At 43.4% G+C, this 115343-nt stretch carries 100 protein-coding genes, 1 tRNA gene and 1 pseudogene (2 of these 102 only partly in view); 43 read left to right on the top strand and 59 right to left on the bottom strand.

What is annotated here, in order from left to right:
• Positions 1 to 74 carry the 5' end (the start) of a DUF2797 domain-containing protein gene (locus ACFQ3Q_RS04400; RefSeq protein WP_380743317.1) on the bottom strand. It extends 721 nt beyond the left edge of the window, so the window shows 74 of its 795 coding nt (coding positions 1-74); it begins with the start codon at positions 72 to 74; the stop codon falls past the left edge of the window.
• A gap of 73 nt (positions 75 to 147) precedes the next feature.
• On the opposite strand from ACFQ3Q_RS04400, the gene ACFQ3Q_RS04395 reads away from it, so the two are divergent.
• Positions 148 to 1659 carry a GH3 auxin-responsive promoter family protein gene (locus ACFQ3Q_RS04395; RefSeq protein WP_380743315.1) on the top strand — a complete coding sequence of 504 codons (1512 nt, stop codon included), beginning with the start codon at positions 148 to 150 and terminating at the stop codon, positions 1657 to 1659.
• 49 nt (positions 1660 to 1708) lie between these two features.
• Here ACFQ3Q_RS04395 and hemL read toward each other — a convergent pair whose 3' ends face one another.
• From hemL to ACFQ3Q_RS04375, 4 genes are read right to left on the bottom strand one after another with little or no spacing between them, the layout of a single operon-like run.
• Entirely contained in the window at positions 1709 to 2998 is a 1290-nt protein-coding gene (gene hemL / locus ACFQ3Q_RS04390) for a glutamate-1-semialdehyde 2,1-aminomutase (RefSeq protein WP_380743313.1), read from the bottom strand.
• 5 nt (positions 2999 to 3003) lie between these two features.
• Positions 3004 to 3822 (bottom strand): glucosaminidase domain-containing protein, encoded by an 819-nt coding sequence (locus ACFQ3Q_RS04385; protein WP_380745590.1) that lies wholly within the window; start codon positions 3820 to 3822, stop codon positions 3004 to 3006.
• 2 nt (positions 3823 to 3824) lie between these two features.
• Positions 3825 to 4763, bottom strand: coding sequence for a 1-aminocyclopropane-1-carboxylate deaminase/D-cysteine desulfhydrase (locus tag ACFQ3Q_RS04380; RefSeq protein WP_380743311.1), 939 nt, complete (start codon positions 4761 to 4763; stop codon positions 3825 to 3827).
• A 35-nt stretch (positions 4764 to 4798) separates the two neighbouring features.
• Positions 4799 to 5125: a hypothetical protein gene (locus tag ACFQ3Q_RS04375; RefSeq protein WP_380743309.1), complete on the bottom strand. Its 327-nt coding sequence runs from the start codon at positions 5123 to 5125 to the stop codon at positions 4799 to 4801.
• A gap of 32 nt (positions 5126 to 5157) precedes the next feature.
• Between ACFQ3Q_RS04375 and ACFQ3Q_RS04370 the strand changes: the two genes are divergently transcribed.
• The 4 genes from ACFQ3Q_RS04370 to ACFQ3Q_RS04355 all read left to right on the top strand — a co-directional run bounded on the left by ACFQ3Q_RS04370 (position 5158) and on the right by ACFQ3Q_RS04355 (position 9753).
• Positions 5158 to 5328, top strand: coding sequence for a DUF5522 domain-containing protein (locus tag ACFQ3Q_RS04370; RefSeq protein WP_380743307.1), 171 nt, complete (start codon positions 5158 to 5160; stop codon positions 5326 to 5328).
• 4 nt (positions 5329 to 5332) lie between these two features.
• Complete coding sequence (locus ACFQ3Q_RS04365) at positions 5333 to 7315, top strand: urocanate hydratase (protein ID WP_380743305.1); 1983 nt, start codon at positions 5333 to 5335, stop codon at positions 7313 to 7315.
• Positions 7316 to 7337: 22 nt separating this feature from the next.
• Positions 7338 to 7877, top strand: coding sequence for a DUF4136 domain-containing protein (locus tag ACFQ3Q_RS04360; protein ID WP_380743303.1), 540 nt, complete (start codon positions 7338 to 7340; stop codon positions 7875 to 7877).
• A 118-nt stretch (positions 7878 to 7995) separates the two neighbouring features.
• Complete coding sequence (locus ACFQ3Q_RS04355) at positions 7996 to 9753, top strand: aromatic amino acid hydroxylase (protein WP_380743301.1); 1758 nt, start codon at positions 7996 to 7998, stop codon at positions 9751 to 9753.
• On the opposite strand, the gene ACFQ3Q_RS04350 is transcribed toward ACFQ3Q_RS04355, so the two are convergent.
• The 3 genes from ACFQ3Q_RS04350 to alaS form a co-directional block, all read right to left on the bottom strand.
• Entirely contained in the window at positions 9750 to 10364 is a 615-nt protein-coding gene (locus ACFQ3Q_RS04350; RefSeq protein ID WP_380743299.1) for a DUF4230 domain-containing protein, read from the bottom strand. The genes ACFQ3Q_RS04355 and ACFQ3Q_RS04350 overlap by 4 nt on opposite strands.
• 308 nt (positions 10365 to 10672) lie before the next feature.
• Complete coding sequence (locus tag ACFQ3Q_RS04345; RefSeq protein ID WP_380743297.1) at positions 10673 to 11620, bottom strand: GSCFA domain-containing protein; 948 nt, start codon at positions 11618 to 11620, stop codon at positions 10673 to 10675.
• Between the two features lie 26 nt (positions 11621 to 11646).
• Positions 11647 to 14262: an alanine--tRNA ligase gene (gene alaS / locus ACFQ3Q_RS04340; protein ID WP_380743295.1), complete on the bottom strand. Its 2616-nt coding sequence runs from the start codon at positions 14260 to 14262 to the stop codon at positions 11647 to 11649.
• A 132-nt stretch (positions 14263 to 14394) separates the two neighbouring features.
• Here alaS and ACFQ3Q_RS04335 point away from each other — a divergent pair, with 132 nt between their 5' ends.
• From ACFQ3Q_RS04335 to ACFQ3Q_RS04315, 5 genes are read left to right on the top strand one after another with little or no spacing between them, the layout of a single operon-like run.
• Complete coding sequence (locus tag ACFQ3Q_RS04335) at positions 14395 to 15372, top strand: M23 family metallopeptidase (protein WP_380743293.1); 978 nt, start codon at positions 14395 to 14397, stop codon at positions 15370 to 15372.
• Entirely contained in the window at positions 15372 to 15701 is a 330-nt protein-coding gene (locus ACFQ3Q_RS04330) for a MerR family transcriptional regulator (protein ID WP_380743291.1), read from the top strand. The genes ACFQ3Q_RS04335 and ACFQ3Q_RS04330 overlap by 1 nt, the downstream gene beginning before the upstream one ends.
• Positions 15702 to 15703: 2 nt before the next feature.
• Positions 15704 to 16300, top strand: a complete 597-nt coding sequence (locus tag ACFQ3Q_RS04325) for a LemA family protein (RefSeq protein ID WP_380743289.1) — start codon at positions 15704 to 15706, stop codon at positions 16298 to 16300.
• Between the two features lie 5 nt (positions 16301 to 16305).
• Positions 16306 to 16746 carry a TPM domain-containing protein gene (locus ACFQ3Q_RS04320; RefSeq protein WP_380743287.1) on the top strand — a complete coding sequence of 147 codons (441 nt, stop codon included), beginning with the start codon at positions 16306 to 16308 and terminating at the stop codon, positions 16744 to 16746.
• Positions 16747 to 17541, top strand: coding sequence for a TPM domain-containing protein (locus ACFQ3Q_RS04315; protein ID WP_380743284.1), 795 nt, complete (start codon positions 16747 to 16749; stop codon positions 17539 to 17541).
• A gap of 100 nt (positions 17542 to 17641) precedes the next feature.
• On the opposite strand, the gene der is transcribed toward ACFQ3Q_RS04315, so the two are convergent.
• Both der and era read right to left on the bottom strand, forming a co-directional pair.
• Positions 17642 to 18946 carry a ribosome biogenesis GTPase Der gene (gene der, locus ACFQ3Q_RS04310; protein ID WP_380743282.1) on the bottom strand — a complete coding sequence of 435 codons (1305 nt, stop codon included), beginning with the start codon at positions 18944 to 18946 and terminating at the stop codon, positions 17642 to 17644.
• A 235-nt stretch (positions 18947 to 19181) separates the two neighbouring features.
• Complete coding sequence (gene era, locus ACFQ3Q_RS04305) at positions 19182 to 20069, bottom strand: GTPase Era (protein ID WP_380743280.1); 888 nt, start codon at positions 20067 to 20069, stop codon at positions 19182 to 19184.
• Positions 20070 to 20232: 163 nt separating this feature from the next.
• Here era and cfa point away from each other — a divergent pair, with 163 nt between their 5' ends.
• Positions 20233 to 21375 (top strand): cyclopropane fatty acyl phospholipid synthase, encoded by a 1143-nt coding sequence (gene cfa / locus ACFQ3Q_RS04300; RefSeq protein ID WP_380743278.1) that lies wholly within the window; start codon positions 20233 to 20235, stop codon positions 21373 to 21375.
• Positions 21376 to 21616: 241 nt separating this feature from the next.
• Positions 21617 to 23158 carry a SulP family inorganic anion transporter gene (locus tag ACFQ3Q_RS04295; protein WP_380743277.1) on the top strand — a complete coding sequence of 514 codons (1542 nt, stop codon included), beginning with the start codon at positions 21617 to 21619 and terminating at the stop codon, positions 23156 to 23158.
• A 34-nt stretch (positions 23159 to 23192) separates the two neighbouring features.
• On the opposite strand, the gene ACFQ3Q_RS04290 is transcribed toward ACFQ3Q_RS04295, so the two are convergent.
• From ACFQ3Q_RS04290 to ACFQ3Q_RS04280, 3 genes are all read right to left on the bottom strand, one after another.
• Positions 23193 to 24704, bottom strand: coding sequence for a carboxypeptidase-like regulatory domain-containing protein (locus ACFQ3Q_RS04290; RefSeq protein ID WP_380743276.1), 1512 nt, complete (start codon positions 24702 to 24704; stop codon positions 23193 to 23195).
• A gap of 132 nt (positions 24705 to 24836) precedes the next feature.
• On the bottom strand, positions 24837 to 26783 hold the full coding sequence (locus ACFQ3Q_RS04285) for a M1 family metallopeptidase (RefSeq protein WP_380743275.1): 1947 nt from the start codon (positions 26781 to 26783) through the stop codon (positions 24837 to 24839).
• 81 nt (positions 26784 to 26864) lie between these two features.
• On the bottom strand, positions 26865 to 27320 hold the full coding sequence (locus tag ACFQ3Q_RS04280; RefSeq protein ID WP_380743273.1) for an RNA methyltransferase: 456 nt from the start codon (positions 27318 to 27320) through the stop codon (positions 26865 to 26867).
• A 114-nt stretch (positions 27321 to 27434) separates the two neighbouring features.
• On the opposite strand from ACFQ3Q_RS04280, the gene ACFQ3Q_RS04275 reads away from it, so the two are divergent.
• Both ACFQ3Q_RS04275 and ACFQ3Q_RS04270 read left to right on the top strand, forming a co-directional pair.
• On the top strand, positions 27435 to 28271 hold the full coding sequence (locus ACFQ3Q_RS04275; protein WP_380743271.1) for a universal stress protein: 837 nt from the start codon (positions 27435 to 27437) through the stop codon (positions 28269 to 28271).
• 100 nt (positions 28272 to 28371) lie between these two features.
• Positions 28372 to 29031, top strand: a complete 660-nt coding sequence (locus ACFQ3Q_RS04270) for a c-type cytochrome (RefSeq protein ID WP_380743269.1) — start codon at positions 28372 to 28374, stop codon at positions 29029 to 29031.
• Between the two features lie 34 nt (positions 29032 to 29065).
• Here ACFQ3Q_RS04270 and arsB read toward each other — a convergent pair whose 3' ends face one another.
• From arsB to ACFQ3Q_RS04245, 5 genes are all read right to left on the bottom strand, one after another.
• On the bottom strand, positions 29066 to 30112 hold the full coding sequence (gene arsB, locus ACFQ3Q_RS04265; RefSeq protein ID WP_380743267.1) for an ACR3 family arsenite efflux transporter: 1047 nt from the start codon (positions 30110 to 30112) through the stop codon (positions 29066 to 29068).
• A 25-nt stretch (positions 30113 to 30137) separates the two neighbouring features.
• Positions 30138 to 30779: a protein-tyrosine-phosphatase gene (locus tag ACFQ3Q_RS04260; RefSeq protein WP_380743265.1), complete on the bottom strand. Its 642-nt coding sequence runs from the start codon at positions 30777 to 30779 to the stop codon at positions 30138 to 30140.
• Positions 30780 to 30799: 20 nt separating this feature from the next.
• Positions 30800 to 31270: a DUF6428 family protein gene (locus ACFQ3Q_RS04255; protein WP_380743263.1), complete on the bottom strand. Its 471-nt coding sequence runs from the start codon at positions 31268 to 31270 to the stop codon at positions 30800 to 30802.
• Positions 31271 to 31414: 144 nt separating this feature from the next.
• Positions 31415 to 32128, bottom strand: coding sequence for a hypothetical protein (locus tag ACFQ3Q_RS04250; RefSeq protein ID WP_380743261.1), 714 nt, complete (start codon positions 32126 to 32128; stop codon positions 31415 to 31417).
• Between the two features lie 540 nt (positions 32129 to 32668).
• Positions 32669 to 33295 carry a DUF4403 family protein gene (locus tag ACFQ3Q_RS04245; RefSeq protein WP_380743259.1) on the bottom strand — a complete coding sequence of 209 codons (627 nt, stop codon included), beginning with the start codon at positions 33293 to 33295 and terminating at the stop codon, positions 32669 to 32671.
• A 271-nt stretch (positions 33296 to 33566) separates the two neighbouring features.
• Between ACFQ3Q_RS04245 and ACFQ3Q_RS04240 the strand changes: the two genes are divergently transcribed.
• Positions 33567 to 34046, top strand: coding sequence for a carboxymuconolactone decarboxylase family protein (locus ACFQ3Q_RS04240; RefSeq protein ID WP_380743257.1), 480 nt, complete (start codon positions 33567 to 33569; stop codon positions 34044 to 34046).
• A gap of 125 nt (positions 34047 to 34171) precedes the next feature.
• On the opposite strand, the gene ACFQ3Q_RS04235 is transcribed toward ACFQ3Q_RS04240, so the two are convergent.
• The 6 genes and pseudogenes from ACFQ3Q_RS04235 to abc-f all read right to left on the bottom strand — a co-directional run.
• A tRNA-Met gene (locus ACFQ3Q_RS04235) sits at positions 34172 to 34244 on the bottom strand.
• 116 nt (positions 34245 to 34360) lie between these two features.
• Complete coding sequence (locus ACFQ3Q_RS04230) at positions 34361 to 34543, bottom strand: CPXCG motif-containing cysteine-rich protein (RefSeq protein ID WP_380743255.1); 183 nt, start codon at positions 34541 to 34543, stop codon at positions 34361 to 34363.
• A gap of 2 nt (positions 34544 to 34545) precedes the next feature.
• Positions 34546 to 35877 (bottom strand): TolC family protein, encoded by a 1332-nt coding sequence (locus tag ACFQ3Q_RS04225; protein WP_380743253.1) that lies wholly within the window; start codon positions 35875 to 35877, stop codon positions 34546 to 34548.
• Positions 35861 to 39067 (bottom strand): efflux RND transporter permease subunit, encoded by a 3207-nt coding sequence (locus ACFQ3Q_RS04220; protein ID WP_380743251.1) that lies wholly within the window; start codon positions 39065 to 39067, stop codon positions 35861 to 35863. Before ACFQ3Q_RS04220 ends, ACFQ3Q_RS04225 begins: the two co-directional genes overlap by 17 nt.
• Positions 39064 to 40206, bottom strand: coding sequence for an efflux RND transporter periplasmic adaptor subunit (locus ACFQ3Q_RS04215; RefSeq protein WP_380743249.1), 1143 nt, complete (start codon positions 40204 to 40206; stop codon positions 39064 to 39066). The genes ACFQ3Q_RS04220 and ACFQ3Q_RS04215 overlap by 4 nt, the downstream gene beginning before the upstream one ends.
• Before the next feature lie 467 nt (positions 40207 to 40673).
• Positions 40674 to 42186 (bottom strand): annotated as a pseudogene (gene abc-f, locus ACFQ3Q_RS04210) (ribosomal protection-like ABC-F family protein); the annotation flags it as partial.
• Between the two features lie 145 nt (positions 42187 to 42331).
• Here abc-f and ACFQ3Q_RS04205 point away from each other — a divergent pair.
• The gene (locus tag ACFQ3Q_RS04205; RefSeq protein WP_380743248.1) at positions 42332 to 42724 is read left to right on the top strand and encodes a DUF983 domain-containing protein; all 393 of its coding nucleotides are present in this window, start codon (positions 42332 to 42334) and stop codon (positions 42722 to 42724) included.
• On the opposite strand, the gene ACFQ3Q_RS04200 is transcribed toward ACFQ3Q_RS04205, so the two are convergent.
• The 7 genes from ACFQ3Q_RS04200 to topA all read right to left on the bottom strand — a co-directional run bounded on the left by ACFQ3Q_RS04200 (position 42714) and on the right by topA (position 52304).
• Positions 42714 to 43775: an NAD(P)/FAD-dependent oxidoreductase gene (locus tag ACFQ3Q_RS04200; protein WP_380743246.1), complete on the bottom strand. Its 1062-nt coding sequence runs from the start codon at positions 43773 to 43775 to the stop codon at positions 42714 to 42716. The two genes, ACFQ3Q_RS04205 and ACFQ3Q_RS04200, sit on opposite strands and share 11 nt — an antisense overlap.
• A 98-nt stretch (positions 43776 to 43873) precedes the next feature.
• Positions 43874 to 44767, bottom strand: a complete 894-nt coding sequence (gene porN, locus ACFQ3Q_RS04195; protein ID WP_380743245.1) for a type IX secretion system ring subunit PorN/GldN — start codon at positions 44765 to 44767, stop codon at positions 43874 to 43876.
• 15 nt (positions 44768 to 44782) lie between these two features.
• The gene (gene porM, locus ACFQ3Q_RS04190) at positions 44783 to 46339 is read right to left on the bottom strand and encodes a type IX secretion system motor protein PorM/GldM (RefSeq protein ID WP_380743243.1); all 1557 of its coding nucleotides are present in this window, start codon (positions 46337 to 46339) and stop codon (positions 44783 to 44785) included.
• Positions 46340 to 46396: 57 nt separating this feature from the next.
• The gene (gene porL, locus ACFQ3Q_RS04185; RefSeq protein ID WP_380743241.1) at positions 46397 to 47056 is read right to left on the bottom strand and encodes a type IX secretion system motor protein PorL/GldL; all 660 of its coding nucleotides are present in this window, start codon (positions 47054 to 47056) and stop codon (positions 46397 to 46399) included.
• Between the two features lie 61 nt (positions 47057 to 47117).
• Positions 47118 to 48482 carry a T9SS ring complex lipoprotein PorK/GldK gene (gene porK / locus ACFQ3Q_RS04180; RefSeq protein WP_380743239.1) on the bottom strand — a complete coding sequence of 455 codons (1365 nt, stop codon included), beginning with the start codon at positions 48480 to 48482 and terminating at the stop codon, positions 47118 to 47120.
• Between the two features lie 114 nt (positions 48483 to 48596).
• On the bottom strand, positions 48597 to 49757 hold the full coding sequence (locus ACFQ3Q_RS04175) for a formimidoylglutamase (RefSeq protein WP_380743237.1): 1161 nt from the start codon (positions 49755 to 49757) through the stop codon (positions 48597 to 48599).
• Positions 49758 to 49760: 3 nt separating this feature from the next.
• On the bottom strand, positions 49761 to 52304 hold the full coding sequence (topA, locus tag ACFQ3Q_RS04170) for a type I DNA topoisomerase (protein WP_380743235.1): 2544 nt from the start codon (positions 52302 to 52304) through the stop codon (positions 49761 to 49763).
• 470 nt (positions 52305 to 52774) lie between these two features.
• Here topA and miaB point away from each other — a divergent pair, with 470 nt between their 5' ends.
• From miaB to groL, 7 genes are all read left to right on the top strand, one after another.
• Positions 52775 to 54220: a tRNA (N6-isopentenyl adenosine(37)-C2)-methylthiotransferase MiaB gene (gene miaB / locus ACFQ3Q_RS04165; protein WP_380743233.1), complete on the top strand. Its 1446-nt coding sequence runs from the start codon at positions 52775 to 52777 to the stop codon at positions 54218 to 54220.
• A gap of 45 nt (positions 54221 to 54265) precedes the next feature.
• Positions 54266 to 55528 (top strand): sigma-54 interaction domain-containing protein, encoded by a 1263-nt coding sequence (locus tag ACFQ3Q_RS04160; RefSeq protein WP_380743231.1) that lies wholly within the window; start codon positions 54266 to 54268, stop codon positions 55526 to 55528.
• A 15-nt stretch (positions 55529 to 55543) separates the two neighbouring features.
• Positions 55544 to 56047 carry an LptE family protein gene (locus tag ACFQ3Q_RS04155; protein WP_380743229.1) on the top strand — a complete coding sequence of 168 codons (504 nt, stop codon included), beginning with the start codon at positions 55544 to 55546 and terminating at the stop codon, positions 56045 to 56047.
• On the top strand, positions 56047 to 56937 hold the full coding sequence (locus ACFQ3Q_RS04150; protein ID WP_380743227.1) for a hypothetical protein: 891 nt from the start codon (positions 56047 to 56049) through the stop codon (positions 56935 to 56937). The genes ACFQ3Q_RS04155 and ACFQ3Q_RS04150 overlap by 1 nt, the downstream gene beginning before the upstream one ends.
• Positions 56938 to 56939: 2 nt before the next feature.
• Positions 56940 to 57290, top strand: a complete 351-nt coding sequence (gene secG / locus ACFQ3Q_RS04145; RefSeq protein WP_380743225.1) for a preprotein translocase subunit SecG — start codon at positions 56940 to 56942, stop codon at positions 57288 to 57290.
• A 150-nt stretch (positions 57291 to 57440) separates the two neighbouring features.
• Positions 57441 to 57716, top strand: a complete 276-nt coding sequence (locus tag ACFQ3Q_RS04140) for a co-chaperone GroES (RefSeq protein WP_380743223.1) — start codon at positions 57441 to 57443, stop codon at positions 57714 to 57716.
• A gap of 84 nt (positions 57717 to 57800) precedes the next feature.
• Positions 57801 to 59441 carry a chaperonin GroEL gene (gene groL, locus ACFQ3Q_RS04135; RefSeq protein WP_380743221.1) on the top strand — a complete coding sequence of 547 codons (1641 nt, stop codon included), beginning with the start codon at positions 57801 to 57803 and terminating at the stop codon, positions 59439 to 59441.
• 128 nt (positions 59442 to 59569) lie between these two features.
• On the opposite strand, the gene ACFQ3Q_RS04130 is transcribed toward groL, so the two are convergent.
• The gene (locus ACFQ3Q_RS04130; protein ID WP_380743219.1) at positions 59570 to 60019 is read right to left on the bottom strand and encodes an SRPBCC domain-containing protein; all 450 of its coding nucleotides are present in this window, start codon (positions 60017 to 60019) and stop codon (positions 59570 to 59572) included.
• 111 nt (positions 60020 to 60130) lie between these two features.
• Between ACFQ3Q_RS04130 and ACFQ3Q_RS04125 the strand changes: the two genes are divergently transcribed.
• Entirely contained in the window at positions 60131 to 61603 is a 1473-nt protein-coding gene (locus tag ACFQ3Q_RS04125) for an SLC13 family permease (RefSeq protein ID WP_380743217.1), read from the top strand.
• Between the two features lie 73 nt (positions 61604 to 61676).
• On the opposite strand, the gene ACFQ3Q_RS04120 is transcribed toward ACFQ3Q_RS04125, so the two are convergent.
• The 11 genes from ACFQ3Q_RS04120 to ACFQ3Q_RS04070 all read right to left on the bottom strand — a co-directional run bounded on the left by ACFQ3Q_RS04120 (position 61677) and on the right by ACFQ3Q_RS04070 (position 83149).
• Positions 61677 to 63392, bottom strand: coding sequence for a SusD/RagB family nutrient-binding outer membrane lipoprotein (locus ACFQ3Q_RS04120; RefSeq protein WP_380743215.1), 1716 nt, complete (start codon positions 63390 to 63392; stop codon positions 61677 to 61679).
• Positions 63392 to 66481 carry a SusC/RagA family TonB-linked outer membrane protein gene (locus ACFQ3Q_RS04115; protein ID WP_380743213.1) on the bottom strand — a complete coding sequence of 1030 codons (3090 nt, stop codon included), beginning with the start codon at positions 66479 to 66481 and terminating at the stop codon, positions 63392 to 63394. Before ACFQ3Q_RS04115 ends, ACFQ3Q_RS04120 begins: the two co-directional genes overlap by 1 nt.
• A 213-nt stretch (positions 66482 to 66694) precedes the next feature.
• Positions 66695 to 68935: a GH92 family glycosyl hydrolase gene (locus tag ACFQ3Q_RS04110; RefSeq protein WP_380743211.1), complete on the bottom strand. Its 2241-nt coding sequence runs from the start codon at positions 68933 to 68935 to the stop codon at positions 66695 to 66697.
• A 12-nt stretch (positions 68936 to 68947) separates the two neighbouring features.
• A complete protein-coding gene (locus ACFQ3Q_RS04105; RefSeq protein WP_380743209.1) occupies positions 68948 to 71260 on the bottom strand; it encodes a GH92 family glycosyl hydrolase in 2313 nt (770 codons plus the stop codon).
• A 43-nt stretch (positions 71261 to 71303) separates the two neighbouring features.
• Positions 71304 to 73628 (bottom strand): glycoside hydrolase family 20 protein, encoded by a 2325-nt coding sequence (locus tag ACFQ3Q_RS04100; protein ID WP_380743207.1) that lies wholly within the window; start codon positions 73626 to 73628, stop codon positions 71304 to 71306.
• Between the two features lie 2 nt (positions 73629 to 73630).
• A complete protein-coding gene (locus ACFQ3Q_RS04095; protein WP_380743205.1) occupies positions 73631 to 75847 on the bottom strand; it encodes a GH92 family glycosyl hydrolase in 2217 nt (738 codons plus the stop codon).
• Complete coding sequence (locus ACFQ3Q_RS04090; protein WP_380743203.1) at positions 75848 to 76957, bottom strand: hypothetical protein; 1110 nt, start codon at positions 76955 to 76957, stop codon at positions 75848 to 75850.
• Positions 76947 to 78035 carry a carbohydrate-binding family 9-like protein gene (locus ACFQ3Q_RS04085; RefSeq protein ID WP_380743200.1) on the bottom strand — a complete coding sequence of 363 codons (1089 nt, stop codon included), beginning with the start codon at positions 78033 to 78035 and terminating at the stop codon, positions 76947 to 76949. Before ACFQ3Q_RS04085 ends, ACFQ3Q_RS04090 begins: the two co-directional genes overlap by 11 nt.
• 2 nt (positions 78036 to 78037) lie before the next feature.
• Positions 78038 to 79003: a glycoside hydrolase family 130 protein gene (locus tag ACFQ3Q_RS04080; protein WP_380745588.1), complete on the bottom strand. Its 966-nt coding sequence runs from the start codon at positions 79001 to 79003 to the stop codon at positions 78038 to 78040.
• A gap of 1 nt (position 79004) precedes the next feature.
• On the bottom strand, positions 79005 to 80882 hold the full coding sequence (locus tag ACFQ3Q_RS04075; RefSeq protein WP_380743198.1) for a sodium:solute symporter family protein: 1878 nt from the start codon (positions 80880 to 80882) through the stop codon (positions 79005 to 79007).
• On the bottom strand, positions 80882 to 83149 hold the full coding sequence (locus tag ACFQ3Q_RS04070; RefSeq protein WP_380743194.1) for a GH92 family glycosyl hydrolase: 2268 nt from the start codon (positions 83147 to 83149) through the stop codon (positions 80882 to 80884). The genes ACFQ3Q_RS04075 and ACFQ3Q_RS04070 overlap by 1 nt, the downstream gene beginning before the upstream one ends.
• Before the next feature lie 143 nt (positions 83150 to 83292).
• Here ACFQ3Q_RS04070 and ACFQ3Q_RS04065 point away from each other — a divergent pair, with 143 nt between their 5' ends.
• Both ACFQ3Q_RS04065 and ACFQ3Q_RS04060 read left to right on the top strand, forming a co-directional pair.
• Positions 83293 to 84378, top strand: a complete 1086-nt coding sequence (locus ACFQ3Q_RS04065; RefSeq protein ID WP_380743192.1) for a sensor histidine kinase — start codon at positions 83293 to 83295, stop codon at positions 84376 to 84378.
• A complete protein-coding gene (locus ACFQ3Q_RS04060; protein WP_380743190.1) occupies positions 84375 to 85085 on the top strand; it encodes a LytR/AlgR family response regulator transcription factor in 711 nt (236 codons plus the stop codon). Before ACFQ3Q_RS04065 ends, ACFQ3Q_RS04060 begins: the two co-directional genes overlap by 4 nt.
• Positions 85086 to 85096: 11 nt before the next feature.
• Here the strand turns inward: ACFQ3Q_RS04060 and ACFQ3Q_RS04055 are convergent, their stop codons facing one another.
• On the bottom strand, positions 85097 to 86116 hold the full coding sequence (locus ACFQ3Q_RS04055) for a helix-turn-helix domain-containing protein (RefSeq protein ID WP_380743188.1): 1020 nt from the start codon (positions 86114 to 86116) through the stop codon (positions 85097 to 85099).
• 570 nt (positions 86117 to 86686) lie between these two features.
• On the opposite strand from ACFQ3Q_RS04055, the gene ACFQ3Q_RS04050 reads away from it, so the two are divergent.
• The 11 genes from ACFQ3Q_RS04050 (at position 86687) to ACFQ3Q_RS04000 (ending at position 97332) form a co-directional block, all read left to right on the top strand.
• Positions 86687 to 86851, top strand: a complete 165-nt coding sequence (locus tag ACFQ3Q_RS04050) for a hypothetical protein (RefSeq protein ID WP_380743186.1) — start codon at positions 86687 to 86689, stop codon at positions 86849 to 86851.
• Between the two features lie 69 nt (positions 86852 to 86920).
• On the top strand, positions 86921 to 87256 hold the full coding sequence (locus ACFQ3Q_RS04045) for an arsenosugar biosynthesis-associated peroxidase-like protein (RefSeq protein ID WP_380743183.1): 336 nt from the start codon (positions 86921 to 86923) through the stop codon (positions 87254 to 87256).
• Positions 87257 to 87316: 60 nt separating this feature from the next.
• A complete protein-coding gene (gene arsS, locus ACFQ3Q_RS04040) occupies positions 87317 to 88372 on the top strand; it encodes an arsenosugar biosynthesis radical SAM (seleno)protein ArsS (RefSeq protein WP_380743181.1) in 1056 nt (351 codons plus the stop codon).
• A gap of 17 nt (positions 88373 to 88389) precedes the next feature.
• The gene (locus tag ACFQ3Q_RS04035) at positions 88390 to 88998 is read left to right on the top strand and encodes a TIGR04282 family arsenosugar biosynthesis glycosyltransferase (protein ID WP_380743179.1); all 609 of its coding nucleotides are present in this window, start codon (positions 88390 to 88392) and stop codon (positions 88996 to 88998) included.
• Between the two features lie 4 nt (positions 88999 to 89002).
• Positions 89003 to 89815, top strand: coding sequence for a purine-nucleoside phosphorylase (locus ACFQ3Q_RS04030; protein WP_380743177.1), 813 nt, complete (start codon positions 89003 to 89005; stop codon positions 89813 to 89815).
• Positions 89816 to 89832: 17 nt separating this feature from the next.
• Positions 89833 to 90801 carry an arsenosugar biosynthesis arsenite methyltransferase ArsM gene (arsM, locus tag ACFQ3Q_RS04025; protein WP_380743176.1) on the top strand — a complete coding sequence of 323 codons (969 nt, stop codon included), beginning with the start codon at positions 89833 to 89835 and terminating at the stop codon, positions 90799 to 90801.
• Positions 90802 to 90816: 15 nt separating this feature from the next.
• Positions 90817 to 92103, top strand: coding sequence for an NAD(P)/FAD-dependent oxidoreductase (locus tag ACFQ3Q_RS04020; protein ID WP_380743174.1), 1287 nt, complete (start codon positions 90817 to 90819; stop codon positions 92101 to 92103).
• 3 nt (positions 92104 to 92106) lie between these two features.
• Positions 92107 to 93690, top strand: coding sequence for a 4Fe-4S binding protein (locus ACFQ3Q_RS04015; RefSeq protein ID WP_380743172.1), 1584 nt, complete (start codon positions 92107 to 92109; stop codon positions 93688 to 93690).
• Positions 93691 to 93745: 55 nt separating this feature from the next.
• The gene (locus ACFQ3Q_RS04010; RefSeq protein WP_380743170.1) at positions 93746 to 94435 is read left to right on the top strand and encodes a glycosyltransferase family 2 protein; all 690 of its coding nucleotides are present in this window, start codon (positions 93746 to 93748) and stop codon (positions 94433 to 94435) included.
• Positions 94435 to 95907 (top strand): cellulose synthase family protein, encoded by a 1473-nt coding sequence (locus tag ACFQ3Q_RS04005; RefSeq protein ID WP_380743168.1) that lies wholly within the window; start codon positions 94435 to 94437, stop codon positions 95905 to 95907. Before ACFQ3Q_RS04010 ends, ACFQ3Q_RS04005 begins: the two co-directional genes overlap by 1 nt.
• 42 nt (positions 95908 to 95949) lie before the next feature.
• A complete protein-coding gene (locus ACFQ3Q_RS04000) occupies positions 95950 to 97332 on the top strand; it encodes a glycosyltransferase 87 family protein (RefSeq protein WP_380743165.1) in 1383 nt (460 codons plus the stop codon).
• Here the strand turns inward: ACFQ3Q_RS04000 and ACFQ3Q_RS03995 are convergent.
• The 8 genes from ACFQ3Q_RS03995 to ACFQ3Q_RS03960 form a co-directional block, all read right to left on the bottom strand.
• Positions 97299 to 97928: a lipid-A-disaccharide synthase N-terminal domain-containing protein gene (locus ACFQ3Q_RS03995; RefSeq protein ID WP_380743162.1), complete on the bottom strand. Its 630-nt coding sequence runs from the start codon at positions 97926 to 97928 to the stop codon at positions 97299 to 97301. The two genes, ACFQ3Q_RS04000 and ACFQ3Q_RS03995, sit on opposite strands and share 34 nt — an antisense overlap.
• Positions 97929 to 98048: 120 nt before the next feature.
• Complete coding sequence (locus ACFQ3Q_RS03990; RefSeq protein ID WP_380743160.1) at positions 98049 to 99020, bottom strand: deoxyhypusine synthase family protein; 972 nt, start codon at positions 99018 to 99020, stop codon at positions 98049 to 98051.
• A complete protein-coding gene (speB, locus tag ACFQ3Q_RS03985) occupies positions 99013 to 99888 on the bottom strand; it encodes an agmatinase (RefSeq protein WP_380743157.1) in 876 nt (291 codons plus the stop codon). The genes ACFQ3Q_RS03990 and speB overlap by 8 nt, the downstream gene beginning before the upstream one ends.
• A gap of 55 nt (positions 99889 to 99943) precedes the next feature.
• A complete protein-coding gene (locus ACFQ3Q_RS03980) occupies positions 99944 to 101347 on the bottom strand; it encodes an arginine decarboxylase (protein WP_380743155.1) in 1404 nt (467 codons plus the stop codon).
• 335 nt (positions 101348 to 101682) lie between these two features.
• A complete protein-coding gene (locus ACFQ3Q_RS03975) occupies positions 101683 to 102522 on the bottom strand; it encodes a pseudouridine synthase (protein WP_380743153.1) in 840 nt (279 codons plus the stop codon).
• A gap of 93 nt (positions 102523 to 102615) precedes the next feature.
• Positions 102616 to 103521, bottom strand: a complete 906-nt coding sequence (locus ACFQ3Q_RS03970) for a geranylgeranylglycerol-phosphate geranylgeranyltransferase (RefSeq protein WP_380743151.1) — start codon at positions 103519 to 103521, stop codon at positions 102616 to 102618.
• Between the two features lie 13 nt (positions 103522 to 103534).
• Positions 103535 to 104473 (bottom strand): mevalonate kinase family protein, encoded by a 939-nt coding sequence (locus ACFQ3Q_RS03965; protein WP_380743149.1) that lies wholly within the window; start codon positions 104471 to 104473, stop codon positions 103535 to 103537.
• A gap of 72 nt (positions 104474 to 104545) precedes the next feature.
• Positions 104546 to 105628, bottom strand: a complete 1083-nt coding sequence (locus tag ACFQ3Q_RS03960) for a diphosphomevalonate/mevalonate 3,5-bisphosphate decarboxylase family protein (protein ID WP_380743147.1) — start codon at positions 105626 to 105628, stop codon at positions 104546 to 104548.
• 97 nt (positions 105629 to 105725) lie between these two features.
• Between ACFQ3Q_RS03960 and ACFQ3Q_RS03955 the strand changes: the two genes are divergently transcribed.
• A complete protein-coding gene (locus ACFQ3Q_RS03955; RefSeq protein WP_380743145.1) occupies positions 105726 to 106202 on the top strand; it encodes a TspO/MBR family protein in 477 nt (158 codons plus the stop codon).
• A gap of 23 nt (positions 106203 to 106225) precedes the next feature.
• Here the strand turns inward: ACFQ3Q_RS03955 and ACFQ3Q_RS03950 are convergent, their stop codons facing one another.
• Complete coding sequence (locus ACFQ3Q_RS03950) at positions 106226 to 107437, bottom strand: BaiN/RdsA family NAD(P)/FAD-dependent oxidoreductase (protein ID WP_380743142.1); 1212 nt, start codon at positions 107435 to 107437, stop codon at positions 106226 to 106228.
• 13 nt (positions 107438 to 107450) lie between these two features.
• Positions 107451 to 108143, bottom strand: a complete 693-nt coding sequence (locus tag ACFQ3Q_RS03945) for a glycerophosphodiester phosphodiesterase (RefSeq protein WP_380743140.1) — start codon at positions 108141 to 108143, stop codon at positions 107451 to 107453.
• A gap of 215 nt (positions 108144 to 108358) precedes the next feature.
• On the opposite strand from ACFQ3Q_RS03945, the gene gntA reads away from it, so the two are divergent.
• From gntA to ACFQ3Q_RS03920, 5 genes are read left to right on the top strand one after another with little or no spacing between them, the layout of a single operon-like run.
• The gene (gene gntA, locus ACFQ3Q_RS03940) at positions 108359 to 109072 is read left to right on the top strand and encodes a guanitoxin biosynthesis heme-dependent pre-guanitoxin N-hydroxylase GntA (protein WP_380743137.1); all 714 of its coding nucleotides are present in this window, start codon (positions 108359 to 108361) and stop codon (positions 109070 to 109072) included.
• Positions 109073 to 109081: 9 nt separating this feature from the next.
• The gene (locus tag ACFQ3Q_RS03935) at positions 109082 to 109696 is read left to right on the top strand and encodes an FMN-binding negative transcriptional regulator (protein WP_380743134.1); all 615 of its coding nucleotides are present in this window, start codon (positions 109082 to 109084) and stop codon (positions 109694 to 109696) included.
• A 54-nt stretch (positions 109697 to 109750) separates the two neighbouring features.
• Positions 109751 to 110359, top strand: coding sequence for a DNA polymerase ligase N-terminal domain-containing protein (locus ACFQ3Q_RS03930; RefSeq protein WP_380743132.1), 609 nt, complete (start codon positions 109751 to 109753; stop codon positions 110357 to 110359).
• Between the two features lie 35 nt (positions 110360 to 110394).
• The gene (gene ligD / locus ACFQ3Q_RS03925; protein WP_380743130.1) at positions 110395 to 111297 is read left to right on the top strand and encodes a non-homologous end-joining DNA ligase; all 903 of its coding nucleotides are present in this window, start codon (positions 110395 to 110397) and stop codon (positions 111295 to 111297) included.
• A gap of 11 nt (positions 111298 to 111308) precedes the next feature.
• Positions 111309 to 111890 carry a DUF1989 domain-containing protein gene (locus ACFQ3Q_RS03920; RefSeq protein ID WP_380743127.1) on the top strand — a complete coding sequence of 194 codons (582 nt, stop codon included), beginning with the start codon at positions 111309 to 111311 and terminating at the stop codon, positions 111888 to 111890.
• Here ACFQ3Q_RS03920 and ACFQ3Q_RS03915 read toward each other — a convergent pair.
• The 5 genes from ACFQ3Q_RS03915 to ACFQ3Q_RS03895 form a co-directional block, all read right to left on the bottom strand.
• Positions 111887 to 112615: a TerC family protein gene (locus ACFQ3Q_RS03915; RefSeq protein ID WP_380743124.1), complete on the bottom strand. Its 729-nt coding sequence runs from the start codon at positions 112613 to 112615 to the stop codon at positions 111887 to 111889. The two genes, ACFQ3Q_RS03920 and ACFQ3Q_RS03915, sit on opposite strands and share 4 nt — an antisense overlap.
• 109 nt (positions 112616 to 112724) lie before the next feature.
• Positions 112725 to 112970, bottom strand: a complete 246-nt coding sequence (locus ACFQ3Q_RS03910; protein ID WP_380743122.1) for a hypothetical protein — start codon at positions 112968 to 112970, stop codon at positions 112725 to 112727.
• A gap of 79 nt (positions 112971 to 113049) precedes the next feature.
• Positions 113050 to 113478: a very short patch repair endonuclease gene (locus tag ACFQ3Q_RS03905; protein WP_380743119.1), complete on the bottom strand. Its 429-nt coding sequence runs from the start codon at positions 113476 to 113478 to the stop codon at positions 113050 to 113052.
• Entirely contained in the window at positions 113479 to 115167 is a 1689-nt protein-coding gene (locus ACFQ3Q_RS03900) for a response regulator receiver domain (RefSeq protein ID WP_380743116.1), read from the bottom strand.
• A gap of 8 nt (positions 115168 to 115175) precedes the next feature.
• Positions 115176 to 115343, bottom strand: the 3' portion of a protein-coding gene (locus tag ACFQ3Q_RS03895) for an ATP-binding protein (protein WP_380743114.1). 2763 nt of this gene lie beyond the right edge of the window; the window shows 168 of its 2931 coding nt (coding positions 2764-2931); the start codon falls outside the window, past its right edge; its stop codon occupies positions 115176 to 115178.

Raw genomic sequence — 115343 nt, 5'->3', positions numbered from 1 at the left:
TCAAAAACGAGGTAGTATTGCACCTTATCGGTGATCTCGGTTTTCATTTTTGTAAGTACCCCTTCGTATGTCATATTTTTTTCGTTATTTTTAGCCGACAAACCTTGTGCGCTGTAGTTTTCGCAGAGCATAAATATAAAATAAATAATGCCAATTCCATTAGTAAATTCCATCGCTTCCTGGTTCCTGAAAAAGAGGATCCACCAGATGGAATTGTTCATAAAATATCCCAATGAAGTACAGAATGAACTTCTGAAGGATCTTTTATCTAAAGCTAAAGACACTGAATTCGGCAAGAAATACGGCTTTGAGGAAATACGGAGCTATGCGGAATTCTCCCGAAGGGTTCCTGTGCAGAGGTATGAAGATTACGAGGGGGTGATAGAACGCAGCCGCCGGGGTGACACCAATATTTTTTGGCCTACTCCCATCAGATGGTTTGCAAAATCCAGCGGAACCACCAACGCAAAGAGCAAGTTCATTCCCGTAAGTGAAGATTCCCTTGAGAATTGCCACTATGCCGCCGGAAAAGACCTGCTTTGCGTTTACTTCAATAACAATCCGCAATCTCAGCTTTTTACCGGAAAAAGTTTAAGACTGGGTGGAAGCAAGGAAATCTACCGCAATAACGGTACTTCCTATGGTGACCTTTCAGCCATCCTGATAGACAATATGCCGTTCTGGGCTGAATTCAGCAGCACCCCCAGCAACGAGGTTTCCCTGATGCACGACTGGGAAGTGAAAATGCAGGCCATAGTTAATGAAACCATCCGTGAAAAAGTCACCAGCCTGGCCGGTGTACCTTCCTGGATGCTCGTCCTGCTGAACAATGTGCTGGAAACCACCAACACACAAAGTCTTTTTGAAGTGTGGCCGCAGCTGGAAGTTTACTTTCACGGCGGAGTAAGTTTTGACCCCTATGCGCCGCAATACCAGAAAATATTGCCAAAAGAAGATTTCAGGTTTTATGAAATCTATAATGCTTCTGAAGGCTTCTTCGCCTGCCAGGATCAGAACGATTCGAAAGACCTGTTACTGATGCTGGACTACGGAATTTTCTATGAATTCATCCCGATGGATACTTATGATACCAAAGAGGAGAAAGTAATTCCGCTGAGCGAAGTAGAGATCGGAAAGAATTACGCGGTAATCATCACTACAAATGCCGGTTTATGGCGCTATAAGATTGGGGATACCGTACGCTTTACTTCCACCAGCCCATACCGAATTAAGGTTTCGGGAAGGACCAAACATCACATCAATGTCTTTGGAGAGGAGCTCATTATTGAAAATGCCGAAGAAGCCCTGAAAAAAGTTTCCTTAATCAATAACTGCGAGATCGTAGATTATACCGCGGCTCCGGTTTTTATGGAAGGAAAGGAAAAAGGAGCTCACGAGTGGATCATCGAATTCAAGAATCCGCCTAAGGATTTTGAATCTTTTAAACGTGAACTCGACAAGGCCTTACAGGAAGTAAACAGCGATTACGAAGCCAAGCGTTATAACAATATGACCCTGAATATGCCAAAAGTACACCAGGCAAGAGAAAGCCTTTTTTACGACTGGCTTAAAAAGCACGATAAGCTTGGCGGGCAACATAAGATACCCCGTCTCTCCAACTCCAGGACCTATGTTGAAGAGCTATTGGAGATGATGTAAAAAAGCCCCGCATTTGCAGGGCTTTTTTTGGTAAGTATTTGAACTGACCTTAAAGGTCTTTAGAAACTTTTCCTACTACTTCAATCGTCTTATCAAGATCTTCATAAGAAAGGGCTTCACTAATGAACCAGGTTTCAAAAGCGCTTGGCGCAATGTAGATACCGTTTTCCAGCATTCCGTGGAAGAACTTATTGAATTTACCAGAAGAAGCCGATGTAGCCGAAGATTCAAAATCCACCACCGGTTCATCCCCAAAGTGAACAGAGATCATAGACCCCACGCGGTTAATGGTATGCGGTACATTATTTTCTTTCAGCACCTTTTCCATCCCTTCGTGCAGATATTTTGTCTTTTTATCTATGCTTTCAAAGATCCCGGGATTCTCATAAAGCTCAGTCAGCATCGCCAGTCCTGCAGCCATCGCCAACGGATTCCCGCTTAGGGTCCCGGCCTGGTAAACAGGGCCCACAGGAGCCAGGTAATCCATAATCTCATCCCGGGCAGCAAAGGCTCCAACCGGAAGTCCGCCTCCTATCACTTTTCCGAAGCAAACGATATCGGCCTTCACCCCCATTCTTTCCTGCACTCCGCCCTGGGCAAGTCTGAAACCGGACATCACCTCATCGAACACCAACAGGATATCGTGAGAATTACAAAGCTCGCGAAGTCCGTTCAGGAATCCGTTCTTTGGAGGGATACACCCCATATTTCCCGGCACAGGTTCAATGATCATACAGGCGATCTCTCCCTTATTAGCCTCAATCACTTGCTTCACATTATCCAGGTCGTTGAATTTTGCAAGCAGGGTATCTTTTGCCGTTCCCTGGGTCACCCCGGGGCTGTTTGGTGAGCCAAAGGTCATTGCCCCACTTCCCGCCTGGATCAGGAAAGAGTCGCTGTGGCCGTGATAACAGCCCGAAAATTTGATAATCTTTTCCTTCCCGGTATAGCCTCTTGCCAATCTCACGGCACTCATAGTGGCCTCGGTCCCGGAATTCACCATTCTTATCTTATCGATATTAGGCACCATCTTCACCGCCAGTTCGGCGATCTTTGTCTCCAGTTCGGTAGGCGTGCCGAAAGATGTTCCATCTTTAGCCCTTTCGATTACGGCATCTACAACAGGTTTGTGAGCGTGCCCAAGAATAAGCGGCCCCCAGGAGTTGATATAATCTATCAGTTTATTTCCGTCTTCATCATAAATGTAAGCTCCTTCAGCCTTCTTAATAAAAACGGGATCGCCACTCACGGCCTTGAATGCACGTACAGGTGAATTTACCCCTCCCGGAATCACTTTCCTGGCTGAAGCGAACAATTCACTACTTCTTTTATAAATCATAAATCTTAATATTCTGAAATTATATATAATAACTGACCAATCTCGATGGTATTCGAGCTCAGATCGTTGTGTTCCTTTATTTGTTCCACACTGGTATTGTATCGTTTTGCAATAGAATAAAGTGTATCCCCTTTTTGCACCACGTGGGTATCGGCATCCTTTTTTGAGCTATAGGTATAACCTGATGAAGGTCTGTCTGAAACATTGGTATCGTAGCGGTATAATTCATAGCGCTCTATAAGCCCTATCAGTTTATCAGGATACCTCCTGTCTGTTGCATAACCTGCCTTTCTTAAGCCTTTGGCCCAGCCTTTATAATCGTCTTTGTCGAGATCGAACAGGAAAGCATACCTCCTGCGTTCACTTAAAAACAGTGAGTGATCCCTGAAAGAGTACTTTGGGTCCTTATATTTCCTGAAGCATTCGCCGCGGGCATCATCATCGTGATACACCCGGGGGCCGTTCCAGTCATGACATTTAATTCCGAAGTGGTTATTGGCCCTTCTGGAAAGCTCTCCCTTTCCGGCACCTGACTCCAGGATACCCTGTGCAAGGGTAATACTTGCCGGGATCTTATACAAGGCCATCTCCTCCTGGGCAATTGGCGCAAAATACCTTATGTAATCCTCTACAGAACCTGAAAAATTAGCCGGTCTTTCTTCCCTTGCCCTGCCGGAATCCATCTCCTTCCGCGAAGTATCTTCCATCACAACCTGAGACTCGGGTTTCGACCGGTCCCTTTTGGTGACCACCTTTTTCTTACTTCCGCAGGAAACGGTGAATACAGCAAGTACAATAATTATAAAATACCGCTTTAAGTTCATTTTCATATCTGGATTAAAGGCAATTGTTTTTTCTTCAGTATTCTATTCATTCCCGGGATTCCCTGAAGCCCCCCGGTATGGATCGCTAAAATACGGGAATTTTCAGGAAAATAAGATTCCCTTGCGAGTTCAAAAATTCCGTAAAGCATTTTCCCTGTATAAACGGGATCGAGCTGAATTCCGTATGCAGTCTTAAAATTATTAATGAATTCGATGAGTTCCGGTTTATACCTGGCATAGCCTCCAAAATGAAAGCCGGAAATGAGCTCCCAATTCTGTTTACCCGAGTATTTCTCTATTTCTGCGGAAAGAAAATCACCTTTTAGAGCCGGAAAACCCAAAATTTGCTGGTTCTCTTCTGAAGCATTGATAATCCCCGAAATAGTACCCCCGGTACCAACGGAAGTGCATACAAAATGGAATGCCTTATCTTCTTCAGATAATATCTCGGCACATCCCTTCACAGCCAGCGAATTGGTCCCGCCTTCGGGAACTAGATAAAATTCACCGAATTTCAACTGCAGGTTTTTAATGAAGCCGGGGGCTGTTTTGTTCCTGTAATCGCTTCGGGAAACAAAATGCAGCTTCATCCCCTGGGAAACCGCAAAGTTTAAGGTAGCATTTGTTTTTAAAGTCTCTTCAAGGTTTCCTCCTAATTCTTCTCCCCTTATCACCCCGACACTTTCTAGGCCAGAAAGTTTCGCGGCTGCGGCAGTTGCAGCAATATGGTTAGAAAAGGCTCCGCCAAAGGTCAGGACCTTTTTCTTATTCTGAGCCAAAGCCTGTTGCAGATTATACTTCAGCTTTCTGAATTTATTTCCGGAAACTTCAGGATGCAGCAAATCTTCCCTTTTCAGCCAAAGCTGAACATTATTCCCCAACCCGGTAATGAATTGGTTCTTTGAATAGATTTCAGAGTTAAGATCCAGTACCTTCTGCATTTTGCAAAGTTAACAAGCAGTTATACACCTGCAACCTATAAGTAATGAAGAAATGCCCAAAATTTGCGCTCTTTCAGATAATCGTCTATGGTCTCCCGGTCATAAGCTTCCCGTTCAAATGAAATATTCCGGTAGGCCTGCATCCTGTTTCCGCTTTTAGCCAGCCTAAAGAGGTATTCGAGATAATACCAGATATAAAAAAACAGGATGAGTAATTCCTGTTGCTGCCGCATATGGATCCGCTCGTGGTTAATGAAGATCTCATCGTTCTTTAACTCCGGATTCTTCACGAAAAGGAAAGGCCATAAAACCATCCCCTTAAATCGGTTACCCGGAAGATATTTGTTAACGATAAGTATCATGTGAACAAGATAAGAAATTGTATTTTTGCGATATGAGTATTTTCAGAAAAAGAGTTCCCCTTGAAGAGGGAGACTATTATATAACGCCTGAAGGATACAGATGTTTTACAGAACAGTATCATCTAAAACGAGGATATTGCTGTGAAAGCGGTTGCCGCCACTGTCCTTACGGCTACGATAACAAAACTAACACGCAACAATAAAATAATGACATTTAAAGAACAATTACTGGAAGGGATTCCTTCGAAATTACCTTCAAAAAAGGATTATGACGAATCTGTTAACCACGCCCCAAAGAGAAAGGATATTCTTACCCAGGATGAAAAACAACTGGCTCTTAAAAACGCCTTGAGATACTTTGACAAGCAGCATCACGAAACCCTGATTCCGGAATTCAGGGAAGAACTTGAAAAATACGGGCGTATCTATATGTACAGACTGAAGCCTGACTACGAGATGAAAGCCCGCCCTATTGAAGAGTACCCGGGAAAAAGCACCCAGGCCAAGGGTATTATGCTAATGATCCAGAACAACCTGGACCACGCCGTAGCTCAGCATCCCGATGAGCTGATCACCTATGGTGGTAATGGAGCTGTATTTCAGAACTGGGCACAATACAGGCTTACGATGAAATACCTCGCCGAAATGGAAGAAGATCAGACTTTAGTGATGTATTCGGGACATCCTATGGGCTTGTTCCCATCACATAAAAACGCTCCCAGGGTGGTCGTGACCAACGGGATGATGATCCCCAACTATTCCAAACCGGATGACTGGGAGAAATACAACGCACTTGGAGTCACCCAGTACGGGCAGATGACCGCCGGAAGCTACATGTATATTGGCCCGCAGGGAATCGTACACGGGACAACTATCACCGTTCTGAATGCCGGCAGAAAGATCTCTGAGGAAGGACTTGGCGGAAAGCTGTTCGTTACCTCAGGACTTGGGGGTATGAGCGGAGCTCAGCCAAAGGCAGGTAATATTGCCGGCTGTATTACCGTATGCGCCGAAGTGAACCCAAAAGCCACTGAAACACGTCACTCCCAGGGATGGGTGGATGAGGTGATAGACGACCTTGAAAAACTGGCCAGCAGGGTTAAAGAGGCCAAAGAACAAAAGGAAGTGCTCTCCATAGCTTACCAGGGAAATATCGTTGACGTATGGGAGTACTTTGATGAAAAGGACATCCATATAGACCTGGGAAGCGACCAGACTTCTTTGCATAATCCGTGGGCCGGAGGTTATTACCCGGTTGGACTTAGCTTTGAAGAATCGAATAAAATGATGGCCGAAGAACCGGAACTTTTCAAACAGAAAGTTCAGGAAAGTCTGAGAAGACAAACTTCAGCAATAAACAAACATACGGCTAAAGGCACTTATTTCTTCGATTATGGGAATGCATTTCTTTTAGAAGCATCAAGAGCCGGAGCCGAGATAATGGCGGAAGACGGTATACATTTCCGCTATCCAAGTTATGTACAGGACATTATGGGGCCTATGTGTTTCGATTATGGATTCGGACCTTTTAGATGGGTTTGTGCTTCAGGGAAAGATGAAGACCTGGCCAAAACCGATGAGATCGCAACCCGGGTACTTGAAAAATTAAGAAAAGAAGCTCCTGAAGAGATTCAGCAGCAAATGGCCGATAATATCAAATGGATAAAAGGAGCTCAGGAGAATAAACTGGTAGTAGGTTCCAAAGCAAGGATCCTTTATGCCGACGCCGTTGGCCGTATGGAGATCGCCAAGGCATTTAACGATGCCATTGGAAATGGAGAGATTGGCCCGGTTGTGTTAGGAAGAGATCATCATGATGTTTCAGGTACAGATTCTCCCTACCGGGAAACCTCAAATATTTATGATGGCTCAAGCTTTACAGCTGATATGGCTATACATAACGTGATTGGTGATAGTTTTAGAGGCGCTACCTGGGTAAGCATCCATAATGGTGGTGGTGTAGGCTGGGGAGAAGTTATTAACGGAGGTTTTGGTATGATTCTTGAAGGTACTTCAGCATCAGAAGAGCGCTTAAAATCTATGCTTTTTTGGGATGTTAACAACGGAATTGCCCGCAGAAGCTGGGCTAGAAATAAGGAAGCCGTGTTTACAGCCAAAAGAGCAATGCAAATGGAGCCTAAGCTAAAACTTACCCTCCCTAATATGGTAGATGAAACTCTTCTTAAGTAATAACACTAAAACTTAAGTTCTTATGAAAATTCTGAAAATTACATCTGTTTTGCTTCTGTTTGTAGGAGTCCTTACCTCTTGCAGCAGTGTAAGAGTTGCGTCAGATTATGATCGTGAAGCTAATTTTAATGAGTATCAAACCTTTGCCTTTTTCAAGCCGGGCATAGACAAAGCTGAAATTTCGGATCTCGATAAAAAGCGAATCCTTAGGGCTATTGAAAGTGAAATGCAGGCTAAAGGCTTTGCTAAATCTGAAAACCCAGATCTACTTGTAAGCATTTTCACTAAGACCAATGAGAATATTAATATCTACCAGAACAATTATGGCTGGGGTTATGGCTGGGGATGGCATCCCTGGTACTGGGGCTCAGGTTACAACACCGTTACCCGAACCAGTGAAGGAACCCTTTATATAGACCTGATTGATGCGGGAGAAAAGGAACTTGTTTGGCAGGGAATGGGCACTGCCGCCCTTGCTGAAGAAGTGAATAAAAAGCAGGAACGCATCAATGAGATCGTTCAGAAGATAATGGAGAAATATCCTCCAACTATGGAAAAGTAAAATTCAAGAAAATGCTCCCGAATCGGGAGCATTTTTATTTTATTCCTATTTCTGTTATCATTTTCGGAATTTGCACATAATTATGTATCTTTAAATTGAATTTTATCTAATATAAATTATGCTGGACCAAGTTGAGTCAAACGAAATATTAGAGCGTCTTCCGGCGCATCTTCAACAATATATAAAGCCGCAGAATTATGATGATTACACTCCCATAAATCAGGCGGTTTGGCGCTATGTTATGCGCAAAAATGTAGAATATCTGAGTAAAGTAGCTCATAATTCCTACCTGGAAGGCCTTCGCCAAACAGGAATCTCTATAGACAGTATCCCGAATATGTACGGAATGAATCGCATCCTCAAGGAAATTGGCTGGGCGGCCGTCGCCGTAGACGGATTTATCCCGCCTGCTGCTTTTATGGAGTTCCAGGCCTATAATGTGCTGGTGATCGCCAGTGATATCAGGCAGATAGAACATATGGAGTACACACCCGCTCCCGACATTATTCACGAGGGGGCCGGCCACGCTCCAATTATTGCCAATCCTGAATATGCAGAATACCTGAGACGTTTTGGAGAGATTGGCTGTAAAGCCATCTCCAGCGCCAAAGATTATGAGATGTATGAAGCCATCAGGCACCTGTCCATTATCAAGGAAGCTGAAGACACACCACAAGAAGAAATTGAGGCTGCAGAGAAGCAGGTAGATTACCTGCAAAACAATATGGGGAAACCTAGCGAAATGGCCCAAATAAGGAACCTGCACTGGTGGACCGTGGAATATGGTCTTATAGGCACTTTGGAACACCCAAAAATTTATGGCGCCGGGCTGCTGTCTTCAATTGGAGAAAGCAAATGGTGTATGACAGATAAGGTGAAGAAGATCCCCTATACCATTGAAGCTGCAAAACAGGAATTCGACATCACCAAACCTCAGCCACAGCTGTATGTAACTCCAGATTTCGCCCATTTAAGTTCGGTCCTGGAAGAATTTGCCAACACTATGGCCTTGAGGAGAGGCGGACTTTCAGGGATCAAAAAGCTTATCGACTCGAAGAATATCGGAACCATTGAGTTCAGCACCGGCCTTCAGGTTTCCGGAAGTCTTTCAAGAGTGATAGAATACAACGGAGCACCGGTTTACATTCAGACGAAAGGCAAGACTGCTTTGGCTCACCGGGAAAAGGAGCTGGTAGGGCACGGCACCCATAACCATCCCGAAGGCTTTGGTTCTCCCGTAGGAAAGCTTAAAGGAATCAACCTGGCTATAGAAGATATGAGTCCGCGAGATCTCAGGGCATATGATATCTATGAAGGTGAAAAAGTGAAACTTGAATTTGAAGGCGGGCTAATAGTAGAAGGAGAGATCATTACCGGAACCAGAAACCTCCAGGGAAAGATTATCCTTATCAGCTTTAAGAACTGTACCGTGACTTATGAAGATGAAGTGCTCTTTAAACCGGAATGGGGCAAATACGATATGGCTGTAGGTAAAGAAATAATCTCAGCTTTTGCCGGTCCTGCCGATGCAGAATCTTTTGACCTGATCACTCATAAACCTTCAAGCACCACTATTAAAAGCAAGAAAACTCCGGAAAGAGAAGAACTTGAGTCGCTTTACAAATCAGTAAGAAACATCAGAGAAGGAGAGAATGCGAAGTTCTCTCTGGAAGCTGCTTTAGAGATCGCAGAAAAAAGTCATCCAAGAGATTGGTTGTTAAGTGTTGAGATCTATGAGCTGGCTTGCGAAAAGAATCCCGGGCTTGCCGAGAAGGCCCTGGCACATCTGGAAAACATCAAAAAACAAAGGCCGGAAGTTAAACACCTTATAGAAGATGGGATAGAAATGGCCAAAGCCAACCTGGTAACAGATTAAAGCTTTATAGCTTCAAGTTCCTCCTGGCCTTCAAATTTCTGGCCCTTATACTCAAGGGTCCAGCCCATTGAATTCGAAAGGATATAGATCTTCTGTAACTCACTAATGAGCCGGTTTTGAGCATTCGATTTTAAATTGGATGCTTCTACCTTTTTCCTGATCGACTTTTCAATCTGGGTTTTGATCTTATTATAATCCTCCGCTTCAAACTGGTTAAGATAATCCTGGGTAACATCATAGTAGTTGATATCAGGATTAATACTTATTTCTTCTTCCGGAATATGAGTTATGCTTATCGTCCTGTTCACTTTATCGACATCAATTTCAAGCTCACTCAGGTCGTAAGCAATGCTTACCCTGGCATTTACAACAATAAGAGCCTTCTTTCTGGCTGAGAAGACATCAAGGTAAAATTTCTTTGAATCCTTATAGGAATAGACCTGTGAGAAAGTACCTTCAGTGACAATTAATTTTCCTACATTTTTAATTTGCTCCTGAATAAGTTCTGTATTCGCTTCCAGCTGTTCCTGCTGCGACCATCTGTTCTCAAAATACCGGATCGCAAAAACAACCAGCAATACGATAACAGCTCCAAAAAGTATTTTTCTCATAGACCGAATTTTGATTAAATATACGAAAAGAAATTTCCCGAAGATCTTAGAGAATGCTGTAAACAGGGAGTTTACAAGGGGCTATAAAATACTTATGGACGGCCCCACCCGTCCATAAGCTTAGTAAATTCTAAAATCTACCCCAACAAATTTTAGAAAAAATAAACAGCAAACGACTCTTAACCAAACCTGGGGATACACCCCGGGATTCAGATTCTCATCATCATTTGTCTATGGGTTAAAATTACAAATAAATTCAATGAGTCTTAAATTTTAATAAATAATTAAAAATTTTAACAAGTAAAGAATTAAAATGAAATATGAGGAAACCGGGATTCCAGATCCTTAATTTTGATGTCGAGTTTTTCCAGAAATTTTTTGTGAGCTTCAGATTCAGGATTAAAAGGCTTATGCGCAAGATCGCGCTGAACCCCTTCTATTTCCCGCATTGTAGCCATAGCAGACCCAGACATCCACGCTTTCACGAAATTCTCCCAGATATAACTTATGGCAATGTTGTTGGGATGAATCATATCTTCAGAAAAGAATCTGTAATCCCTCAATTCATCCATAACAATCTCATATGAAGGAAAATAGGCGACTTCTGAATTGTAAGAAACTTCTTTCTGAATAGCCGTGATAAGGTTAGATTTACCCCATTGATTTTCCGTAAACCCGTCTTTTAGGTGTCTTATCGGAGAGATGGTAAATATAACTTTTGCTCCGGGAGCCAATTCTTTAAGCCTGTGAAGGCTGCTTTCCACACTGAGTTTCACCTCTTCAGGATCAGCCAGGGCCTTTCTAAAATTTTTCTGTGGCAGCTTGTGGCAGTTGGCCACATCTGTTTCGCTTTCCAAATGATGATAATACCACGAAGTGCCCAGGGTAATCACCACGTGACTGGCCTCTTTAAGGAAGTTTCGGGTTTCCTCAAGTCTACTATTGAGTTTCTCTACCAGGTCCTTCCCGCTCTTAGAGCTTAAAGACGAATGGGCATCAAAACAATGCCAGCGTTCATTGTGGAAAAATACATCCTCATCGCCGTACTCGTAGTTGGAAGCCAGCTTTTGAAAGAGGTTCTCTATGGCAAAAGGATGAAAAAGTATCCCAAGAGGATTTTGCAAGGACTGAAATTGATAATAATCCAGCTTTTTCCCAATATTTTCAACAAAACAGGAACCTGTAAGGAATATCTTGGACCGATAATCCATTTTAGGTTCCTGTTCCGAAATTGGTACTTTGGTTCTGAATTCCATTTCAGATGTTTTTTATCCCGGAATCCTTATTCCAGGAATGTTTTGGCTTGCTGCAGGGCTTCATTAATCCCTTCAGGCTTTTTACCTCCTGCGGTCGCAAAGAAAGGCTGGCCTCCGCCACCTCCCTGGATATATTTCCCAAGATCTTTCACGATCTTCCCGGCGTGAAGGTCCTTATCTGCTGCAAGGGATTTTGAAATATAACAGGATAACAGGGCTTTGCCGTTCTGCTCGGTTCCGAAGATAAGGAAGAGATCATCCAGCTCATCTCCAAGCTGAAATGCAAGGTCCTTTATTCCCCCGGCATCAAGGTCAACTTTTTTAGCAAGATAATTTACCCCGTTCACCTGGGTGATCTCAGACTTTATCTCTCCTTTCAGGTTTTTAGCCTTGTCTTTCAATAAAGCTTCCACCTGCTTCTTTAATTCGGCATTTTCATCCTGCAGGTTATTGATTGCCTTTACCGGATCCTTTGAATTCTTCAAAGAGCCTTTTATCTCTTTAAGCACCTTTGTTTGTTCGGAAAAATAGTCTTTCACCGCATCTCCGGTTATAGCCTCTATCCTCCTGATACCAGACGCCACTGCAGACTCTGATGTGATCTTGAAATACCAGATATCCCCGGTATTCTGAACGTGGGTTCCCCCGCACAGCTCCATAGACTCTCCGAATTTCACGGCCCTGACGCTGTCTCCGTATTTCTCTCCGAATAAGGCAATTGCTCCCTGGTCTATGGCTTCCTGGTAAGCAATGTTACGCTGTTCTTCAAGATTGATCTGCTCTTTGATTCGGGTATTCACAAAATTCTCAACCTCTTCGATCTCCTCTGCAGTTACTTTTCCGAAGTGGGAAAAGTCAAATCTAAGGTAACCGCTGTGAACCATAGAGCCTTTCTGCTCTACGTGATCCCCAAGAATTCTTCTCAAAGCCTGGTGCAGCAGGTGCGTTGCCGAGTGGTTGGCAGCAGTTCTTGCTCTTTGTTTTGCATCTACCACGGCCTTGAATTCTTTCTCGGGATTCTCAGGAAGGTTCTTAGCAAAATGTACGATCAGGTTATTTTCCTTCTTGGTATCGGTGATATAAACCACGTCTCCGTTTTTCGCTTCCAGGTAACCTTTATCACCTACCTGGCCTCCGCCTTCAGGATAGAAAGGGGTTTTGTTCAGCACGATCTGAAACAGCTCTCCCTGCTTCTTAGTCTCTACTTTTCTGTACCTCGCGATCTTCACATCAGCCGAAAGCTCATCATAACCTATAAAGGCCTCCTCTTCTACCGAAGTGAGTTCCTGCCAGTCTCCGGCAGTGATCTGTGTTGCTGCCCTGGAGCGGTCTTTTTGTTGTTTCAGTTCCGCTTCAAATTCTTCCTGGTCCAGATCGTAACCGCGCTCCCTTAAAATAAGGGCGGTAAGATCTATCGGGAATCCAAAAGTATCGTAAAGCTCGAAAGCTTTCTTTCCTGAAACCTTCCCGTCTTTAGATTCCTCTATGATGTTCTCCAGGCGAATAAGCCCCTGATCCAATGTTCTAAGGAAAGACTGCTCCTCTTCTCTTATCACATTCTCACAAAGATTCTTCTGCGACTTAAGTTCAGGGAATGCATCCCCCATTTGATTGCTTAAGGTCTCTGCCAGTTTATAAATAAATGGCTCCTTTATATCAAGGAAGGTGAATCCGTAACGGATGGCCCTTCTTAAAATTCTTCTGATCACGTAACCCGCTCCGGTATTGCTCGGCAACTGCCCGTCTGCTATAGAAAAAGCAACTGCCCGCACGTGGTCTGATATCACCCTGATGGCCACATCGGTCTTTTCTGAAACCCCGTATTCCTTTTTGGTGATGGTCTCGATCTCGCGGATTAGCGGAGTGAAGACGTCGGTGTCATAATTAGATTGTTTTCCCTGAAGCACCATGCTAAGTCTTTCGAAGCCCATCCCGGTATCGATATGCTTTGCCGGCAACTCCTCAAGAGCACCATTGGCTTTTCTGTTAAATTGAATGAATACCAGGTTCCAGATCTCCACAACCTGTGGATGATCGGCATTCACAAGCTCCCTTCCGGGTACTTTCGACTTCTCCTCTTCAGAGCGTATATCTATATGGATCTCTGAACAAGGTCCGCAAGGGCCCTGATCTCCCATCTCCCAGAAGTTATCCTTTTTATTCCCGTAGATGATGCGCTCTTCCGGCACTATCTCTTTCCAAAGCGCTAGGGCCTCCTCATCTAACGGAAGATTATCCTTATCATCTGTACCCTCAAATACCGACACATAAAGGTTCTTTTCGTCTATTTTAAATACCTCAGTCAGCAATTCCCAGGCCCAGTGAATAGCTTCCTTTTTAAAGTAATCGCCAAAGCTCCAGTTCCCCAGCATTTCGAACATCGTGTGGTGATAGGTATCCATCCCCACTTCCTCCAGGTCATTGTGTTTTCCGCTCACCCTCAAACATTTTTGAGAATCGGTCACACGGGTATGCTTGGGCACCGAGTTCCCAAGGAAGAACTCCTTGAACTGGTTCATCCCGGCATTGGTGAACATTAAAGTAGGATCATCTTTAATGACCATAGGCGCCGAAGGAACCACGGTATGGGATTTTGACTTAAAAAACTCCAGGAATGTATTTCGAATTTCTTGCGATTTCATGTAGCTATTACGATCTAAAAATTTTTAAATTATGACAGCGAGGAAACAATTTATATATTTGTTCGTTTACCGTTGACATTTAGCACAGTATTTGTACCGTTTTGAATGGCAAAAATAGCATAAATTTAACTCATGTCGAAGGTTAAATATTATTACGATAGCGAAACCCTTTCCTATAAAAAAATAGAACGCCGCAAAGGCCGGCGACTGGGAATTATAGCGCTTAGCATAGTGGGGTCTTTTCTGGCCGGATTCATCTTGCTGGTCATTTACCTCAATATTCCACAGATAGAAACCCCTAAAGAAAAAGCTCTAAAACGCGAGCTGAAGAACATGAAACTTCAGTATGGGCTTCTGAACAAAAAAATGGACCAGATACAGGATGTGCTGGCCAATATTGAAGACCGGGACAATAACATTTACCGCTTATATTTCGAAGCAAATCCTATTCCTGAAGAACAGAGGAAGGCAGGATTCGGAGGGGTTAACCGCTACAAGAACCTTGAAGGTTTCGATAATTCAAAACTTATAGTGGAGACCACCAAACGGATGGATATCCTTACCAAACAGATCGTAGTTCAATCTAAATCTTTAGATGAGATTGCTAAACTGGCAAAAGCAAAGGAAAAGCTACTTTCAGCAATCCCGGCAATCCAGCCTGTAAAGAACGAAGACCTTAGCCGGATTGCTTCCGGTTACGGATGGAGAACAGACCCTTTCACCAAGGTCAGAAAATTTCATTATGGAATGGACTTTACTGCTCCCCGAAGAACCCCGGTATATGCAACCGGTGATGGCAGGGTGATAAGAGCCGACAACCGTTCAACTGGCTATGGCAACCACATTAGAATAGATCACGGCTTTGGTTACACCACATTGTATGGCCATCTGTATAAGTACAATGTAAGAAGAGGCCAGAAAGTGAAAAGAGGAGATATTATTGGGTTTGTAGGCAGTACGGGACGTTCTGAAGGTCCACACCTGCACTACGAAGTCTTTAAGGATGATAAAAGAATTAATCCTATTAATTTCTACTACGGAAACCTTTCTCCCGAAGAATTCGATAAGGTTTTAGAAAAAGCTCAACAGGAAAATCAATCTCTGGACTAATGCACGTAAATCTTCCGGAAAAACGCTACTACGGTATTGGCGAAGTAGCCGAGGCATTCAAGGTAAACACTTCCCTTATCCGTTTTTGGGAAAAGGAATTCGATGTGATAAAACCTAAGAAAAATGCAAAAGGAAACCGCAAATTCACCCCAGAGGACATTAAGAACCTGGAGCTTATCTACCACCTTGTAAAAGAAAGAGGTTTCACCCTTGAAGGGGCTAAAACCCATCTCAAGGAAGAACGACAAAAAACGCTTACTAATTTTGAAATAATTCGTAAGTTAGAAAGTATTAAAGCAACGCTAGTCAACCTTAAAAATCAATTGTAATTATGAAAAAGTGGCTTATCCCGGCAATTATTATTGTCGTAGCAGTATTTGGAATCTATCGCTTAACAGCGGGAGTAAATAATACTGCCATAGAATACCAGGAAGATGCCAGAAGGGCCTGGGCAAATGTAGAAAGTTCCTACCAGAGGCGTAATGACCTCATAGGCAACCTGGTTAAAACAGTGGAGGGAGCAGCCGATTTCGAACGGGGAACCCTGACCGATGTTATAGAGGCCCGTGCCAAAGCAACTTCGGTAAGTGTAGACCCGAGCAACCTTAGCGCTGACCAAATTCAGCAGTTCCAGCAGGCACAAAGCGGGGTTTCTTCTGCTTTATCAAGGTTACTGGTTACCGTGGAACGCTATCCTGAATTAAAGGCGAACCAAAACTTCTTACAACTACAATCACAGCTGGAAGGCACCGAAAACCGCATAAATGTGGCCAGGGACCGCTATAATGAAGCTGTAACCAATTACAATAAATATATCAGGGTCTTCCCGAATAATATCGTTGCGGGCTGGTTCGGCTTCGATCAAATGGAGCGCTACCAGGCCGATGAAGGTTCTGAAGATGCCCCCGATGTTGAATTCGATTTTTAAGAGAGATGAAGAAAGATTTAGATTTTTTAAGCAAAGAAGAAGAGGAAGAGATCGTTGAAGCCATCAGGACAGCTGAAGGCAGGACCTCGGGAGAAATCAGGGTCCACCTCGAAAAGACCGTTGGGGACAAGGATATCTTCGACAGGGCGATGGAGGTCTTTCATATGTTGAAAATGGACAATACCAAAGCCGAGAACGGAGTGCTTATTTATGTTGCCGTAGAAGACCGCAATTTTGTGATCTACGGGGACAAAGGAATAAATGACGTCGTGCCTTCAGATTTTTGGGAGAGCACCAAAGACGCCATCGTGGCGCAATTCAAAAAAGGAAATTTCAAACAAGGTCTTATAGACGGCGTACTAAAGGCGGGAGAGCAACTTAAAAAGCACTTCCCCTGGACCGAAGACAACGAGAATGAACTTTCCAACAAAATTTCAAAAGCTTAAATGCGAGTATTAAACCGAAAGTTAAGCCTTACCTTATTATTTCTAATTTGTTTGATCGGGATTGGCTATGCCCAGCGCGATATACCTCCCAAACCCGATAAACAGACGAGTGTCTATGACGGGGCAGATGTACTTAGCGATTCGGAAGAGTCACGTTTAACACAGAAGCTTATCAATTATGCCGACACCACTTCAACACAAATTGTGGTGGTCACCATTGAGTCTCTGCAGGGAGAATATGAAGGAACCTATGCGGCACACTGGGCTCACGAATGGGGAATCGGGCAAAGCAAAAAGGATAACGGCCTGCTGATATTAATGGCCGAGAACGACCGGAAGATCTGGATCACCACCGGCTACGGACTCGAAGAGTACCTTACCGATGCCAAGACCAAGCTCATCATAGAAAACATCATCCTGCCTGAATTCAGAAAAAGTGATTACTACAGCGGGTTCGACAAAGGGACCTCAGCAATTTTCGAGGTGCTGGCAGGCACATTTGAAGGCACTCCCCAGGGAAGACAAAGCAAAGGTTTACCCATACGAACCATAATCATATTCATAGTTTTCATCATCATCCTGATCTCTTTCAGCCGAAAGAACCGGGGCGGTGGAAGCGGCGGACACCGAAGAGGCAGCAGCACTCTTTTTGACGCTATTATCCTGAGCTCTCTGGGGCGCGGAACCTTTGGCGGAGGCGGAAGCTCCGGAGGAGGTTTTGGCGGCGGAGGCGGCTTTGGTGGCGGTTTCGGCGGCGGAGGCTTTGGCGGCGGCGGAGCCGGAGGAAGCTGGTAAGATTAACCTTATAAAGATTTTTATTACTCCCCCAAGTAATAATTCAATAGAAAAAGCCTCAGGAGACCCTGAGGCTTTTTTGTTATATCTAAATCACGTCTTATTTCTTCCTGAAATAAATGGTGATCGGCACTCCTTCAAAATCGAATTCTTTCCGGAGTTTGTTCTCGATGAATCGCTTATAAGGATCTCTTACATACTGCGGTAAATTGCAGAAGAACGCGAACTGTGGCTGCGGCGTTGGCAACTGCGTACAGAATTTGATCTTCACGTATTTCCCTTTATAAGCCGGTGGCGGGTTGCCTTCAATAATAGGAAGCATCACATCATTAAGCCTGCGGGTCTTGATCTTCTCGCTTCGATTCTTATATACCCTTACAGCTGTCTCTATGGCCTTAAAGATCCTTTGCTTGTTAAGAACCGACATAAAGATGATAGGCACATCGGTAAATGGCTCCATCTCTCTCCTTATTGCCGCTTCATATTCCTTCATTGTATTGGTTTCCTTCTCCAGAAGGTCCCACTTATTTACAAGGATCACGATCCCCTTTCGGTTTCGCTGTGCCAGCCAGAAGATATTCTGCACCTGTCCGTCAAAACCACGGGTAGCATCCAGTACCAGAAGACAAACATCACAGTTCTCTATGGCTCTTACCGAACGCATTACAGAATAGAACTCAAGATTTTCCTTAACCTTGGATTTTCTTCTGATCCCTGCGGTATCCACAAGATTGAATTCAAACCCGAAACGATTATACCTGGTATCTATAGAATCACGGGTGGTTCCCGCAATATCGGTCACTATATATCTTTCTTCGCCTATAAGCGCGTTGATGAAAGAGGATTTCCCGGCGTTAGGTCTTCCCACAACGGCAAATCTCGGCAAGTCGTCTTCATCGGTTTCTTCCAGTTCAGGAAGCGCCTCGACAAGGGCGTCCAAAAGGTCTCCCGTACCGCTCCCGTTGGTACTGGCAATAGGAAAATACTCGCCTAGCCCCAGCGAATAAAACTCGACTGCGTTTTCAAGTCGCTTGTTATTATCTACTTTATTTACGGCAAGTAGTACCGGCTTATCAACTTTACGTAACAAAGTGGCCACTTCTTCATCCATAGGAGTCACGCCGCTTTCCACGTCTACCATAAAGATAATGGCATCGGCCTCATCTATAGCCAGTTCTACCTGCTTATCGATCTCCGCTTCAAAAACATCTTCGCTTCCCTTAACATATCCCCCGGTATCAATAAGGGAGAATTTTCTCCCGTTCCAGTCAGACTTACCGTAATGTCGGTCACGGGTCACCCCACTCACCGAGTCTACAATCGCCTCCCGGCGTTGGATCAAACGGTTAAAAAAAGTGGATTTTCCTACATTTGGTCTACCCACAATGGCTACAATATTGCCCATAATTAAATAATTCTATAATGAGGTGCAAAATTAGTGGTTTTATAACAAATGGCTTCTAACAACCTCATTCTTATTCAAATTAATATTTAAATCTTAATACCTCGGTGACTATGCTGCTTGAAGGAAAAGTATCAATCGGTACCTGAAAGCACAGGTTTCAGCCTGATAAGGACTTATTAAAAAGCTGCAATTCAAGGCTCATCAGTTAATATTCGCAGAATAAACGGCAAGGGATTTATTTCTCCCCCGAGTAACCGAATCTCTTCAGTTGTCTTGAATCACTACGCCAGTTCTTGTTCACTTTTACATAGAGTTCAAGGTGTACCTGTTTTCCGAAGAATTTCTCAAGGTCTTTACGCGCTTCCACCCCCACTCTTTTTAAGGCAGCTCCTTTATGGCCGATTATGATCCCCTTCTGGGTATCACGCTCTACCATAATAACGCTTCGCATCCTGATGATGTCTTCTTCTTCAAAGAATTCCTGGGTATCGATCTCAACACTGTAAGGGATCTCCTTTTTATAATGCATCAGAATCTTTTCGCGAATGATCTCATTCACGAAGAAACGTTCGGGCTTATCGGTAAGCGTATCTTTAGGGTAAAATGCCGGGGATTCCGGAAGAATTTCTATGATACGTTTAAAAATTTCAGAAACATTGAAGCCTTCAAGGGCTGAAACCGGGAAGATCTCCGCATTAGGCACCTTTTCCTGCCAGTACTGCACCTGGCTTTCCAGTTCTTCCTGATTGGATTTATCGATCTTATTCAGGAGCAACAGTACCGGGATCTTAGCATTGACGATCTTTTTGAAGAAGGCTTCATCTTTCAAAGCCTTCTCGCCCACCTCAACCATATATACAAGTACATCGGCATCTTCAAAAGCAGATTTCACGAAATCCATCATAGATGCCTGCAGTTCATAAGCTGGTTTTATGATTCCCGGGGTGTCACTCAAGATCACCTGAAAATCATCCCCGTTTACGATCCCCAGGATCCTGTGCCGGGTGGTTTGTGCCTTAGAGGTGATAATGGACAAACGCTCCCCGACGAAGGCATTCATCAGGGTAGACTTCCCCACATTAGGGTTTCCAATAATATTTACAAAACCGGCTTTATGTGCCATAATACTATGCTTCTTTTATAAATGCAAAAGTACTAAGATATTAAGCAAGCCTCTAGAAAAGAGGCGTAAATTTCAGAATCTTTCTAAAAAAGGTTAATTTTAAGCTATCCAAACTTCTTATGGATGGCCCTTTATTTATCTGATACTATTAAAAGTTCATTCTATGAGTTCATATCAGAAAATAGTGAAAAAGCTTCTTTTGGCCGCGGGTATTGAGGTGAACGGCAATAACAGCTGGGACCTTCAGGTAAGAAACCGAAAATTTTACAAACGGGTTCTGCGGGACGGCTCCATTGGCCTCGGCGAATCTTATATGGAAAAGTGGTGGGATTGTGACAAACCGGATGAATTTTTGTATCGCGTCTTCAATGCAGGGCTGGAACAAAAGATAAAGAAGAACCTTCACCTGAAATGGCTTGTCCTTAAATCTAAACTATTCAACCTTCAGAAGCCCTCCAAGGCCCTGAAGTCTATTGCCACTCATTACAACAAAGGCAACCAGCTTTACCAAAAAATGCTCGACCCCTTAATGCTGTACTCCTGCGCCTACTGGCAAGATGCTGAAAACTTAAGTGAGGCACAACAAAACAAACTGGAACTAATCTGTACCAAACTGAAATTGAGACCGGGTCTTAAGCTACTTGATATTGGCTGCGGATGGGGAGGTTTTGCCTATTATGCCGCTAAAAATTACGGAGTTGAAGTGGTAGGAATAACAATTTCCAAAGAGCAATACACATATGCGAAGGAACAATGCAAGGACCTGCCTGTAGAGATCAGATTTCAGGATTACCGAAGCCTGAATGAGAAATTTGACCGTATTGTTTCCATTGGAATGTTGGAGCACGTAGGCCACAAGAATTATGACTCCTATATGGAAGTGGTACAGGAGAACCTGAAAGAGGACGGGATTTGCCTTTTGCATTTTATTGGGAGCAACAAATCTGAATATACCACCGACCCCTGGATCAACAAATATATTTTCCCTGAAGGCCTTATTCCTTCTGCCGCGCAGATCGGGAAAGCTATAGAAAATAAACTGGTTTTACAGGACTGGCATAACTTCGGAAAATATTATGACAAGACGCTGATGGCCTGGTACGAGAACTTCAGGGAAGCCTGGCCCCAGCTGAAACAGGAATACAGCGATGCCTTTTACAGGATGTGGGAGTTTTATCTATGTTCATCGGCCGCATCTTTCAGGGCAAACCGTCTAAACCTCTGGCAGCTTGTACTTACCAGAAAGGAGTTTCCGGACTTATACACCTCGATGAGACCAGTACATTTGAACCCGAAAGAGGTATAAAGACAGCCATTGCTATATCAGCATAAAATACCGGACAATTTTATCAAAGTATTAAAAATTAAGAGTTTAGGGCCAAAAACTTTCTTAATTGAAATAATTAACTAATTTTGCCCGCTCTTATGAGGCAAGCAAAACTAATTATATCATCACCCATTACCCCGCCATAGGTGGCGATTCCCAGAGTTTTCAATTCCTTCAGTTACCCGAAAGCATTCTTTCAACCAAGATTAAAAAAGATCCAATGAAAAAGATTTTCAACCTTTTTGATTTTTCGCAAAAAGTAAATTACAAAACCGAAATCCTAGCCGGATTAACGGTTGCCCTGGCCCTGATCCCGGAAGCCGTGGCCTTTGCGATGATCGCTAACCTTTCTCCCTTAACAGGACTTTACGCTGCTTTTGTTATGGGATTAATCACCTCTATTCTTGGAGGCCGCCCTGGAATGATCTCGGGAGCCACAGGTGCTGTAGCGGTAGTTATCGTAGGACTTTCCATTTCTCACGGTCCGGAATATATTTTCGCCACCGTGGTCCTTGCCGGAATTTTACAGGTGCTTGCCGGAGTTTTCAGACTCGGGAAATTGATAAGGCTGGTACCACATTCCGTGATCTTCGGATTTGTGAACGGACTTGCCATCATCATATTTATGTCTCAACTGGATCAGTTCAAAACTGTGAATGCCGCAGGAGAAATGGTATGGATGACAGGAAGCCCAATGTACACCTTCCTTGGCCTGGTAGGAATTGCAATAGCCATTATCTGGGGGCTGCCTAAGATCACCAAAGTCTTCCCCGCGTCACTTGCCGCAATCCTGGTGGTTTTTGCCATTGTTATAGGTTTTGGGATAGACACCAAAAGTGTGGGTGATATGGCTTCTATTAATGGCGGTTTCCCTCCATTTCATATCCCAATGGTTCCTTTCACTTTCGAAACCCTTGCCCTTATTTTCCCTTATGCGGCAATTATGGCCGGAGTTGGTCTTATAGAAAGTCTTCTGACCCTGAATATAGTTGATGAGATCACAGAAACCCGTGGAAGTGGAAACAAAGAATGTGTAGCACAGGGAACTGCCAATATGCTTTCAGGAGTATTTTCAGGAATGGGTGGTTGTGCTATGCTAGGGCAAAGCCTTATCAACGTTTCTTCCGGGGCAAGAGCAAGGCTTTCCGGAATTGTAGCTTCCATAATGCTGCTTGTTTTTATAATGTTTGGAGCCGATCTCATCGAAAAATTACCAATGGCCGCCCTTACCGGGGTAATGATTATGGTTGCCGTAGGAACTTTTGAATGGGCCAGTCTGAAAACCCTGAATAAAATGCCTAAATCTGATGTGCTGGTAATGGTCCTTGTAACGCTCGTGACCATCTTACTCCACAACCTTGCCCTTGCGGTATTAATTGGAGTGATCATCTCTGCCCTTGTATTTGCCTGGGATAACGCCAAGCGCATAAGGGCCAGAAAACGCACCGATGACAATGGAGTGAAACATTACGAAATGTATGGTCCGCTTTTCTTCGGTTCTGTACAGGCTTTTAATGATAAATTTGATGTATTGAACGATCCTGAAGAAGTAGTAATCGATTTCTCAGAAAGCCGGATTGTAGATATGTCCGGAATTGAAGCGGTAAACAAACTTACCGAACGGTACCATAAACAAGGCAAAAAGCTTCATCTGAGACACCTTAGCCAGGATTGCCGAAAGTTACTGAGTGACGCTGATGCGATCATCGATGTGAACATTCTGGAAGATCCTACCTATAAGGTTGCTGTAGATAAAGTCTAATAAAAAAAGCGGTTCGAGTTTCGAACCGCTTTTTTTATTTCCCTGCTTCCATAGAGGTAAAGGACCTGATCGCCGCATTTGGCTCTATAATATTATTCCCAGCCCAAAAATCGGGATTGTATTTTTTAAACACTTCATATTCAAATTCGGGTGAAGGCTTAAGACTTTCGAACTTTTCCCTTTCCAAAATGGAACTTTCATAGATCACCATTTGTGTCTTGTTGATACTGCTAATATTAACGTTCATCTCGAGGTCCAGCTCCTCAAGTTTCTTTTTAAAGAGAAATTTACCTTCTTTCACCAGGAAAGTAAGCGGGCGGTCTACCCCCACGGTACTTCCTTTTTCCTCTTCAAAATATTTAAGATCGTATTTTCCGCTTTTATCCCGGCTAAAGATCATTTTCCCGCGATGTATATCATCTATGGTGCTCACGCCGAAAAGACTGAACTTCTTAAGTGGCCTCAGGTTCCCGAAATCGAGCCTGTGCACCCCAAAATCCACGGTATTCACATAAATAAGCCCCTTGTAATCGGCTTTTCTTTTTGGCTGAAAGCTTACTATATATACTATCGAATTATCCAACTGGGCAAAGCCCTCTACTGCAAACTCATATTTCCCAGACTTTTCAAAAATATCAAGTTCCTGATCTTCCATCCAGAACATTTTAGAAAAACGCCCATTCACCAGGTCTCTTGCCCTGTCCTGGGTTTTTATACGTTTTTCCTTTTCGGTCTTTGACTTTTCTTCCGGGGTCATTTCCTTTATTTTCTCGGCTTGATGCCCCTCTTCAATTTCCTTATTCAATTCCTCAGAATCCATCTTTACGCCAATAATGCCCGATTTCACCTTCAGGTATGTGCCTTCTCCCACTTTTTCCTGTAAGATCTTTTCTACCCGCTGATTCATTGCCTGCAAAGATTCCTCATTTACCGGGTTATCAAGTCTGGCCGCCTTAAGAAGCTGTACTTTCTGAGTTTCATAGTTGCCGTAGAAGTTCCCGAGATATTCATCATAACTATCCATATATTTCGGCATCTTACTTTTCAGCTCATTCATAAATTCCTGGTCCAGTTCCGGCATCGTACTCTCCTCTACTTCCATCTCAAAACGGTTCACGAAATTGAAGAAAGAGTTTCGAAGAAAGAATTTCTTATGGGTTAAACTGAAATTGTAATTTTCATCTACCCGCGTGAGTACCTTCTCTATAATCTCTTCCCCGGTCAGGTTCTTATTGGAAAGAAAAACATCATCAAGCTGAATGCTGGAACTTTTAAGATAGATACTGTCATTTTTAATTTTCTTTACCACTAGAGTCTGCGACTCGTAACCCAGGCAGGAAATACTGATGCTGTCGTTTTCCTTTGAAAGTATACTGAATCGCCCTTCATCGTTGGTGATCACACCTTTATTTGAAGCATACTGGACCGTGGCAAAGGGAATTGGCTTTTTTGATTCAGCATCCAGCACAGTGGCAGAGATCTCCTGAGCAAAAAGGCCGAATTTGGAAACGAAAAGAAATATAAGCAGACAAATTATTTTATGCATAATAGAAAGGCTATTTACAAATAAGACGAACCAGAGCTGGATTCGTTACTTTCCGGTTTCTGAAATAACTATAAAAGGCTGCCCGGAATTTCACAGGCAGCCTTTAATTATTAAAAACAAAATGTTTTTACTCTATTTCTTGTAAAGGGTAGAAGGCCAGGTATCATTACTAAAATTCACGTCGGGCAGGATCTTTTTAGGATCAAGCTGGATCTTTTTGATTTTTTTACCGGTCTCAAGTAAATGCCTCCAGGTATCTCCCCGCTGCCAGATCTCGACCGGCAGCCTTAATTCTTCGGAACTGCCGTCTTCATAAGTGATCTTCATCTCCACGGGCATTGGCATATCCCCATCGTTTGAAAGCTTGATCACATAACCTTTCTCATTTTCGATAACATCGGCAAGCGCAAGGTCTATATTACCGGTTCCGTAAAACCAGCCTTTCCAGAACCAGGAAAGATTCTCTCCCCCAACATTTTCCATATGGTTAAAGAAATCTGCCGGTTGCGGATGCTTATAGGCCCAGGTCTCAATATAGCTACGGAAAGCATTATCGAAACGCTCTTCCCCAAGAATATATTCCCTGAGCAATAACAAACCGATCGCCGGCTTGTAGTAAGCCGTCATCCCAAGATTGTCAAGATTGGTGACATCAGGATAAGTATCGATCCCTTCTCGTTCCGGGCTTGTGAACCAGTTGTTATATTTCCTTGTCTGGTCCAGGCTTGAAGGATACTCTCCATTATTAAAGGCAAGCGTACTGTAATGATTGATAAAGGTATCAAAGCCTTCATCCATCCAAGCATAGCGTCTTTCATTGGTCCCAACGATCATCGGGAACCAGTTGTGGCCAAATTCGTGGTCTGTAACCCCCCAAAGGTCCTCTCCCTGGTCTCTCCAGTCACAAAAACTAAGCCCCGGATATTCCATTCCGCCTATAGAAGCGGCAACGTTCACCGCTGCCGGATATGGATATTTAAACCACTTTTCAGAATAATGTTCAACAGAGGCTTTCGTATATTCTGTGGAGCGGCCCCAGGCTTCCTGCCCGGCACTCTCCCTCGGGTAGGCCGATTGTGCTATCGCCTTATCACCGCCGGGAAGATCGATCTTTGCCGCATCCCAGATAAAAGCTTCGGAAGATGAAAATGCCACATCTCTGGTATTTTCCATCTTGAAATGCCAGGTAAGGGTCCCGTTCTGCTTCGCCTTAACCGAAGCATCATTTATTTCATCAGGTTTAATGATAAAAACGGCGGTATCGCTTTTTTCTGCCATCTCCATTCTCTCCTGCATCTTCTCTGAAAGCACCTGCCGCGGATTCTGAAGTTCCCCAGAGCCTACTACAATATGGTCATAAGGCGCGGTAACCTTATAATCGTAGTCACCGTAATCCAGGTAAAACTCCCCGGCACCAAGGTAAGGCTCCACATTCCAGCCGTCTACATCGTCAAAGACAGCTGCTCTTGGAAACCACTGCGCCATTGCGTATATCGTACCGTCCTTCACCTTTAAACGCCCCATTCGGTCCATCCCTTTCACAGGCACCTTATACTTAAAATTCATAGAAACCGTGGCTTCCCCTCCATTGGCCGGGATAGGCCTATCGAAGAAAACCTGCATCCGAGTATCGGTAATCAGGTGTTTGGAAGAAGTGCTTCGGTTCGTCTTTGCCCTAAGATTAGTGATCTCATAGCCCCCGTCTACATCCCCGTTATAGCGATTCCCCCCGATGGGAGTGGTAAGGGTTCCGCGGGAATTTTCAGTAAAACGGTTCTGCTCGAGATGCATCCAGATGAAATCCAGCTCTTCAGGAGAGTTATTGGTATAAGTGAGTTCCAGATGGCCTGAAATCGTGTGATCCTCATCATTCAAGGTCACCTCGATCTTATAATCGGTTTCGTTCTGCCAGTATTCGGCACCGGGATTTCCTGAAGCCGTACGAAAACGATTCCCGCTGCGGTCCATAAATTCACTGAAATCTTCCTGATTGTTTTCCTGCACTTTCTGTGCCTGCACCCCTGAAGTAAAAAGCCCGGTTATGGCCAATGCAAGCACACTTTTAATTACGTATCTCATCCTGCTTAATTTTAATCTCCTGCTAATGTAACGAAAGATGCCGAAACCTGCAGTAGTCTATAAATGAGAGATTAAAAAATACTATTTCTTGTTCAGCCCCCTGTCATACATAATGATGCTTCCTGCTACCGAAACATTCAGGCTAAGAGTAGACCTGAACTTTACAAGGTAATGTGCCTTTTGGATTGCTTTCTTTGAAAGCCCGTGATCTTCGGCACCAAGAAGATATACACACCTCCTGGGATGCCTGAAAGTCTCCAGAGGTTCGGCTTCTTCGGTGAGCTCTACTCCTACCAGCATTGCGCCTTTAGGCAAATGGGCATAGAAATCTTCAAAAGATTCATAATGAAAATAGGGCATTGCCCCCACTGCTTTATGGGTATCACAAGCCTGCTTTGCATAGCGGTTCCCTATGGTGAAAATAAAACTCGCCCCCATATTCTGGGCTGAACGCCACAACACTCCTAAATTCTCAGGAGTCTTCCCGTTTTGAATACCAATTCCGAAAAAACCCTGCTCCAGATTATTCACTTTCATAAGTATCAAAATTAAGGGTTTTTGAAGAAATCAAGAAGTCCCCAAAGCCTAAGACTGATATTAATCATTTAAAAATTGAAAAGCGGAATATAACTTTATGAAAATGCCTGAGTTATGAAAAATATACTTATCCCCACCGACTTTTCCCAGTGTGCCCGGCACGCAACAAACTACGGACTGGAACTGGCCAAAAAACTTAAATCCCAGGTCACTTTTCTTCACCTGGTGCCTACCCCTGTAGATTGGGATAAGCTCCCTCTTGAGAAGGAAAACCTTTACCCCGAAACAAAGGCCGCCATTGGAGAGGTAAAGGACAGTCTTCTAAAACTGGAAAGGCAGGCAGAAAAAACCGGGGTGGAAGCAAGCTCCAACCTTATTTATAACCGCGGGCTGGATAACATTCAATCTTTTATAAAAAAGGACAATTATGATCTGGTGATTATGGGCACTCACGGGGTACACGGCTTTCAGAAACTCATAGGCTCCAATACCCAGAGGCTTATCAAAACCAGCCCTGTGCCCGTACTTGCGGTAAAGACCGACGATAAATCTGAAGTACCAAAAAAAATCGTCATTGCATCAGATTTCAGTCAAAAATCCCTCTCTGCCTTTGGAAAATTAATCGAAATAGCTAAAAAACTTGAACTCGACATCCAGTTGCTTTATGTAAACCTGCCTTATAATTTCAGAGAAAGTGATGATATTGATTACCTGATCGATCAGTTTATAAATCATCACCCTGAAGCCAGTTTTGGAAGAAATGTGATAAATGCCAATAATGTTTCCCGTGGAGTCGCTATCTACCTGAATAAGGCCCAACCGGATATTATTGCCTGTATCACTCACGGGTACTCAGGGATTGCCGGCCTGTTCACGCCAGGTATTACCGAGAATATTATGAATCATTTTAACCTTCCGGTATTAAGCATCAATATGAATGTCTCCGATTAAGCCTGAAAATGAAAATTACTTGTTTTTTTCCGAAGGCGAGATGTTTTATTATACTGATTTTGTGTAATTTACATCATAAACCAACTAAAAAACAGCTGAAATGAAAAACTACAATTCACCACCGTCGGCAGGGTCCCGCCTGCCTTTTAAAAAAACCTTCTCGCTGCTCTTTGTTCTCTCTTTATTTGTTGCACTTCCCGGTTGTAAGGAAAAAGCAAAGGAATATGAGGAAGTGAAAAAACCTGGAAAGAATGAAATGAGCCAGAAAGATCTTATTAAACGCGGGGAATACCTGGTTACCAGTATTGGTTGCGCAGATTGCCATTCTCCAAAAAAAGTTGGAGGCAAACCTATGGAAGAAGATGCAGGGTTAAAATTATCGGGGTACCGCCAGGGAACAGACCTCCCGGAAATCGACCAAAACAGCATTAAAAATGGCTGGATGTTAATGAACTCTGAACTTACGGCAGCGGTGGGCCCTTGGGGAGTTTCCTTTGCTGCTAATTTAACCTCACACGAAACAGGAATCGGAAACTGGAGTTTCGACCAGTTCAAGACAGCTATGACAAAAGGGAAGTTCAAGGGAATGGAAAACGGAAGGGATATTCTTCCACCTATGCCCTGGCAGAATTTCGCCAACCTTACCGAAGAAGACCTGAAGGCAATGTACCATTACCTGCAAAGCACAAAACCTATAGACAATGCCGTACCTGCCCCTATTCCGCCAAACCAGATGGATAGTCTTTACGTAAACAAATAAAGGAACAGGCCCTGAGGAAATCGGGGCCTTTTTGCTAGCTTACCGCTGCTCCATAATATCTTCTTTTAAGCCAGAAGGAAAGCCGCACGAGTAAAATGAGCGCCGGAACTTCTACAAGCGGCCCTATTACCCCTGCAAAAGCCTGGCCTGAATTCAGACCAAAAACCGCAATAGCCACCGCTATTGCCAGTTCAAAATTATTCCCGGCAGCAGTGAAGGTGATCGCCGCATTCTTATCATAAGCGGCGCCCATAGCCTTGCTCACAAAAAAGCCGATTATGAACATAATCGAAAAATACAGTAAAAGGGGTATTGCAATAATCAGCACATCCTGAGGTAACCCCACTATCAACTCTCCTTTAAGTGAAAACATCAGAACAATAGTAGCGAGGAGGGCGATTAATGTAATTGGAGATATCTTCGGAATAAACTTATTCTGATACCAGTTTTCCCCCTTCAATCTCACCAGGATAAGCCTGCTTAAAACTCCCATCAGGAAAGGAATTCCGAGATAAACAGCAACACTTTCAGCTATGGTAGCGATCGAAATATTCACGATAGCCCCGTCAAATCCCAGTAAGGGTGGAAGCCAGGTAATAAATATCCAGGCATAAAAGCTATAGGCAAATACCTGAAATATGCTGTTAAGAGCTACAAGACCGGCTCCATACTCACTACTGCCTTCAGCCAGATCGTTCCAAACGAGCACCATAGCGATACATCTGGCGAGACCTATCAAAATAAGACCAACCATATATTCGGGGTAATCCTGTAGAAATATTATAGCCAAAAGGAACATCAGAATTGGCCCGATAATCCAGTTTAAAAGAAGAGATATCGACAGGATTCTGATATTCTTAAAGACCTTTGGCAAAAGGCTGTATTTCACTTTAGCCAAGGGCGGGTACATCATTAAGATGAGGCCAACCGCAATTGGCCAGTTGGTGGAGCCACTGCTGAAAGACTGGATAGAAGTTGATACTGCCGGGAAGAAATACCCAAGGGAAACCCCTATTGCCATTGCAAGGAATATCCAAAGGGTAAGATAAGAATCGAGAAAACTTAGTTTTTTGGAAGCCATAAATTAGAGTTTCAGGAAGATTGGTTTAAGATCTTTTTGATAATTGCTGTTGCACTTTTTCAAATACATATTTCATCTCTGCCGCGATCTGTACACTCCGCTCTTTATATTTCTCCTGTTGACGGGCTGTACCGTCAAATGCCTTGGGGTCTTTATATAAAAGCGGGATCCTTTTTTCGGCACCCGGCACAAGCGGGCAATTCTCATCGGCATCAGAACAGGTCATCACTGCGGCGAACCCCTTATCAGGATTGGCAGGGTCATCAAATTCTTTGGAAAACATCTTTAGCGGAGGAAGCTCTTCAGAAAACTTAAGTTCATAGACCGGATTTTCTTTCCCTTGCTTTAATATGAGGAATCCGGAATCTTTCAGAGCCTCAACTGCATTTGGATTAAAAGCCGTCACTTCTACCCCTCCGGAAAAAGCACCAATTTCGATCCCAAAATAGGCTGCAAGTGCTTTTGCCCAGGCCTGAGCGAACTGACTACGCCTGGAGTTATGAGTGCAGATAAAATTAAGGCGGACCTGTCTATTGTTATTAAGCTGTTCCAGTACATAGTCTATTAGCTGCTGCAATAGTTTCTTGCGTTCTTCGCTTAAATTCCCAGTATTCAAAGTGAAGATCTGTTTACCGATCTCCGGCAAAACCGAAATATGCACATTCATAAAACTTAAAGCTTTTTAGATTAACAACAACCGGAGCCCGGAGCGCAGGAACTTTGCATTGCTCTCATTTCCGACAGCTTTAATTTAGGCTTTTCTTTCGGAATTCCGCATTTATCCTTTGCAAGACAATCGGTGTGCTTGTTCACCAACCGGAAATTCTCCCCGGCCAATTCCAAGCCGTATCTTCCAATGGTATCTCCCTGGTACTCCACCTCTACTTCCAGGTCGTCAAATTCCAGGATTTCCTCGGTCTTTTCAATAATAGAAAGGAATTTCCCGGGAGGAAGTTTGTGATCATAATCACTTGCGGCAAAAAGCTGAAAATTGATCATTTTTTCTTCGCGAAGGTTCGCGCCGCAATCGATAAATTTTCTTGAAACCAGTCCCACCTCGGTCACGTGAAAGTGCTCCGGAACCAACCTGCCATCAGGCAACTCAAATTTAAGCTCTTTAAGCTTCTTCAATTTATTCTTGACCTCTCCAATTTTCATTTCACCTTATTTTTATATTGCAATATTACGATAATAAACAATATAATACCTAATGCAGCTTTGTTAATTCCCAGGGTTTCGAATAAACCCAATAAAAAAGGCCAACATAAAGCTGGCCCTTTCAAAACAGATTTAATTTACTATTTATATTTCAAATTCAGAAGGAACTTCATAGAACCTTAACTGAAGTAACTTAAGCCCGTTATTATCATATTTCCAGAAATAATTTTCCAGAGCCTCATCGAAAATAAAGTACGTGCCGGCTTCCACAACCACAGTACCATCTTCAGCTAAGACATCTTCCTCTACCGTAATAGTCAGTAATTCTTTACTAACATCGGTAAACCTGGACCTGCCGTTCTTACGTTCTACCTCAAGGTAATCTGATGAACAAACTTCCACATACTCCCCGTCTACCTCGGCCTCTGCACAAGTGGTAATAGTGGCATTTCCTCCCGGAGTTCCCAGCGCGCGAGCCCATACAGAATAAGAAGTAGTTGCTGTAGTCTCGGTCATACTACCTGCCGGGTTAGGCAGCTGGAAGCTGGCCTCGCCATCTGTCCCATTGGCATCAAGCACCTGGAAATCGTCTCCTTCAATAAGGTTTATCTTATCCGGTTTTCCTTTGGAATCCAGGTTAACAAAAATACGGTGACCGTTATTACCGGTCATATCGGCCGATTTCACATTTGGAACCCCTATGATATTAAGGTTGTAGTGTGCTCCGTTAGGGGCACCATTTCCGGTTAGGTTTACAGACATTGGTGCATCTTCAACACTGTCTACACTTTCCTTGGAACAGCTAATAAATAGCGTAAAACTTACAGTTAAAACTGAATAAAAAATAAACTTCCTCATATTAAATAAAATTTAGTTAGTGAATACAAAACCAGCAGACTGAAAAAACTTCTTCAGCCGGATCATAATACTTAGGTATACTTAATTAATTAGGGAAGTAGATAATGGGGGGATGACAATAAAAATAAGTGTAAACACCTATTGCTCAGATGAATATAATTTATTTTTATTGAGGATATACATATTTTCGATGAAATACAGGATAATTCGGATAAAAACAAAAAAGCCTCCAGATAATACCTGAAGGCTTTTGTTAATAGCGCGTATTCACACTGAACCGTATGCAGAATTTTCAAGTATAATTATTAAATCCCTACATTTTAATAATCCTCTTTTCCAATTGCAGCCAATTCACGAGTCATGCTATTTTCTGAATTCGCGCTGATGCTAAATTAGTGATGTAAAGACTTATATAAAATACCCCTTTTATGGTATTTTAATATTCCTTTAACAATTAAAGCTTTTCTTTGAGAATATGTCATTATTCAAGAATGTAGGTTGGAAACCAGTATATTCAGACACCAGCTTACCGGAATAGGTCTAAAAACGGATCTCCTTAACATCCACCAGCGCACTTCCTTCGGCCTCTACAATAACCAAAAGAAGACTTTGGCCGGCAACAATATCCTTTACCCGGAAGTCCTTGATCACCCCGGAAAGGGCTATTCCTTTTCTGACCTCCATATCTTCTCCAAGCTTAGAGTTCACCTCTTGCAAACGTTCCTGTATTAACGGGTGAAGCTCAAAAGACATTTTCCTTTTAAGCTTCTCTTTCATCCAGTTGTTCACGAGAACCTGGAGAAATTTATCGGCAAGCCAACTCTTGTTCTTTCCCTCCAGTTTATACTCCTGTATTCCCAACCGTTGTTCTTCTTCATTAAACTTCAGGGATAGATGCAGAATTGCCCTCCCTTCCTTTCCCTTTACCACAGAAGCCAGGGCTTTGAAGCTTACATCAAGGGCTATATCAAAGTTTTTTTTACTGCTCTCTCCAACCCCGATCTCAAGAATTTCAGCATAATTGGTTTCTCCACCTTCTTTATTGCTGGCCGATATTTTACGGCCAATCATTTTCTTTTCCAGAAAATCTTCAAGTACCGGGTAGGCTATTTTAACCGGTAAACTAAGCTTTATATCACCTAGAGAGGCATCATCAGAACTTTTCATTTTTTTCTTTTTAAAGTCTTCAGGAGACAGGATAAAAGATAATCAATAAAAGAATGCTAAACCAATGATAAAATACTAATGCCTTGTCATAAATTATTCCCAAACACACTATTCCAGGAGATGACACTTTAGAGGAACGGGAACTTCAAAACCAATCAAGACCATAAAATTTAAGGGATAACACCTATTTCTTTCCCAGCCCGGCATTCTTCTGCTGCGGCCAAAATTAGCTAACTTTAATAGAATTAATTCCTTTAAAAAATATGTGATTATGGAAACTAAAATCTCAATGACAGTAAAAAAATGGATGCTGCTAATTCCTGTTCTTTTACTTACAGCAAGCCTGTGGGCACAGCAAAATGAAGATTATGAGAAGGCTAAAAGTGAGATCGAAGCTGAGTTTGGAACTTTCCCTGCGATGTTCGAGGTATTTCCCGACCACGCTCTCGCCGGAGCCTGGGAAAACTTTAAGATGTTAAACAGCCCCGAGAGCGATATCCCGCCAAAATACCGGGAGTTAATACAACTGGCCGTGGCTGCACAAATCCCTTGTCAGTATTGTGTTTATTTCCATTCTGCTTCCGCCAAAGCCTTCGGGGCAAGTGAAGAAGAGATACAGGAGGCCATCGCCCACGGTGCACAAACACGGTTCTGGAGTATGATCCTTCAGGGAAACCAGATCGATTATGAGGAGTTTAAAGATGAGTTTGACGCCATTATGGAGCATATGGCATCGAAATCTAAAAATTAGAAAAACAAAAGCCACCTTAAAAAGTGGCTTTTCGTTTAATAGGTGGGACTTCCCCGAAGCATCGGCAGAAGAACCTGTAACTTCATAAAATGAAAAAAACCACCTAATAAAGGTGGTTTTGCTAGTAGCGGGAACTGGACTCGAACCAGTGACCTTCGGGTTATGAGCCCGACGAGCTACCTACTGCTCTATCCCGCGATGTTGACTGCAAATATAAGGCAGAATTTAAGTTGCGCAAAGCTTTTTTTAGAAAAATCTAAATTATTTTCAACTGCTTCAAACTCTGTTCTGAATGCCAGCAGGTTAAATTCTGATTACTGCTCGATACTGGTGGCATCGAATTCCACGAGCTCATTATTTTCAAATCTCACCCTGAATTCTATAGGGTTACAACAGTTCTCGCAATCTTCAATATAGGTTTGCTCGCTCACCGAAGGGTCCAGCAGCACTGAAATTTCTTCCCAACAATACGGACATTGAAAAAAGTGTTCAAACATAACTATAAGTTCACGTTCAGTAACTGTCCGGTTAACTGAAGTAATTGCAGCTCGGCCAGTTTTGCATCATATTTAGCCAGGTTCAGGCTGGTACGTGCATCAAGAAGATTGGTCTGGGCCTGCCGGAACTCGATACTGGTTATTCTTCCCAGTTTATATTGTTCCCGCGAACGATTGAAGTTGTTTAGGTTAGTGGCCACATTTTCTTCCTGCACTTTCAGAATATAAAGCTTATTCCTATAATTCCCAAGCGCATTAGCAATATCGCGCTCGATCTCCTTTTTTATCTGTTTTTTGATAAGTTCCTGGCTCTGATTGCGGATTTTTGCATTCTGAACCTGAACATTGGTACGCCCTCCATCAAAAATATCCCAGGTAAGGCTTACTCCTGCTGAAAACCCATCGGTAGTGGTTGTGGAACCGGGGAAGAATGCCGAGGCTCCACTACGGTTCTTATTCCATCCATAAGAACCTGTAAGGTCCACACTTGGCAGGTAACCAGACTTACTTACTTTTATATCGTATTCACTAAGAGTGATGTTCTTATCTACCTGTAAAAGAGATACATTATTTTCTTCGGCTGAAGCAATAAAACTCTCCAGCTCCAGTTCAGAAATAAAATTAACCGTAGTATCTACGACAAATTCCCTGGTGTTCACATCTCTGTTCAGCAGCACGTTCAGGTCTCTTTTTGTATTTCTAAGTTGTTGCTGGGTTTCAATTAGTGCTATACTATCATTGTTCACATCTACCTCGGCATTAAGAAGGACCAGTTTGTTAGCCTGCCCGTATTCGAACTGATATTCGGCCCTTTTTACCCTGTTTTTACTGATATCTAAAATCTCCCTCAAAACGCGGGCATTTTCAGATAGCCTTGCCAGCTCGTAATAGACGCTCATAATCTGAAGTACAGTATTCTCTATGGTTTCCCTGGCTTCAAGCTGAGAAAGATAGTATTGCTCTTTCAGGCTCTTATAGTTATAAAGCCTCCCAAGACCATCAAATAAAGTATAATTCAGATTGATGGAAGCATTATAGCGATTGCTTTCCACCCCTTCCTGTCTGAAATCATCACCTTCTTCCGGTTCGGTAAACCTGTCATTTATATCATAATTGGCTCCCGCGAGCCCCCGAAGGCTTGGAAGATACCCCGAATTCAGGACACTTTGGTTATTATCTGCTATCTCCACCTCGTTGCGGGCCAATTTGATCCCGAAGTTCTCTTCCAGAGCCCTTGAGATCGCTTCTTCTTTGGTTAGAAGCTGTTCCTGGGCCTGCAGGCTACCAAAACCTACTGAAAGCAGGAGGAGAAAAAGACTAATTTTCAACTTCATGAACTTGTTCTTCTTTTTGTTCTTTTATTGCTCGCTCCACATCTTCATTGGCCGGCTTTTTACCCCTTACAAGCCAGGCACTGCCGGTTTTTATGCTATTACTTATAGATAGTAACAAAGGCAGCAACAGCAGGGTTAGCAGGGTGGCTATGGCTATCCCGTAAGAAATTGATATCGCCATTGGCTTAAGGAACTGTGCCTGCCTGCTCTTTTCCAGCAGTAAGGGCGCCAGACCAGCCACTGTGGTAAGGGAGGTTAAAAATATTGCGCGAAACCTTGCCCTTCCGGCTTCATATAAGGCGCTTTTAAAATTCATCCCTTCCCGTAAAAAGGAATTGAACTTACCTATCAATACCAGCCCGTCGTTAACCATAATTCCAACCAGCGCAATAATACCCAGTGCTGAAAGCACATTGATGGGAAAATCGTGGAACCAGTGCCCCCAGGCTACCCCAATCACACTAAATGGGATCATAATCATTAAAAGGAACGGCTGACTGTAACTCCTGAAGGTAAACGCGATGGTAGCATAAATAAGAAAGAATATTACCGGGATCACCGATTTAGCCGAATTGGAAAGTTTTGCAGCCTCCCTGTTCTGGCCTTCATAAGAAACCGTAATACTTGGATATTTCTCAAGAATTCCAGGCATCAGGTTATTCTGAATATCTGTAAGGATCTCGGTACTGCTTCCGTTGGGGTCTTCCATATCTGCAGTAACCCTTATTTCCCGCATCCCGTCAAGGTGGCTTATAGACTCAGTACCTCTTACAATCTCATAATTGGCGATCTCATCAAAGGGAACCCTTTCTCCGGAAGGCGTAATCAACCGCATTTCATCCAGGTCATTAATAGAAGAGCGGTTCTCTTTATTGTACCTCACCCAAACCCTTATCTCGTCCTGGCCACGCTGAAATCTTTGAGCCTGGGCTCCAAAGAACCCGTTTCGTATCTGCCGCATCACCTCGCCCAGGTCCAGGCCTAAAGCATAGGCATTATCCTTCAATTTCACATTGATCTCTTTGATCCCTTTGGGATCGTTATCTGTAACGTCTTTCAAAAGAGAGTTATTCTCCAGGCTGCTCTTTAGTTCTTCCTTGGCGGCCTCGAGCTCACTTAAGTTGTTCCCAAGAAGAGAAACCGAAATAGGAGAACCGCCAAAATTCCCTCCAGACCCAAAGGTAAGGTTCTCTACCCCATAAACAGGGCCTACTTCATCTCTTATAGCATTGGTGATCTCGGGCGAACTGAAATCTCTCTCTTCTCCCGGAAGCAGGTTTACCTGCAACGAAGCCTTGTTGTTCCCGGGACCAACCCTTTTAATAATATTTTCAACTACCTGTTTATTTCCGGTTTGCCTTTCGGTATAATCTTTATTTACTCTCCAGGCCGCGTCTTCAACCATAGAGATAATTGAATCTGTACGCTGCGGGTTTACCCCTTCCGGCATTAAAAGGTTTATACTCACCCTGTCACTGGCAATACTCGGAAATAAAGTAATCCTTATCCAGTTTCCGCCAATAGCTCCAATGGTTAATATAAGTACCGTTAACAGGATCCCGAAGGCCAGTATTTGCTGATTCAGGACAAACTTGAGCGTAGGGCTGTATAGTTTATCTCTCATATACACCATAAAGCGATCGCCATATGCGTTTATCTTGCGCATTCCGGCAAAAGCCCTGGATAAGAAGCTTTTCTTTTTCTTTCCATTGCTATTCTGTCGTCTTAGGGCTTTAGAATGTGCAATATGGGCCGGCAGAATGATAAGTGCCTCAACAAGAGAGACCACAAGGGTAAGGATCACTACTGTTGAAACTTCCCCAAAGAATTCACCAATACGGCTATCCAGGAAAAGGAAGGTGGAAAATGCGAGCACCGTAGTGATAATTGCCGAAATAATGGCGGGAAATACTTCCATAGTCCCATCCATCGCAGCTTTAACCGGCGATTTCCCCATTTCATAGTGCTGGTATATATTTTCAGAGATCACGATCCCGTCATCTACCAGGATCCCTATCACGATAATCATCCCGAAAAGGGAAAGTACGTTAATGGTGACCCCCATTGGGCCGGCAAAAATGAACATTCCAAGAAAAGCTATCGGAAGTCCGAAAGCTACCCAAAACGCCAGTCTTGTATTCAGGAACAATGAAAGGAAGAAAAGCACAAGGAGCATCCCCACTAACCCGTTCTCTACAAGGAGCTGGGTACGCTGCCCAAGGGTTATGGACGAATCACTCACCACATCCAGCTGTACGTTGCTGTTCTTTTGGTTGAATTGATCTATATACTCGTTAATCTTTTCGGCTGTAGAAAGCAGGTCTTCACTGTTGGTATTGCTCACCGACACATTAACCGCTACATTCCCGTTAAAAAAGAGGGCATTAGGGGTTTCCGAAAACTGGTCACGAACCTTTGCAATTTCACCTAATCTTACGATCTCTCCGGTAGAAGAGGACTTCAGTACAATGTCATTAAGCGCATCAGCATAGTAAGCCCTGTTATTAGCCCTTATAAGGTAATCTTCAGCATCGGTCTTAATGGTCCCGCCGGTAGAAAGTATATTTGAGTTCCTTACCACGTTAGCCACCTGTTCAAAACTAAGGTTATAGGCCAGAAGATCATTCTCGCTTACCGCAATCTCTATTTCTTCCTGCGGAAAGCCGGAAATACTTATCTGGGAAACGCCTTCGAGCAGCCTTAGATCGTTCTCTATCTGCTGGCTTATCCTCTTTAGGGTTGCTAGCGGCACATCTTCACCACTCACCGCAAAACTTATGGTCTCCCTTACAAACTCCTGTTTGGAGACCACCAGCGGCTCCATCCCGCCAGGAAAACTGGGCACGCGATCTACCGCATTCTTCACTTCGGTGAGCATTGCATCTATATTCTCACCTCTTTCAATCTCTACAGTGATGGAACCTCCACTTTCCCTGGCTACCGAAGTGACCCTGTCTATTCCTTCCAGGCCTTTCAGGTTGTCTTCGATCTTAAGGATGATCCCTTCTTCGATCTCTTCAGGAGCAGAACCGGGATAAGCAATGTCAATATTAACGATCCTTGATTCTTCCAGGGGGAAAAAAGAAGATTTCATATTCAGCACTCCCACGGCCCCAAAGATCACGAAGGCAATGATCACCACATTTACTGCGACCCCGTACTTTATGAAATAACTGATTATTTTTCTCAAGATCCCGAATTTTGAATGATATCCTTACCTCCTTCTACCTTCACCAACATACCCGAATATGCACCGGGAACATTAGCCGAAAGTATTTTCGTCCCGTCTTCAAGACCTTTAATAACCACGGTATTGTTGGTAAAATAAACCGGGTTAACATCTACTAAACTAAGGGTGCTGTCCTGCACCACGTATACCTTGGAACGATCTACCAGCAATTCCCTTGGAATTTCGATAGCATTCTCTTCGTCTTTGGCATCAAGTTTAGCTTCCAGATACATCCCCTCACTCAGGTTCCCGTTTTTCACCCGGATAAAAACCCGAATACTCTGGGTTTCCTGATTTACCTTAGCATTGATCCTGCTCACGGTTCCAACATAACTGTGCGTTCGGTCCAGAGTAGTTAATTCCACTTCTTCTCCCTCCTTAAGAAGGTCCCCGAATTTTTTAGCGATAGACACTTCCAGCTCATAAACACTGGGGTCTATGAATTCTCCCAGTTGCTGACCGGGCCTGATGAGTGTTCCCGGATTAACCAGGGCTTCGGTAAGCACCCCGTCATAAGGTGCTATAATGGTATATTTTAAAAGTCGCTCTTCAAGATTTTTTACGTTATAATAAGCCGAAATGATCCCGCGGCCTGTAATAAAGAACTTTTCCTGTTCGGTTTCGGTTTCCGGAAGCGGGGGCACGGGCTCGGTAATATTGAAACGAGTTAGATAATCTTCCCATTTTTGAAAGGCATCCGGATAATCCAGCCTAAGATCGGGCATTATGGAAGTGATGGAATTGTATAGATCACTTTTGGCCGACTGGACGCTGGCCTGATACTCATCAGAATTTACTCTAAGGAGCACCTGTCCCTTGCGGTATTTCTGGCCGGGCCTGAAATCCTTACTGCTGGAGGTAAAAATACCCTGTACCTCAGAGTAAAGTTCAAGCTTATGTAAAGCGGTAAGGTTTCCGTTAGCAGGCACTACAATAGGAACGATATGATTGCGTACAGTATCTATAAACACGCTTTTCACGGTTTTAGTAACCGGAGGCTTTTGTTTAACATTACTGTCTATAATGAGTTTTGCCCCTAAAACAGCCAAAACTACAAGCACAAGGCCTAAAATTGAGAGAATGATCTTTCGTTTATCCATAATGTAGAGTATGACCGTTTAATAAGGCTATGGTTTAATCTAAAGCTGAAATTTATTGCATTATTCCAGTTTATCCAACTCCTCCTGTAAATCTTCCCACTGGTGCATCAATTTCTCCAGCTTCTTTTTTGAATGATTATATTTCTCAAGAAAATCAGGTTTTGCCATTGTTTCTTCGTAGTTGGTCGCCAGCTCCACGTCCTTTTCCTTGATCTCTTTCTCGAGTTTCGTGATCTTAGCCTCTGTATTACTAAGTTTGTTATTAAGAGATTTTATTTGTTTCTGATCTTCGTAAGAGCGTTTCTGCTCTGTTTTCTCCTGTTTTTTAGTTGTTGAAGCTACTTTATCTCTCTTCTCTACGGCACGCATGTCTTCCAACTGCCTTTGCTCCAGGTAGTAGTCTATATCTCCAAGATACTCCTTTAGATTCCTGTTCTTGAATTCATAAACCCTGTTGGTCATTCCCTGAAGGAAATCCCTGTCGTGAGAAACAAGGATCAATGTTCCCTCAAAATTCCTCAGGGCTTCCTTTAAGACGTTTTTAGATTTAATATCGAGGTGATTGGTAGGCTCATCCATTACCAGCACATTAAAAGGCTCCAGCAACATCTTGCAAAGCGCAAGACGGTTTCTCTCACCCCCGGAAAGCACTTTCACCTTTTTTTCCACTTCATCTCCTCTAAACAGAAAAGAACCCAGCATATCCCTCACCTTGCTTCGGTTGCTTTCGTTAGCCGAATCCACCATGGTGTCATAAACACTTTTTTCTCCGTCAAGATATTCCGCCTGGTTTTGGGCAAAATATCCCAGCTGCACATTATGCCCAAGCTTGATCTCCCCGGAATAAGGGATCTCTCCTAAGATCATTTTGGCAAGAGTGGTCTTCCCCTGACCGTTTTGCCCTACAAAAGCGATCTTGCTACCGCGTTCAATCATTAAATTCACATCTTCCAGCACCTTGTGATCCCCATAGGCTTTTGAAGCGTGTTCGGCTTCAATTACGACTTTCCCCGGTTGCACCGAAAGAGGAAAACGAATATTCATAACCGCATTGTCATCTTCGTCTACCTCAATACGGTTCATCTTATCAAGTTTTTTAATAAGTGATTGCGCCATTGAAGCTTTAGTAGCCTTTGCCCGGAATTTCTCAATCAGTTTTTCGGTTTGCTCGATCTCTTTTTGCTGATTCTTTTGTGCTGCCAGCTGCTGCTCCCGCAGCTCCCCCCTTAATTCAAGGAATTTTGAATAAGGCTTCTTAAAATCGTAGATCCTTCCAAGAGATATTTCAATGGTTCTGTTGGTCACATTATCCAGAAACATCTTATCGTGAGATACCAGAATCACACAACCGGGATAATTGTTAAGGAAGGATTCCAGCCAGATAATGCTTTCAATATCCAGGTGATTGGTAGGCTCATCCAGCAGCAGGATATCGTTATTCTGAAGGAGCAGTTTAGCAAGTTCTATCCTCATTCGCCATCCTCCGGAAAAAGTATCGGTAAGCTTATCGAAATCGTCCCGTTTAAAACCAAGCCCCAGCAATACTTTTTCGGTATCCCCCTCGTAATTGTACCCACCAATGATCTCATATTTGTGGGTTATCTCACTAAGGTCCTGAATAAGTTCTGAATAACTGTCGCTTTCATAATCGGTACGGGTGGCTAACTGGTGATTGATCTCATCCATCTTCTTTTCCAGCTTTTTGATCTCAACAAAGGCCTGCTGGGCCTCCTCAAGCACCGTACGACCCTGTATAAAGTCTATATCCTGCTTTAGAAAGCCGATCTTCAGCTCTTTGTCTTTGGCTATCTGTCCGCTGTCATATTCCTGCTCTCCGGCCAGGATCTTTAACATAGTAGATTTTCCAGCACCATTTTTACCTATGAGGCCAACACGGTCGCCCGCTCCAAGCCTGAAGGTAATTTCCTCAAATAGATATTCGCCCCCAAAAGAGACAGAAAGATTATGAATATTCAGCATTAATTCCAGATTATTTTTGCAAAGATGCCTAAATTTGAATTGCAAAAAAAATGCAATCAGCTCTGGTATTTATATTCCCTCATCAAATTTTAAAATACTAGTCATCAGCGGATAAAAATTTGTACAACCCGGAAACCAAAACCAAATGAATTTTTTAGAAGGTCATAAAATCTACAGCATTTTAACGGGAAACTGTCCGGTATGTCACAAAGAGAGCATGTACAAGGAACCCAATCCCTATAAAATGGGAAAGATCTTCGAAATGCACGAACGCTGTTCTAATTGCGGTACAAAATATAAGATAGAGCCTTCTTTCTTTTACGGGGCTATGTATGTGAGTTACGCGGTAGGGGTAGCCTTTTCTGTAGCGGCTTTTATCATTAGCTACTTATTCCTTGGCGGAGGCCTGTTAACCTCATTTTTCGCCATTATAGGCACACTTATCGTCTTTATGCCCGTAATAATGAGATTATCCAGGAACATCTGGATAAACCTCTTCTTCAAGTACAAGGGACCAAAGGGAAAGGCTACTGAATAGCTTTATAGTGTTTTCTTGTGAACCTTTTTAGGTCTGATTCTCCAGACAAGTCCTTTCCGTTCCCAATATGCTCAATAAGTTCATCTGCCATTGTAGGCGCTATAAGCACGCCACGGCTTCCAAAGCCATTGCAAGCATACATATTTTCAAACTCCGGATGCCTGCCAACCAGCGGCCTTCTGTCTGCAGTAGCAGGGCGAATTCCTGAAACCTGATCTACAATTTCATATTTACAGCTAATGGTTCTCTCAAGAAATTTTTTAAGTTGTTCTCTGGCCTCTTCAGTAGGTTCGGGATCCTTGTCGTGGTTGTTATAAGTAGCGCCCACCTTGTAAAGGTCATTTCCTAAAGGAAGGATGAAAAAGGAAGACTTGATCGCTTCCTTCAGTTTAAGTTCTTCCGAATAGATAATGAGATACTCCCCTTTATTCCCTCTTAGCGGAAGATAATTGAAGTAAGGGTTATTCAGCATTCCAAAGCCCTCACAGAAAATAATATTTCTCGCCTTTACTCCATTATAATTTAATTCAGTCTCTCCAACCTGAAGATCGGCATAACGGAATCTTTCGAATTCGATTCTCCCGGATTTCTCCAGCTTTTTGCCATATTCCTTTATAAGAACATCGGTATCAATGACCCCTGTTTTCCTGACTCTCCCGAAGGAAAATTCAGAAGTTATGAAGGGGTTCAAGTCTTTAACCAGTTTTGTATCAAGAAAATCCTCCAGGTTAGGCTTATCGGCAGCGTCAAACCAGTTATTCTGTTCTTCGGCCGAATTGAATTTCCGGTAAATATTTATGGGATAGACAAGTTTGGCTTCCAGCTGATTCTCCAGCCCCTTATAAAAAGAGATTGCGGTCTCCAGCTGTTGTGCGGCATTCCAGGCAGGGGTAAATCTCTTCAGGATCACGGGATTATAGATCCCACCGGCAACAAGCGAAGATTTCTGCGAGAAATCCTCGTACACTTTAAAGCTTTTATTATGCTTTTCGAGATGAGAACTCACGGCTATGCCGCTCAGCCCCAATCCCACAACTATATAATCTAACATATCCCAAATTTACAATTTAGCTTAGATAACCACCAGAAAGTTAAGCGCAAAAAAAACGCCTCCCTAAGGAAGCGTTTTCACTATAATTTATAAGGAACTTAATAATTCCACATATCCTGTTCGAAATTACGGATCTGCTCTTTAATTCTTTGAGACTCCAACAACTGCATAAAAGCATTCTCTGCAATATACTCGTTGATCTCACGGTCTCCCTGAACATTATCCTCTTTATAAATAACCCCGTTAAATCTCCTGGAGTTCAGCAGATGATCAAAGGTCACCGACGAAGACGTGTTCCTTCCGTTAAAAGCGTGGGCTTCGTGAAGGATCTCGCGTGCATCCGGATACCAGACCCAGAAAAGCTCCACAAGGTCTGTCTGGCCGGAATCAATAAAGTTAACGTCGGGTGCCACGGGAGCGATCCCGAGTAAACGATATTTTAATTCTGCCTGACGCTTGTCGAAATACCAGATACCACGTATGTGATATTCAGCAATATCTGCAGAAGAAAGATCCCTTCTGTCTATAAACTGCTGGTCTACTTCTTCCCCGGCATTATACTGCTCAATACCAAGATCTGTAGTATCCACCTTAGAAAGCGTAGCCTGTATGTCTTTTAACGTACGTTTTTCAGTGAAGTAGGAATCGGCATAGATGTTTTCGATCTTCCCTTCTTTGATACCCTTCATAAGAACATCATACAAAGATCTTCTGGTAGAACCGATATTATTGGTATCTATTGGATAATACAACGGGAAGTTCACTCGTTCATCAAGATCGATGATCTCCCAGGTTCCCTTAGACCAAAGTATATCTCTGTCCCCCACGTAACCATATTCCAATGGTTCGTCATTTGCATCTGCCTGTATCTGAGCTTCAGATTTTTTACCAATCTCATCAGGACTTTCGGCATTCAAAATATTTGCCTGCCCGAAAGAACCTACGGTAAAAAACATCAAGCTGCCATATACTAAAAATCCTCTCCAGCTCATTTCGTTTTCTTTTTATTAATTAGTTAGCTCAACAAACACGGGAGCTACTTTCTTAAGCTTATATCCTGAGTTTGATGCTAATGAAGCTTCAATATCATAAATCTGAACCGTCTCACCTCTACCTGCTCTTCTAAGTGCAGCTTCAGCTCTGCTGTCCAGTTTGTTTCCATTCACCTGAATAGTAGGTTGTCCTGAAACCTTGAATTTGAATCCGGTTACCCTTAAGCTAAGATCGAAATCAAAATCCGGAAGCGTCGCCCCAACAGTTGCGATCTCAAGAGAGTTACGCTGCATCTGTACAGCACCGTCTTCCCCTCTTATCGTACCTACAGGTCTTGGGATATCCTTGATCCTGAAAGTTGAACTTGATGGGTAGCTCTTCCCATCTATAGTACCGGTAACATTGATCTTCACCTCTCTTTGTTGAAGAGTGGTCACGTTGATCATATAGTTACTTCCTGATACTTTTCTAAGACCGGGAGCGCTTGCGCTAATATTATTATCAGGTACACCTGCCATAGAAATGGTTAGCGGGTTCTGTACCCCACGATAAACCACATTCATCTTATCGGCTGAAATCACTGCTGAGTTAGGCTTAGGAATTACAGAGAATTCCGAGGAAACAGGCACCGGAACATCTTCACCATCTTGTTCAAAAATTAGTGTCCCTTCCAGTTTATGCTGTCCGGCATTACCCGCATTCACATTCAACACAACCCTTCCGTCTTCAATCTTATAATCATCCTCAGAAAGCTTATTTCCGTCTAAAGTAAGCTCTACCCGGTTAGGCTTGGTAGTTGCATCTTTACGCCCAAGTACAATAGCCCCATCGAATTGCTCCCCCTGGTAATACGCAGATTTTGGCGTTTCAAGAAGCGTGGTATAGTTGGTCATAGATACTTCCTGCTGCAGTTGTCCTGCAAGCATAGCAGAAAGAATGTTATTCTCGGTAGTTTTGATATCAGCCTGAAGCTGGGTCATCTTGGTAATAGAAGCAATTAAGGGGTATCCCTCATAGTGATACATCAACCAGGGCTTGGTAACTCCTTCTCCGTCTTTAACCTCTTGGGTGGAAAATTCCTCCTTTACTTCATTTGCGATATTGGAATATCTGTCGCCAATAACCTGCACTATCGTGTTGCGATAAGAATCGATAGCATTCACGAACTCCTCTCCGGCAGGACCAATTCTTCCGCTCTGGAAGAACATATTATCCAGCTCGTTAGACTTATCCATCGCTTCATATTCTTTAGGATCATCTACGTCGGCAAGTAATTCGTCTTTAATTCCCGCGATATAGGCATCAAGTTTCTGAGATGCCTGGTGCACCTGCTCAGCTTTCTGCTTAAGGTCTGCATATTTTGCAGGTTGCTCTTCAGCTTTAGCTTCAAGGCCGGCCATAGCGGCGGTATTTCTTTTTTCTGTGGTAATATTTGAGGCATTAAGCTTCTCATTCATCAGACCAAAGGCAGTCAAAACCTCTTTGGACATATTTAATGCCATCATTGCGATGAAAACCAGATACATCAGGTTTATCATCTTCTGTCTTGCTGATTGTTTTCCAGACGCCATTTTCTAATTAGTTTTAATTTCTAAATTCTTTTTTAATTGTTCTCTATAGACAACTAATTAGTAATTAGCATTAGCCTTGGTCCCATTCATCGCGGTAAGCATACCACCGTATACTCCGTTAAGAGATGAAAGGTTAGAGGCCAGTGAGTGCATTTGCTCATTAAGTCTTCCTGCGTTTTCGGCAACTTCCTGGTTAATTTCAGCCTGACGTGCAGCAGATTCTGTCTGTGCTTTATAAATGTTATTCAGAGTTTCCATTTGAGAAGCAGCTACGGTAAGCTCTTCACTATATTTCTTTTGAGAAGCCATCGCATCTACGGTAGGTGCAATTCCTTTGGCTGCCCCTTCAAAGTTCTTAATGCTCTCTCCAAGACTACTCATTAAACTTGCATCTATCTTAGCTTCACGAAGCATCTCGTCCAGCTTTTTAGACAAAAGACCTTCAGCCTCTTTATTCTGCTCGATCACGGTAGCTTTACTGCTCCCAGGCGAACCTCCAGCCAGCTCAGGATATACAAGTGACCAGTCTAATTCATCATCCACAGGTTCGAATGCAGAGTATGCAAATACAAGCGCCTCTACAATAAGACCGATAATCAACATGGTGTTTCCGCCGGGCCAGTGCATAATTTTAAAAAGAGCCCCTAATATTACAACTGATGCACCTAAACCGTACACCATATTGGTTAATTTCTTAGTTGATTTTGACTTTGCCATAATTAAAATGATTTAGATTTCTTGATTAGGTATAAAATAGGTTAAGTTTCAAAATTCCAAATTAGTTGGACTGGTTCAGGGTAACATCAGTACCCAAGTAATCCTGCACGGTTCTGAAGCCAATATAGCTTCTTGCAGAATCTGCATACTCATAATCCCTGGAACTCACTTGTAAAAAGTAAGCTACATCTTTCCAGGAACCACCTCGAACAACTTTTCGCATGTCATCCTTATTGTTAACGGTAGGGTTCATTGACGACATGTACTCGTAAGAAGCCGCATCATAAGAAGAGTTTACCCACTCGGCCACATTACCGGCCATATTGTATAAACCATAATCATTAGGGTCGTAAGACTTCGCTTCTACGGTATAAAGAGCCTGATCGGCGGCATAATCACCCCTCAAAGGCTTAAAGTTAGCCATAAAACATCCGCGGTCATTCTTGGCATAAGGACCTCCCCAAGGATAGGTCGCTCCTTCCAGTCCGCCACGGGCAGCATATTCCCACTCGGCTTCGGTTGGAAGACGGTATGCAGGAACATTATGATCTCCTTTTTCTCTGCGGTAATCGTTTTTGATCTTGGTACGCCATTGAGCAAAGGCCTGCGCCTGCTTCCAGGACACACCTACCACAGGGTAATCATCAAAAGCACTATGCCAGAAATAATCGTTATGCATAGGCTCGTTATATGAATAATTAAAATCTTTGATCCAGACCGTGGTATCAGGATAGATCTGCACTTCTTCGGTCTTAACAAATTCACTACGCTTCTTTCCTTCAGCCCTGGCTGCAGCCTGAATATCCATCCACGAATATTTAAACTTCAGCTTCTTCACATCTATGGTTCTTTGCCCGTTATAGACCTCTTCCATAGGGATCTGCATAGAGTCCATCACTTCAGCGTAATAAACATCGGGATAATCTTCGGTATCCCAGATAATATCGATGTCCTTATTAAGTTTTCTGTTCTCGTAACTATCGGTTGGACCTCCCTGCCCGTAGGAATTGAGCATATACTCTTCGTAAGGAGTCAGGTTTTCAGGGTCTGCATCAGCAAAGGCATAATCTCCAATACCTCCCGAACCCGGGGTTTCACCCATATTTTCGGCCATAATTGCCAACTGCACTCTAATCACCGAATCTTTCACATAGTCAACAAACTGACGGTATTCGGCATTGGTTATTTCGGTCTCGTCCATATAGAATGAACGAACAGTCACTGTTTTTGGCGGTGCATTCTTCTGATCGGCTATATCATCATCAGACTTCCCCATGATGAAAGCTCCTCCCGGGATTAATGTCATACCCAAAGGTTTCTCCGGATTCCATTTCTTCCCTTTCGCACCAACAAGCTCCCCTCTATCATTAGGCCCACAGCCCACGATAATACTAAGGACAGCAACTAGCGAAATAAACTTCTTCATAATTTCTCTCAGGTTAAGACATATTTATTTACGACGGTAAACCTATCTAATTATTTTTTAAAAAACAATAATTTCGATAAAAATACAGTAAATCCTTTTTATGTCTGAAAATTTTTAAATTTCGTTTTTTCTCTTGGCTTTATACCACCTCTCAGGGATTTTCTGGTTGCAGGCATCCAGATAATCTTCCTCACTGCAAGGTAATAACGTATGTCTTTTTAATTTAGTATTCGCATTCGCAAGAAAAGGTATTTCTATCCACCATCTTCCGCTCACGGGGCTTTTAAAAAACACCAGAATCTCATCGTCTATCGGCACCTGGTACTTCACAAAATTCTTTTTTGCCGAAGTGGTATTCTCATTGGTCCTGTAATTGACCCCTTCCAGAAAATACCAAAGCACCTGCGCCACCAGCATATTCCCCAGATTTCCGAAAGCCGAAGTATACTCATAAATCCCGAAAGACGAAACCTTATCGCTAATACCGGCATAACGGGCCAGGGCACATATTTCCTTTCCGTCAAAACCGTTCGGCGAATTGTAATAGGGTCCGCCTACTACTGCCGAACTTACGGCAGCAAGATCCAGACCAACCAGGTTTGCATCTCGCATTACCGGCTCCACCAGAGATACATTCGAACTCACTTCCCCTAACCTGTAGGCATCAAAAAACAATCGCTCCATCAACTCGATCTCATGTTGTGAGTTGAAGTAGGTCTGATATCCAACGTTAGAATAGTTAAATAAATTGTATGGCTTATTCACAACTATCTTTCCTACGTAAGATTTATTGCTTATTGGCTTCTCGGCATCCCCCAGATCGAAATGACTGTCTATATTGACCAGGTTCACCATTTGATCCAGCGTATCGTAGGCCCTGTACTGTGCGTAAATAAGGTCCTGGCTTCCTCCAAGGATCACCGGAATCACATCTTTTTTAACCAGTTGCGCCACCAGGCTCTGCACTGCAAAATAAGTGTCTTCTACTGTGTCACCCCTTTCCACATCCCCGAGATCGGCGATGTTTATATGCCAGTTCCCCGGAAAGAGCTTATAGAAAGAAGCCCGAATTTCATCGAAATGAAGAAACTCATCTTCTGTACCGGCAAGCCTGTTCTCCTTTACCCCGATTATTGCCACCTGCACATCGTCAAGCTCTGGAATACCCGAAGTCTCCGTATGTATCTTAAGACCCGCCCCTACAGACTGTTCATTTAAACCCTGAAGGCTCTCCAGTAAAGCTGCGCTTACCGGACTAAGAAAATCCAAATCCATAAATTATTTCTTTTTTGTGGTCTTTTTGGCCGTGCTTTTTTTAGCAGTGCTCTTTTTAGCGGTCGTCTTTTTTGTGGTTTTCTTTTTAGTGGTCTTCTTGGTCTTAGAGTTCTTTTCTATGATCTCTTTCACCTCATCAAGACTAAGTTTTGCGGCATCAACCGTCTTAGGAAGCTGAATTTTGGTCTTTCCCTTAATCACGTTAGACCTTCCCCAACGTGCCTTTTCAACCCTGATTCCTTCTTCTTCCCAGTTATGGATCACTTTTTCACGCTCCTTGCGTTTCTTATCTTCAATAAGGGTTTCTATATCTTCTATGGAAAGATTATCAAAGTCGTACTTTTTATTGACATTGATAAAAATATTATTCCATTTTAGGTAAGGACCGAATCTCCCGACCCCTTTTTGTACGGGTTTTCCCTCATATTCGTGGATAGGCGCATCGGCTTTTTCTTTTGCCTTGATAAGCTCCATCGCGCGGTCAAAGTTCACATTAAGAGGATCTTCACCTTTTGCAAGCGAAACATATTTCTTACCGAATTTCACATAAGGGCCATAACGCCCGTTATTCACCTCTACCTTTTCTCCTTTATATTCTCCCAGTTCCTTCGGAAGCTGGAAAAGCTCCATCGCTTCTTCGTAAGTCACCGAATCCAGCGTCTGGTCCGGTCCTAAACTTGCGAATTTAGGCTTCTCATCATCTTCTACGGAGCCTATCTGGACCATTGGCCCGAATTTACCCAATCTCACACTTACAGGTTTTCCGGTTTCAGGGTCTTCCCCAAGAATTCTCTCTCCTACCTCACGGTCGGCATTTTTGGCAACATCCTGTACCTGCGGATGAAAATCTTTGTAGAACTCCTTCATCATATGGGTCCACTCTTCATTCCCCGTGGCGATATCATCAAAATTCTGTTCCACCTTAGCGGTGAAATTATAATCAAGAATATTGGAGAAGTGATTTACAAGGAAATCATTGACCACCATACCCACAGCCGTTGGCATTAGTTTTCCTTTATCGCTGCCTACCGTCTCGGTAAGTTTCTTTTCGGCTATCTCTCCTTTTTCAAGCACAAACTGAAGGTAATCCCTGTCGGTTCCTTCTGCCGATCCTTTTTCGATATAGTTCCTGTTCTGTATGGTTGAAATGGTAGGCGCATAAGTGGAAGGTCTTCCAATCCCAAGCTCTTCCAGTTTCTTAACCAGAGAAGCTTCCGTATAACGATACGGAGGCCTGGTGAATCTTTCGGTAGCAGTTATAAAATTGTTCTTAAGCTGCTCGCCTTCTCTTAAAGCAGGCAGCATTCCGCTCTGCTCTTCATCTTCTTCATCCTTCCCTTCAAGATAAACTTTCAGGAATCCGTCGAATTTCAACACCTCACCGTTAGCGGTAAAATGCTTGTTATGTTTATCGGCTTCTATCTTCACGTTGGTACGCTCCAGCTGGGCTTCGCTCATTTGCGAGGCAATGGCGCGTTTCCAGATGAGTTCATATAAACGCTGCTCGTCCCGATCGGCATTCACACTGTGATTCTCAAAATTGGTTGGTCTTATAGCTTCGTGAGCCTCCTGTGCTCCTTTACTTTTTCCTTTGAACTGGCGCGATTTGGCGTATTTATCACCGTAGGCTTTTAAGATCTCCTTATTAGCACCCTTTCTCGCATCGTTGGAAAGGTTCACACTATCGGTTCTCATATAAGTAATATGTCCTGCCTCGTATAAACGCTGGGCCAAGGTCATTGTCTTACTTACCGAGAAATACAGCTTTCTTGCTGCTTCCTGCTGAAGGGTTGACGTGGTAAACGGTGGTGCCGGCGATTTTTTAGCCGGTTTCGTGGTAAGCTCAGCTACTTTGAATTCAGCTCCAAGATTTTGCTGCAGGAATTTTTCGGCTTCCTCGCGGCTTTCAAAATTCTTCGGCAGTTTCGCTCTGAAGGCTTTTCCGTCTTCATTGGCAAATTCAGCATCTATTCTGAAAGAAGCTTCAGGAGTGAAATTCTGAATTTCCCGCTCTCTTTCTACAATAAGCCTCACCGCGACTGACTGCACCCTTCCGGCAGAAAGCCCGCCTTTCACCTTTCTCCATAATACCGGAGAAAGCTCGTATCCCACCAACCGGTCAAGAACACGACGTGCCTGCTGAGCATTCACCAGGTTATAATTGATCCCTCTCGGATTTTCAATAGCGTTTAGAATAGCAGATTTAGTGATCTCGTGAAAAACGATACGTTTTGTCTTTTCCTGCTTAAGTTTAAGCTCTTCAGCCAGGTGCCAGGCAATGGCTTCCCCCTCCCGGTCTTCATCACTCGCCAGCCATACAGTTTCAGCATCCTTCGCAAGACTCTTCAGCTTGCGCACCACATCTTTCTTATCTTTGGATACTATATATTTAGGTGTAAAATCTCCCTCGGTATCCACCCCAATCTCTTTGGTAGGAAGGTCGGCAATATGCCCAAAACTGGAGGCCACCTTATAGTCTTTACCCAAAAACTTCTCTATAGTTTTTGCTTTTGCAGGGGACTCCACGATCACCAAATTCTTCGCCATAACTCTGTTTTTTTGTAACTGCAAAAGTATGTGAATTTTTTTTTAACAAACTAACGATTATTGAAATTTCATTTTCAACAATCTAAACAACAGTGATTTACGTGTAATTTTTAAACGAAAAAGCCCCGCTGAAGACGGGGCTTGCTAAAAAACCAAACAAAAAATCAATTCAAAATAGGAGAACTTTGATTGAGATTTTTCACCATTATATATAAAGCAGGCAGGGATTTTCTTCCGGCTCCCGACTTTATCGGAAGTCATAGGTGTTAACACAATCAACAGCCGGAACCGGAGAGAAATTATCTATTAACCTACCTCCCTGCACTGCTTAAATCAAAGGGTGTTTCCCTTTAGATGGGGGTTTTTCTTAATGGTTGCGTAAGAAATTAAAAAAAATCACTGTCACTTTGTCACAATCACACTAAGCCCTATCTTTGCAAGTCTAAATACCCAAGGGTTTATTTACGATTATGGAGAAGATTATAGACGAAAAACAACAGGGAAATACTTTGGTAATGGAACCAAAGAAAGGAAACAGCCGCAAGCTCTTTATTGAAAGCTATGGCTGCCAGATGAATTTTAGCGATTCTGAGATCGTTGCTTCTATCCTGGCGAAAGAAGGTTTCAACACCACGCAAAAACTGGAAGAAGCAGATCTTGTACTGGTAAACACCTGTTCTATTCGCGAAAAGGCCGAACAAACGGTTCGCAAACGCCTTGAAAAATATAACGCGGTTAAACGCAACAACCCTAAAATGAAAGTAGGGGTTCTTGGCTGTATGGCTGAGAGACTTAAAAGCAAATTCCTTGAGGAAGAAAAGATCGTAGACCTTGTGGTTGGGCCCGATGCCTATAAAGATCTTCCCAACCTTATCAATGAAGTGGAGGAAGGACGAAATGCCGTTAATGTGATCCTTTCCAAAGAAGAGACCTATGGCGATATTTCTCCGGTAAGACTTCAGACCAACGGGGTTTCGGCTTTTGTTTCGATAACCCGTGGTTGCGATAATATGTGCACTTTTTGTGTGGTCCCTTTTACCCGCGGAAGGGAAAGAAGCCGTGACCCACAAAGTATAGTTGAAGAGGTGAACGACCTTGCAGCCAAAGGTTATAAAGAGATCACCCTGCTTGGGCAAAACGTAGACAGTTACCTTTGGTATGGAGGAGGTCTTAAAAAAGACTTTAAGAACGCCACCGAAATGCAAAAGGCTACCGCCACAAATTTCGCAGGCCTGCTTAGGCTGGTAGCTGAAGCTCAACCAAAAATGAGGATCAGGTTCTCTACCTCTAATCCACAGGATATGACCCTGGATGTTATCGAGGCGATGGCTGAATACAGGAATATCTGTAATTATATTCACCTCCCGGTACAAAGCGGTAGTGACAGGATCTTAAAGAAAATGAACCGCCTTCATACCCGTGAAGAATACTTTGAACTAATAGACAATATAAAGAGAATGATCCCAGATTGCGGGATCTCCCACGACCTTATCACCGGTTTTCCAACCGAGACCGAAGAAGACCATCAGGATACCATTTCCCTAATGGAATATGTGAAATATGATTTTGGGTTTATGTTCGCTTATTCTGAAAGACCGGGAACTATGGCCGAGAGAAAATTTGAAGATGATGTTCCGGAACAGATTAAGAAGAGAAGACTTCAGGAGATCGTAGATCTTCAGCAGAAACACAGCCGATATAATACCGAGAAATTCCTCGGCAAAACCGTGGAGGTTCTTATCGAAAAAGAATCCAAAAAATCTGATGCTCACTGGAGCGGAAGAAATTCTCAAAATACCGTTGTGGTATTCCCTAAGGAAAATTATCAGATTGGGGATTTTGTGAATGTAAAAGTAAAAGACTGCACCAGTGCTACTCTTATTGGAGATGCAGTAGGTTACAGCGACAATAATTAAGAACACGACGCTTCAGCTTAGCGAAAGAAAGACGAGTTTCTGCATATGGAATCAGTACAGGCAATAAAACAAAGGTTTGGTTTAATAGGAAACGATCCTAAATTAAACCGTGCTATAGAAAAGGCCATCCAGGTGGCTCCCACAGATATTTCGGTGCTGGTAACCGGAGAGAGCGGGGTTGGTAAGGAAAGTATCCCTAAAATCATCCATTCGCTTTCTCACCGTAAACACGGGAAATATATTGCCGTAAACTGCGGGGCTATTCCCGAAGGAACTATAGACAGTGAACTTTTTGGACACGAAAAAGGAGCCTTTACCGGGGCCACCCAAACCCGAAGCGGTTATTTTGAAGTAGCCGACGGCGGAACCATCTTTCTGGATGAAGTAGGAGAATTACCTCTTCCAACCCAGGTAAGGCTTTTGAGGGTCCTGGAAAATGGAGAGTTTATTAAAGTTGGATCTTCCAAGGTCCAAAAAACCAACGTACGGATCGTTGCGGCTACGAACATAGATATGTTTGAGTCCATTAAAAAAGAAAAATTCAGGGAAGACCTGTACTACAGGCTCAGCACGGTAGACATTCACTTACCTCCTCTCAGGGAACGCAAGGATGACATTCATCTTTTATTCAGAAAATTCGCTGCAGATTTTGCCACAAAATATAAGATGCCAACCATTCGTCTTGAAGATGATGCGGTGAAACTACTTCAGAATCATCGCTGGCCCGGAAACATCAGGCAACTGAGGAATATCGCCGAGCAGATCTCTGTTCTGGAGCAAAAAAGAAGTATTTCGGCGGTAGAACTAAAGGAATATTTACCGGATTCCGGCAGCAATTTACCTGCGGTAATTTCAGAAAAGAAAAAAGAAGGTGACTTCAGCAATGAGCGTGAGATCCTTTACAAAGTCCTTTTCGATATGAAAAATGACCTGAATGACCTGAAAAAACTAACCCTGAAACTAATGCAGGAAGGCAACACCCAGGAAGTGCAGGATGAAAACGAAAGCCTTATCCAGAAGATCTACGGAAACGGCGATGAAGAGGATACCGAAGCAGAAACGCTGACCGATGAGAAACTTGAAGTGCTGCAGATCCCTCAAAAAAGCCCAAAAACCCAGGCTGAAAAGGACAAATATTATTTTGCCGAAGAAATTGAGGAAGAAGAGCCGCTTTCACTTCAGGACAAAGAACTTGAGCTGATCAAAAAATCACTCGAACGCCATAACGGGAAAAGAAAGGCAGCTGCCGAGGAACTCGGAATAAGCGAAAGGACATTATACCGCAAGATCAAACAATATAACCTTTAAGCCCCATAAGATCTTATGAAGAAGATTGCAATCTTAATCTGTGTCCTGGTTTCACTAAGCCTTCAGTCCTGCGGAATTTATTCTTTTACGGGAGCCGATACCGGAGACGCTGAAACTTTTCAGGTAAACTATTTTCAGAACAATGCCGATCTTGTAGAGCCAGGAATTGACAGGGCCTTCAGGATAGCCTTGCAGGACCTGATCCAGAATCAGACCAACCTTAGCCTTACCAACAACAACGCCGACCTTATATTTGAGGGAGAGATCGTAGATTATTATATCGCGCCAATGAGTGCCACGGCCGATAATACCGCGGCACAAAACCGATTGACGGTAGCAGTTAATGTAAGATTTTATAATACCTTAGAACCGGAGAAAGATTTTGAAAGGCGTTTTTCATTCTACTACGACTATCCTGCTACCCAGCAACTGGTAGGCGGAGCACTTGAAACCGCCTTAGACGAAATATATACAAGACTCACACAGGATATTTTCAACGCAGCTTTAACAGACTGGTAATGAAACTTGAGGATTTCACATATTTACTGGAGCACCCGGCAGAAATAACTGCAGGGCAAACCCGTGAGCTGGAAGAGATCCTGATAAAAGCACCTTATTTTCAGGCGGCAAGAGCTATTCGTTTAAAGGGACTTAAAGAGCACCAAAGTTTCAGCTATAATGCCGCTCTTAAAAAGACCGCGGCTTACACCACAGACAGGAGCGTGCTTTTCGACTTTATCACTTCGCCGGAATTCAACCAGAACAGGATCGCTGCACAGATCAAAGAACAGGAAAAGCAACTGAAGGACATCCCGGTTTTTGAGGCAGAAGAGGTTTTTGGCAAAAGAAGTATCGCCATAGACGAAGCGATAAAAATGAAGCAATCGGAATCTGACAGGGTGATGGATCCTTCATTATTCGAGAAAGCGCAAAAGCAGGAAAAAACTCCGGGAAAGAAAGCTGAAAAACATTCATCCGAAGAAAGATCGGCAGAAGAGCAGCTGGGTATAGGAGAGCCTTTGGAATTCGACTCCAAAGAATCACACTCCTTTTCAGAATGGCTTCAGTTAACTTCAGCCAAACCCGTGGAAAGAGAAGAAAAGGAAGAAGAGCCTGAAAATCACGATAAGAAAACGAAGAAATTTGAACTTATCGAAGAGTTCATAGCCAAAAGTCCGAAGATAAAACCCGGAAAAACCTCCAGTAAAAGCAACCTGGCCGAAAAGAACATGGTGCCGCCGGAATCCCTTATGACAGAGACCCTGGCCAAGGTATACCTCGAACAGAAAAACTACAAAAAAGCCATTCAGGCCTATAAAATATTAATTTTGAAAAATCCCGAAAAAAGTGGTTTCTTTGCAGACCAAATTCGGGCAATCGAAAAAATACAAGAAAATAATACAGACTAAGAATGAGCACATTCACAATTTTTTTAGCTTTAATAGTTATCGTCGCGTTTTTGTTGGTGGTAGTTATAATGGTACAGAATCCTAAAGGAGGCGGATTATCATCTTCATTTGGTGGCAGCGGACAGCAAATGGGTGGTGTAAAGAAAACTACAGACTTTTTAGATAAAAGTACCTGGACATTGGCGACCTTGCTATTGGTTCTTATCCTGCTTTCTAATGTAACGATTATGAACACCAGATCTGTAAGCGAATCTAAGGTTTTTGAAGGGGAAGATGCCATTGAAAACGCTATTCCTGAAGCAGGAACTCCTGCTACACAACAAGAGCAGCCACAAACTGACAACGGACAGTAGATTAGCTAAAATAACTCATTACAAAATGCCAGCTTATGACAAGCTGGCATTTTTTGTTTGTAATTGGCAGTAATTCCCTACTGGCATAATTTTAGAAATATCCAATACCAGCTTTTAAAAAATTAATTAACCTAAAATAAATTATTAAAAATGGGACTAAACATTAAACCACTCTCAGACAGGGTTCTTATCGAGCCGGCTGCAGCCGAAAACAAGACTGCTTCAGGGATCTACATTCCCGAAACTGCTAAAGAGAAGCCACAAAGAGGTAAAGTTGTAGCGGTAGGAAAAGGAACCAAAGACCACGAGATGACTGTAAAGGTTGGTGATATGGTTCTTTATGGTAAATATGCCGGTACCGAGCTAAAACTTGAAGGAACAGATTACCTGATTATGAGAGAGGATGATATACTTGCAATAGTATAAATAACCAATATTCCTTACTTACAATATTTTTGATTAACTAACCGCTCCTGAACCAGATTCGGGACAACTAAAATTATTAATACAATGGCAAAAGATATAAAATTTGACATCGAAGCACGCGACGGTATTAAGCGCGGTGTAGATGCATTGGCTAACGCAGTAAAAGTAACCTTAGGCCCAAAAGGGCGTAACGTGATCATCAGCAAATCTTTTGGTGCGCCAACCGTAACTAAAGATGGTGTGACCGTAGCTAAAGAGATCGAGCTTGAAGACCCAATAGAGAATATGGGAGCTCAAATGGTGAAGGAAGTTGCTTCTAAAACCAACGATCTTGCCGGTGATGGTACCACTACCGCAACAGTTCTTGCCCAGGCCGTGGTAAAAGAAGGTCTTAAGAACGTTGCTGCCGGTGCTAACCCTATGGACCTTAAGAGAGGTATCGACAAGGCAGTTGCTGCATTAACCGGAGACCTTGCCAAGCAAACCAAAGAAGTTGGAGACTCTTCTGAAAAGATCAAGCAGGTAGCTTCAATTTCTGCCAACAACGACGAACACATTGGTGAACTTATTGCCGAAGCATTCGGAAAAGTTGGAAAAGAAGGAGTTATTACCGTAGAAGAAGCTAAAGGTACCGAGACTCACGTAGATGTTGTTGAAGGTATGCAGTTTGACAGAGGTTACCTTTCTCCTTATTTCGTGACCAACAGCGAGAAAATGACCGCTAATCTTGAAGATCCTTATATCCTGTTATTCGATAAGAAGATCTCTTCAATGAAGGACCTTCTTCCTATTCTTGAGCCTGTAGCTCAGTCTGGAAAACCATTATTGATCATCGCTGAAGATGTAGACGGGGAAGCACTTGCCACTCTTGTAGTGAACAAACTTCGCGGATCTCTTAAGATCGCTGCCGTTAAAGCTCCAGGATTCGGTGACCGCAGAAAAGCAATGCTTGAAGACATCGCTATCCTTACCGGTGGTACCGTAATCTCTGAAGAAAGAGGATTCACTCTTGAGAACGCGACCATCGACCAGTTAGGTACTGCAGAGAAAGTAGCTATAGATAAGGATAACACTACTATCGTTAACGGTGCAGGAGATAACGCGACCATCGAAAACAGGGTGAACCAGATCAAAGCTCAGATCGAGTCTACCACTTCAGATTACGATAAGGAAAAACTTCAGGAGCGTCTGGCTAAATTAGCCGGTGGTGTTGCTGTACTTTATGTAGGTGCTGCTTCAGAAGTTGAAATGAAAGAGAAGAAAGACCGTGTAGATGATGCCCTTCACGCAACCAGAGCGGCTGTGGAAGAAGGAATCGTTGCCGGTGGAGGTGTAGCCCTTGTACGTGCAAAAGCAGTGCTTGAATCGCTTAAGGCTGAAAATGCCGATGAGGCTACAGGTATCCAGATTATCGCAAGAGCTATTGAAGCTCCGCTAAGAACCATTGTAGAGAACGCAGGAGGCGAAGGCTCTGTAGTGATCAACAAGGTGCTTGAAGGCGATAAGGACTACGGATATGATGCCAAGACCGATACTTTTGTAGATATGATGAAAGCCGGTATTATAGATCCTAAGAAAGTAACCAGAGTAGCCCTTGAAAATGCTGCTTCTGTTGCCGGAATGATCCTTACCACCGAATGTGCATTGATCGACATCCCTGAAGATGACAAGGGTGGCGGTGGAATGCCAGGCGGAATGGGCGGAGGTATGCCCGGAATGATGTAATGGCCCGGCCACAGCAAATAAAACAAGCCCGCTTCTGTTAGGAAGCGGGCTTTCTTTTTTATATTATTATCCATAGAGATTCTGAAACAAGTTTAGAATGACAGGAATTGAGATAAAACTACATCCCCCTATTTCTTCATAAAATCGAAGGCTCCTTTTCTAAGGTTTATTCCGTATTCAAGATAGGCTTTCAGGCTGGCAAGGAAATTAGCCCAGCCGCCGGTGTTCATCCCATACCATTTGATCCCCTCTTCATCATTTTCCATAGTCCCCTCTTTTATCTTAACAAGAGTGTTTCCGGAAAGATCTTCCAGGTTTATTTCAACTTTAAGCATCCTGCCCTTTGCCCCTTCCCATTCGTAGGCGATATATTCACCGGGTCTTACCTCCAGAACTTTTATAAAGAAGCTTTCATCAAATTCAGGGAATTTCCATTCAATTTCTTTGCCTTCCTCAATTCTCCCACTACCCCTTTCAATAAAGTAATTAGACATTTTATCGGGATCTGCAATGGCTTCAAAAACCTCCTTTTTAGGTTTTAAGATCTGAAGGGCCGTTTCTATCTCCAGCTGTTTCATTATTCTTGGTTTTAGTTAAAGTTTAAATATCGGAATTTTTATTCCAATGAATCAGCATTAATTCAGACACATTATTTTAATTATCTTGAGACGGAAAAAACCTAATTGCTGATGAACCGCACCACCAAAGGACTTATCCTTATTGCCGCTCCCTTAATGTTTATCCTGTTACAAATAATAGGGAAACCTGAATCTATGTCAGAGCCTGCCTTTAATGTACTTTGCGTAACCTTATGGATGGCAATGTGGTGGGTAACCGAAGTGATTCCTATTGCCGTTACTGCTTTGCTTCCGGTAGTTCTTTTTCCTTTAACGGGAGCCTTAAGCATTGAAGAAACAACTGCCGCATTTGGCCACCGTTATGTATTTCTTTATTTGGGAGGTTTTATGCTGGCCATAGCAATTGAAAAGTGGAATCTTCATAAGCGTATCGCTCTCTCCATTATTAATCTTATAGGCACTAATATCAGTTACATTATTCTCGGGTTTATGATCGCCACGGCCTTTCTCTCTATGTGGATCTCCAATACCGCAACTTCGGTAATGATGCTCCCTATTGGTACCGCGATAATTTCTCAACTTAAAAACAACCCGGAAACCGCCGAAAATGAAAACAGGCTATTCGGAAAAGCGCTAATGCTCGCCATTGCCTACAGTGCCTCTATTGGAGGCATAGGCACGCTGATAGGGACCCCTCCAAACCTTGTTCTTGCGGGAATAGTTGAAGAGATGTATGGAATTGAGATCAGCTTCACTCAATGGGCGATGCTGGGAGTACCAATCTCCATATTACTCCTCTTTATTTGCTGGAAATACCTAACAAGGTTTGCCTTCAAATTTAAGAGCAAGGAGTTCCCGGGAGGTCGTGAAGAGATCCACCGACATCTGGAAGACCTTGGAAAAATAAGCAAACAGGAGAAGCTGGTGCTTATCGTGTTTGCCGCTACCGCTTTTTGCTGGATCACCAGATCTTTTATTCTGCAACCCATACTTCCCTTTATTGATGATACCATTATCGCAATAACAGCAAGTATATGTCTGTTTATAATTCCCGCAAACAGAAATGGGGAACGTATCCTGCACTGGGAAGAAGCGGTAAAGATTCCCTGGGGCATCATCCTGCTATTCGGAGGCGGAATGGCTCTGGCCAAAGGTTTTGGCGATACAGGGCTTGCCAACTGGATAGGTCAACAACTCACCAGCCTGGACAACCTGCCGCTTTTCCTTTTGGTAATGGTCCTCATTGCAGCCGTAAATTTCCTTACCGAAGTAACCTCTAATCTGGCAACTACGGCTATGCTACTGCCAATCCTGGCACCAATGGCCATTGCTTTGAATCTTCATCCATATCTTTTACTGGTTGGCGCCACCCTGGCCGCCTCCTGTGCTTTTATGCTTCCGGTAGCAACTCCGCCCAACGCAGTAGTCTTCGGGTCAGGACATCTAAGGATCCCAGACATGATTAAAAGCGGGATCTGGATGAACATACTCTCTATCCTGCTACTTAGCCTGTTTGTATACTTTTTGCTCCCGTGGCTCTGGGATTTCCGAATGGATAACATTCCGCAGATATTCACGAAATAAAAAAAGGAGGGAAAAATTTCCCTCCTTTTCAATTAATCAACTTTATGAAAACAAACTTACACTTTTAAAGTTGTTAATTTTGAGCCCACCATAATTCGGTTCCCATTTCATCGGGTCCTTGTTGCTGTAGGGCTGCTTCAAGGTTAGCTCCGTTAGTATTGTATTCCTGGTTACCATATCTCATTCGCTGAGGATACTCTCCGTTAAGAGTTCCGGCTGAATAGATGTCGTAATCTGAAACACCATTGGCTAATTCTTTTGGGTATCCTGTATCACGAACAATTGCCCAGGCCTCAAAGCCATCGGTATAGGCTGCAAGCCATCTCTGAACAGCAATTTTTTCAAGATTCTCTTCCATACTTCCGTCAAGAAGGGCCATATCTTCAGTAGCTATAAAGTTCTCGATAGCCGCCTCATCTACTTCCCATATCTTCATTGCCTGACGGATACCTTCCTGGTAATAAGACTGAGCATCACCGCTGGAAAGACCTTTTACGATCGCTTCAGCCTGAAGGAAGTTACCTTCAGCAGCAGTCATCACCACCTCAGGGAATATTGGCTCACCCTGGTTCTTAGGATTCACCACCCAGTCTGCCGGAGCAGAGAACAATTCATACTTTACGTGAGGGTAAATATCTCCGTTAAGTCTCGTTGGCTGCCCAACATAATATTCTTCCTCATCAGAAACGTTTATGATTACCTGATCTCCGGAATCTGTTCTGGTGTATTCAACACCCGCATTATCCAGTTCACCAAGTACAAAATCTACGTACTTATCAAAAAGAGCTACTCCTGAACCTTCAGCCGGTTTAGTGAAAGTCACTTCCCCGCCGATAATAGGCTCTGCATATTTGCTCAATCTTGGGTCATTGTTATCTCTAAGGTAATCTACAGCGGTCTTACCAATCTTCCATTTAGATCCAAGTCCGCCGAAGTTATGCCAGATATCACCGTAAGCGGCATTACCAAACTGATCTATCTCAGTATCCTTAGGCATAAGCGCGTTATCTGCATCGGTATTAAGCAGCGGTTGAGACATCGCTTCTGCTATCACAGCATCGGCAAAATCGGCACCGGCAGCTCCCTGTGCTCTAAGCGCCATTCTTAATTTTAAGGTGTTGGCAAGCTTTTTCCACTTCTGAAGGTCTCCGTTAAAGAACAGGTCATTATCGGTTAGATTTTCAACCCCTTCACCTGTACTGGTAGCATCCCCGATGATCGCCATCGCTTCATCCAGCTTGGCGATAACTCCTTTATAGATCTCTTCCTGAGAATCAAATTTAGGAGTAATAATATCAGGATTAGAAGCTTCAGAGTAAGGTACCATTCCAAAAGTATCAGTATACATCTGGTAGTACAATCCTTCCATAATCAGTCCAAGCGCATAGAATTTCTCGTTCTGAAGGTCTCCTCCTTCTTTCACGAAGTTCTGATAAACACTAAGGTTACTTACATAACTGGCCATCCAGTCGTAAGAAGCATCGGTATATCCTGCACTGTAGCTGTACGCAAGTCCATCGGTCCACCAGCAGCCGTTAAACCCGAAGGTGAACATTCCCGCGAAACGATCGGCGTGAATTAACTGCGCTCTCCAGTAAGGATAACGGTTAGGTGCATACAATTCGATTTGAATACCTGTCAAAAAGTATTTTGCACTTACTTCTTCTGAAGTAAACGAATCAGGCTTCGTATTGATCTCCTCAAAATCTGAACAACTCGATAATGAAAAAACCATCAGCAGCAATGTTGCACTAAAAATTTTCAATATTCCTTTCATAATACTTTTCATTAAAATTTAAGATTCACGTTTACCCCAAGACTACGAATAGTCGGTGCGTTGTTCAGGGAAATACCCTGGCCGGAAAGTCCGGTACCAATAGAAGCATCCGGATCTATATCCTCTGCATCTTTGTAAAAGAAGAATAAGTTACGTCCTATCAAACCAATAGAAGCAGAGTTTAATCCAACTTTCTCTATCGCAGTTCCAGGCAATCTATAAGTTAAGGCAAATTCTCTTAATCTTACATTAGTCTGGTCGTAAACATAATTAGAAGTTATTCCTGAGTAGCTGTTCCAGTATTGCTGAGCAGTAATGGAAACAGTGTTAGGCTCTCCGGTCTCTTCGTTGATGGCGTCTACCACAACCCCGTCTCCACGGTACTGAAGGCTTCTTTCAGAAACACCGGCAGCATCAAGGTAAGATGAAGTAGCAGAGTAGATCTCTCCACCAAATCTTCCGTCGATAAGGAATCTCAGGTTCCAGTTCTTATAGGTAAAGGTGTTGGTAAGACCACCAATCCAGTCTGGCTGAGCATTCCCAAGCTTTTCTCTTTCAGAGGAGGCTAATGGAAAACCTTCGGCATTTACCAAACGCTGACCCTGCTCGTTAGTTTTCCAGGTTGTACCGTACATATCTCCAATACCACCTCCAACTTCAGCTCTTACAGAAAGTCCTCCTAAAGAGTTAAGGGTGGTATAATCAAGTCCGTCGATAAGCTCTACCAGCTTGTTTTCGTTCTTAGAGAAATTCACGCTAACATCCCATCTGAAATCTTCAGTTCTAACAGGAACACCTCCAAGCATAAATTCGATACCGCGGTTCTGTACTTCCCCGATATTTTCTTTGAAGTAGCTGTATCCTGTAGAAAATGGCACAGGCACGTTATAGATCATATCTGTAGTTGAGATATCATATACCGAAAGGTCTCCGTAAATTCTGTTCTGGAACATATTGAATTCAAGACCAACTTCAGTAGAAGTTACGCTTTCAGGCTTCAGGTCAGGATTCAGTTTTACACTTGGTCCTTCAAGAACGGTACGTCCAAGGTAACCATCCTGAGGCACGCTAAATGTCTGGTATAACTGGTATACCCCGGTATCGTTACCTACCTGCGCCCAGCTGGCTCTTAATTTAAGCATATCAAAAACATCCTTATCAGGATCCAGGAATCTGTTCACCAGTAAAGAGTAACTCACAGAAGGATAGAAATAAGAACGGTTGTTCTCACTTAAAGTAGAAGACCAGTCGTTTCTTCCTGTAAGATCAAGGTACATAAAGTCGTCATAAGAAAAGCTGAACGACGCGTAAAGAGAGTTGATCTTTTTGGTTCCAAGCGGCGTGTGGCTGCTGGACTGTACATTGGTATTGTTCAGAAATGATCTTGAAGGCAATCTGAACTGAGACCCTGAAACATTCATAGTTTCGAAAGTCCTTTTAGATAAACTTCCACCTACGTTAGCAACAAGGTTAAACTTCTCAGTAATATCCTTATCTGCAGTAAGTAAGAAATCAGCATTTATTTCGGTATTCTTTCTGGTAGTCAAAGAAAGACGCCCGTCGTAGAAAAAGTGGTGTCCGTAGTCCTGGATATAATCGGTTCTGCTATTGGTAACATCCCCACCAACTCTGGCGAAGGCAGACAGCCAGTCGGTAAACTCGTAGTTAAGTTTAGCGAATCCAAGAAAACGATCTCTTCTCTCATCGTTTGTATCTTCGTTAAGCATCCAGTAAGGGTTACCAATACTTTTGTTCTGACCGGCGTAGCTGATAGACGCATACTCATCGTCGAACATCTGTGGATTTGCCCATAATGAAGGCTTATACTTTTTAAGGTCATCAATTCTGATGTTTCTTGGCATTCTGTAAACGAAAGCCAAAACACCTTCAGTACCCAGGTTCACACGATTGTTAAGTTCCTGAGTAAAATAAGTAGCCTTGGTATCAAGGCTTAATTTATCCGAAAGATCTATAACCCCTCTTAAGTTAAAGTTGTGGCTTTGAAGCTCAGAGTTAGGGATCACAGAAGTTGTATTGTTATTGGTATAAGAGAATCTTACGCTGTAGTCTTCCCCTCCTTTGTCCATAGAAACAGTGTTTATACTCTTAACCCCGTTATCGAAGAAGTCTTCAACATTATTTGGCTGCGCTGTATATGCTCTTTCTTCTCCTGTATAATAGAGTTGCTGAGAACCGTCAAGTCTGGAACCCCAGGAAGAACCTCCAAAGTTAGTAAGGTCAGCATAAGGCGCTCCGTTGATTCCCTGCCCGTATTCATTCTGAAAATCAGGAAGGAACATAGTTTCTTCAACAGAAATGTTAGAGTTAATAGAAACTCCAAGTCCCTTTCCTTTTGTTCCTTTTTTAGTAGTGATCAAAATAACCCCACTTGCAGCTCGGGATCCGTAAAGTGCAGCAGCGTTAGGCCCTTTCAATACAGACACCGATTCGATATCTGAAGGGTTGATATCTGTAATACCACCACCTGTAACGGTACTGTTGTAGATACTACCACCAGATTCGCTACCCGAAGCGTCGATTGGGATACCATCTACTACAATTAAAGCCTGGTTGTTTCCGGTAAGCGAGTTGTTACCACGAATGGTAATTCTCGATCCCGATCCAACCCCGCTTGATTGATTTACCACAAGACCGGCAACCTTACCAACAAGTGAGCTGGCTACGTTATAGTCTTTTACGGTGTTGATCTCATCAGATTCAAGTTCTGTTACCGCATAACCAAGAGATTTTTTCTCTCTGGTAAGCCCTAAAGAAGTAACTACTACTTCATCAAGAGCTTCAGCATCAACAGACATCACTACATCTACCGTGTTTCTGCCTTCCACTTCAATTTCCTGTTTTCCGTATCCTATCATAGAAAATACAAGAACTGCATCCTCAGATACGCTAATAGAGTAATTCCCGTCAAAATCGGAAGCTACTCCATTATTTGTTCCTTTTTCAAGAACGGTAACACCCGGCAAGGGAATGCCGTTCTCTCCATCAGTAATGGTTCCCGTTACGGTTCGTTCCTGGGCAATAATGCTTTGACTAAATGAAAAAAACATTAAAACCGACAGGAAAAATAATTTTTTGCCCATACGTTTTTTCAATTTTTGGTTAGAATTTCGTGTGCGACCACACAATTTTAATGGTTGAAACATAAAAATTTAACTAAATGTTAGAACAATGTTAATCAAATCGAAAAATTTTCGACCGATAACATTTTCTAATAGCTAAACAACGAATCCTCTCGAAAACGTTTTAGCTAAAATAATAAGAACTTTTAGAACTTAAATAAATTTTTTAATTATTTATTTTTTTAACTCTAAATAAATAGAATTAGCATTTAGGAAAGTTTTATGATTTAAAAAGAAGCCGGGATGTCTTTTCCCATCAATTCTGATTTCGTCAATTTTTGTACCCTCCAAATCAGGATGGGTCTCAATAATCAGCTTATCTTTCCTATAGATATTTTTATCCAGATGGATGGTTACCTTAGAAAACTGTGGAGGAATAAAAGTATAAACCGGTTCTGCAGGAGTTATTGGGTAGAAGCCCATCATAGAGTAGACCAGCCAGGCACTCATAGTTCCGGTATCATCATTCCCCGGAAGTCCGTCCGGGGAGTTCTTATAATATTCATCTATAAGTGCAGTAACCCTTTCTCCAGCTTTCCATTCGCTGCCTTCTATATAATTGTACAGATAGGGATAAGCAATATCAGGCTCATTGGCCATATCGAACTGGTCCTTTTCAAAAAGCTCATCGAGTTTATGCTCAAATTGAGCCGGACCTCCCGTTAATTTTATCATTCCTTCGATGTGGTGCGGCACCATAAACAAATACTGCCAGGCATTGCCTTCTATATAACCTACATTTTTGGTGAAATTGGCTCCGGCTAAGGGATCGAAAGGCTCATACCAATCGCCGTCACTATTCTTAGGCTGAAGAAATCCGGTTTCCGGATTATAAAGCTTTTTATAGGAAAGCGATCTTTTATAAAATTTTTTATTATCCCCGGTTTTACCAAGTTCACCTGCCAATCGAGAGATCGCATAATCTGAAATATTATATTCCAAAGTTGTAGAGACCGGGCCTGCTGTTCCCCCATCCACACTCAGGTAACCTTTTTCAAGATATTCCTGAAGTCCCGGTCTAAGCGGATTATCTATTATTTGAGTGGCGCTTTTCTTCATTGCCTCATAAGCTTTCTCCACATCAAAATTGGTAAGTCCCCTTAAATAGGTGTCTGCTATCACCACCGAAGCCGGGTCTCCAACCATCGTAAAAGTTTCCGTGGAGTTCAGTTCCCATTTTGGCAGCCAGCCGTTCTCATCATACATCTCCAGCATAGAATTGATCATTTGCAACTGCTCTTCCGGATATACCAAGCTCATCAGCTGATGATAATTCCTGTAGGTATCCCAGAGTGAAAAGACGGTATACCTTGTTCCTTTGGTCTTTCCGGTCTCACCGGTAGAGATCTCCGGGTACTCCCCGTTTACATCGTTCAGGATATTTGGGTGGATCTGGGTATGATAAAGAGCCGTGTAAAAGATGCTTTTATCACCTTCAGTGCCACCTTCAACCTCTATTCTTTTCAGTTTTTCATTCCAGGCGGCCTTTGTCTCTTCATAGATATCTTCAAAATTCTTTTCTGAAGTTTCCTTTTCAAGATTCTCACGGGCATTCTCTATACTTACATAGGAAACTCCAATTTTCACCTCCACTTCCGAAGCTTTTTTAAGATCATAACTGAAGTAAGCTCCGATACTGTCTCCTACCACTTCCCGTTTAAACCCTTCCTTGAGCCTGGTCTTCCCGTTATAACCCATCCACTGGGATTCCTCTCCTTTATATTTATAAGGAGTCTTCCACACTCCAAAGTTATCGGCAGGTTTCGACAATTTCGCTACAAAATACACCGGGTAAGCCTGCTCGGGACTGTTATAACAGAAAGCACCGACCATTCTGAAGCCTTCCACTTCCGTAGCCGAATTGATCTTTAGCATTCCGCCCTGCTCGTTGGTTAGCCCGAGGCCGAGATTCAGCAGAATATTTGCCTTCCCTGCAGGAAAGGAATACCGGCTCACCCCCACTCTTGTAGAAGCAGTGACTTCAGCCCTTACCTCATACTTATCCAATTTAGCAGAATAATAGCCGGCCTTTGCCTCTTCCTCGCTATAGGTAGTCCCGTATTCCAAATGATCTGTTTTCAGCTCCCCGGTGGTCGGCATCGTGAGGATAACTCCAAGATCGGGGCAGCCCACCCCGCTAAGGTTCACGTGAGAAAAACCGGTAAGGAATTTATTTTCATATACATAGGGATTGGAAAGCCACTGACTATCCTTTTCCAGGGGATTCAGGTCTGGTTTTCCCGCCACGTTGAACGGGCTCACACTGGCCATTCCACGGGGAGCAATGGCCCCGGGATTGGTAGCTCCGTAATTTGAAGTCCCTATAAAAGGATTCACATAATCCACCGGCTCGTTCTGCCCGAACAGTATCCCGGTAAAAAGAATGGCGAGCAGGCTTAGGCTGAAATTCTTCATTTTTATGTACTCTTAATTTTTATCACTTTCCAGACTCAGGGAATAGGGCACTGCATCTTTATCACTTGCCCATTCCTTATTGGGCTCATCGCTCATTTCAAACTTCAGTGTACCTCCGTCCATAATATCTCCGTATTTCAGGTAGGTCTTGTTCCAGTCTTTTCCGTCAAGAGAAACCGATTCTATATAAAAGTTCTCTTCGGAATTATCTTCGGCAATGACCTCAAACTCATTTCCGTTCTGCAGCTGAAGTACTGCCCTGTCGAACAATGGGCTGCCAATTACATACTGATCGGTTCCCGGGGTCACCGGGTAAAACCCAAGCGAACTGAAGACATACCAGGCCGAAGTTTGCCCGTTATCCTCATCGCCACTATACCCATCAGGCGTAGCAGAATATAATTTCGTAAGAACTTCCCTGATTCTTTTCTGGGCTTTCCAGGGCTCACCCGCATAGTCATACAGGTAGATCATATGCTGAATAGGCTGATTCCCGTGAGCATAGTTCCCCATATTCACGATCTGCATTTCACGAATTTCGTGAATGGTGAAACCGTAATAAGAATCGTCAAAATCGGGAGGCATTGTAAAGACCGTGTCCAGCATTTTGGTGAATTCTTCTCGGCCTCCCATCAGATCCATCAAGCCATTGACATCCTGAAAAACGCTCCAGGTGTAATGCAGGCTATTGCCTTCGGTAAAGGCATCTCCCCACTTTAGCGGATCGAAAGGCTTCTGAAAACTTCCGTCCTCATTTTTACCTCTCATCAAATTGGTTGAAGGATCGAACAGCTTTTTGTAATTCTCTGCTTGCTTATAGAAACGCTTAGCTACCTTTTTCTTTCCGAGTTTATCGGCTATTTTAGCGATGGCCCAGTCTGCATAGGCATATTCCAGGGTTCGGGCTGCATTCTCGTTAATATCCACATCATAAGGCACATAACCCATCTCATTGTAATAGTCAATTCCTTCACGGCCTACCGAACTTTCGGGACGACCCTCCTCGACATTGGCGTTTTTCAATACCGCTTCAAAAAGTACATCCACATCCTTTTCATACATATTCCCTTTCAGAAAAGCATCGACGACTATGGGAGCCGAATTGGAACCTATCATACTGTTCCTGTGTCCCGGGCTTGCCCATTCGGGAAGCCAGCCCGACTCCTTGTAGGTATTGGCGAGACCTTCCATAATCTGCTTGTTCATCTCGGGATACATAAGATTAAAGAACGGGAACACCGCCCTGAAGGTATCCCAGAAACCGTTGTCGGTAAACATATATCCAGGCAAAACTTCCCCGTTATACGGGCTGTAATGAACAATTTCATCTTCCTCATTTATCTCGTAGAATTTCCGCGGAAACAACAGCACACGGTAAAGGCTGGAATAAAAGGTCTCGATATGATCTGTGTTTTTTCCTTCAACCTTAATTCGTCCTAATTCTGAATTCCAGGCGTTCTTTGCTTTACTTTTTATTTCTTCAAAGCTTCTGTCTCCAATTTCCCTTCCCAGGTTCAGTTGTGCCTGTTCCGGGCTAATAAAAGAGGAGGCCACTTTCACATTCACCTCTTCATCCTTTTCGGTCTTAAAACCAATGATCGCACCTACGTGTTCCGCTTCAGCTTCGGTGGAATTCTTATTCAGCTTCCAGTTGTCTTCCCAGGTATGGGTGATCTCGAAATCCTTATCGAATTCGGCCACGAAATAATTATGGAAATTATCGGGCACCCCGCCGCTGTTATTCCTGGCATAGCCAATGATCTTACGCTCTTCAGGAAGTATTTTCACCATAGAACCTTTGAAAAAGGCATCCAGCAGGATATAGGAACTGTCGGATTTCGGAAAAGTGAATCTGAAAATTGAAGCCCGTTCGGTTGGAGCAACCTCCACCTCAACATCATAATCAGCAAGATAAACGCTGTAATAATGAGGCTTTGCCGTTTCGGCTTTGTGAGAAAACCAGGAAGCACGCTCTTCTTCATTGAATTTCAGCTCACCGGTAACCGCCATCAGTGAAAAAGCCGCGTAATCATTAATCCAGGGACTCGGCTGATGGGTCTGCTTGATTCCACGAATCTTATGGTCGTCATACTTATATCCCCAGCCGTCACCCATCTTATTGGTTTGGGGCGTCCAGAAATTCATCCCCCAGGGCATTGCCACCGCCGGGTAGGTATTTCCGTGAGAAAGCTCATATTCCGAATCGGTTCCCATCAAGGTATTCACATAATCCACATAAGAGGGCTCCTTGTCCTGAGCGAATAGTCCAGGCTTAACCCATAGAACAAGGCAGATACAAAAAATAGATTTGAAGCTTAATTTCATCTTTTCAAGTTTAATTCAGTTCGTAAAATCCTTGTAAAGAATATTACTCTACAATTATTTCATCAAGGAACAGCCAGACTTTTCCATTCCCGGGCAGTCCTTTATAGGTTTCTACTTTTAGTTTTATGTACCGGGCTTCCACCGGTTCGGTTTTGATCTCAAAATCCTTCAGGTCGGCATTCCCGTTATTTTTAAAGGCTCTCTTAATTTCACCAATCTGACTGAATTCCTTTCCGCCTTTTGAAATGAAGGCAGTGATCTTAACTGGGTAATAGATTCCGGAGCCCTGATTTTCCATCGCGCCAAGCTTTATGCTTTTAATTTCTGAAAGTTCTCCGAGGTCAATTTCAGTTTCCACATCTTCCCCAAGCCAGCCAAGCCATTGCCCGTCGTGGAAATTCCGGGTACCACGAAGCACATTTACCAAAGTGCTCTTCCCCTGGCCGGTATAGCGGTGGTCATACCCCGGCTTAAATTTGGTCTTTTTGGCCACCGCTTTATGGAATCTGAAATCCTTCAGCAGGGTATCCCCCTTGATATTTCCGTCTTCAAAAACCGCGGCTTTCAGCCCTGCCGACTTCTTCAGCAGTATCGGCTCTGTGTAGGTTTTGGAAGAAGGCGTGAGCTTCTCATCTCCCAGGGCATATTTTATTTCTGAATCGGGAAATTCCGTCTTCAGCTTTAACCTAAGTTTTTTTTTCTCCAGGTCAGTTTCAGCTTCAGCAGTTACATTGTAGGCGCTGGTGGCATAATTAATATCCATAAGTTCCAGTCTCGGGAACATTTGCTGAATTCTTCCTGAAAAATCCCTCCAGTCAAGTTTCTCATCGGGGCTCCATAAAACTTCAGATAAAGCGACCAGCCTCGGGAACATCATATATTCAGAATGAGCATTGGTGGGAATATATTCTGACCACAGATTCGCCTGCCCGCCCAATATATGCTCCTTCTGTGCAACCGACATTGAATCCACCACAGGATCGAACTGATATACCTTGCTCAAAGGAGTGTAACCCCCAAATGCCTTGGGTTCCGAATCGGGACTTCCCTGATAATGGTCAAAATAAACGTGGCTGCCGGGACTCATCACCACATCGTGGCCTTCTTTGGAAGCCTCCCAGCCTCCTTTGATCCCGCGCCAGCTCATAACGGCAGCTTCTTCCGGCAACCCGCCTTCTAAAATTTCATCCCAGCCTATTAAAGTTCTGCCATTTTCATTCAGGAATTTCTCTATTCGCTTCATAAAATAGCTCTGAAGTTCATCGGTTCCGGCAAGGTCTTCTTCTTTTATTCGGCGCTGACAATCGGGGCAGCTTTCCCAGTTGGTCCTGGTAGCCTCATCCCCGCCTACGTGAATATATTTTGAAGGGAATAATTCCATCACTTCCAGGAGTATATTTTCCAGAAATTCAAAAGTTGATTCCTTTCCCGGGCAGTAAATCTCCGTGATAGGCCAAACCCCGCCTGAAGGGACCATAATTTCGCTTTCATTGCAGGAAAGTTCGGGATAAGCCGCAATCGCGCTCATCACGTGTGCAGGCATTTCGATCTCCGGCACCACGTTCACTCCTCGCTTGTGGGCATAGCCCACGATCTCTTTAATCTCTTCCTGGGTGTAGAAACCACCATAGGTAGCCTTTTCCCCTTTTTCCGGCACAGGCCGGGAGTTCCAGGCTTTGTCTTCCTGATCTACCCTAAAGGCACCAACTTCCGTAAGTTTCGGGTATTCTTTGATCTCTATCCTCCAGCCCTGGTCATCCACAAGGTGCAAGTGAAGGTTGTTCATCTTTAAAAATGCAAGCCTGTCTATCACCTTCAGCACATATTCCTTTTCGAAAAAATGCCTGGAAACATCCAGCATCAGTCCGCGCCACTCATACCTGGGCGCATCATTGATCTGAATTTGCGGAATCAGCCATTCCGTATTTCCGGCTTTGCCTTCACTTTCAATTTCCTTTGGGAGCAGTTGCCGGATGCTTTCAAGTCCATAGATAAAGCCTGAAGCCGAAGCAGCTTCAAGCAGGACCTTTTCACCGTCAACCCGAAGGCGATAAGCTTCTTTTTCAATATTCGTATTCGCCGTAAACTGAATAAAGTTACTTTCCGGAACTTCTTCGGAAACCTCCATTTCCCAGCCCGCAGCCGACTTGAATTTTGAATTCAGCAACCCGGCAATTTCCTTTTGGCGCTCATTTTCCACCACAAACCGGGTTGTTTCAGTGAACCTGAAATTTCCTTTTTCTAGCTTCATTTCTTTAGGTTCGGGGATCAGAACGATTTCCTCTTTTGAAAAATTCTTTTGGGCTTTTCCCGAACAGGCCGAAAAAAGGACAATTCCAAAACAAAGCAGAGCCTGGGCTAATTTCATAATCAGTAGATTTTATCAGGTTCGGGAGTTTGTAGTTTCCTGTCGACAGGTTCATCGGTCATTTCAAAGATCAGCTCCCCGCCGCCAGTTATTTCATCGTGAGTAATAAAAGCTCTTTCCAGTCTTTTCCCGTTAAGCCGAACCCTCTTCACATATATATTGTCCTCGCTAAGACCTTCCGCCCTGATGACGAATTTCTTCCCGCCAGGCAGGCTGATCTCTGCGCTTTTAAATAGAGGCGCTCCCAGCAGATAAGTTCCATGAGCCGGGTTCACCGGGTAAAAACCAAGCGAACTGAAGATATACCAGGAAGACATCTGCCCGCAGTCCTCGTTCCCGCAGTGGCCCGCCGGCTCGTTCCTATACTGGGTGGTCAGGATCTCCCTGACCAGGCTTTGAGCTTCCGAAGGTCTATCTGTATAATTATAAAGATAGGCCACGTGATGGCTCGGTTCATTTCCGTGGGCATATTGGCCGATCATTCCCGTACTGAAAATAGGCAGTTTATCACCGGCTTCAGGATGAAAGCTAAACATCGAGTCCAGCTTTTGCTCAAATCTTTCCTCGCCCCCGGTTTTCTTTATAAGCCCCGGAATGTCCTGAGGCACGAACCAGAAATACTGCCAGGCATTACTTTCACTGAAGTATTTCGTGTATTCTTTCGGAATAAAGTCTTCTACGAATTCTCCGTCCTTTCGCTTAGGGCGGAAGAAACCGCTTTTTTCATCGTAAAGATTCTTCCAGTTCTCTGAACGTTCCAGGAAATACCGGTAATCTTCTTCTTTCCCCAGGTCTTTCGCGAACATCGCCACACACCAGTCATCATAGGCATACTCGAGGGTCTTGGAAACACTCCAGTCTTCATTTTCGTCCCCGGCCGGCACATAACCCAATTCACGGTAAACATCTATTTTCCGGTCATTGGCCATCGCGCTGGCCTTACAGGCTTCATAAGCCAGACCGGCGTCAAACTCGAAACCTTTAAAATAAGCATCAACCACCACCGGAACGGCGTGGTATCCCAGCATCATATTGGTTTCATTGCCCTGCATCGACCATACCGGCAGCAATCCGGTTTCCTTATAATGAGCCAGCAGAGATTCGACAAAATCAGGTGTTCTCTCGGGCTGAATGATGGTATAAAGCGGGTGCGCTGCCCTGAAGGTGTCCCAGAGGGAAAAGGTGTCATAACGCTCGAAGCCTTCGGCCTGCATTACCTTCCCATTAGCTCCCTTGTAGTTCCCGTTAGGATCGCTGAGCAAGGTAGGTGCCAGCATCGACTGATACATCATCGTATAAAAAACCGATCTTTGGTCTTTATCTTCGGTTTCGATCCTGATCTTTTGAAGCTCCCTTTCCCAGGTTTTGTCAGCCCGCATTCTGTACCGGTCAAAATCGAAATGCGGGGTTTCGGTTTTGAGGGAGGCATAGGCCCCGTCAAGATTGGCGGTGGAAAAACCGGTTTTTAGCACGACCTGCTCCCCTTCAGAAGTTGAAAAGTTCAGGACAAGTTTCGTACTGACAGCTTCAACAGGATTTTTCGTAAGGCTGTCGTTCTTATAAAGCTTATAATCTTCAAAAGGCTTCGACAGTTTCATCACGAAATAAACCCGTTGATCTTTCGCCCAGCCGGATGATTTCCGGTAACCTTCAATCGTGACACTATCAATTACATTAAGATAAGTTTCTGTAGGCCGGTCCCAGTTCAGGGAATACCCTAGGTCTATATTGATCTTTGAATTTTCATCTTCCGGAAAGGTATAGCGATGAACCCCGGTCCTTTTGGTGGCCGTAAGCTCGGCCTTGATTCCATAGTCCTTCAGTAAAACCGAATAATAGCCGGGAGAGGCATTTTCCGAAGAATGGTCGAATGTTGAAAACGGCTTGTAGTTGTTCTCCTTTATCCTTTTACTGAACCTGCTATTGGTGGGCATCACAAGGATATCATACAGGTCTCCCGCGCCGGTCCCCGAAAGGTGCATATGCGAAAATCCGCTGATGATGGAATCCTGGTAAAAATAACCCGCGATGCGATCCCATCCGGGAATCCCTATATCGGGACTCAACTGGACCATCCCGTAAGGAACGGTGGCACCGGGATAAGTATTTCCCGGGCCATCGGTCCCGATAAAAGGGTTCACGAATTCCGTTAGCTGTTGCTGTTGGGCAAAAGCCGGAAGGGTGAACAGGATAATCAAATACAAACCTAGCTTCTTCATTTATTCCGTTTTCGACTCTTTTACAGCCTGTAATTTCTCAGGAGTAAGGGCATTCCCGTCAAAGAAAGAGATCCCGGTTGCCCCGTTTTCCTTAGCCAGTTTTACGGCTTCCTTAATTTCTTCCGGGCTAAGCTCAGGAACAAAAACCCCGGTGTTCAGTTTCACATCTTTAGCGGCAAGATCCTGAACCCCCTGGCGGGTGGCAAAACCAATCCAGTCCACTTCCTCGTTATAAAAGTTATGGTAGATCATCGGCAGGACTTCGTCTATATCCCATTTATCCCAACGCTGGCGCACCATATGATCGGCCATTTCAGGATAAGGAAATACGGCCGCCGTAAGTTCCTTCCCGTTCTCGTGGGCGATCTTATAGGACCTGTCTACCACAGCCTTGATCTTATTTAAACGGAATTGCTTCCACTCCATATCAATGGCAGGGTTCTCCATCTCGCGCGGATTCTTATGATGCATTTTCTCAAATTCGGCTACACAAACATCGCAGTAACAGAAGTCAAATTGCGGTAGCTCCTCTTCCTGCTCAAGATCATATTTTGGTAACAAGCCAACAGGCAAAAAGACATCGGGCAACCTGATGTAGTCCAGGTGCACGCTTGCCACGCCTTCAACTTTAGCAAGACCTTCCACCAGGCCTAGCACGTGATTCGTGGACTCCTCACGGGTTGGGCACATCCACTGGTAATAATCCACGTATGGCCGGGTATCGTGAGTGGATTTCCCGTCACGGCTCACTGCATACCAGTCTGGATGCTTAAGCGCAACAGAATCTCCCGGGCGGTTCATTGCCATAATCCAGGCGTGAACTTCCAGGCCTTCTTCCTTTGCGATTGGCGTTAACCTTGAAAGCAGGTCAGGATCGGTTCCTGTATTGATCAGCACAGCGTCAATTCCATTCTCACTGTACCTTTTAAATTCAGCGGTATAGGAGGAATCAGCTCTTTCGGCATTGGCCGTGGTCCAGACCCAGTATTTAAAATCGTCCTTTTTCTCTTCGACCTCAGCTTTTTCCTCAGTCTTTTTGGCGCTCATATTATCCATACAGGAAGTAAATCCTACGGCTATGAGGCCCAGCAGCAGATGTTTAATTTTCATTATTATTCAGATTTTGGATTTTTAAAAATTTACCGTCTTCTTTTATGAGGTATTTGTTCCCGGTGAACGGACTTTTAACCGAAATGTTCCAGCCGGTAAGATGATTTTCCAGTTCCGGCTTCAGAATTTGGCCATCGATCTTTTTTGGTTGTTTCTGAAGCTCCTCCAGATCCTTAGCCCATCCTTTATTCTTGTTAAAATAAGCTTTCTGTTTCCGGTAGAGCTCATACAAGTACCACCTTATCTTTTCATCCTGCGGAATGCTGAAGTCATCTTTCGCTCCTGCCTGTTCTGGCGAAAAATATACATAGCCCCAATGCTCGGGTTCGTGCATATTGATCACGCCCTGAGGAGACCAGACCCAGTTATATTCCCGCAGAAATTCGCCATTTTCATCCTTCTTCCTGGAGTAGGTGTTCCCGTCAAGCTGAAAATCCCAGTTCACGCGGGAAAAGTTGATACGCCAGAATTCATTTTCAGGGATCTTATTATGCGTATTCGCTTCCTTTAAAACTTCCCACGGAATGGCCACCTCCACGCTCCAGCTTCTATCCGTATCTTCAGGATCGTTCAGCGTGCCGTTAATATTTACCGCCGACTTCAGTCCCTGTATATCCCAGCTGTCAAGAACCGGAGCGGACTCCCGATAAGGTTTCACGATGAAAAGGTCCCAGACCGTATTCAGCACGTTCATCTCGAATTCCATATAATTATGGGTGTCGCCGTCGGGGTCTATAAAGATCTCGAAATCGTTATTATAGAAGATAACCGTATCCCGTTGCTTCAGGGTTGCCCAGATATGCGGTTCCTCCATTTTCGCATAGAAATACAAATAACCCTCATCCCAGAGCATCTTCATATGGGTCTTATACTTCGGCGTTTTTTCACCTTCAATATCGATGAAATCCTCGCTCCAGGCAGACTTTTGCCAGTCAGCTTCATCGGCCAGCCCGTCAATCTCTATTTTCTCTGAAGTCTTGTGTGCAATATAGGATCTTGGATGCTTTTCCTGGGCGGAAAGCCCAAGGCTGAGAATCCCTGCCAGAAATGCCAGTTTTATCCGGTTAATATTCTTCATTTTTAAAGGCTGTTATTTTTAACGAAATCTATGATCTCACTTAATTTTCCGAAGGCTACCGAAGTCACCGTATCGGCTGCGCCATAATAGAGCGCCAGCTTATCTTCCTCTTCTAAATGCAGGGCCGCGCAGGGGAAAAGCACGTTCGGAACGTCTCCCGTAAGCTCGTAAAGCTCGGCCGGGGCCAGCAAATAAGGCTGGGAACGATATTTCACTTTCTCTGGCTCGTTTTCATCAAGAATTGCAGCCCCAACCGAATAGCGGAATCCGTTGCAGGTATTTATTACGCCGTGATAAAACAGTAACCATCCCTCATCTGTAAGAATTGGAACGGGGCCCGCTCCTATCTTGGTACACTGCCAGGCACTTTTCTCGAAAGGCGCCACCTTCATCACACAGCGGTGTTCTCCCCAATATTTCATATCGGGGCTGTAACTGATGTAAATATCACCGAAAGCGGTGTGCCCGTTATCACTGGGGCGGCTAAGCATTGCATACTTCCCGTTTATCTTTTTCGGGAACAAAACCCCGTTCCGGTTAAAAGGAAGAAAGGCGTTCTCACACTGATAGAATTCCTTAAAATCGAAGGTATATCCAATTCCGATGGTAGGGCCGTGATAGCCGTTGCACCAGGTGATCCAGTAACGGTCTTCAATAAAAACCACCCGCGGATCATATTTATAATCAGATTCTATCATTTCGGTGTTCCCTGCCTGAAAGTCTATCGGCTCGTGTTCAATTTCCCAATTGATACCGTCCTTGCTGAATCCGGCAAAAATGTTCATTTGCACGGCTTTGTTATCGCACCTGAAAACTCCGGCATAACCATCTTCAAAAGGTACTACTGCTGAGTTGAAAATGCTGTTGGAAGTAGGGATAGCATAGCGATCTATAATAGGGTTCCTGCTGTAACGCCACATTACCTCTTTCGAATTCTCAGGCCTTTCCTGCCAGGGTATATTCTGCATCTTAGTTTGCATAATTCTTTACTTTATCTAACCAGGTGAATTTTAAAATTAATGAGCTTATCCCGAAAACAAGCAGTGAAATTCCTGCTTTCGGGTAATCCCGTACCACGAGGAATATTGGCAGCAGGATCATACTGGACTGCCAAATTATCCCCACGAGGCAATTTAACATATCTATGCCGAAATCTTTATTCTTTTCGATCTCCCCTTCTTCCTTCTGAAGCTCTTTCAGCACAGGTTTCCAGAGGCCCCAGGGCCGAACGTTTTTATAGAAGCTTTTCAGGGTCCTCATATTTGTGGGCGGAGTAAGATAGGTTCCCAGGAATGAGCCTGCCAGGGAGAAAAGGAAGATCGCCGGGAACAGATAGATGGCCGGGATATGCGAGACTTCATATAAGAAGGAATCCGGCACAAAACTGCCTTTATTCTGATCCAGCATAAACTGAATGGTGGCGATGATTAGTCCTGATAACATTCCCCAGAAATAACCCCAGCCGTTAAAACGCCACCAGACCCATTTCAGGAAGTTCGCGGCAACATAACCTCCATATAGTGCGCTGGTGATCCAAAGGGTTATGGAATTGATGGAATCGGCGAAAAAGCCCATTACCACTCCTAGGGCCACCACTATAAAGGAGGCAAGATGACTGGCTTTTACATAATGCCTGTCTGAGCCTGAAGGCTTGAAATATTTCTTATAGATATCGTTCACGATATAGGCAGGCCCCGCATTCACAAAGGCCGAAAAAGTGGACATAAAAGCCGCCAGCAAACCGGCCAGCAATAAACCTTTCACTCCAACAGGGACGTGGTTATTGATCACTTTGGGCAAAATAACTTCAAGGTCGTTTCCTGTCACACTACCCGAAGCGACCATTTCCGGAGCCACATAAACCAGTCCGATCAACACGATCGCGGCAATAAGAAGATAACGCGGAATGAACAGGACCAGGTTGGTGAATCCGCTCATATAGGCTGCATCTCTCACCGTTCGGGTAGAAAGGATGCGCTGCATATCGTAACTTGGGGTGGGGCCGGCGATGCTTGCAAAGAAACCTTTGAACAGGGTCATCCCTATAAAGGCGCCGAACATCTTATAGCCCTGAGAATCTATAAGTGCATTGAAAGGTTCTTTTTTACCATCCCAGAATACTTTCAGCTCATTTCCGAAAAAAATATTCTTCCATTCCGAAGGGATGAGGCTGTTCACCTGGGCATCGGTAAATTCTATGAATGTATATCCGGCTACCAGCAGGCCCGCCAAGACCATAATCCCGTATTGCAAAACTTCGGTGGTCACCACCGAGAACATTCCGCCCTTAATGGTGTAGATAGTGGTGAAAAAGATGATGAGCAGGGCGTAGCTTTGTTCCGAAGTGAGCAGCAGGCTGTCCAGAAGGCTCAGGCTAAGGTCCCACGGCAGGATGACCGTCATAAATTTCCCTACGCCTTCAAAGAAGTAGGCGATGAATCCTATGGAAGCGATCACGGCAAAAATTGCCACGATAAGATGAGAGGCCCTTCCCGGCCTGTCGTCCCCAAACCTGGTAAGTATCCATTCAGAACCCGTCATCACTCCCGACCTCCTGATCCAGATCGCCAGGAACATCATCACGAAGATCTGGTTCCAGATGGGCCACATCCACATAAACATAAAACTTTTCACCCCGTAGAGAAACAGGATCCCGACCATCCAGGCCGTCCCGGAAACATCGAACATTCCCGAGCCGTTGCTGAGCCCCAGGTAATACCAATTGATGCTTTTCCCCCCAAGGAAGTAGGAATCCAGGCCTTTCGAGGCCTTTTTGGAAACCCAGATCCCGATGGAGAGCGTAAGAATAAGGTACAGGGCGATTATGAGTACATCGGTTAACGCCATTAATCTGCCTGCTTTTTAGTGGTTCCCCAGTTCTTGTTCGGCTCCGGTCCCATCACAAATTTCAGCTTCCCGCCTTCAAGAATCTCCTGATGGGAAATTGAAGTGCGATCGAATTTCTTTCCGTTCAAGGTTGCAGACTGTATGTAAATATTTTCTTCTGAAACATTTTCGGCGATGATCCCGAAGGTCTTTCCATTCGGTAAATTCAGTCTCGATCTTTCAAAAACCGGGCTCCCGATCTCATATTCTGCTGAAGCCGGATTGAAAGGATAAAGCCCCATCGAACTGAAAACATACCAGGCAGACATTTGCCCTGCATCCTCATTTCCGCTTAAGCCATCGGGCGTGGTGTTGTACTGTGTTTTCAGAATTTCCCTCACCCAGTATTGTGTCCTCCACGGCTTCCCCGCCTTATTGAAAAGGTAGGCAATATGATGGCTTGGCTCATTCCCGTGAGCGTACTGCCCGATCAATCCTGAGATATCTGCGGAAGTATGCTCTCCCGTGATCTCTGAACTTTCGTTAAAAAGCTGTTCCAGTTTTTCGGTAAAAGGCTCCGCGCCACCGTGCAGCTGAATTAAGCCCTCCGGCTGATGCAACACGAACCAGCTGTGTTGCCAGGCGTTACCCTCGGTATAATCTGTATTCACACGATGTTGGGAGTGTTTTGGATCGAAAGGTGTATGCCATTCTCCTTTGGAAGACTTTCCGCGCATAAAGCCTGTTTCGGGATCAAAAAGCTTTTTATAGGATTCGGCTCTTTTGGAAAAATACCGGTAATCCTCCTGCTTATCCAGTGCTTTGGCCATTTGTGCCACACACCAGTCGTTGTAAGCGTATTCCAATGTTTTAGTGACCGATTCGTTCCCCAGGTCAAAAGGAATATAGCCATATTCCCTGAGTTCCTTCAGGCTTCGGGCATCCTGCATCATCGTGGTCTTCATCGCCTCGTAGGCTTTTTCAACATCAAAATCACGGATGCCTTTAAAATAGGCCTCGGCGATCACGGGAACAGAATGATAACCCGTCATCGTATTGGTTTCATTCCCGTAAAGCGTCCACACCGGCAGGCTCTTGTTCACCTCGTAATATTCCAGCATAGAACTTATGATATCGGAAACCCTGTTGGGTTCGATCAACGTCAATAAAGGCTGTTCCGCCCGGAAGGTATCCCAAAGCGAAAGCGTGGAATAGGCCACGAAATCCTGAGTTTTGTCAATACTGTCATTCTCTTTCCTGAATTCCCCGTTCACATCACTGAAAGTGACCGGCGAAAGCTGGGTATGATATAGTGCCGTATAGAATATGGTCTTCAGCGAATCTGCCGGGGTTTCCACCTCAATGTCTCCCAGTGCTTTTTCCCATTCTGCTTCAGCCTGCTTTCTTTTTTCTTCAAAATCGAAATTATCCGAACTATCCAGGTTTTTGCGTACATTCTCAATGCTCACCGAAGACAGGGACACTTTCGCCTGTAATTCGGTGGAATTCTTTTCATCGAAGAACAATTGGGCTGAAGTACGCGCTCCCTGAACCTGTTCTCCTTCCTTTGCTTCATTATCTCCGAACAGAGTATATTCAGAAATTGGTTTTGAAAATTCAGCCACGAAGAAAACCTTCTGATTTTTCGCCCAGCCGGTGCTGTGACGATAACCGCTTATAGTATTTTCATCTTCGATGTTTATAGCGGTTTCCGTAGGCTTATCCCAGTTGATCGCGAATCCAAGATCAATTACAACCGACTGCTCATCTCCTTCCTTAAATGTATACTTATGGTAACCGGTCCTTTTGGAGGCGGTAAGCTCTACATCGATTTCGTGATCCTCCAAATAAAGCTTATAGTATCCCGGGCGGGCCTTCTCTTTGGAGTGGGAGTACTTCGATTTATACGGAATATCATCTCTTTCACTAACTTTTACAGTTAGATCAACCTTCTTATTTACCGGCATAAAGAGAATATCGGCAAGATCGCCGATCCCGGTTCCGCTGAGATGCAGATGACTAAAACCTGCGACGATAGAATCGGAATAATGATAACCTGAGCACCAGTCCCAGCCGCTAATCCCATTATCCGGACTCAGCTGCACCATCCCGAACGGGGCACTGGCTCCCGGAAAGGTATGGCCGTGACCGCCGGTACCTATAAAAGGATCTGCATAAGCTGTTAGCTTCTCATTTTTATTTGGCCTCTGAGATTCCTTCTGATCAGAATTGCAGCCAAGCAGGCACAATGAAAAAAGAAGAAAACAGGAAGTATAATGTTTAAGCATATATCGTTTTAATTCTGGTGTTCCTGTTAAAGAATTGTTACTTATATGATAAATATTTATATATTCAGCCTTGAAAAAAATAATATTAGACCAACAACGATTTTGAAAAGCTAAACAGCCAAAATCTATAGTCCCTGCCGTCTATGTCCCTGTCTGCCCGCATTTACAGAAAACTATTCATTAGCAATACTGAAGGTTTCCAGATTAGCCCGAGACATCACGTGATCTTCTGGCTTATCTATTTCACCTTCAACACCCTAAGATGGGGCAGCTATTACGGGGATTACCTCTATTCTTTAAAGACCAACCTCCTGGGCTTTCCCATACATATGAGCCTGTGTTATTTTACGGCCTATTTCCTTCTCCCTAATTTTATATATAAAAAAAAATTTCTAAGCTTTACGGCTCTCCTGGTCAGCTCCATATTTGTAATGGTGCTTGCAAAATTTTATTTCACCTACATCCTTATCAACACTAACGTATGGCCCGAAGGCCCTGAAATAACCTCTACCCCAACAATAGATTATATGATCGTTATGATGCTTGGGGAACTGTATGTGATCTCATTTTTCTCGGCCATAAAAATAACCATAGAGTGGTTTAATGAAAGTAAGAGGGCCGCAAAACTTGAAAAAATGCAATCTGAAACCGAACTTAAATTCTTAAGGTCCCAGATCTCCCCGCATTTTTTCTTTAATACCCTGAACAATGTCTATTCGTTAAGCCTGGAAAAATCTGATAAAGCTTCAGACACGGTCCTGAAGCTTTCAGAGTTTATGAGGTACCTGCTTTATGAGGCCAAAGATCAGAAACAATCCCTGGAAAAAGAGATCGGATGTATCAAGAACTACCTGGATCTTGAAGGCATCAGATACGGAAGTTCCTTAAAGGTGCAGCTAAATATTTCAGGAGAGCCTAAAGGAAAGAAAATTGCTCCTATGCTCCTTATTCCTTTTATTGAAAACGCCTTTAAGCACGGGGCGAACAAGAATATAGGACCCGTACACATTCTTATCGATATTGAAATAAAGGAGGAGTTTCTTAATTTCAAAATTGAGAATACTTCTCCCAGCAAAAATTTACCGCAAAAAAAGGAAAAAGACGGAGGCATAGGAATTAATAACGTCAAGAAAAGACTGGAACTGGGATATAACAAAGAAGATTATAACCTGAACATTTTCGAAAAGGAAGGAAACCACGTTGTTGAACTTAAAATTATACTGAAATGAATCTGAGTTGTGTGATTATAGATGATGAGCCTTTAGCAGTGAATGTTGTAAAGAATTATGTAGCGCAGGTTAAGGGGCTGGAGCTGAAAAACAGTTTTAACAATGCGGTAGACAGTCTTGAATATTTACAGGAGCACCCGGCCGACCTTTTATTCCTCGATATAGATATGCCTGTAATTGATGGCTATAGTTTTCTCAAAAGTCTCAATTATAAGCCTATGGTGATCGTTACTACCGCCCATACCGAATATGCAGTTAAAGGCTATGAGCTGGAGATCCTGGACTACCTGGTAAAGCCCATACCTTTTCCGAGATTTTTAAAAGCCGTGAACAAGGCCATAAAAAACCATAAGGAATCTGAAAAAAGCGCTCCTCCTAAAGATCCGGCAGATCATATCTTTGTAAAGATCAACAAGAAGAAGATGAAAAAGATCTGCCTCAATGAGATTCTTGTAATAGAAAGCCTTAAAGACTACATAAAGATCATTACAACCTCAGAGAATTTTATAGTACACCAGACCCTGAGCAGTTTTACCGAAGGCCTGCCTGAGAACGACTTTCTACGCATACACCGGTCTTATACAATCTCACTGGATAAAGTTGAAACGGTAGAAGGCAACAGCCTGGAAATTGCAGGGAAACGATACACAATTGGCAGGAGCTACCTTAATGAAGCCAAGGAGGTGATATTAAAAACAATGGTCTAAAGTTACCTGATCTAGTCCTGCTTCTTCCTTGTTTTCAGAAAGTATTTCGGGTTAACTCCGTATTTTTCTTTAAAGATCTTGGAGAAATAACTTCTGTTATTGAGCCCTATAGAAACAACTATTTCTGAAATATTTTTATCTGAGGTCATCAGCATTTCCTTAGCGGCTTCCAGCTTTTTATGCTGCATATACTTATTTACCGTAAGGTTGTAGATGTATTTGAAACCTTCCTGAAGTTTATTCACATTGGTCCCGGCTTCCTTAGCCAGCGACTCTACCGTAAGATTGCTTCCTATATCTCCCTGGATTCTCTTGGCAACATAATCTACCTTCTCAATGTCCGATTTCCTCAGGATCTGCGGTAATTTATCTCCGGCTTCATCATCCTGATACTGGGAGATCTGGATCACAAGCATTTCGAAGGCCTTTCCTTCCAGAAAGATGGAACGAAGGAATCCGCTGAAATTCTTGGTATTGATCTCTTCCATAAGATCGGCGGCCTTTATGCTGTAATTCCCCTGGTAAAAGAATTGCTTCTTAGAAACCTGGTCCTGGAATAAGGACTTTAGGGTTGGATCAAGGTCCTTGAAATTATAATTTGAACGATGTGCAAAGATAGACCTGATGATCTCCAGGCTGGACACATGAGTAGACTGATTGGCCTTAAAGTAAAGCACATGTCCGTTGTGACCACTGCTGGATACAATTATGTTCTGATAAGTATCTATACTGTTCACCTTTTCTGTATTCTCAAAAGAATGTCCTACACTTCCTTCAGAGCAAAAAATGAACTTAAGCGGATGAACGGTATTACGGGTAAAATGAATACGCACATCCTCATAGAATTTACAATTATAGGTAATAATCCCTATACCGGAGTCAAAGTTGGAACCTCTGATAAAACCCTCTCCCAAATCCTCAGGTATTTCTATAGTTAGTTCTGCTCCCCCATTAATGATGGGTGCATTAATACTATTTGAAATATCTTCTATTATTTCATCAACCGGCAGGGTCTTAACGTCTATTCTCATATAAATAATTAGTCTTCAATTATACTGAAAACCGTATTTTTAAACCTGATTCTTAACAATATTAACAAACTCCTGGTAAATTTTAACAAAAGCTTGGAGTGTAAAATTATAATTTGGACTCAAATTTGAAAGGCAATCGGTACAATTTATGGCTTATTGGTCAATACTAGTTTGAAAAACGTTATTACACCTTCATCAACACCGTTACTTTCAAGTATCCCTGCTTGAATTTAGCTTTTACTTCAGGATAAAACCGTAAAAATTGTGTTAAAAACATTAAGCGAAACACATTAATTTCCAGAATTTTACACTTTATAATCCGAAAAAAAAGGAACTAACATCTTCTGCTTTTTCACATACCATTTTCCAAATGACCGTATTATATATTTTATTGGGAATAGAAATCGCAGCCGTAATTGTGATTTCCACGTTCCTCTTCAGAAAGATCTTTAAGAACTTTCGCAATCAAAAGGATTAAAGTAATTCCAAATTGTTTCCCGAAATTTAAAGTCTTATTGTAATTTTGCCTGCCAGATTTTTGTTTAATTTCAAAGAGTTAAAGTTGGCAACATGAACAATAATAATGACAAGCCTTCCTCTACAACAACTTCAGAACGCGAAGACCCTAATAAAGAAGTATACCGTGGTAAAGATAATTTCAGCAAAATAGTTCTGATCATTATTGCTGTAATCATACTGATTGCCATTTTAGCCTTAGCCGGCATCCTAACTTAAAGGAAGCCTATAAGTATAAAAAACATCCTGCCAGCCACACAGAAAGCCTTATATTTAACCAAAAATTTTATGGCTAAAAATTATTATGATCCTGCCGACCTTAGAAAGTTTGGAGAGATCACGGAATGGAGTGAAGAACTGGGAGAGAAATTTTTCGATTATTATGGGAAAGTTTTTGAAGAAGGCGCCCTAAGCGCTCGCGAAAAATCCCTTATCGCTCTTGCCGTTTCTCACGTTGTAAAATGCCCCTATTGTATAGACGCTTATACTAAAGACGGGCTTCAGCGCGGGATCACAAAAGAAGAAATGATGGAAGCAGTACACGCCGGGGCCGCCATAGAAAGCGGGGCCACTCTTGTACACGGTGTGCAAATGATGAACAAATACAAGAAATTAAGTATGTAGGCACTTTTCAACTGAAAAGCTATAATACTTTTATTAATCCAGACTTCTCAAACGCAATAAATGTCTCACAAGTCATTAAAAGCAAGACAGAACGAACTCTCTAAACCTGAAAAACAGCTGGAATTCCTAAATAACGGCATCTTCAGGGAAGGGGAATTACCTTATTTTAAAGACAAGATCGCTAAATCGGGAGCTCCACAGCTCAAACCAAAAAAGCTGGAGATCCTTCAGCTTAACCTGGGTTATATGTGCAACCAGGTTTGCTCACATTGCCACGTAGATGCGGGACCAGACCGGAAGGAGATTATGACCCGGGAGACGATGCAGCAATGCCTGGAAGTAATTAAAAATACAGGCGCTCATACCCTCGATCTTACCGGGGGTGCTCCCGAAATGAATCCGAATTTCAGGTGGTTTGTAGAAGAAGCCTCAAAAGCCGGGGTAAAGGATATCATTGTGCGTTCTAATCTCACCATTATCCTGGCAAACAAGAAGTATCACGACCTTCCGGAATTCTTTAAAAAAAATAATGTGCACGTGGTGTCCTCCCTTCCGTTCTATAAAAGGGAAAAAACAGACAGGCAGCGTGGCGAAGGCGTTTTCGACAAATCTGTCAAAGCGCTTCAAATGCTTAACGATGCAGGCTATGCCAAAGAAGGGAGTAACCTCAAACTGGATCTGGTCTACAATCCGGCCGGCGCCTTCCTGCCTACAAATCAGGAGGCAATGGAGCAGGATTTCAAAAAAGCATTGAAAGAAGATTTTAATATCGGGTTCAACAATCTTTTTGCAATCACCAACCTCCCCATAAGCCGATTCCTGGAATACCTGATCGCCTCTGAAAATTACGAAGACTATATGTATGCCCTGGTAGAAGCCTTTAATCCTGCAGCAGTAGAAAATGTGATGTGCACCAATACGCTTTCCATTAGCTGGGATGGCTGGCTTTACGATTGTGATTTTAACCAGATGCTCGACCTGAAAGTAGCTTCCAAAGTTCAACACATTAGTGAGTATAACGAAGACCTGCTGGAAAACAGGGAGATCATCATCTCACAACACTGCTATGGCTGTACGGCCGGAGCAGGCAGCAGCTGCCAGGGTACCGTAGCTTAATCTGAAAATATTTCAACTTGAACAATTCCGACAATCTCCTTATAATATTTACCCGAAACCCCGAAATAGGAAAGGTAAAAACAAGGCTGGCAAAGAAAACGGGAAATCAAGCAGCCCTCGAGATCTACAACTTCCTTCTTCGACACACGGTGGCGATTACCAAAAACATAAAAGCTGCTAAATCGGTATATTATTCTGACGAGATTTGGCAAAATGATCTTTGGTCGGAAGAGCTGTATGATAAAAAACTGCAGTCCGGTCCCGGCCTGGGAGAACGAATGGAAAATGCGTTCAGGGAAGGTTTTTCTGAGGGATATAAGCATATAGTCATTATTGGCAGCGATCTATTCGATATTCAGGAGGCCGATATCACTGAAGCTTTTGAACATTTAAGTAAAAATGAATTCGTGATCGGCCCGGCCCAGGATGGCGGATACTACTTATTAGGAATGAATTCCTTAAATTCGGATGTCTTTAAGGGCAAGAACTGGGGTAGTTCTTCGGTTTTGGGAAGCACCTTAAACGACCTGAAAAACAAAAAAGTTAAACTTCTGGAAGTCCGCAATGACATTGATGTATTTGAAGACCTGAAAGGAAAAAAAGCCTTCCGGAAATATTTAAAATAATAAAATGCTGAAACAAATCAACGAATCTGTCGATTATCTTATCTCCAAGGGATTTGAAGATCCGGAGATCGGAATAATACTTGGTACCGGCCTTGGAAAGCTTATAGAAGAAATAGAGGTGGAGGCCGAGGCCAGTTATAGTCATATCCCTTTCTTCTCTTCTGCCACGGTAGAATTCCACAAAGGAAAGCTTGTTTACGGTAAGCTTGAAGGCAAGAAGGTAGTGGTCATGAAGGGACGCTTCCACCTTTATGAAGGCTACGACCTGCAGGACGTCACTTATCCGGTGAGGGTGATGCATAAACTCGGCATCAAAAAACTTTTGGTATCCAACGCTTCCGGTTCTGTGAACCTCGATTTCAAAAAAGGAGAGCTAATGCTTATCGACGATCACCTTAACCTGCTAGGAGATTCTCCTCTTGCCGTTCGCGGTATAGACAAGCTTGGTGAACGCTTTGTAGATATGAGCAAACCTTATGATGTTAAAATGAATGAACTCATTGAAGAAACAGCGAAGAGTTTCGACATAAAACTTCATAAGGGGGTTTATGCCTCAGTTCTCGGGCCGCAGCTGGAAACCCGTGCAGAATACAGGTACCTGAAGATCATTGGTGCCGATGCCGTTGGAATGAGCACCGTTCCCGAAGTGATCGTGGCCAATCACCTGAAGCTTCCGGTTGCAGCGATCTCCGTGATCACCGATGAAGGAGATCCCGATAACCTGGAACCGGTGAATATCCAGGAAATCATCAAAATGGCCGAAAAAGCAGAGCCCGATATGATTAGGCTTTTCAAAGAAGTCATTAAAAAAGTTTAACCCTACACTATATTTAAATGAGTTATCTCGAAACCACACGAAATGTTTACCGCGATGCCGCCCTTACGCCGGATGTTGGCCTATGTTGCACTACCAATCCCGTTTGGGAGTTACCCGGATTAAAGATCCCGCGTATAATGCAGGAAATGAATTATGGTTGCGGCAGCACCGTTCACGCCCGGGACCTCACCAATGATCCCAAAACGCTTTATGTAGGGGTTGGCGGGGGAATGGAACTGCTTCAGTTCACCTATTTCTCAAGGCAGAAAGACGGAGTTATCGGGATCGATTCGGTAGATGAAATGCTGGAAGCTTCCAGAAAGAATTTCAGGGAAGCTGAAGAAATGAATCCCTGGTTCAGATCAGACTTTGTTGATCTTAGAAAAGGAGACGCACTTGATCTTCCGGTAGAAGATAACAGTATAGATGTAGCTGCTCAAAATTGTCTTTTCAATATCTTTAAGACTGAAGACCTTAAAAAAGCATTGAAAGAAATGTACCGGGTTTTAAAGCCACACGGTCGACTTGTGATGAGTGATCCTATCTGCGAGCAGGAGATGAATGAAGATCTCCGGAATGATGAAAGGCTGAGGGCGCTTTGTCTTAGCGGAAGTCTTCCGCTGAAAGAATACGTAAAGGCCTTAACCGACGTAGGCTTCGGAACCATAGAGATCAGGGCTAAAAAACCTTATCGCATCCTCGATCCTAATAATTATCCGACCGATGAGCTGATCTATATCGAGTCTATTGAAGTTGCCGCTATTAAAGATCCTATGCCTGAAGACGGACCCTGTGTGTTTACCGGGAAAGCGGCGATCTATTATGGAGACCAGGATCATTTTGATGACAAGAAAGGACATATCCTGCTTAAGAATCAGCCGCTGGCCATCTGTGATAAGACAGCCGCAGCACTTTCAGACCTTAACAGGGATGATATTTTTATCAGCGAATCTACCTTCCATTACGACGGAGGCGGCTGCTGCTAATTAATTCTGAAAAAAATGGAACATATAGTAATTATTGGAAACGGGATCGCGGGAATTACCGCCGCACGGCATATCCGCAAGCATTCTGATAAACGCATCACGGTAATTTCAGCTGAGAGCGATTATTTCTTTTCGCGTACCGCGCTGATGTATGTCTATATGGGCCATATGAAGTGGAACCACCTGAAACCCTATGAGGACTGGTTTTGGGAAAAGAACAGGATTGAGCTGAAGAAAGCCTATGTTGAAGAGGTGAAATTCGATAAAAAGGAGCTTCTCTTTTCTTCAGGTGAAGCAATGAACTACGACAAGCTGGTACTGGCAACCGGCTCGGTCTATAATAAGTTCGGCTGGGAAGGTCAGGATCTAGAAGGCGTTCAGGGACTGGTGACCAAACAGGACCTGGAACTGCTGGAAGAGAATACCCGAAACTGCAAAAAAGCAGTGATCGTTGGTGGCGGACTCATAGGCGTGGAACTCGCTGAAATGTTACGCACCCGTAATATAGAGGTGACTTTCCTGGTAATGGAAAACAGTTTTTGGGGAAATGTACTTCCCTACTCTGACGGGAAAATGATCTCTGAACATATAAAGTCTCACAGAGTGGACCTTCGTTTAGAAACCAGCCTGGAGAGAATCCTCCCGGACGATTCGGGTCGCGTGAGAGGCGTGGTTACCGACAAAGGCGAAGAAATAGAATGCAGCCTGGTAGGGCTTTGTACAGGCGTACGGCCCAATATTGATTTCCTTAGGAATTCTGAATTGGAGCTGGATAAAGGAATTCTTGTTGACAATTACCTGCAGACAAATATCCCTGATGTTTATGCCATTGGCGATTGTGCCCAGCTGAAGGAACCTCAGTCTCACAGACGCGCCATCGAACCCGTCTGGTATGCCGGTCGAATGATGGGCGAGACACTCGCACAGACGCTTACCGGAACCAAAATGGAATATAAACCGGGCAACTGGTTTAACTCAGCCAAGTTCTTCGATATCGAATATCAGACCTACGGAAATGTAAGTACTGAGACCGGAGAGAATGAACAGCATTTCCACTGGCAGCATCAGGATAATACTAAAGGGGTCACCCTGGCTTTTGACCCGAATTCCAAAAAATTCCTCGGGGTGAACACCTTTGGAATAAGGATGCGACACGAAGTTTTTGACCGGTGGCTGAACGAGAACCGAAATATTCAGCACGTTTTAAGCAACCTGAAAGAAGCCAATTTCGACCCGGAATTTTATGATCGACACGAAAAGGAGATCTTCGGAAGTTTTAAACAGAACCTACAGGAAGTATAGCATATGAGCAAGATAGAACACAATATGTCAATGACTGGAGATCCTACGGCGGGAATCTCAAAAACCCAGAGAATTGCTACCGGCACGGGTCTCACGGGACTTTTTATCCTTATTCTCGCCCTTGCCAACGTGAATTTCCCTAATAAAATCCTGTTCCTGAGCCTGGCTCTTGGACTTATTATCATAGGCACCGTGGTTTTTGCCAATGACGCCTATCTCGGGAAACACACAGGAGTGAAGAACAATGGGGTGTGGTTCAGATCGCTTAGCGGAAGAGGCTTCTGGGCCTGGGCCCTGGGTATCTTTTTAACCCTGTTCTATATTGTGCTTTACTGGTTCCCGGAATACCTGGGTTACAATGCGAATGCAGACAATACCGGGCTTATCTCCCTGTTCGACCCGTTAAGCAAGCTTATAAACGGGAATCCTGCCAGCCAGTGGTTCGTTTACGGCTCGCTGTACACGGTCGCGATTCTTATTTTCGGATATAAATTCATCCTGAAATACCGGCATAACCGCTATGAGGTTATCCGTACTTTTTCGGTGATGTTCTTCCAGCTGGGCTTTGCTTTTCTTATCCCGGAGATCCTGATCAGGCTGAATCAGCCCTATTTCAATCCGGCCAATATCTGGCCGCTGAATTATGATTTGTTCGCGGGGTATAATGTCGATAGTTTCCTTTCGGCAGGGACTCTTGGCTTTGCGATGCTGATCTTCGGGCTGCTTACTATTTTTGTGATCACCCCTATCCTCACCTATAAATATGGTAAGCGCTGGTACTGCTCCTGGGTTTGTGGTTGCGGAGGGCTCGCGGAAACTGCGGGAGATCCTTACCGCCACCTTTCCGATAAATCCCAGTTTGCCTGGAAGGTGGAACGCTGGGTCATCCACAGCGTACTGGTTTTCGTAATGGTAATGACCATCGCGGTGGTCTATTCTTACCTGGGGCAGGATGGGGCAGACTACTGGCTGAGCAAAGATGCCTTCCTTTGGGGTTCGGCAGGTTTTCTTACGCTCATCTTCGCTTTGATTATGATCTTTAAACGGGAAGAGCTCGCCAAAGATGCGAAATACGGAGCCATAGGTTACCTGGTGATCATTCTTTCTATCATAGGCATCAATTATTTCAGCGGTAACTATAAGATCTTCTTTTTTGAAGGTTACCAGCTAAGACAATGGTACGGATTCCTAATTGGCGCGGCCTTTTCAGGAGTGATAGGAGTTGGATTCTATCCTATTTTCGGCAACCGGGTATGGTGCCGTTTCGGTTGCCCGATGGCTGCGATCCTGGGAATGCAGCAGCGCCTGTTCTCCAAATTCAGGATTACCACCAACGGAGGCCAATGTATCTCCTGCGGGAACTGCTCCACCTATTGTGAGATGGGAATAGATGTAAGGGCCTATGCCCAGAAAGGGGAGAATATTGTACGCTCCAGCTGCGTGGGCTGCGGGATCTGTTCGGCAGTCTGCCCAAGAGGAGTTTTAAAACTCGAAAACGGCGAGCAGGAAGGCAGGATAAATTCTGAAGAAGTGCTTCTGGGCAATGATGTGGACCTGATGGATTTAATCAACCAAAAAAGCAGGTAGTTTCTCCGGAAAGCTTTTATTTTGCAAGCCCGAACATCTGAAAAGTCAAGCCTGAATGCCGCTGATAAAAGTTATTATTCCCGCACATAATGAAGCCGACTCCATAGGCAAAGTGATAACTGAGATCCCATCTCTTGTAGATGAAGTGATCGTGGTAAGCAATAATTCTACCGATGCGACCGAAAAAAATGCAGAGGCAGCCGGGGCAACAGTGCTTCAGGAATCCAGAAAAGGTTACGGCTATGCCTGCCTTAAGGGAATGGATCATATCGCCAGACAACAAAATCAACCCGATATCATTGTATTCCTGGATGGGGATTACAGCGATTACCCGGAGGAACTTCCAAAGATCGTGGCTCCTATCATTGAAAACGACATTGACCTGGTGATCGGTTCCCGGGTTAAGCGCTGGCGGGAAAAGGGATCTATGACCTTCCCGCAAATTTTCGGAAACTGGCTGGCGACAACATTGATGAAGCTTTTCTTCAATGCAAAATTCACCGATCTCGGCCCCTTCAGGGCGATCAAATACGAAAAATTGCTGGCCTTACATATGCAGGATAAAACCTATGGCTGGACAGTAGAAATGCAGCTGAAGGCCTTAAAGCAGAATTTCAGCTACAAAGAGGTGCCCGTGCATTATAAGAACCGGATTGGCGTGTCAAAAGTTTCAGGAACGCTTAAAGGTGCTATCTTTGCAGGGATCAAGATTTTAGGTTGGATTTTTAAATACAGTTTCAAATAATGGATCTCGCCATTATTCTCATATACACCCTAGCCCTGCTGCTCATTTTCTTCTATAGCCTGTCGCAGCTGCAGCTTTTAGTGAATTACCTGAAAGCCCGGAAAGAACCTGATGCTTCTGAAAAGTTCAATCTTAATAATTCAGAAGAAATCCCCGTTGTGACCATCCAGCTGCCGCTTTACAATGAAATGTACGTAGTGGAAAGACTGCTGAAGAATATCGCAAAGATCGACTATCCAAAAAATAAACTGGAGATCCAGGTGCTTGACGACTCTACCGATGAATCGGTGGAGAAAACGGCCAATCTCATCGGGCAAATTCAGCAGAATGGCCTGGACATTCAGCATATCCAAAGAAAGAACAGAACAGGCTTCAAGGCCGGGGCTCTAAAAGAAGGCCTGAAGATCGCTAAAGGTGAGTTCATCGCGATTTTCGATTCCGATTTTATGCCTGAGCCGGACTGGCTGAAAAAGACCGTTCCCTATTTCAAAGATCCTGAAATAGGCGTGGTACAAACCAGATGGGGTCATCTTAACCGCGATTATTCCCTGCTCACCAGGATCCAGGCTTTTGCACTGGACTTTCATTTTATACTGGAACAGACCGGAAGGAATTTCGGAAGGCATTTTATAAACTTCAACGGTACCGCCGGAATATGGCGAAAGGAATGCATTCTGGATGCCGGCAACTGGAGCGGAGACACCCTCACCGAAGACCTGGACCTGAGTTACCGGGCACAGATGAAAAAATGGAAGTTCAAATATCTGGAAGATGTAGAAACGCCGGCCGAATTGCCCGTGCTTATAAGTGCTGCAAAATCTCAGCAGTTCAGATGGAACAAAGGGGCGGCCGAAAATTTCAGAAAGAATTATATGAAACTGGTCAGGGATAAATCGGTTTCCTTCGGGACAAAATTCCACGGATTCTTCCACCTCCTTAATTCCAGTATGTTTTTGATCGTGTTGCTGCTGGCTATTTTAAGCGTACCGGTGCTGTATATCAAGAACACCAATCCGCAGTTCAGCTGGTATTTTAATGTGCTCGCCTGCTTCGCTGTAAGCACGATTATTTTCTTTTCCTGCTATTATGTGGCCTATGCCAGGATCCACGGAAAAGGAATAAGGAGTTTTTTCCGGTTCATAGGGATGTTCTTCACTTTCTTTTCGGTAGCGATGGGCTTTTCGGTGCATAATTCCCTGGCGGTGCTGGAAGGACATTTCGGAAAAAAATCAGAATTCATCAGAACCCCAAAATTCAACATCAATAACCTCAAAGACTCCTGGAAAGGCAATAAATACATTAAGGAAAGTTTCTCTTTAAACCTGATCCTGGAAGCCGGGCTTTTCCTTTATTTCGGCTTCGCCCTGTGGAGTGCATTTTTACTAAAAGATTTCGGGCTTTTTATATTCCACCTGATGCTTTTCGGCGGCTTCGGCTTTGTGGTGATCAACTCCCTCAACTTAAGAAGATAGTATTTCCCCCAACTTTCATAAATTTGGACAGGCAGTCTAAAAATGAAAGATTTTCTCAGGTATCATAAGTACTCCGTAATAATATCGCTCTCTGTAGCGGTATTTTACGCTGCATTTGGTTATGACCTTGTCCGCTCTGATTTTATAAAACTGATAAGCCTGTACGCAGGACTCTTTTTCCTGAGCTTCAAACTCATTCAAGTTGAAAAGACCAATTTTAAGCTCCTGGCGGGGCTGGCTGTTTTATACCGGCTGATATTCATTATGGCCTTGCCTAATCTCTCCCAGGACTTTTTTCGATTCATCTGGGACGGCAGGTTGCTGGCAGAAGGCATAAGCCCTTACCTTTCTACTCCTGAAAGTTTTACCGGAAGCATCTCCCAGGGTCCACAACTCATCGCAGGAATGGGAAGTTTGAGCGCGGGAAACTTCACGAGCTATCCCCCTGTGAATCAGATGATCTTTGGAATTGCAGCTTTTCTGGCCGAAAACAGTATTATCGCTTCAGTGCTTATACTGAGGCTCTTTATTATAGCCGCTGACCTGGGAACGCTTTATTTCGGAAGCAAATTACTCGGGTCCCTAAACCTGCCAAAATACCGGATATTCTGGTATATTCTGAATCCCTTCATCCTTATTGAGCTTACCGGAAACCTTCATTTTGAAGGGGTGATGCTCTTCTTCCTGGTCTGGTCGCTTTACCTGCTTCATAGAAGAAAATGGATCTGGAGTGCGGTATTACTGGGGATATCGGTTTCCGTGAAATTGCTGCCTTTATTGTTCCTCCCACTTCTGCTTAAATATTTCAATAACAGAACAACAGAAAACTCTAACACAAGCCTGGGTTTAGGCAAACTTACAGGCTTTTATGCAGTGACCGTAGCAACTGTCTTGATCTCATTTCTTCCATTCCTCTCTGCCGAACTGATCTCGAATTTCACAGAAAGCATAGGGCTCTGGTTTCAAAAATTCGAATTCAACGCCAGTATCTACTATATCGTGCGCTGGATCGGCTTTCAGGTAAAGGGCTATAACATAATTGCAACCGCCGGAAAGATCCTGCCGGTGATGGTTATTTTGATCCTGACAGGACTTAGTTTCTTCAGAAAGAATAATAATACTGAAAGGCTTATCAGCTCAATGCTGCTTGGTATTTCAGCCTATTTCTTTCTTTCCACCACCATTCATCCCTGGTATATAGCCACACCCCTGATGCTTTCGGTCTTTACAAGGTACAGGTTCGCACTGGCCTGGTCCTTCGTAGTATTCTTTAGCTATTATGCCTACGGCAGCAACGGGTTCCAGGAGAATTTGTGGATAGTAGGCCTGGAATACCTTTTAGTTTTCGGTGCCTTAAGCTATGAGGTCTTCGGAAATAAGCCTCTTGAACCTCAGGCCCTGGCTTCAGATCTCCGCAAAATATAAAGATCTCTCATATAGATAAGTCCGCCGAAAAAATGAGCAGATATGAGGACAGGGTCATTTCGAAAAATTCCGTAAGTAAATAAGAAAACAGCTCCTAAAACACTCAGGATCCAAAAGCCTTCCGGCAGAAATGAATGTCCGGTCTTTTCAGCAAAATACCACTGATAAAAGAAGCGGGAAGTATAGACAACCTGGCCAAAAACACCCAAAATCACCAGCCACGGAGAAATATTGACCCCGTTTATAAGATCTGTCCATTCAAGACTATTATAGAACATTCCGTAGAAAGACAGCGCCACCGGGAATCCAAGGACTAAGCCGCGAAAAAACAGACTGGTTTTATTCCACGCTCCCTGTAGCTGCAGGTTTCTGATGTAGACTGCATAGATCAGGAACTGGCCGAGCATAATGGCAAGGTCTTCCCTTAAGTATCCGTATATGAACAGGAGGATGGAAGCCAGCAAACTCAGTTTCCAGAAGATCACCGGAGTCTTTACCTTTTTAGCCTTTTCAGATATGAACCATTGAGTAACCAGCCTGGCAGAGAAAAATAACTGCGCCAAAAAGCCTAATCCAAAGATCACCCACTCGTTCATACACCTGCAAATAATGTTTTCAAAGACTATTTCTCATCAGCCCCGGACCAATAAAAAAGCTGCCCAATGATAAGGAAATATTATCACGAGGCAGCCTAACTTATGGTAAAACTATCTTAATTACATATCCAGCAGGTATGCAAAAATAAGCGGCGCCACGATGGTCGCATCGCTTTCTATGATATGTTTTGGAGTGTCTATATCCAGTTTCCCCCAGGTGATCTTCTCGTTAGGTACGGCTCCTGAATATGAACCGTAACTGGTTGTAGAATCGGAGATCTGGCAAAAGTAGCTCCAGAAAGGCGTATCGGTACGTTCCATATCCTGGTAAAGCATCGGCACCACGCAAATCGGGAAATCCCCGGCAATCCCTCCTCCAATCTGGAAGAAACCAATTCCGTTCTTCGAATTTTCGGTGTACCAATCGGCTAAAAAGGTCATATACTCGATGCCGGATTTCATCGTACTTGCCTTCAGTTCTCCTTTAAGCACGTAGGAGGCGAAAATGTTCCCAAGGGTACTGTCTTCCCATCCGGGAACCACTATCGGGAGATTTTTCTCTGCAGCCGCGTACATCCAGGAATCCTTAAGGTCAATCTCATAATATTGTTCCAGCTTTCCGGAAAGCAATAGTTTATAGAGAAATTCATGAGGAAAATAGCGTTCTCCTTTTTCATCGGCCTCTTTCCAGATGTCAAAGATATGTTCCTGGATCCTTCTGAAGGCTTCTTCTTCAGGAATACAGGTATCGGTAACCCGGTTGAGTCCTTTTTCCAAAAGATCCCATTCTTCCTTAGGAGTAAGATCCCGGTAATTAGGAACCCTTTTGTAATGCGAGTGGGCCACAAGATTCATCACATCTTCCTCCAAGTTGGCCCCGGTACAGGAAATGATCTGAACCTTATCCTGCCTGATGATCTCGGCAAAGATCTTCCCAAGCTCGGCCGTACTCATTGCGCCCGCAAGGGACACCAGCATCTTTGCGCCGCCTTCCAATTGCTTTTCGTAATCCTTGGCCGCATCTACAAGAGCCGCCGAATTAAAATGCAGATAATACTTTTCTATAAACTGAGAGATTGCTCCTTTACTCATCTTCGTCTTCTTCGTTATAATTTTGATATTTGAATTTGTAGCTCAACATCTTGTAATAAAGCTTGGCCGCGAGGAAGTCTGAAGACCTCTCGTTCTTATTCGGGCACAGCTCTACGATGTCGAATCCTACCACATTCTTCTTTTTGAACATCATTTTCAGGAATTCCAGGGTTTCATACCAGAAAAGACCTCCGGGTTCCGGGGTTCCTGTTGAGGGTAAGATGGAAGGATCAAATGCGTCAAGATCTATCGTGATAAAAACATTCGGCGTCATCTGCCCTATGGCATCGTCCATCCAGTCTTCATAAAGATCGTGAGCAAAATACACCTGGTTTTCGTCCATATGCTCGGTCTCCGAAACATCCATAGACCTGATCCCTACCTGAACAAGGTTGGTGGTCTTACTGGCCTCGTGCACCGCACAGGCGTGATTGCATTTGGAACCTTCATACTCCGGGCGAAGATCGGCGTGAGCGTCAAGCTGCACCACGGTAAGATCTTCAAAAGCTTCATTGAAAGCCCTTATAGAGCCTATAGAAACAGAATGCTCCCCTCCAAAAAGGGTGACGAACTTATCCTGTTTGATATAATTCTTCGTGGTCTTGTACACCGCTTCCACCATTTTTTCAGGGGAAGAATTTTCAGATACCGGCGGGGCAAGGTATATCCCTTTCTTATAAACCTCTGATCGGGTTTCGATATCATAAAGCTCCATATTTTCAGAAGCTTCCAAAAAGGCCTCAGGCCCCTTATCGGCTCCCTTTTGCCAGGTACTGGTACCATCGTAGGGAACAGGAATCAATACCACCTTCGCTTCGTCTATACGAGCGTACTTATCGGGTATCCCGGCGTAATTCTTTTTACTCATTTTAAGTAAAGATTAGTTAGTTGATTAATTTAATTGGTATTAAAAATATAAAATTTTAATTGTCTCTGCTATAGCCTAAAATTGCGAGCATATCTTCAGCCTTCTGCTGTTCACTGAAAAGCTCTGTCCTTATATTCCCTTCTTCATCCCTGTCTATAAGGATATGTTTGGGCTGCGGAATAAGGCAGTGCTGCAATCCTCCAAATCCTCCAATCGTATCCTGGTAAGCCCCGGTATTAAAGAAGCCTATATATAACGGTTTTTCCTTTTTGAACTTCGGAAGATAGATCGCGTTGGTGTGCTGTTCAGAATTATAATAATCGTCACTGTCACAAGTAAGGCCTCCAAGCAGCACCCGTTCATATTCGTCGTTCCAGCGGTTGATGGCCAGCATCACGAACTTCTTGCTTATAGCCCAGGTATCGGGTAAAGTGGTGATAAAGGAAGAATTGATCATATTCCATTTCTCCCTGTCGTTCTGCTGTTTCTGGTAAAGCACTTCATAGATGGCACCCCCGCTTTCACCAACGGTAAAACTTCCGAATTCGGTGAAAATATTAGGCACATCCACTCCGGCTTCCTCACAGGCAAGTTTTATCTGATTGATGATCTCATCTATCATATACTCATAATCATATTCGAAAGCCAGCGAATTCTTTACGGGAAAACCTCCTCCAATGTTCAGGCTGTCCAGGTGAGGACATACTTTCTTGAGGTTGATATATACTTTCAGACATTTATTCAGCTCGTTCCAGTAATAGGCGGTATCACGAATCCCGGTATTGATGAAAAAATGAAGCATTCTGAGGTGAACCTGTTCATTTTCCCTGATGGTCTTGTTGTAAAAGGGGACTATGTTCTTATAGCCTATGCCAAGCCTTGAGGTATAGAATTCGAACTTCGGCTCTTCTTCCGAAGCGATCCTGATCCCTATCTCGAACTTCCCGTCTATTCTTTCGGTCAGAAGGTCTAATTCCTCGTAGTTATCGATAATGGGAATACAGTTCCTGTGCCCGTTATTAAGCAGGCGGGCAATATTCTCTACGTACTGATCGCGTTTAAAGCCGTTACAGATCACATAAGTATCATCGGTAATCTTTCCCGAAGTCTTAAGTTTTTCAACAATATTGATATCGAAGGCCGAAGAGGTCTCAATATGAATATCATTTTTCAATGCTTCGTTCAGCACGTGTTCAAAATGCGAACTTTTGGTACAATAGCAATAATTATAAGACCCCTTATAATCGTGTTTCTCTATTGCATTATTAAACCATAATTTGGCCTTTTTGATATTCTCAGAGATCTTAGGCAAATAGGTGAATTTAAGTGGTGCCCCGTATTTTTTTACAAGGTCCATCAGGTCTATATCGTGAAAACGAAGCTCGCTTCCTTCCAACTTAAATTCCTCCTGGGGAAAATAGTAGGTCTGATCTATTAAATCGCTGTATTTGGTATTCAATTGGTTAGAGTTAGGTTTTAAAGGTAAAAATTAGGCATTAAATTATGCTACCAAAAAAAATGACTGGTAAATTATTGTTAAGATAAAATTAATTTAGGTTGAGAACCTGCCTGAATGCAGGTCTTAAACAAGTGCGGGAAGGCAATTTCAGGAAAGCCCTCCAAAAGAAAAGTTATTCTGGTCAATTACAATCTTTGTGTTCGGTATTTTCTTTTTCAGAAATACAATACATAATTAAGCTACCGGCCTCTGCCGATCATCTTCATTGAAAAGCAGCATAAGCCGAAGCAAATGTATTAAAAAAGTATATTGAATTCTGAAAAAAATTTAAGGCTTTACAGCATCCCTAAATTTATGACTTCCTGCTGGGTAAGATGTCTGAATCTGCCTCGTGGAAGGTCTTTCTTGGTAAGGCCGCCAAAAACCACCCTGTCCAGCTTCACGATATCATAATCAAGGCTCTTGAACAGCTTCTGAACGATATGGTTCTTCACACTGTTGATCTCAAGCCCGATCTCGTTCTTAGGACGATCTGTAACATAGCTGATATCCTGCACGCTTATTTTCCCGTCGGCAAGAATTACGCCTTTCCTGACCTTATCAAGGTCTTCCTGCTTTAACGGGCGGTTAAGCTCTACGTGATAGATCTGGCGAATCCCGTTCTTAGGCTTCGCAAGTCTCTTGGCCATAGCTCCATCGTTGGTAAAAAGCAAGAGTCCTGATGCCTGGGTATCCAGTTTCCCAACCGGGTCCAGCTTAGATTTGCTGGCTTTACTGATAATATCCATAACGGTTCGGCCTCCTTTTTCAGGATTTCCTGTAGTATAGAATCCTTTAGGCTTGTTTAGCAATACATATTCAGGCCTGTCTGGCGTAATGCTTCGGCCGTCAAACTTCACCTCATCGCTCAGCTGCACTTTGTAGCCCATCTCTGTAACCACTTTCCCGTTCACGGTAACGCTTCCGGCAGCAATAAAGATATCGGCATCCCTGCGTGAGCAAACACCTGCATTAGCAACATATTTGTTCAAACGAATCCCGTCTTTATTAGACGCTGTCTTCGGCGCTCCCTGCTTCTTAACAGGCGCGTTTCCTCTTGCGAAAGATTTCTTTTTCTTTCCGCCGCCTTGTCTTCCGCTAAACTTATTACCTGAAGATTTATCGTTTCTGCTCATATTGCTAATTTTTTGCAAAGATACTGATAGATTGCGACCTAACTAACTTATTGGCAAAAGATTTGGCCCCGAGGATATTTTTAAGTCCTCCAGCTAAAAAACCCTTTTCAGCACCTCTTCAAAATCTATAAGAAGTATTCCGAAAACCCCTGCCACAATAATAAGTTTGAGGATATTATGCAACATTAAATACTGCCATTTTGCCTTGCTGAAGTACAGGAATAGCAGAAAAACTATCAGCAATACAAAGGAAACATAGAAGTAATAGTCCATATATCCTATATCGAAACGGGTTACCAGAAGCAGAATAGGGATCACGGCGAGTATGGAAAGTGCCGAGAGAAAGAATTTGCTCATCTTCTCCCCATATACCAGAGGGATGGTCCTGTAGTTCTGGATAAGATCTCCTTTCATATTCTCCAGGTCCTTTACAAGTTCCCGCATCACGATCATAAGATACAGAAAGGTGGCGTGAATAAATATCACGGTCTCGAAATTCTTATAGTAAACGAAAATGGCAAAGAATGGGGTGATCACCAGAATGGAAGCCACAAGATTCCCAAGGAACAGTATCTTTTTAAGCCGGTGGGAATAGAACCAGATCGCGAAAATGTAGATCGAAAAGAATACCACTGCCCTGAAGGACACGTAACTGGCAAAGAAGATCGCGGCGAAGTTCAGGATAAAATACACCGAAAGCTTTGTCCGCTGACTCACCACCCTGTCCAGCATTGTCTTCTTGGGACGGTTGATCAGGTCTTTCTCACTGTCGTAAAAGTTATTGATAATATACCCGGAGGCCACTACCGTAGCCGAAGAAAGAATAAGAAAAAACAGGTTATCGTCCAGCAGTACTTCCCGTAAAGGCAGATCGTGCCCCAGGATAAAAGCCGAGGTAAGGTACTGGGCAATGATAAGGATAAGGATATTATAGCCGCGGACTACCGAGAACAAACTCAGCATTTTCAGCATAAACCGCTGGTTCATTGTAGCAGCCATAAAAGTGCCGGGTTTAGAAGTTATAAACTACTTCTAATTTGTAATCCTTTAGAGCTTTTCGGGCTTTATCGATATCCTCGGTAAAGCCTAAAATATATCCTCCTCCACCGGAACCGCAAAGTTTAAGATAATAATCATTGGTCTCGATCCCGTGCTTCCAAAGCTTATGGAACTGAGCGGGGATCATAGGTTTGAAGTTATCCAACACCACGTGAGAAAGACGTTTTACATTACTGAAAAGCGATTTCACGTCTCCTTTCAGGAAGTCATCCACACAGGCATCGGTATGTTTTACGAACTGATCTTTCAGCATCTGGCGAAAAGGCTCCTGCTTCATATTCTCCATAAAGATGTTCACCATAGGCCCGGTCTCGCCGGTGATTCCGCTGTCCAGAAGGAATACCGCCCCGGTCCCCTTTTCAGTTTGAGAAGGAATGCCGGCAGGTTCGATGTTGTCTTTAGAATTTATAAGGATCGGGATGCTTAGATAGCTGTTCAAAGGATCCAGTCCCGAGGATTTTCCGTGGAAAAAAGATTCCATCTCCCCGAAGATCTTCTTCAGTTTCAGAAGTTTTTCGCGGGTAAGATTTTCAAGCACCGTGATCTTATCGGTCGCATATTTATCATAAATAGCTGCAACCAGGGCTCCGCTGCTTCCCACTCCGTATCCCTGCGGAATACTGGAGTCGAAATACATCCCCTTATCGATATCGGCGTTAAGCGCTTCCATATCAAAACTTACAAGCTCCGGATGTTTATTCTGAAGCTCCACCAGGTACCCGGCGAATCTCTTAAGGTTATTATTGGATGCAATGGCAGCTTCAGACGGATCTTCATCTACCTTTAATGCACCGTTATAAAAGTTATAGGGAATCGACAAACCCTTGGAATCCTTGATGATCCCGTACTCTCCGAAAAGAAGGATTTTTGAGTAAAATAATGGTCCTTTCATAAGCTTATAAATTCATTGGGAACCTAAAAGCGCCCAAAAATGTAGTTCAGAGCCAAAAACAATCAAGTAAAGCTACAACTTTTTGGCACCTTTTCCAACAAGGTCACAAATATAGTGTCCATTCTGACAATACACAACCAACTCATTCTTAATGAAGTCCAAAATTGCAGATTTATCCCGTTCAGGGTAGAGCACGTGCACGTTAGCACCGGCATCCAGGGTAAAAGAAACAGGCAGCCCCGTCTTTTCCCTGAACTCCCAGATCTTATTGATGATCTCCAGGGTATTTGGCTTCATAAGGATAAAATAGGGCGTGCTGCTCATCATCATAGCGTGCAGACTAAGGGCCTCGCTCTCGGTGATCTCTATAAATTTTTCCAGGTCTCCGCTTTCAAAAACGGGGATCAGTTTTTCAAGATTAGCATTAGCCTGTGTAAAACGAGCTTCGGCAAAGGGATGGTCGTGCATCAAATTATGCCCAAGCGTGCTGCTCACCTTTTTCTCTCCTTTATCCACCAGCAGGATGGTATCCTGATAATCCTCAAAAACCTTATGTAACTTTCCCGGATATTCGGTCCCGAACAGATCGCTACTGCCTTCAATTTTGGGATGTGCCCCCCAAACCACAGGGCTTCCTGTAACACTCCTGCACGCACTCCCCGATCCCAGCCTTGCCAGGAAAGAAGCTTTTTTATTGAACTGATCTTCTGAAACCTCACCAGAAATTTCTTTCTCCAGGCTCATCACGCAAAGCGCAAGAGCGCTCATTCCGCTGGCGGAGCTTGCTATTCCGCTGCTGTGCGGAAAAGTATTTTCAGAACGCACAATGAACTGGTATTCCTTTAGAAAAGGGCAATATTGTTCAATACGCTTAAAGAAAGTTTTGATCTTCGGCTTAAAATCGTCTTTCTTTTCTCCTTCAAAAAATACCTCGAAATCGAAATCATCAGAAACCTTATCTTTCCTTTTATATTCCAGGGTGGTGATGGTTTTACAATTATTAAGGGTAAAACTCACCGAGGGGTTCGCGGGGATCTGATTCTCCTTTTTCCCCCAGTATTTCACCAAAGCTATATTGCTGGGTGCCTGCCAGGTGAAGCTACCGGCATCTGCGGAAGATTTATATTTTTTTAAAATAAATTCCTGTTCGGTCATCGTTTTAAAATTTCTGCAAAGGTAGTCTTTTATGTTTTGCATTTATAAGCCTGAAATTCAAATAAATTTCTATTTTAGTAGGGAAAACCAACCCGCCATGACCAGGAAACTACTCATAAGAAGCTCAGTAGCCATTGGCGTTTGTTTACTCTTTGGCTTTATGGCCACGGTCGCGACCCAAACCGGCCTTGCCGATTGGTATCCCGACCTCAACAAACCCTGGTTCAATCCACCGGAATGGATGTTCGGACCCGTCTGGCTGCTTATGTATATCTTAATGGGAATCGCCGCCGGGATCGTTTGGTCCAAAGGTTTTTACCATCGCTGGGTAAAGACCGCCCTTTATCATTTCGTGTTTCAGCTTTTATTGAACGGATTCTGGTCTTTGCTCTTTTTCGGGCTTCATAGACCCTTCCTGGCCTTGCTCGATATAATTGCCCTTTTTATCATAATACTGCTCACCATCCGCTGGTTTAAGGTTGTGAACAATATAGCCGCCTATTTGCTGGTGCCTTATGCGATCTGGGTATTGTTTGCCCTGGCCCTCAATTTTGAGATCTGGCGTTTAAATTAAATCTAGCTCCCTTCTAAAGTCAGTTATTCGGTCATAGCCTTTGCGGCCAGGTAACCACCTGTCCAGGCGTTCTGAAAATTAAATCCCCCGGTGATGGCATCTATATTCAGCACCTCGCCGGCAAGGAAAAGGCCGGGCTGCAGCTTGCTTTCAAAAGTTTTGAAATTCACTTCTTTCAGCTCTACCCCGCCCGCGGTCACAAATTCCTCTTTAAAGGTGCTTTTCCCGTTCACCTGGAATTCGGCCTTGGTAAGCTGCAGGCTTAAGTTCCTTAGCTGGGCTTTGGTAAGATCGGCCCAGATATCGTCTTCTTTAATGGCCGAAGCCCTTACCAGGCTTTGCCATAACCGCTTCGGAAGTTCAAAATGGGCATATTTTGCCACCTTTTGTTTCGCCTGCTCCAGTTTGAGCTGCTTTAGGTTTTCAAGCATAGCTTCCGGGTCCGATCCCGGCAGCCAGTTCACTTCTACCTGAAACTGGTAGTTTCTGGCGAAAAGTTCCCGGGCACCCCAGGCCGAAAGTTTCAGGATCCCGGGCCCGCTAAGACCCCAGTGGGTAATGAGCAAAGGCCCGTCGCTTTCCAGCTTTTCTCCCTTAACCTTTACCTCGGCATAGGTAGAGATCCCGGCAAGCCCCTTAATACGTACATCTTTAATATTGAAGGTGAATAATGAAGGAACCGCAGGAACAATACTATGCCCTAAACCTTCGAGCAGCTTCCATATTTTAGGATTGCTTCCGGTGGCCATCATCACTTTTCCGGCTGAAAAATCTCCTTTACTGGTCTCCACGATCCATTTATTTTCCTGCTTCCCGAGTTTTTTCACCGAATGGTTCTTCAGGACCTGTATCTTCAGTCTTTCGGCTTCAGACAAAAAGCAATTGATAATGGTTTCTGAAGAATCTGAAACAGGGAACATACGCCCATCCTCCTCGGTCTTCAGTTCGATTCCCCTGTCGGCAAACCAGCCAATGGTGTCGCCCGTCATAAAACTATGAAATGGCCCCCGGAGCTCTTTTTCTCCCCGGGGATAGTTCCTGGTAAGTTCTTTGGGAACAAATTCGGCGTGGGTCACATTACAGCGCCCTCCTCCCGAGATTCGCACTTTTGTAAGCACTTCTTTCCCGCGTTCCAGGATCAGGATCTTCAGCCCGGGCTTCATTTCGGCGGCATTGATAGCAGTAAAAAATCCGGCGGCTCCCCCGCCTATAATGATAATATCGTAATTGGTCATTCTTAATCTCGGCTTACCAGTTCAGTCGGTCGGGAAAATCGGAAATGATCCCGTTCACTCCAAATTCTTTCATTCGCTCAATATCCTTAGGCTCATTCACCGTCCATACATTCACCTTAAATCCGGCATCCCGGGCCAATTTCACGCTGTCCCGCGTGATGATCCCCAGGGAAGGGTGAATAGCGCTGGCCTTTAAATATTTCCCCAATTCCACGGCTTCACTCACACTGGCCTTACTCAGTACTCCCAGCGGAATGCGGTCATCATCTTTTCGCATCTGGAAAAGCTCATTCTTCTGAAAACTGGAAACAATAAAATCTGAATACTCCCAATTCCCCTTTTCGATATAACGGTGTATGATCTCGGCGGTTTCATCGGCGGTATTGAGTCCCTTCAGCTCGATATTGATCTTGCAGCGGCCTTCAATATGATCTAAAACCTCTGTAAGCAAAGGGATCTTATAATGCTCTTCCACCGTCAGGGACTTCAGCATTTCCCAGTCGCGCTTTGCAATTTCGCCACTTCCGTCGGTGGTCCTGTCAAGGGTGAAATCGTGTATCACCACCAGTTCTCCTGAACGGCAACGGTGCACGTCAACTTCAATGGCATCCACCTGCAGTTCCAGCGCCTTTTCGATGCTCTCCAGGGTATTTTCGGCTATGTGCCCCTTGGCTCCCCGATGTCCTATCTTTAGAATTGGTTCCATTCAGCAAAGGTATAGATTTAACAGGAAAGCTTCGAGCCTCCAAACTGACTTAAAAAACTGACTTAAAAAAGCATAACGATAATTCCGCATTGCCTTAAAATACGGAATTTTCATAAGGGATTCTTATAAAAAAGACAGCTGCTGTTAATCTTATTTAAAGTTGCCCTAATTTCTTCTTAAACCTTATTAGCAGGCACTTTAATTCCAATAATTTTATGAAAAAGGACGGAAATATGCAGAATATTACAAGACGAGAAAGGAAGGAGTACCCTGCTACCCCCGCCCAAAATTCAAAAATAAGGACCGAATTTGAAGATTTTATCTTAGGCAAAAACCACCCCTGCCTGATGGCGCAGACGGTTTTCAGCATGGATAAGGCTGAATTACATACCTATTCCAATTTCGGGTCTAAGCAAGCAGCCGGAAAACTGCTAAAGGACCTTGAAAATTACATAGCCGGTTACGATTTCAATTCGAATGACTTTTTTACCTTCATCGCGGTTTTTGAAGGACGAAAGAATTTTACCGAAGAACAGTTTGAAGCACTTTTATGGAAACAGCTTCAGTTTTTGCATCAGGAAGATAGTTCCTCCTGGGATCCAATGGTGAACAGCGATCCTGAAAATAAGAATTTCAGCTTCAGTCTTGGCGGCAAAGCTTTTTATATGGTGGGAATGCACCCCAACAGCTCCAGAAAAGCCAGGCAAAGCCCTTTCCCCGCCATCGCCTTCAACCTGCACTGGCAGTTTGAGAAGCTCAGGGAAATGGGTACCTATCAGACTGTCCGGGATAAGATACGCGAAAGGGATACCGAATTACAGGGGAGCATCAATCCTATGCTGGAAGATTTTGGTGACACCAGTGAGGCAAGACAGTACAGCGGAAGAAAAGTGGAAGAGAAGTGGAAATGTCCTTTTTCTAATAAATAATTATAAGCTATGTATCAGCCCAAAAGGTATCGTAAAAATGACCCAGGTTATATTTTTGAATTCATCAAAAAATATCCTTTTGCAGCTTTTGTGATACAGGGCACACAGCTGCTGGCCACTCATATTCCGGTACTGGCTGAAGGCGATGCAGATAATTTCAGGCTGTATTCGCATATAGCCAATCACAATGAGCAACTGCAGCATCTTAAAAATGATACCGAGGCCCTGCTTATTTTCCAGGGGCCACAGGCTTATGTATCCTCCTCCTGGTATAAGGAAAAAGACATCAGCACCTGGGATTATTCGGCGGTGCATATTAATGTGAAACTGAAGCTACAGACCGAAGATGAACTCAGGAGTTCATTGAAAAAACTGGTGTCAAGATTTGAAAAATTGCAGGAGAAGCCTTTATATTATGAGGAGATACCTCGGAAAATTCTCGAGGCGCACCTGCCCGAGATCACGGGATTCTGGGGAGAGCCTGTAAAAATCCAGGCTATAGCAAAACATCATCAAGGCTATAGAGAAGAGGATGTAAGGGCTGTTTGCCGGCATCTCGAAAAGCAAAATGATCCGCTTGCCGCAGGTTTAAGTGAAAATATAAAAAACGAACACTTTAGCTAAATATGAAGAACATTAGAAAGAACTGAGTATTAATATTCCTAAAATGACGCTATTATGGGAAAGAAAGACTTTTTGAAAGACTATCGCGAAAAACGGGACTTTGATCTTTCTTCAGAACCGTTTGGCGACAGTTACAATAAAACGCTTCAGGATAAAAAAATATTTGTGATCCAGGAGCACGACGCAACTACCCTACATTTCGATTTCAGGCTCCTTGTAGACGGAGTCTTAAAAAGCTGGGCTGTACCCAAGGGGCCGTCCACAGATCCGGATGAAAAGCGACTTGCCATCCCTACGGAAGACCATCCGGCAGAATATGCCGATTTTGAAGGGGTGATCCCCGAAGACCAGTACGGCGCCGGGACGGTAATGGTTTGGGATGCCGGCACTTATGAAAATGATAAGACCGATGAAAAAGGGAATCTTATCCCGATCTCCCAGCAGTTAAAAAGCGGGCACGCCACGTTCAGGCTTCAGGGCAAAAAACTACAGGGTGGCTATACGCTTATCCGCACCCAGGAAGGAAAAGATGAGAAGTGGATCCTTAAAAAGGTGAAAGATAAAGAAGCCGACGCCCGCCGGAATCCTGTAAAGACCGAAAACAAATCGGTGCTTACAGGCAGAACGATGAGCCAGATCAGGAAGGAAGGTCCTAAAGAATAAGAGGAGAACAGAAAAAACTGTTTTGCAAAGCCGGTATGAAGATCGAAAATCACGAAATAGAGATCAGTAACAGGGATAAGGTCTTCTTTCCGAAGGAGTCCTACACCAAGGGGGATCTTATTGACTATTATGAGCAGATCGCCGAAACTATGCTCCCGCACCTTAAGGACCGGCCCGTAACGATGTTACGGTTCCCCAACGGCATTGATGACAAGCAGTTCTACCAGAAAGATGCTCCCGATTATTTCCCTAACTGGATCCCGAGGAAAAAAATCAAAAAACAGGATGGTGGCAGCACCGCTTATGTGATCTGTAACAGTAAAGCCTGCCTGGTCTATCTTGCCAACCAGGCCTGCATCACCCCGCATATCTGGCTCAGCAAACAGGACAAACCCGATTTCCCTGACAGGATGATCTTTGATCTGGATCCTGCCGATGAGGATTTTTCCAGGGTAAAAACAGCGGCGAGAAACCTCAGAAAATTGCTGAAAGAAGAACTCGGTTTACCGGTATATCTTATGACCACGGGGTCCCGGGGGCTGCATCTTGTAGTCCCCTTAAAGCCGGAAAAGAACTTTGACGAAGTAAGGGAGTTTGCACAGCAACTTGCGAAATACCTGGAAGAGCAACATCCGGGTGAACTCACCACAGCCATCCGGAAGGAAAAGAGGGGCAAAAAACTGTTTCTGGATGTGGCCCGGAATGCTTTTGGGCAAACCACGGTGGTGCCTTACGGGGTGAGGCCTAAGAACGGGGCGCCTGTGGCTACACCTCTGGACTGGGAAGAACTGGATAAACCCGATCTGCATTCCCAAAGCTACACTATTAAAAACATCTTCAGAAGACTGGGCAGCAAGACCGACCCCTGGAAAGACATCGAAAAAAATGCTGTTTCAATAGATCCAGCCATCAAAAAATTCAAATCACTAACCGATTAATATTAAGGTATATGCCTGAAATTATAGAAAAACAAACCGGAAAGGCTTTCAGATTAAAAAAGGGACAAAAGCTAAAGGTCATTGACCCACAGGGAGAGCAGGTAAGTGATATGGTCCTGTTCAATGCCGAAGATAAACGCGAAAAGATCTCCAGCGGGAAAACCCTGGATTTTGAAGAAAGCATTTTAATAAGTCAAGGCAACTTTCTCTGGAGCAACCGCAGCAACAAAATGATGGAGATCCTGAAGGACACCAATGGCCGCAACGATTTTCTGCTGGCGCCCTGCAGTCCCGAAACCTTCAGGATAATGTATAAGAACACCGAATATCACCCCAGCTGTTTCGAGAACCTGTATACCAGTCTGGAAAAATTCGGGATAGAGCCCGACGATATTCCCACGGCCTTCAACATCTTTATGAATGTACAGTTCCGGCCGGACGGAAAACTAAGCGTGGACCCGCCTATGAGCAAGGCCGGCGATTATGTGCTTTTTGAAGCTAAAATGGACCTCATCGTGGGGCTTACCGCCTGTTCAGCCGAAGACAGCAATAACGGCAGCTTTAAACCCATTCATTTTGAGATCGCAGATTAAGCCTTTGCGCCTGTACTGTTTTTCTTTCGGTACCTCATATTCAGCATCTCGATAGCCAGGGAGAAGAATACCGAGAAGTAGATATAACCTTTCGGCACGTGATAGTGCGCCGCTTCCACGATCAGCATCACCCCGATAAGAATTAGAAAAGAAAGCGCGAGGATCTGGATGGTGGGATGCTTATTCACAAAATCACCAACAGCCTTGGCGAAGACCATCATCACGATGATTGAGATCACCACGGCGATGATCATCAACAGGATCTCATCGGTTAGTCCCACGGCGGTGAGAATGGAATCGAAAGAAAAGATAAGGTCCAGCGCCACGATCTGCAGGATGGCATAACCAAAAGAACTCACCTTTTTATTTGTGGAACCTTCTTCATCTTCTTTTCCTTCCACCTTGTGGTGAATTTCCAGGGTGGTCTTTACCAGAAGGAAGATCCCTCCCGCGGCCAGGATAATATCACGCCAGCTCAGTTCGAATCCGCTTAGGCTGAGCACCGGATCGGTAAGACCTATGATCCAGGTAATGCTTAACAGCAATAATACCCGCATCACCATTGCAACGGCAAGTCCGCCCACGCGTGCTTTTTTCTGTTGACTCTCCGGTAGTTTTCCGGCAACTATAGAGATAAAGATAATATTGTCTATTCCCAGGACGATCTCCATAAAGGTGAGGGTAAGCAGAGCTACCCAGGCATCAGGCTGTAAGAAAATTTCCATAAAAGCTTAGTTCTCGGTTAGTAAAGCAAAGCCAAGATACCAAATTTTTATACCGGGCTAAATAGCCGAAAGTTAATTATGTCTAAAAAATGAAGTGATAAAGGCCGGTTTAATTGAGAGAACGGTTGAAGCGTTTCATCATTTTATACATACACCTGAAGACCCGTGGTTTTTTAGATCTTTCCGGAGATCCAAATTTAATGCTGATAAACTTCCCGTCCAGCGGATTGTATCCAAGGTTCTTTGCCGGTTTTAAGATCCCGGTAAAGTCCAGGCCAAAAGCAGCCTTTTCCCTGAACACGAAATTTCCCACATACTTTTTGATAAGTTTCCTGTTTTGAGATGAATCTTCCATAATGCCCCCACATTTTTTGGTTAGTAGTGATTTAAGATACGAAAAAGTTTTTAGTAAGCTCCTTGGATGAATCCATTAATTAAGAGGGTAGATTGGATTTGATCATTTCTACCAAGCGTAAAAGATTTTGTTTTTTTAAATCCTTATTTCTTAACTCACATTGCCAAAGAACAATAACTTTTAGTCCCAATTCTTCCAAGGCTTTAATGTTCTTTTTATCTCTTAAGACATTATCATTTATTTTTTTCTCCCAAAACTCACGATTCTTTTTAGGCAACTTGCCTTTTTTACAATTATGCCTGTGCCAAAAACAACCGTGAACAAATACCGCGGTTTTATATTTGGGTAAAAAAATATCCGGCTTCCCCGGATATCTCTTATCATTTTTTCTAAATCTAAAACCTTCTCTAAATAAATAGCTTCTTACTAAAATTTCCGGTTTGGTTTCCTTACCGGAAATTTTAGACATTATTTTGGAACGCTTTTGTTTTGAAAAGATATCAGCCATCTAATTCTTTTTAATAAAATCAATACCTACTCTTAAGGGGTATCCAAAAGCTTTATTTGCAAGTCGTTGAGCATAATTTTCTTTTAATGTTTCAATATATTCAAATTCATATTCTTTATGATTATAATAAACCTTTAATTTATCTTTTGCCAGTCTATTATCTTGAATAAAAAAGGTACGCGGTTTACATTCATGAGCACTGTTATGCCAATATATTGCCTCAACCTTATCTGCATTTTGAATGAATGATAAAAAAAGACCATCTGTATTTTTTAAAACTTTCATTTTTGCGCTTTCGGTATCAACTACTTTTTTTCCTTCAATAAACCAAAATTGGTTATCAATCTTAGTTGGATTTAAGCAGTCACAATGTGGAGTTATACATAAGAAAAATTTTTCTTCACTTACACTTTTTCCTTCTTTTTTAACACCAATATTTGTTTTGTAAACGTCCCCGAACGTCAAAAAGTTTTTTTTGCTTCGTTCATTTATATTAAGCCTGTTATAAAAATGGTTTAACTTAAAAACTTGTTCAATGAATTCCGATTTGTTTTCCGGTTTGAGAAAGTCCTTCAATTTATTTTCTCTGTTTTCATCCTGCATGTATTCCCCAATTACCTGAAAGAGTGCCATATCTTTTTCATAGATAAAAGAAGCAACTTGATCCTTTAAAATATCTCGTAAAAAATCAGTAAACACAAATCCATTTTTTTCATTCATTTGTTTATGGTGAAAAAAGGCGTTCTCACTTAAGCCATCAAAATCTTTTCCGATAAAAGCTGAATTTTCTCTAAATCTATTTCTCATCTCCAACCCCATTAGGGATAAAAATATATTCTGTTCATTACTTAAAAATGAATCGAGAAATGATTCGTAAAGTTGGTCACCATCAATATCGCCTTTAGCAAAAATCTTAACAATTGTATGATTTATATAGAATGTCCACTGGTCCTCTTTTGACGGAGTAAAGGAATTCTCACCAATTTCTTTGGAAAAAGAACCGCTATTCTTTCTCAATGCAGTCCTTAAGCGAGCAAAACCAGACTTTTCATTTGATCCTAATTCTTTTATGAAGGCTATTTGTTCATCCTCCAATTCGTATTTATCTTTAAAAGCTTCAACCTGTTCCTTTTCATCAGCTTTTTTAGAATTTAGGATATTATTTATTTGTTCCTCAAACTCCTCCCATTCCTTATCTTGTTCATCGATTTCCCAGAACTCCCCTAAATCTGTGTCTCGAAAATATTCCTGAGTAGCCTCAATCTGCTCCTTAGATAGTCTTCCTAAGAAATATCGATTTAATTCATTTTTAACCGAATCCTTAGCCTCTTGAGTATAGATGCAAATAAAATGTAAACTCTTTTGGGCGGAAGCTTTTTCTAAAATTTTGAGTGCTTCACTATGATCTTCTCCTACTAACTGCCAATCTAAGATCAGCAAGTCCTTATTTCTGAGATAAAATTGACTATTTTTTTTCCAGCCAGACTTAGTAAATTTGAAAGAATGGAGAAGACAATCGTGGTCTTTAAAATCCTTATAAAGTTCTAAAGTCCTTTTATGCTCAGTTTTATATTTATCATAATTTCTTGATTTAAAACTTTCCAAAGCTTTGTCATCAATAAATAACGCTGAAGCAACGGTTTCCTTTACAATATTCTTTGCTACTTTTTTATAAGTAAGTTCTTCCATTAAAATAGTTAATCATTTAGATTTTTTCCGATTAAAAAAGTTGCCCCATTTAATCGGTTAAAATTTGAATCATTAGTGGCCTTGATATCTAATCCTACGGTTCTTAAATTATCCTTAGAGAGATAAAGTCCAATTCCTCTTCCTTTAGGTCTTCTTGTATAAAATAATTCGAATAT

The organism is Salegentibacter chungangensis (genome assembly GCF_042678405.1).
In the GTDB taxonomy this organism is placed as follows: domain Bacteria; phylum Bacteroidota; class Bacteroidia; order Flavobacteriales; family Flavobacteriaceae; genus Salegentibacter_A; species Salegentibacter_A chungangensis.
The sequence above is the reverse complement of the archived record's forward strand: the minus strand, read 5'-3'. Positions and strand labels throughout refer to the sequence as shown.

What these genes read in the sequence shown, in the direction of transcription:
- ACFQ3Q_RS04395 (WP_380743315.1), top strand. Translation starts at nt 148, where the DNA reads ATGCCAATTCCATTAGTAAATTCCATCGCTTCCTGGTTCCTGAAAAAG.
- hemL (WP_380743313.1), bottom strand. Translation starts at nt 2,998, where the DNA reads ATGATTTATAAAAGAAGTAGTGAATTGTTCGCTTCAGCCAGGAAAGTG.
- ACFQ3Q_RS04385 (WP_380745590.1), bottom strand. Translation starts at nt 3,822, where the DNA reads ATGAACTTAAAGCGGTATTTTATAATTATTGTACTTGCTGTATTCACC.
- ACFQ3Q_RS04380 (WP_380743311.1), bottom strand. Translation starts at nt 4,763, where the DNA reads ATGCAGAAGGTACTGGATCTTAACTCTGAAATCTATTCAAAGAACCAA.
- ACFQ3Q_RS04375 (WP_380743309.1), bottom strand. Translation starts at nt 5,125, where the DNA reads ATGATACTTATCGTTAACAAATATCTTCCGGGTAACCGATTTAAGGGG.
- ACFQ3Q_RS04370 (WP_380743307.1), top strand. Translation starts at nt 5,158, where the DNA reads ATGAGTATTTTCAGAAAAAGAGTTCCCCTTGAAGAGGGAGACTATTAT.
- ACFQ3Q_RS04365 (WP_380743305.1), top strand. Translation starts at nt 5,333, where the DNA reads ATGACATTTAAAGAACAATTACTGGAAGGGATTCCTTCGAAATTACCT.
- ACFQ3Q_RS04360 (WP_380743303.1), top strand. Translation starts at nt 7,338, where the DNA reads ATGAAAATTCTGAAAATTACATCTGTTTTGCTTCTGTTTGTAGGAGTC.
- ACFQ3Q_RS04355 (WP_380743301.1), top strand. Translation starts at nt 7,996, where the DNA reads ATGCTGGACCAAGTTGAGTCAAACGAAATATTAGAGCGTCTTCCGGCG.
- ACFQ3Q_RS04350 (WP_380743299.1), bottom strand. Translation starts at nt 10,364, where the DNA reads ATGAGAAAAATACTTTTTGGAGCTGTTATCGTATTGCTGGTTGTTTTT.
- ACFQ3Q_RS04345 (WP_380743297.1), bottom strand. Translation starts at nt 11,620, where the DNA reads ATGGAATTCAGAACCAAAGTACCAATTTCGGAACAGGAACCTAAAATG.
- alaS (WP_380743295.1), bottom strand. Translation starts at nt 14,262, where the DNA reads ATGAAATCGCAAGAAATTCGAAATACATTCCTGGAGTTTTTTAAGTCA.
- ACFQ3Q_RS04335 (WP_380743293.1), top strand. Translation starts at nt 14,395, where the DNA reads ATGTCGAAGGTTAAATATTATTACGATAGCGAAACCCTTTCCTATAAA.
- ACFQ3Q_RS04330 (WP_380743291.1), top strand. Translation starts at nt 15,372, where the DNA reads ATGCACGTAAATCTTCCGGAAAAACGCTACTACGGTATTGGCGAAGTA.
- ACFQ3Q_RS04325 (WP_380743289.1), top strand. Translation starts at nt 15,704, where the DNA reads ATGAAAAAGTGGCTTATCCCGGCAATTATTATTGTCGTAGCAGTATTT.
- ACFQ3Q_RS04320 (WP_380743287.1), top strand. Translation starts at nt 16,306, where the DNA reads ATGAAGAAAGATTTAGATTTTTTAAGCAAAGAAGAAGAGGAAGAGATC.
- ACFQ3Q_RS04315 (WP_380743284.1), top strand. Translation starts at nt 16,747, where the DNA reads ATGCGAGTATTAAACCGAAAGTTAAGCCTTACCTTATTATTTCTAATT.
- der (WP_380743282.1), bottom strand. Translation starts at nt 18,946, where the DNA reads ATGGGCAATATTGTAGCCATTGTGGGTAGACCAAATGTAGGAAAATCC.
- era (WP_380743280.1), bottom strand. Translation starts at nt 20,069, where the DNA reads ATGGCACATAAAGCCGGTTTTGTAAATATTATTGGAAACCCTAATGTG.
- cfa (WP_380743278.1), top strand. Translation starts at nt 20,233, where the DNA reads ATGAGTTCATATCAGAAAATAGTGAAAAAGCTTCTTTTGGCCGCGGGT.
- ACFQ3Q_RS04295 (WP_380743277.1), top strand. Translation starts at nt 21,617, where the DNA reads ATGAAAAAGATTTTCAACCTTTTTGATTTTTCGCAAAAAGTAAATTAC.
- ACFQ3Q_RS04290 (WP_380743276.1), bottom strand. Translation starts at nt 24,704, where the DNA reads ATGCATAAAATAATTTGTCTGCTTATATTTCTTTTCGTTTCCAAATTC.
- ACFQ3Q_RS04285 (WP_380743275.1), bottom strand. Translation starts at nt 26,783, where the DNA reads ATGAGATACGTAATTAAAAGTGTGCTTGCATTGGCCATAACCGGGCTT.
- ACFQ3Q_RS04280 (WP_380743273.1), bottom strand. Translation starts at nt 27,320, where the DNA reads ATGAAAGTGAATAATCTGGAGCAGGGTTTTTTCGGAATTGGTATTCAA.
- ACFQ3Q_RS04275 (WP_380743271.1), top strand. Translation starts at nt 27,435, where the DNA reads ATGAAAAATATACTTATCCCCACCGACTTTTCCCAGTGTGCCCGGCAC.
- ACFQ3Q_RS04270 (WP_380743269.1), top strand. Translation starts at nt 28,372, where the DNA reads ATGAAAAACTACAATTCACCACCGTCGGCAGGGTCCCGCCTGCCTTTT.
- arsB (WP_380743267.1), bottom strand. Translation starts at nt 30,112, where the DNA reads ATGGCTTCCAAAAAACTAAGTTTTCTCGATTCTTATCTTACCCTTTGG.
- ACFQ3Q_RS04260 (WP_380743265.1), bottom strand. Translation starts at nt 30,779, where the DNA reads ATGAATGTGCATATTTCGGTTTTGCCGGAGATCGGTAAACAGATCTTC.
- ACFQ3Q_RS04255 (WP_380743263.1), bottom strand. Translation starts at nt 31,270, where the DNA reads ATGAAAATTGGAGAGGTCAAGAATAAATTGAAGAAGCTTAAAGAGCTT.
- ACFQ3Q_RS04250 (WP_380743261.1), bottom strand. Translation starts at nt 32,128, where the DNA reads ATGAGGAAGTTTATTTTTTATTCAGTTTTAACTGTAAGTTTTACGCTA.
- ACFQ3Q_RS04245 (WP_380743259.1), bottom strand. Translation starts at nt 33,295, where the DNA reads ATGAAAAGTTCTGATGATGCCTCTCTAGGTGATATAAAGCTTAGTTTA.
- ACFQ3Q_RS04240 (WP_380743257.1), top strand. Translation starts at nt 33,567, where the DNA reads ATGGAAACTAAAATCTCAATGACAGTAAAAAAATGGATGCTGCTAATT.
- ACFQ3Q_RS04230 (WP_380743255.1), bottom strand. Translation starts at nt 34,543, where the DNA reads ATGTTTGAACACTTTTTTCAATGTCCGTATTGTTGGGAAGAAATTTCA.
- ACFQ3Q_RS04225 (WP_380743253.1), bottom strand. Translation starts at nt 35,877, where the DNA reads ATGAAGTTGAAAATTAGTCTTTTTCTCCTCCTGCTTTCAGTAGGTTTT.
- ACFQ3Q_RS04215 (WP_380743249.1), bottom strand. Translation starts at nt 40,206, where the DNA reads ATGGATAAACGAAAGATCATTCTCTCAATTTTAGGCCTTGTGCTTGTA.
- ACFQ3Q_RS04205 (WP_380743248.1), top strand. Translation starts at nt 42,332, where the DNA reads ATGAATTTTTTAGAAGGTCATAAAATCTACAGCATTTTAACGGGAAAC.
- ACFQ3Q_RS04200 (WP_380743246.1), bottom strand. Translation starts at nt 43,775, where the DNA reads ATGTTAGATTATATAGTTGTGGGATTGGGGCTGAGCGGCATAGCCGTG.
- porN (WP_380743245.1), bottom strand. Translation starts at nt 44,767, where the DNA reads ATGAGCTGGAGAGGATTTTTAGTATATGGCAGCTTGATGTTTTTTACC.
- porM (WP_380743243.1), bottom strand. Translation starts at nt 46,339, where the DNA reads ATGGCGTCTGGAAAACAATCAGCAAGACAGAAGATGATAAACCTGATG.
- porL (WP_380743241.1), bottom strand. Translation starts at nt 47,056, where the DNA reads ATGGCAAAGTCAAAATCAACTAAGAAATTAACCAATATGGTGTACGGT.
- porK (WP_380743239.1), bottom strand. Translation starts at nt 48,482, where the DNA reads ATGAAGAAGTTTATTTCGCTAGTTGCTGTCCTTAGTATTATCGTGGGC.
- ACFQ3Q_RS04175 (WP_380743237.1), bottom strand. Translation starts at nt 49,757, where the DNA reads ATGGATTTGGATTTTCTTAGTCCGGTAAGCGCAGCTTTACTGGAGAGC.
- topA (WP_380743235.1), bottom strand. Translation starts at nt 52,304, where the DNA reads ATGGCGAAGAATTTGGTGATCGTGGAGTCCCCTGCAAAAGCAAAAACT.
- miaB (WP_380743233.1), top strand. Translation starts at nt 52,775, where the DNA reads ATGGAGAAGATTATAGACGAAAAACAACAGGGAAATACTTTGGTAATG.
- ACFQ3Q_RS04160 (WP_380743231.1), top strand. Translation starts at nt 54,266, where the DNA reads ATGGAATCAGTACAGGCAATAAAACAAAGGTTTGGTTTAATAGGAAAC.
- ACFQ3Q_RS04155 (WP_380743229.1), top strand. Translation starts at nt 55,544, where the DNA reads ATGAAGAAGATTGCAATCTTAATCTGTGTCCTGGTTTCACTAAGCCTT.
- ACFQ3Q_RS04150 (WP_380743227.1), top strand. Translation starts at nt 56,047, where the DNA reads ATGAAACTTGAGGATTTCACATATTTACTGGAGCACCCGGCAGAAATA.
- secG (WP_380743225.1), top strand. Translation starts at nt 56,940, where the DNA reads ATGAGCACATTCACAATTTTTTTAGCTTTAATAGTTATCGTCGCGTTT.
- ACFQ3Q_RS04140 (WP_380743223.1), top strand. Translation starts at nt 57,441, where the DNA reads ATGGGACTAAACATTAAACCACTCTCAGACAGGGTTCTTATCGAGCCG.
- groL (WP_380743221.1), top strand. Translation starts at nt 57,801, where the DNA reads ATGGCAAAAGATATAAAATTTGACATCGAAGCACGCGACGGTATTAAG.
- ACFQ3Q_RS04130 (WP_380743219.1), bottom strand. Translation starts at nt 60,019, where the DNA reads ATGAAACAGCTGGAGATAGAAACGGCCCTTCAGATCTTAAAACCTAAA.
- ACFQ3Q_RS04125 (WP_380743217.1), top strand. Translation starts at nt 60,131, where the DNA reads ATGAACCGCACCACCAAAGGACTTATCCTTATTGCCGCTCCCTTAATG.
- ACFQ3Q_RS04120 (WP_380743215.1), bottom strand. Translation starts at nt 63,392, where the DNA reads ATGAAAAGTATTATGAAAGGAATATTGAAAATTTTTAGTGCAACATTG.
- ACFQ3Q_RS04115 (WP_380743213.1), bottom strand. Translation starts at nt 66,481, where the DNA reads ATGGGCAAAAAATTATTTTTCCTGTCGGTTTTAATGTTTTTTTCATTT.
- ACFQ3Q_RS04110 (WP_380743211.1), bottom strand. Translation starts at nt 68,935, where the DNA reads ATGAAGAATTTCAGCCTAAGCCTGCTCGCCATTCTTTTTACCGGGATA.
- ACFQ3Q_RS04105 (WP_380743209.1), bottom strand. Translation starts at nt 71,260, where the DNA reads ATGAAATTAAGCTTCAAATCTATTTTTTGTATCTGCCTTGTTCTATGG.
- ACFQ3Q_RS04100 (WP_380743207.1), bottom strand. Translation starts at nt 73,628, where the DNA reads ATGAAATTAGCCCAGGCTCTGCTTTGTTTTGGAATTGTCCTTTTTTCG.
- ACFQ3Q_RS04095 (WP_380743205.1), bottom strand. Translation starts at nt 75,847, where the DNA reads ATGAAGAAGCTAGGTTTGTATTTGATTATCCTGTTCACCCTTCCGGCT.
- ACFQ3Q_RS04090 (WP_380743203.1), bottom strand. Translation starts at nt 76,957, where the DNA reads ATGAAAATTAAACATCTGCTGCTGGGCCTCATAGCCGTAGGATTTACT.
- ACFQ3Q_RS04085 (WP_380743200.1), bottom strand. Translation starts at nt 78,035, where the DNA reads ATGAAGAATATTAACCGGATAAAACTGGCATTTCTGGCAGGGATTCTC.
- ACFQ3Q_RS04080 (WP_380745588.1), bottom strand. Translation starts at nt 79,003, where the DNA reads ATGCAGAATATACCCTGGCAGGAAAGGCCTGAGAATTCGAAAGAGGTA.
- ACFQ3Q_RS04075 (WP_380743198.1), bottom strand. Translation starts at nt 80,882, where the DNA reads ATGGCGTTAACCGATGTACTCATAATCGCCCTGTACCTTATTCTTACG.
- ACFQ3Q_RS04070 (WP_380743194.1), bottom strand. Translation starts at nt 83,149, where the DNA reads ATGCTTAAACATTATACTTCCTGTTTTCTTCTTTTTTCATTGTGCCTG.
- ACFQ3Q_RS04065 (WP_380743192.1), top strand. Translation starts at nt 83,293, where the DNA reads ATGTCCCTGTCTGCCCGCATTTACAGAAAACTATTCATTAGCAATACT.
- ACFQ3Q_RS04060 (WP_380743190.1), top strand. Translation starts at nt 84,375, where the DNA reads ATGAATCTGAGTTGTGTGATTATAGATGATGAGCCTTTAGCAGTGAAT.
- ACFQ3Q_RS04055 (WP_380743188.1), bottom strand. Translation starts at nt 86,116, where the DNA reads ATGAGAATAGACGTTAAGACCCTGCCGGTTGATGAAATAATAGAAGAT.
- ACFQ3Q_RS04050 (WP_380743186.1), top strand. Translation starts at nt 86,687, where the DNA reads ATGAACAATAATAATGACAAGCCTTCCTCTACAACAACTTCAGAACGC.
- ACFQ3Q_RS04045 (WP_380743183.1), top strand. Translation starts at nt 86,921, where the DNA reads ATGGCTAAAAATTATTATGATCCTGCCGACCTTAGAAAGTTTGGAGAG.
- arsS (WP_380743181.1), top strand. Translation starts at nt 87,317, where the DNA reads ATGTCTCACAAGTCATTAAAAGCAAGACAGAACGAACTCTCTAAACCT.
- ACFQ3Q_RS04030 (WP_380743177.1), top strand. Translation starts at nt 89,003, where the DNA reads ATGCTGAAACAAATCAACGAATCTGTCGATTATCTTATCTCCAAGGGA.
- arsM (WP_380743176.1), top strand. Translation starts at nt 89,833, where the DNA reads ATGAGTTATCTCGAAACCACACGAAATGTTTACCGCGATGCCGCCCTT.
- ACFQ3Q_RS04020 (WP_380743174.1), top strand. Translation starts at nt 90,817, where the DNA reads ATGGAACATATAGTAATTATTGGAAACGGGATCGCGGGAATTACCGCC.
- ACFQ3Q_RS04015 (WP_380743172.1), top strand. Translation starts at nt 92,107, where the DNA reads ATGAGCAAGATAGAACACAATATGTCAATGACTGGAGATCCTACGGCG.
- ACFQ3Q_RS04010 (WP_380743170.1), top strand. Translation starts at nt 93,746, where the DNA reads ATGCCGCTGATAAAAGTTATTATTCCCGCACATAATGAAGCCGACTCC.
- ACFQ3Q_RS04005 (WP_380743168.1), top strand. Translation starts at nt 94,435, where the DNA reads ATGGATCTCGCCATTATTCTCATATACACCCTAGCCCTGCTGCTCATT.
- ACFQ3Q_RS04000 (WP_380743165.1), top strand. Translation starts at nt 95,950, where the DNA reads ATGAAAGATTTTCTCAGGTATCATAAGTACTCCGTAATAATATCGCTC.
- ACFQ3Q_RS03995 (WP_380743162.1), bottom strand. Translation starts at nt 97,928, where the DNA reads ATGAACGAGTGGGTGATCTTTGGATTAGGCTTTTTGGCGCAGTTATTT.
- ACFQ3Q_RS03990 (WP_380743160.1), bottom strand. Translation starts at nt 99,020, where the DNA reads ATGAGTAAAGGAGCAATCTCTCAGTTTATAGAAAAGTATTATCTGCAT.
- speB (WP_380743157.1), bottom strand. Translation starts at nt 99,888, where the DNA reads ATGAGTAAAAAGAATTACGCCGGGATACCCGATAAGTACGCTCGTATA.
- ACFQ3Q_RS03975 (WP_380743153.1), bottom strand. Translation starts at nt 102,522, where the DNA reads ATGAGCAGAAACGATAAATCTTCAGGTAATAAGTTTAGCGGAAGACAA.
- ACFQ3Q_RS03970 (WP_380743151.1), bottom strand. Translation starts at nt 103,521, where the DNA reads ATGGCTGCTACAATGAACCAGCGGTTTATGCTGAAAATGCTGAGTTTG.
- ACFQ3Q_RS03965 (WP_380743149.1), bottom strand. Translation starts at nt 104,473, where the DNA reads ATGAAAGGACCATTATTTTACTCAAAAATCCTTCTTTTCGGAGAGTAC.
- ACFQ3Q_RS03960 (WP_380743147.1), bottom strand. Translation starts at nt 105,628, where the DNA reads ATGACCGAACAGGAATTTATTTTAAAAAAATATAAATCTTCCGCAGAT.
- ACFQ3Q_RS03955 (WP_380743145.1), top strand. Translation starts at nt 105,726, where the DNA reads ATGACCAGGAAACTACTCATAAGAAGCTCAGTAGCCATTGGCGTTTGT.
- ACFQ3Q_RS03950 (WP_380743142.1), bottom strand. Translation starts at nt 107,437, where the DNA reads ATGACCAATTACGATATTATCATTATAGGCGGGGGAGCCGCCGGATTT.
- ACFQ3Q_RS03945 (WP_380743140.1), bottom strand. Translation starts at nt 108,143, where the DNA reads ATGGAACCAATTCTAAAGATAGGACATCGGGGAGCCAAGGGGCACATA.
- gntA (WP_380743137.1), top strand. Translation starts at nt 108,359, where the DNA reads ATGAAAAAGGACGGAAATATGCAGAATATTACAAGACGAGAAAGGAAG.
- ACFQ3Q_RS03935 (WP_380743134.1), top strand. Translation starts at nt 109,082, where the DNA reads ATGTATCAGCCCAAAAGGTATCGTAAAAATGACCCAGGTTATATTTTT.
- ACFQ3Q_RS03930 (WP_380743132.1), top strand. Translation starts at nt 109,751, where the DNA reads ATGGGAAAGAAAGACTTTTTGAAAGACTATCGCGAAAAACGGGACTTT.
- ligD (WP_380743130.1), top strand. Translation starts at nt 110,395, where the DNA reads ATGAAGATCGAAAATCACGAAATAGAGATCAGTAACAGGGATAAGGTC.
- ACFQ3Q_RS03920 (WP_380743127.1), top strand. Translation starts at nt 111,309, where the DNA reads ATGCCTGAAATTATAGAAAAACAAACCGGAAAGGCTTTCAGATTAAAA.
- ACFQ3Q_RS03915 (WP_380743124.1), bottom strand. Translation starts at nt 112,615, where the DNA reads ATGGAAATTTTCTTACAGCCTGATGCCTGGGTAGCTCTGCTTACCCTC.
- ACFQ3Q_RS03910 (WP_380743122.1), bottom strand. Translation starts at nt 112,970, where the DNA reads ATGGAAGATTCATCTCAAAACAGGAAACTTATCAAAAAGTATGTGGGA.
- ACFQ3Q_RS03905 (WP_380743119.1), bottom strand. Translation starts at nt 113,478, where the DNA reads ATGGCTGATATCTTTTCAAAACAAAAGCGTTCCAAAATAATGTCTAAA.
- ACFQ3Q_RS03900 (WP_380743116.1), bottom strand. Translation starts at nt 115,167, where the DNA reads ATGGAAGAACTTACTTATAAAAAAGTAGCAAAGAATATTGTAAAGGAA.